Origin of the sequence: Epilithonimonas hominis (assembly GCF_003730015.1) — a bacterium.
GTDB lineage: Bacteria > Bacteroidota > Bacteroidia > Flavobacteriales > Weeksellaceae > Epilithonimonas > Epilithonimonas hominis.
Genome location: NZ_RJTU01000061.1, coordinates 57,672 through 173,014 on the forward strand (window position 1 = coordinate 57,672; position 115,343 = coordinate 173,014).

A 115,343-nucleotide genomic window follows, 5' to 3' on the forward strand; every position below is an offset into this window, starting at 1 on the left:
TTAGAATCTATTTCTATGGATGAGATTGCTAGCGAGCTTGAGTCTGAAAAAAAACGTTTTATTTTTGATGGAACTAATTCCAGTAATCTTAATTTTATCGCGCAAAAATTTAATAAAAACCCATCCGATTTAAAATTTTCTATCATCAATGGAAACGAAAATGTTGTAGAACAACTTAAAAATTATCCAGACAAGATAGGTGTGATAAGCTACAATACAATTAGTCGTCCTTATGGAAAAGAAGCTGAAAAACTTCGGAACGAATTGAAAATATTAAAAGTCGTTAAGGGTAATAAAACGTATGATGTTTCCAATGATAGTTTGAAAAATATGTCTTATCCTTTTACAAGAATTTTATATTTCTTAACCAATGAAGGTTATTATGGCCTAGGGAATGGATTTATTAGATTTTCATGCCAACAATTGGGACAGATTGTTGTTGAAAAAGAAGGTCTCCAGCCGTATAATATTTTTAAAAGAGAGGTTCAAATGAGATAATTGAACTTTTAATATTTATTTAACAGAAAGTTTAAACATAAATTTTTATTTTGGTCTAAATATTGCGACTAAAAGAAATTTATAGTTAAGAAAAATGAAAACAGAATATATAATGAATTTATCAAAAAAGATTGCTGTAACAGCAGCAGTAGGGTTTTTTACAAGTTTTAGTTTTGCACAATCTTTACAAGACGGAATTAATTTTGTAGATAGCCAAAAATATGCGAAAGCAAAACAAAATTTTACAGACCTTATTAATCAAAATCCTAAAGACGCCAATAATTATTTCTACTTAGGTAATACATACTTAACTCAATTCGATCCCAATTTTGATTCTGCACAAGAAAACTTCAACAAAGGACTCGCTGCAGATCCTAAAAGTTATTTGAATAAATTAGGCTTAGCTTCTGTTAAATTAGGCAAAGGTGATAAGTCAGCAATTGCAGAGATCCAACAAATTGTAAAAGACTCTAGAGAAAAAGATGCAGAAGTTCTTTTCCGTGCGGGTGAAGCATTGACATTATTTGAAAAAAATAGTTCTCCAGACTTAGCAATTACTTTTTTGAATAAAGCTATTGAGAAGGCAGATAAAAAAGGTGTTCCTGCTAACTATTATTACGCTCTAGGCGATGCTTACAGAATCAAAAAAGATCCAGGAAATGCAATGACAGCTTATGATAAAGCAGAAGCTGTTGCTCAAAATAAAGCCTCTGTGTATACAAGAAAAGGCACGCTTTGGATTGCTGCTCAACAATGGCAACAAGCAAAAACCAATATTGATAAAGCGATTGCAGTAGATCCAACTTATGCTCCAGCTTACAAAGCTTTGGCAGGATTTAATATCAAGTATCAGAAAAATGCAGAAGCAACTCAGAATTTGATTAATTATACAAAGTATGCGGATGAAGATCCATATACACAATTAGAAATTGCTAAGCTTTATTTTACTAATGAAGACTATGCTAATGCAAAGAAGACATTAGATGCAGTTTTCGATAAAGTAGATGATGCAATCAAATATAGATTACGTGCTTACATCCAATATGCAGATGGAGATTATGCAGGAGCTCAGCAAAATATCGAAACTTTTTTATCAAAGGCAGACAAAAACAGAATCCAGCCATCTGATGAAGGTTTGCAAGGTCTAATTGCAGCAGGTATGGCAAAGGGCGAAAAAGATGCTGCTAAAAAAGCACAATTAGATGCAATTGCTCAACAAAAAATTGCTATTGCAAAAGCTGCAAAAGACGAAACACTAAAATGGGATGAAGAACTTGCAAAAGTAAAAGGAGGAATCAATTCTGCATCTGTAGAGCAAGGTCCTACATCTCCAGCAATAGAAGCTCTTAAGAAAAAGATTGTAGAAAATCCTAGTGACACAGATTCTCTTTACAAATTAGCTACAGAGTATCAGAATGTTCAAAACTGGAATGGCGCTATCTTAACTTGGGGGAAAATGATTTCAGCATTGCCAGAGTGGGCGCCAGCATATTACAGCCAAGGCTATGCTTATCAGCAAGCTAAAAATAATGATATGGCTAAAGCTTCGTATGAGAAATTTATTTCTCTTGTAAAACCAGCAGAAATAGAAGCTAATAAACCGAGTTTGGGTTATGCTTATTTCTTTGTAGCATTTATGGAAAAAGATGCTAATCCTGAAAAAGCAAAACAAGATGTTGCAAAATCTCTAGAATATGAACCAACATATCAGGATGCAATTAATCTTCAAAAAGCATTGAATAAATAATCTAAGTTATTAAATTATAAAAACTTCCCAACCTCCAAAGTTGGGAAGTTTTCTTTTTAGTAATTTTGTAAAAATATCTTTAAAATGAAATGTGATTTTTTGGCGATTGGTGCGCATCCAGATGATGTAGAATTGGGTTGTGGAGGAACAATTATAAAATTAATTGCTGAAGGAAAAACAGTCAGCGTTATTGATTTGACGGAAGGGGAATTAGGAACTAGAGGAACGGCTGAAACGCGTGCTGAAGAAGCAGCTAACGCAGCTAAAATATTAGGAATTAGTTCAAGAGAAAATCTTAAGCTAAAAGATGGTTTCCTTAATAATTCAGAAGATTATCAACTTAAAATCGTTGAAAAAATCAGAAAATACAAACCAGAAATTGTTTTGGCTAATGCAATTGATGACAGACATCCTGATCATGCAAAAGCTGCAAAATTAGTTTCTGATGCTTGTTTTCTTTCTGGTTTGAAGAAAATAGAAACTTTTGATAATGATCAACCACAAGAAGTTTGGAGACCAAAACATATCTTCCACTATATCCAATGGAAAAACGTGGTTCCAGAGTTTGTGATTGATATTTCTGGATTTATGGAGCAAAAAATAGAAGCATGTTTAGCATATAAAACACAATTTTATAATCCGGAATCCAAAGAACCAGTTACACCAATTGCAACAAAAGATTTTCTGGAAAGCCTGACTTACAGAGCACAAGACTTGGGAAGGCTTTCTGGAGTGGAATATGCGGAAGGTTTTACAACTGAAAAATTGATTGCTCTGAAAAATTTCGATGGAATTATTTGTGATTAACAAAGAAAATATTATATATTTGCACACGCAAAACGGTGATTGTAGCTCAGTTGGTTAGAGCGTCGGATTGTGGTTCCGAAGGTCGTGGGTTCGAGACCCATCATTCACCCTGATTAAAACGCATTCAATTAGAATGCGTTTTTTTATTTAATATTGTTTTTATACATTTAGGATTTGATGATATATGAAAAACAACAATAATTTTGATTTTTTAAGGTTTTTGTTTTCATTCCTAGTTGTAATAGGACATTCCATACTTTTAAGCGGTAATCCAGAATTTTGGAACGGCTTTTTTGCAGCTATGCCTAATTTTAGTGTATACTCTTTTTTCATTATTAGCGGTTTTCTTATCTATTCAAGTTTTGACAGATCAAAAAATCTAAATATATATTTTAGAAATAGAATAAAGAGAATAGTTCCGGCTTATTTTTTTATCGTAGTTACGTTTGCTTTTTTACTATACTTTTTTTCCAGTACAACACTCCAAAATTACTTTTCATCAGATTGGGTAAAGTATTTAGGTGCTAATTTGGTATTTGCAAATTTTCTGAAACCCTGTATTCAATATGTTTTTGAAAATAATTTACATTGTGCAGTTAATGGATCATTATGGACAATAAAAGTGGAAATAATGTTTTATTTTTTTGTTCCTATATTGTATTATTTCATCCATAAAAAAAGTCGAAAGTCACAAAATATCATTATAATAAGTATCTATTTTTTCTCTTTAATATATAGTTATTATGTCAATAAGTATTTCAATTACGAATTATCAAAACAATTTCCTGGAAGTCTAAAATATTTTGTAGTTGGTATTTTATTGTATATCAATTTTGATTATTTCAATACAAAAAAGAATAAAATATTGATTGTATTTTTATTTCTCGGAATTATGGAATTCTTATATTCTCCAGTGCAAATTATTTTTGCCTTTTCACTAGGCATTTCGATAGTATGGTTAGCATTTTCTAAATTACCAGTTAAGAATTTTGGAAAATATGGTGACTTTTCTTACGGAATGTATCTTATACATTTTCCTGTAATTCAGATTTTTGTACAAGAAAAAATTTATGACAATTATTCCTTTTTCGGATTGTTTCTAAGTTATGTCGTAATTATATTTTTGTCTGTGATGATTTGGAAGTTAATAGAAGAACCTTTTTTACGAAAAAGAATAAAAAAAACGCATCTCTGAAGATGCGTTAAAATATTTTTTTGGTTTTAAACTTCGTCGTCAGACTCTATTGTAAAAGATCTGGACTTATAGTCTTTATCGTGTCTTTCTGAGATTACATCTTCACCCTTTTGCTGGATTATGAAATCCGTAGATTCATTAAATAATTCCTGAAAACTTTTGAAATCTTCTTTGTAAAGATAGATTTTATGTTTTTCAAAAGTTGCTTCGCCATTTTCCCCGAAATTCTTTTTACTTTCTGTAATGGTCAAATAATAATCACCCGCTTTGGTCTCCCGCACATCAAAGAAATAGGTTCTTCTGCCTGCTTTCAACACTTTAGTGAAAATCTCATTCTCATGTCGTTCCTTAAATTCACTCATTGTTAAATATTTTTTTAGAAATCTGTTCTAACAAATATAATAGAATTCTCGGAATTTCAAAATGTTTTGTTAAAAAAAACTCATAAACACAAGTTTTTCTTAAAATTTTAATAATTTCTATTTCAAAATCAAATAACTCTAATTAAGATAAAGAATCTGGTCTGCCCGTTTTGCGCTTGATTCTCTGTGTGTTATGATAATTGAAGTGGTGGTTTTGATATCTTTGTCAATATTCCGAAGAATGTTTTCTTCTGTTTCAGTATCCAATGCAGACAGACAATCATCAAATATCAGAATGTTAGGTTGCTTTATCATTGCCCTTGCAATGCAGATTCTTTGTTTTTGACCGCCGGATAACATCACGCCACGCTCGCCCACCAGAGTGTTATACTGATCTTTGAACTCCTCTATGTTTTTGTGGACATCAGCTTTTTTAGCCATTTCAACCACAAGGTTGTGGCTTGGATTGTCTATTGCGAAACCAATGTTATTCTCAATAGTATCGGAAAAAAGATAACTTTCCTGAGGTGTGTAACCTATCTGTTCACGATAAAGATGTAGATTATGATTCTTCAGATTTTTCCCGTCGATAAGAATTTCTCCTTCATCAGGATCAATCAGTCTACAAAGCAATTGCGCAATTGTAGATTTGCCACTTCCAGTTTTTCCCATTATTGCCAGTGATTTTCCAGCATCAATTACAAAGCTCAAGTTATCAATAGCTTTAATCCCTGTATTCGGATAAGTGTAGCTTACATTCCGGAATTCGATCTCGCCTTTTATTGGATAGATGTCGTGGTTGGTGTTAATAATCTCGGATTTCATATCCAGAAACTCATTCACTCTCTGCATACTGGCTTCGGCTCTTTGATTGACAGACGTGACCCAGCCCAGCATAGAAAAAGGAAAAATTAGAATATTAATATACATAAAAAAGTCCGCAATGGTTCCCACGCTCATTTCGCCGTCAATATATTTTTGACCGCCAATCACTAGTATTGCAACATTCAGAAGACCGATGACGAAGATGATAATCGTAAAAAAATAGGCTTCTGTCCTTGCAAGATCCAATGCTTTGTCCTGATAATCTTTTACTTTGATGCCATAATTTTTCTCAATATATCTTTCCTTACTGAAAAATTTGATAACACGAATCCCAGAAAAACTGTCCTGAACAAAAGTTGATATGGCAGACTGACTTTTCTGCATCACCTTTGACTTTTTATTAATAATATCACTCACCTTATAAATTCCGTAAGAGAGTATAGGCAGAGGAATCAGTGTCCAAAGAGTCATCTGTAAATCCGTCATAAACATATAAATGCTTGTGATAATAAGTAATATAATCAGGTTTACTACATACATTACTCCTGGTCCCAGATACATTCTGATAGCTACAACATCTTCACTTAATCGGTTAAGAAGATCACCAATGGTCGTTTTCTTATAATCGGTAACCGATAATTCCTGATAATGTCTGTAGATTTTGTTTTTCAATTCATATTCAATCCTTCTGGATGCAACAATAATGGTTTGTCTCATCATAAATGTGAAAAAACCAGAGAGCAATGAGCAACCGATTAAAATGCCAGAGTTGATAAAAATTACTCTGAAATAAGTCCAATTGTTTCTTACATTATCTATAAGTCCCGCATCTGCAGAAAGTTTAAGCGTAGAATAATTTTTCTCGATAATATTAATTGTCTGACCGATATACTGAATTTTGTAAATCGTAAAAAAGTTACTTAGTATGATGAATAGGAATCCCCAAAACAGTAACATACGATGTTTCCAGAAATAAGGATTAAGTGTTTTTAAAGCTTTCATTTCTTTTGCTTTGATTTTCCAAAGGCACTGCAAAATTAACGAAATAATTTTACGTTGGCTTTGAAAGCCATTAACAAAGGGGAATAAATTTTTTATTATAAGGCATAGAAATTGACATTAATCTGTAATTTTGTAATCGAAAAATTTAAAAAATGACTCCTAAACCAAAATATGATGTTGCATTAATAGGGGGCGGAATTATGAGCGCTACACTTGCAACAATGCTCCACGAATTTGATAATTCTCTTGAGATCGTTATTTTCGAAAGACTGTCCGAGGTGGCAAAAGAAAGTTCCTCGGCCTGGAATAATGCAGGAACGGGGCATTCCGCATTCTGTGAGCTTAACTACACACCGGAAAAAGATGGTCAAATCGATATCAAAAAGGCAGAATATATTGCCGAGCAATTTGAAGTTTCAAAACAATTCTGGTCTTATCTTATTAACAAGGGTATTATTGACAAACCAAAAGAATTCATAAATTCTTGTCCGCATATGAGCTTTGTCTTTGGTGAAAAAGATGTTGATTACCTCAAAAAAAGACATGAAGCATTATTAAAGTCTCCGCTGTTTCAAGGAATGGAATATTCGGATGATCATAAAAAGCTTGCAGAATGGATTCCATTAGTAATGCAAAAAAGAATGTCTTCAGATAAATTGGCTGCAACCAAAATGGATCAGGGAACGGACGTCGATTTTGGAAAATTGACATCTAAGTTAATCGAACACCTCAGTAAAACCGAATCTGTAGAAGTTTTTACTTACCACGAAGTAAAAGATATAGATTCTGATGGTAAAGGAGGATGGGATCTAAAGGTAAATGACAGAAAAAACCTGCATAAGCAGACAGTGCATGCAGATTTCGTGTTTATTGGTGCAGGCGGTTATGCATTGCCCCTTTTGGAAAGTTCTGGAATTGAGGAAAGTAAAGGTTATGGTGGTTTCCCTGTGAGTGGACAATGGCTAGTGACCACTAATCCGGAATTGGTTGAAAAACATCATGCTAAAGTTTATACGCAAGCAACGGTTGGTGCACCGCCCATGTCGGTTCCACATCTTGATCTCAGAATTATTGACGGTCAGAAAGCATTATTATTTGGTCCATTTGCAGGATTCTCGACCAAATTTTTGAAAGAGGGAAGCTATCTCGATTTGCCAGAAAGTGTTAATTTTAAAAATATACGATCATTATTTGGCGCTTGGTGGCACAATATGCCTCTCACAAGATACCTGATCCAACAGGTGACGATGAGTAAAGAACAAAGAATGTCCCATCTTAGAGATTTTATAAAAGATGCAAAGGAACAAGACTGGGAACTAAAACAAGCAGGGCAGCGTGTTCAGATTATTAAAAGAGACCGTTTTGAAGGCGGTAGATTAGAATTCGGAACAGAAGTTGTTGTGAACAAAGAAAGGAATATAGCCTCTCTGTTAGGTGCTTCACCGGGTGCAAGTACCTCAGCCTTTGCAATGATAATGGTGCTGGAAAAATGTTTTGAAAAAAGGTTGGCAACCGAATGGAAAGATAAACTCATACAGATGATACCAAGCTACGGAAAAAAGTTGGCAGAGCACCCAGAGCTTATACAACAGATCCGCGATTATTCGAAAGATAAACTTGAGCTGGACTATTAATTTTAATACAATTGGAAATGAGTGAAACTAAACTCAAACCATTTATAGCTGACCAATTACTCGCTTCGCTTCAGCCAGAAATTGAGGAAGAAAGCCAGGTAATACTTCATTGCTGTATAAAATCACAGTCGTTCTTGCAGGAAAAAATAAGAATTTGGTCTTCCACATATTTGGTTGATAGAACGTTAGAACATGTTTCCAAACTCATACATTTTGAAAATATAACTCTGTTTCCGGAATGGACAGATATTCCTTATGGAAATGAATACTGGTTTACGCTGGTTTTTTCAGGATTGCCAAAAGATTGTAAAGTTTTCGATTTTTTGGAACTTATACCACAGAACGGAGGTTTTTATTGTGAAGGAATTACCAGAAATTCTTCCGATGTTTATAAAATCATTTTAGATATTTAAATAAAAGGGTTCAGAAATCTCTGAACCCTTTTATTCTAAGCAAGTTTTTGCATTTCTTGTTTTATTTTTTCCTGTAAGCTTTCAGAAGCTGCTACCAACGGAAGTCTGAGGTAGTTTTTTATCAATCCTTTCTCCGCGAGTATTGTTTTTACACCGCACGGATTACCTTCCGCAAAGATCAGTCGTGTTATTTCAACAAGAGAATTATGGATTTTATAGGCTTCATCTACTTCCCTTTTACGAGCCAGTTTTACCATTGTCGAAAACTCTTTTGGATAAGCTTGTCCGATTACAGAAATCACACCGTCTCCTCCGGCCAGTGTAACAGGCAGTGTGTATTCGTCATCACCGGACATCAGTGAAAAATGTTCAGGTTTTTGTCTTAAAATATCAAAATATTGTAGCATATTTGGAGCTGCTTCTTTTATCATAAAAAGATTTGGAAACTCATTCGCAAGACGCAAAGTGGTAGCTGCTTCCACATTTTGCCCCGTCCTGCCCGGGACATTATAAATAATTATTTTTTCTCCCGTTTCTGCTAGTGCTTTATAATGCTGATACAACCCTTCCTGGTTGGGTTTATTATAGTAAGGTGATACTGAAAGTACGGCTTCAAAGTCCGAAAGATCAGTTTCCTTGATCTGGGATACAACTTCTGCAGTATTATTACCTCCAATCCCCAATACCAACGATAGTCTATTATTATTGATCTTGGTAATATGAGCAATAACTTTTTCCTTTTCTTCCTTGGACAATGTGGCAGCTTCCGCAGTAGTTCCCATCACTACTAAAAAATTGGTTCCATTGTCTATGTTATAATCGATAAGTTTCGTTAGAGATTCGAAATCTATTGAAAGATCTTCATGAAAAGGTGTAATCAAAGCTACACCTACGCCTTTTAGCTGACCCATTTTTATATGAAATTAAATTTCTCAAAGTTAATTTTATTTTAATTATCAGCAAAGGTATTCCGAAGAGATCAGTCAAAATCTTTATCTTAATTAGTTTGTAAGGTATAGCTTACGAACATTCTAGTTCTTGAAAAAACAATATATGAACTGGCTATCAAATAAATGATGTTAGTTTTAAAACTCTAAAATCATTAGATTTGTATCCATATTATTTTTAAATGAAAAGTAAAGTTTTAGGTTTTGGGATTCTAGGCATATTACTAATGGGCTGTAAAGCACCTCTAAGTATAGCCCATGTGCATACCGAAAAGAATATTTTTATTACCAATGCGCTTACCAATGATAAAAAAATAGAGGCTATCATCCAGCCCTACAAAAAAGAGCTGGAAGGTGAAATGAATACCAAAATCTCACATACAAATACAGAACTAAATAAAACAGGCGATAACAGCAACCTTGGAAATCTATTGGCAGATTATACTTTTCAGGGCGCAGATGATTGGGCAAAAAAGAATAATATCCCGCCCATTGACGCCGCAGTAATTAATATTGGAGGCATCAGAACCATTATCCCCAAAGGTGATATTTTGACGAAACAAATCTATGAGGTGATGCCTTTTGAAAACGAAATTGTAATCGTTAAAATGACGGGGAAAGATGTCGAAGGATTGTTTGATTACTACATGAAAACTCAGAAAAATAATCCCGTTTCCCACATTTTAATCGAAACTGATGATAATTCCATTTCTAAAAAGCTTATCAACGGCAAATCAGTAGATGAAGGTAAAACATATTATATAGCGACATCAGATTATCTTGCCTTGGGTGGTGACAATATGTTTTTCTTTTCCAAAGGTCAGATGATCCAGACAGGAATAAAAATGCGAGATCTTTTCCTGGATAAGTTCAAACAAAACCCAGAGGTTTCTTCTCCAGACGATGTAAGATTGATTTTCAAAAACAAAAAAGTGCAGGAATAATGAAAAGAAAAGAATTTCTAAAATATATCGGTGGCGGAAGTCTTGCTTTAACGCTTGCACCCAATCTTTTGTTGGCAGAGCAATTTGATATTCTAACAAAAGAATCAGCGCATAAATTGACGATTCTTCACACGAATGATCAGCACAGTAGGATAGAACCATTTGATGCATCTTATACCAAAAATCCAAATCAAGGAGGATTTGCTAGAAGAGCTTCATTAGTCAAGAAAATCAGGAACGAAGAAAAAAATGTTTTGCTTTTGGATTCGGGAGATATTTTCCAAGGAACGCCCTATTTCAATTTTTTTGGTGGCGAACTGGAGTTTAAGCTGATGAGTATGATGAAATATGATGCTTCTACAATGGGAAATCACGATTTTGATAATGGTTTAGATGGTTTTCTAAAAGTTCTCCCGAATGCAAAATTCCCCTTCATTTGCTCCAATTACGACTTCAAGAATACCATTCTTGATGGCAAAACAGAACCTTACAAAATGTTCAATAAGGACGGTGTAAGGATTGGGATTTTTGGTGTTGGAATAGAACTAAATGGACTGGTAGGAAAAAAGAATTATGCAGAAACAGTTTACCAAGATCCTGTAGATGTAGCACAGCATTATGCAGATTTTCTTAGAAATGAGAAAAAATGTGATCTGGTGATTTGTCTGTCTCATATAGGTTTCGATTACAAAGATCAGCCGGAGAAAATGTCGGACAAGCATCTTGCAGCCAAAACCTCCGGAATAGATCTCATTTTGGGAGGGCACACGCATACATTTCTGAAAGAACCTCTGGTTTTTCAAAATAAGGTCGGTAAAAATGTTATTGTCAATCAGGTTGGCTGGGCAGGGATTTTATTAGGAAGATTAGATTTTTATTTTGATAAAAATAAGAATGTGAAAAATATTTCGTGGAATAATCAGTTAATAGATGAAAACATAATTGTTTAGAATGAAGAAAATTTTATTAATTATATCACTTTTTACAGCACTGATTTTTCACGCGCAGACCAGCAAATGGAGCGATCTTTTCTCATACAATAATGTCCTGAAAATAAGAGAAGACGGTGACCGATTAATCGCAGCAACAGAAAACGGAATTTTTTATTATTACCCAGGCACAGGAGAAATAAAAAAACTTTCTAAAGCCAATGGACTCCACGAAGTTAAAATATCTGCTTTTGATTATAATGCTACAACTCAAACAGGCATTGTGGGCTACCAGAACGGATCTATGGATGTCATTACACCAAACGGTATTTTTCTGATTATTGATATCCCTCTTGCCAATGGTTATAACGGTAGTAAAAGGATCAATGATATATCCATCAATGGCGATAAAGCAATTATCTCAGCAGGTTATGGGGTGTCTATTTTCAATGTCACAAAAAGGGAGTTTGGGGATACAGCTTTTTTTACTACCGGTGGAGCATATGACGCAGTAAATTCCGCAGTTCTTAAGGATAACATTGTTTATGCAGCGACAAGAAAAGGATTGAAGTATCATGAGCTTAATGCCACATTTCCAGTATATAACAGTTGGGTATCTCCTACTAATTTTCAAGGTGATTATAAAAAGATAGATGCCTCGGGAATTATAGCTTTTGCTTCAAATAACGATTTGAAATTCGGTAACTTTCCCAATTTATCTACCAAATCAGGTTTTTCTAATATTCAAGATGTAAAGGTTGCTGGAAATCAGATTATTGTAACAGATCAAACTCAAGTCTATGTCTACGGACTTAATGGAACTCAGCAAAAGAATTTTAATGCTGAAGAATCAATCAATACGGCCATAGTCTATAATAATCAGCTTTTCACAGGGACTCGTTTTTCCGGAATTTATAATGAACAAAAAAGCAGTTTCAGACCAGATGGACCCTACAATAATTTGTCGTACAAAATATCGTTGCTAAATAATCAAATATGGGTTTCAACTGGAGGAAGAAGTTCTTACAACGAATCATTATCTCCGGATATGGGTTATTACCATTATAATGGTACTAATTGGATATATCCGGAATATTTTAAAACGAATAATCAATTTAATATTTTAGATGTTGTCCCTAATCCATCTAAACCATCTGAAATATTTTTTACTAATTATTTTTTTTCTGGAAATAAAGGTATCTATAAAATGGATAATAATGAGTTTGTAAAATCTTATAGTTTAAATCCTGCGAACATTTATGGTGATCAGCCAGTAGGCTGCGTGTTCGATAGTAACAATGAGTTATTTTGCTCGGCCTCGGGAATAGATGGGACTTTAGGTGCGGGGTTTTATTATTATGATAAATCCAATGATAAATTTATCAGTAAGAACTTAAATGTGTCTAACAACGCTCAAAAACCTCTTATAAAAGATAAAATCCTCTATATTCCGGTTCCTAGAGTTGGAGGTCTTATTATGTATGATTACAATAATACACCATCTTCATTTTCTGATGATAAATTTAAACTCATTACCAAAGATAATAATCTACCAGTAAGTCAGGTGTACTCTGTTAATGTAGATAATAATGATGATGTTTGGATTGGGACAAAGGAAGGATTGCGTATTCTATCTAATCCAAAAGCCGCAATTCTTGAAAGTAATCCGCAAACCGATCCAATTATTATAGAACAAAACGGAATTGGAGAAGAACTCTTCAAGGATGCTGAAATCTTACAAATTGCAGTAGACTCAGGAAACCAAAAATGGATATCTATTGGCGGTGGAGGCGTGTTTTACATAAGCTCATCCGGAGATAAAACAATTTATCATTTCACAAAGTCTAATTCTCCATTGCCGAACGATATTGTAACAGATGTAAAAATTGATGAAAAAACCGGTAAGGTTTATTTTGTAACAACAGATGGGATCGTAGTTTACCAGGGTGATGTAACAGAGGTAACATCCAATTTCGGTAATGTTCTGGTATATCCCAATCCGGTGGTCTATGCGCAATATAAAGGCAATGTAAGAATGCGTGGTCTAGCACAGAAAACCAATATCAGAATTACGGATGCCGCAGGTAATTTGGTGCATTCTGCTGTCGCAAATGGAGGCTATTTTGAATGGAATCTTAACAACCAAAGAGGAGTGAGGGTAGCTTCAGGAATCTATTATGTTTTGATGACCAACGAGGATGGAACTGATAGTGCTACAGCCAAAATTGCTGTCGTAAATTAAGAAATGACCCAAGAAGTTTTTTTATTGTCTTATACAAAATATGGAGATCACGATGCTGTTCTCCATTGTTTTTGCAGAGAAAATGGATTCGAAAGTTTTTTTGCCAAAGGTATCTATGCTCCAAAAAATAAAAAAAAGGCATTTCTTTTTCCTCTAAATGAACTATTGGTTTATACGTCTGACAAAAAAAAAAATATCCAGAATGTTATCAAATTGGAACAGAAAAATTCTGAACTTTTCACGTCTGATATTAGAAAGAATGCGATTTTATTTTTTATCTCTGATTTGTTGAATCAAGTTCTTAGGAATGAAAATCAGAATCAGAATATTTATTCTGAAATTTCTCTTTTTTTGAGTCAATTGCAGATGGATAATTTCCAATCTCATTTGATATTTATTTTTAGATTGCTGAAACAGCAAGGTTTACAGCCTTTATTTTCGGATAAAATTTATTTGAATCCAGAATCTGGAAACTTCGAAGACATCGAGTCTCATCATTTTTTTAATCAAGATATTTCAGCAATTTGGAAGGAGCTGATTGTCTCGCAAAATCCGTATGACATTAAATTAAGCAGATTAGGGAAACAGAATTTTCTGGATTCGGTTTTAGTCTATTTTCATTATCATTTTACAGATTTCCGAGAACCAAGATCCTTGGAAATCATCAAAGAAATTTTTTAAATTATGATTATTAAAGCCGAACAAAAAGACATCTCTGTTATTCAAGATTTAGCAAAAAGATCTTGGAGTTTTGCTTATGCGGACATATTGGAACAGGATCAGATAGATTATATGTTGGATTTGATGTATTCTGAAGAAGTATTGAAAAAACATTTTGAAAATCCAAATTATCATTATTATTTGATACAGGAAGACAATCAATTCTTAGGCTTCGTTGGGTTTGAATTTCATTTAGAACCGGAAACCACAAAACTTCATAGGATTTATTTTTTAAAAGAAGCACAAGGAAAAGGTCTGGGTAAAAAAGCTCTGAACTTTATAAAGGAAGAAGTAAAAAAGATTGGTGATAAAAGAATCACTTTAGCTGTTAACAAAAATAATCAAGCAAAAAGTTTTTACGAATCTCAAGGTTTCAATGTCTATGATGAAGGCATTTTTGATATCGGAAATGGATACGTAATGGATGATTATTTGATGGAATTTGTCCTTTAGTAATAACTCCAAAAATATATTGAAAAAGCATTTGTTCATTAGCAAGTGCTTTTTTTGTGATTTTATTTTTGATGAATATTATTAGTTCTTTTGAATAAATTATTAATATTCAAAATAATGATAAAAACTTAAAAACTCTTTTTGGGTTTTGTTTAGCTTGGAATTAATTTCTATTTATTTGAATATTAAATGAATAATTATTTTGTGAAATTCTATTAATTCTGTTTTTAAGTTTGTGATGAATACAATATTAATTTTTTAGGGCAAATTATCTTAATTAATTCTTACCATTCTTTAATAAACGATTAATGATTCTTTAAAGTTCAATATCGGAGATAATTTTAGATTTGTCGCAGAACGAAATCAAGCTGATGCCTGATAGTAATTTTTCTTCATATACTATTTTTTAAATTTAGAAAGCCAGCTATTTATAGTTGGCTTTTTTATTATTCCCAAGGAAATTTCTGTATTAACCTCAGTTGTGGTGCACCGCCACCGTGATATTCGGAATTAGGATATTCTAAAATCCATTTTTCTGAATTTTCATCAATATAATATATACACCAACCATCTTCGCTCGCACCAACCTTACTTAGCTGTTTTTGTTTTTCAACTAATTCATTTCCAATTAAAATAATATTCATAGTGTTTATTTTTAACTCGAACTCTCTAACTAATCTGCGCCCACTTATTCTTCCCTTTATACTGCCGGATGTAATATTGTTTCATCACTTGATTATCGGGATGATTGAGAAGAGAATCTTTCTCCAGAATTCTTTCCACAGTTAGTTTTGAAGCTTTGATAATGGCAGAATCTTCTATCAGACTTAGTTTTTTGAAATCCACAATACCACTTTGCTGAGTTCCCAGAATGTCGCCCGGACCGCGCAATTCCATATCAACTTCCGATATTTTGAAACCATCGTTCGTCTGAACCATTGTTTTGATTCTGGTTCTGCTTTCTTTGCTCAGTTTATCATCTGTCATCAGGATACAATAACTTTGCTCTGCTCCTCTTCCAACACGTCCTCGCAACTGATGAAGCTGTGATAATCCAAATCTCTCGGCGCTTTCAATAACCATTACAGAAGCATTCGGAACGTTCACACCAACTTCTATCACTGTTGTTGCCACCATAATTTGGGCATTTCCGGAAGCAAAGAATTGCATATTAATATCTTTTTCTGCAGGTTTCATTCGTCCGTGAACCATTGTTACATCATAGCTTTTGAAAAAATTCATAACCTGATCCATACCTTCCATTAGATTTTTGTAATCCAAGGTTTCAGATTCTTCAATCAAGGGATAAACGAAATAAATTTGACGTCCTTTCTCTATTTCTTCTCTGCAAAATTGATAAACAGAAAGCCGGTCTTTTTCTCTTCGGTGGGCGGTTATAATCGGTTTTCTATTAGCCGGTAATTCATCAATCACAGATACGTCTAAATCGGAATAAAAACTCATCGCTAATGTTCTCGGAATTGGGGTTGCAGTCATCACCAAAATATGTGGCGGAATATTATTTTTTGCCCAAAGTTTCGCACGCTGAGCTACTCCAAATCTATGCTGCTCATCAATAATTGCTAAACCGAGGTTTTGAAATTTGACTTTATCTTCTAGAATAGCGTGTGTTCCAATCAAAATGGAAAGTTGTCCATTTTCCAATTCCTCGTGGATGATTCTTCGCTCTTTTGTTTTGGATGAACCAGTCAAAAGTTTGACGTTGATATCTGTATTTTGTAATAATTCCTGAATTGAATTAAAATGTTGTTGCGCCAAAATTTCCGTTGGCGCCATCAGACAAGATTGAAAACCGTTGTCCATCGCAATCAACATTGTTAATAATGCGACCATTGTTTTTCCAGAACCAACATCACCTTGCAACAAACGATTCATTTGGGTCGAACGTTTCATATCGGTTCGGATTTCTTTCAGAACTCGTTTTTGAGCGTTAGTTAATTCGAAAGGAAGATTGTTATTATAGAAATTTGTGAAATGATCGCCGACAATCGGAAACGGATTTCCGAACGATTTCGTTTTCTGATGCAGTTTTTTCAGTCCATAACCTAATTGGAAGAAAAACGCTTCTTCGAATTTCAATCGTCGGTCAGCCGCTTCAAAATGTTTAAAATCTTTTGGGAAGTGTATGTTGTAATAAGAATTTAATCTTCCCATCAACTTCATCGATTCCAAAATATAATCTGGCAAATTTTCCGAAATCAGTTGAGGTAAAGCTTTTAAAATGTTGAAAATAACATTCTGAAAAAACTTATTATTAATGCCTCGCTTACTCAGCTTTTCACTTCCAGGATAAACGGGCAAAAGTGTTCCTGATATTGCTTTCTTTTCATCCGCTTCAATCTCAGGATGTGGCATAGAAAAATTACCGTTGAAAAAGTTGACTTTTCCAAAAATAAAAATTTCTTTGTTTAATGGAATCGAGTCTTTCATCCAATTGGTGTATCGGAACCAAACCAAATCCATCGTCCCAGTTTCATCCCGAAATTTCGCCGACAAACGTTTCCCTTTTTCGTAAACAACTTCTTGGATATCCGTGATTTTCCCTTTCAACTGGATATCAGCATCTGGTTCTTTTGTTAAATCACCGATTTTGTAAATCTTACTTTTATCGATGTAGCGAATCGGGTAGAAGGTCAGCAAATCTTCCACAGTCGAGATTCCCAACACGTTTTTGATGATTTTTGCGCGTTCGGTTCCGATGTTTTTGAGAAATTCTATAGAAGTTTCTAAAATCAAGAAAGAAAAATTTGTTCCGACGAATTTCGGGAAATTTTATTGTAAAATAAAATAGGGGATATAATAAAAAAACATCCGAATTCTGATGTTTCTATAATTAATCTTTAATCTTCGACTTGAACTTCTTCTGATAACCTTCCCATTCATTTCTGCTTTTGATCGTTTTGTACTCATCAGAAGCAATCATAGAAAAATAGGGTTCTACTTCTTTCGCATTCAGAAATCCAGAAAGACTAGTGATCGGATCTGTCTTTTCATCCAAGAAAACCATTGTTGGAATCATATTGATGTTCATGTATTTTGAAAATTGATGAAGTCCGTTTTTGGATTTTTTGTCTTTATAATCAGAGTTAGTGAATGTGTGTCCAGCAAAACTAAGCGTTTCGTTCCCATCACTTTCGAACTTAACAGCATAAAATTTTTCATTGATAATTTTAGCAATTTCCGGATGATTGAACGTGAATTTGTCCATCTCTTTACAAGGTGCACACCAATCTGCATAGAAATCGATAATGATTTTCTTTGGTTCTTTTTTCTGTGCTGCGAGCGCCTGAGTCATCGTCATCCAGCGGACTTGAGCAAACCCAGAAACTTGAATCAGAAATAAGGTTAAAAATAATATTTTTTTCATCTGCGTGTTTTGTTTTCGGTTAACTTCTCATAGGCATAGACGTTTGAACGATTTAAATTACTTTACACCTTGCATTAGTTTTTTTACAAAAGGTGAAATCAAAATTAATATTACTCCGGCAATCAAGGCATATAATCCCAATTGTTTATATCCATCGGTGTAAGTGATAAGAGCGTCATAATTAGTGGCGCCAGATTTTACTTTTGCTAATCCTGCTCCAATTTGTCCCGCAACGTATTGCCCGTAAGCAGATGCGAGAAACCACATTCCCATCATCATTCCTTGTAACTTTTCTGTGGATAATTTTGTCATAATAGACAATCCAATTGGAGACAAGCATAGTTCCCCGAAGGTTATCACAAGTAGCGCAATCGTAAAGATATTAAGAGACGTTATTCCTTGAAGATTCGCGAAAAACTTAGTTCCAAAAAGAACATAATAGCCTAATCCTAAGAATATAAAACCTAATCCGAATTTGATGATTGTATTGGGTTCCAGTTTATTTTTGCTTAACCAAATCCAAAGTAATCCAACCAAAGGCGCTAAGAAAATAATAAAGAATGCACCTCCAGAGTTATTTACACCATTAGGATCCAATCCGAAAAGGTCTTTGTTTAGGTTATTGGCAGCGAAAATACTCAATGAACCACCACTTTGTTCGTAGATTCCCCAGAACAGGATTGAGAAAATAATGAATATCAGGGCAGCCCAAAGTTTTTACGTTCCGACGAATTCACTTTTGTCATCTCGTAAAAAAGATACAATAATGTCAGTGGTCCGACTGTCCACATAAAATAATCCGTGTATTGCGGAACAGAAACCATTATCATAATTAACGGAATGAAGACTAATGATAAAATGTAAACACCATATTCTTTCCATTTTTCAAGTGGAGAAAAAGTGCCATCGGAATTCAGTTTTTGAGGTTGAAGCCCAATGGGGCCTAATTGTCTTTGTGTAAAAATGAAATTGATCAAACTAATAACCATTACAATTGCAGCCAAACCAAAAGCGACGTTCCATCTTTTATGTTCTGGAATTAAATCAGAGAACATTTCACCTTTACCTATAGCAATACAAAGATATCCGCCTAGAAGTGCACCAAGATTGATTCCGGCATAAAACAAAGAGAATCCTGCATCTGTTCTGGAGTCGTTTGCTTTGTATAATTTTCCAACCATTGTGGAAATATTCGGTTTAAAAAATCCTGTTCCTACAACGGTGAAAGAAATACCTAAAAAGAAATAATCGTGCGGATTGGTAGCTAGAATTAGGCTACCGATAATCATCAGAATTCCGCCCCAAAAAAGAGATTTTCTGAATCCTAAAATTTTATCAGCAAACAGACCACCGACAAAAGTAAAGGCATAAACAAAAGCCTGTGTTGCGCCGTATTGAAGGTTGGCTTGTTCATCACCAAATTTCAATTGAGAAATCATAAAGAAAACGAGCATCCCTCGCATCCCGTAGAAACAGAAGCGTTCCCACATTTCTGAGAAAAATAAAGACCAAATTTGTTTCGGATATTTTCCTTTGAAACTCTGAATTTCTTCAAGTGTAAGATTCATCGAATATAATTTTGTTTTATGTTAAAAATACAAACAAATTTAAATAAAAAAACCACCTAAGCGGTGGTTTGAATTTATAAATAAATGTGAAAGTTTTTTAGTTCACACCGTGCATCATTTTCTTTAATCTTGGGGATAAAATTGCTAAAATCACAGAAGCTATTCCGCACAGAACTACGAAAACCATAAAGAACTCGAACAAGTTGTGGATTTCTATCCCTGCAAAAGATGTGTTTGCTACTGGAATTTGTTCTTTTTCAAACAATGCTACTTGCTCGGCGCTCAACGTTACTTTTTTGTCCAAAACATCTTGAAGGTTTATTCCTAGTTTTTCAGCTTTTGCAAATTTGTCACCTGTTGCCGGGATGATGGCTCCTAAAGAACCTGCCAGCGCGTAACCTGCCGCATTGGAAATGAAGAAAACACCATATAATAAAGATGCAAATCTCTTTGGGGCTAATTTTCCTACAAGTGATAATCCTATCGGAGACAAGCAAAGTTCTCCCATTGTTTGGATTAAATATAGTAGAATTAACCATTTTATTGCCAATAAACCAGAGTTTCCTAAATCTTTAACGTTATAAGCGATAATCAAATAAGATAAAGCAATCAATGCTAAACCAATGGCTTGTTTCAAAGGAGAAACGGGTTCTTTGCCCTGAGCTCTTAATTTGTCCCAAAGCAAACTGAATGGTAGTGCCAATAAGACCACGAACAACCCATTGAAAATCTGCACCATTGATGGTGGCATATCCCACCCAAAAATACTTCTGTCGGTTTGATTATCCGCAATGAAAGTCAAAGATGAACCAGCTTGTTCAAATGCTGCCCAGAAGAAAATGATAAAGAATGAAACGATATAAATCACCCAGATTCTTTGTCTTTCAACCTTATTTTCAGCAGAACTCATAATCAAAAATGCCAATGAAATCCCCGCTGCATAGATGAATGGGTAAATCAAACCTTTAATCAATTGTCCCATCCCCACAGAGCTGAATCCAATCTCGTTAACCAAAATATATCTGAAAACAAAGAAAAGAGCGACAAATAACAAGCCTGCTATTCCCATATTTTGGCCTGAAAATTTAGCAGTTTGACTTTCCCCTTCTTCAAAATCGTCTTTTGTGTTATTTTTTGGTAATCCACCAATTGGCCTGCCTTCCGGTGTTACAACATATTTGTTTTTAAAGAAAAAGAAAGTAACCGTTCCAATCATCATTGCGATAGAAGCTGCTAAGAATCCCCATTTGAAAGCGAAAATATCTCGCACGCCATCCGCATCTTTCACATCTCCAACGTATGGACAAATGAACTGACCTAAGAATGCTCCTATATTAATTCCCATATAGAAAATAGTAAAAGCAGAGTCCAATTTAGATTTTTCTTGCTTTGGATAAAGGCTTCCCACCATCGAAGAAATATTAGGTTTGAAGAAACCATTACCAAAAATAATGATGAAAAGTGCCAGCCACATCAAACCTTTCGCACTTGCTAAATCTGAAGAAAAGGTAGAAGCACTGAAAAATAAAAGCAATTGTCCAAGTGCCATCAACGAACCTCCTGCCAAGATTGCATTTCTGTTTCCAATATATTTATCAGCAATAAAACCTCCTAAAAGTGGTGTCAAATAACACAATGCCAAAAAGCCACCATATATAATCGCTGCATCTGCTTCTTTAATTAAGAGAGAATTTACCATAAAGAGCGTCAACAATGCTCTCATTCCATAAAAATTGAAACGCTCCCACATTTCTGTCCCGAAAAGGACCCACAAACCTTTAGGATGTTTTGAATTAGTCGTAACTGTATCCATATAAAATAATTGTTAAATTTTCTTAAAGGTAACAAATATAGTTTTTTTTCATAAACGTAGGCGATTCCCGATGCTGTTTATGCAAGATTTAATAAATCCTATTTTATCAATTTGCATTAACTTTGTCTTTTATGGAAATGTATTTAGAATTTAGAAAAGCAATTTCAGACGATTCTTCAGAGATTTGGGATATATTGCAAGACGCTATCATAAGAAGAAAAAATGATGGTAGCAGGCAATGGCAGGATGGCTACCCGAATCTTGAAACTGTGAAATCCGATATAGAAAAGGGATGTGGTTATGTTTTATTGGTTGACGGAATTATTGCAGGTTACAGCGCATTAATCTTAAATGATGAACCTGCTTATAATGATATTGAAGGAGAGTGGCTGACCAATGGTAATTTTTTGGTAGTTCACAGAGTGGCTATTTCGGATAAGTTTGCTGGGAAAGGATTGTCCAAAAATATTTTCACCTTTATAGAAGATGTTGCCAAGGAGAATAATACTTTTAGTATTAAAGTTGATACCAACTTTGATAATCTTGCAATGTTAGCAATTCTAGAGAAATTTGGATATCAATATTGTGGAGAAGTCCATTTTAGAGGAAGTGCTAGAAAAGCGTTCGAAAAAGTCCTTTAATACTAATTTATAACTCAAAAAAAGCGAAATTAAATCAGATTAATTTCGCTTTTTTAATTTAGAAGAGGAACTTTAAATTATAATTAATGTCCGCTTTCTCTCATAATTTTGTTTAATCTCTTCAACATCATCAACCCCAGCAAGGTTGCGAAAATCAACAGTCCAAAATTGACCAAGAAGTAATTGGCCTTGTTTTCATAATTGTACCAAGTGCTGGCAAGGATTCCGGATAATTTATTCCCAACCGAGTTCGCTAAGAAAAATCCACCCATCATCAAGGCTGTCAATCTCGCTGGAGATAATTTGGAAACGAATGATAATCCCATCGGCGAGAGACAAAGTTCTCCGATTGTTACGACTCCATATCCAGCAATCAACCAAAGTGCAGAAACTTTTTCAGCACCATTGTTTCCTGCATAAACAGCGCCAACCATTACCAAACAAGATAAACTGGTGATGAATAATCCCAATACAATTTTACTCGGTGTCAAAGGTTCTTTTCCTCGTTTTCTGAGCATCGCCCAAACACCAACAATGACTGGCGTTAAAGCAATTACCCAAAATGGATTTATCGATTGGAATAATTCTGTGTTATAAAGGAAAACCGGCTTGTCAGTTTTAGTTTCCAGTTCAGCCCTTTTTTCTACCGAAATATTTCTGAAATAAATATCTTTCCCGGTTTCTTTCAAAGTCTTCCCATCATCACCTTTCTGAGAACGATATTGATCATCATAAATCGGGGTTTCTTTATCAGCATAGCTTTTTTCTTCGACCAAATAAAGTGAAGCCAAAGGTTTTTCAACAGATTCGGAAACGCTTCGGTCGGTGTAATAATTGGCCCAACGTGTCAGCGCAGTTCCATTTTGTTTGAAAACCGCCCAGAAAAACATGCTGATAAGAAATATCGAAAGCAAAGCACCAATCGCGGGTTTCTCCAATGGATTAGATTTAAAATAAAGCGAAACATAGAAGTAAATCACAGGAATACAAGCGAAAATAAATGCATCCGTATTTGTGCTACCAAAAATATTAGTTCCTAAAATCATCGTTGGAACAAACCAACCGATAACGCCTGCTATAATCGCGGGAACAAAAACTTTCATCATGATTTCAGACAGTTTGGTGTCGCCTTCTTGGCTCGGTTTCATAACTGCAGCATGTCTGTAATGTTTCATTCCGATTGAGAAAATTACCAATCCAAGCAACATCCCAACGCCCGCAGTTATAAACGCTTCGCCCCAACCGAACTTGTTACGCATAAATGCTGCAATAATGTTACAGATAAATGCCCCAATATTGATTCCCATATAGAAAATATTGTAACCGGAATCTTTATTAGCTTTATAAGGTTCTTCGGAATAGAGATTTCCCAAAAGTGTAGAAATAGTTGGTTTGAAGAAGCCATTTCCAATGATAATTAAAGCCAATGAACCATAAAACAACGGCAAATCCTTGAAAACACCTACACCAATATAACCTGCAGCCATCAAAATGCCACCCAGGTAAATGGATTTGATATAACCTAATACGCGGTCAGCTAAAAATCCGCCAAGAAAAGGCGTTAGATAAGTCAGCGCTATGAAGGTTCCGAAGATATCATCGGCATCTTTATCAGGGATTCCCAATCCTCCGGCAACGCCTTGTGGTTCTATTAAATAGAGAACAAAAATTCCGAGAATCAAATAATAACCGAAACGTTCCCACATCTCGGTAAAAAACAAAAAGGGTAAACCTTTTGGGTGTTTAGTCTTCATAATTTAATTTTTCACAACTTTCCCAAAAATAGGATTTTAAAATGGATTAGAAAATTTTTATAACTTTGATATGCTTAAATATTCAGAAAATGGAAATCACAATAAAAGATTTGGAAAACGATTTGAAGTCTTTGCCAAAAGAACTTCTTCAACAGGTGAGTGATTATGTTGCTTTTTTGAAACAAAAGTATAACGGACAAGTCAATGAGGATTGGGCAACTTATTTATCCACAAGCCAAAAAGAATCTATTGAAAAAGGAGCTTCTGATATTGAAGAGGGAAGAATTATTTCCCATGATGAAGCGAAACAAAAGATAAAGGAATACCTTAATTCAAAAACTGTCTAAGTGGAAATTGTTTGGTCAGATGAGTCTCTCCAAAAGTATTTCGGAGTTTTAGACTATTTGTTAGAAAATTGGACAATTAAACAAGTTGAAAAGTTCGAAAATAGTTTTGATGCTCTTATAGAACGATTGAAATCTAATAAAGAAATTTGCCCAAAATCTAAGTTCCTAAATTATAGAAAATGTCTTATCGACGAACATAATTCTTTAATTTACCAAGAAGTGAATCACACTATTTTTCTAATTACAATTATTGACAATAGAAGCTTAAATAATTATTAAAAAACCGCAAAAGAAAACATCTTCTGCGGTTTTTTAACTTCCGTCCTCGGACTTCCATCTTCCATCTTTTTACAAATTCTCCAAAATAAAATTCGTCATTTTCTCATAAAGCTGAGGTCTGGTTTGTCCACCATAGATGCCGTGGTTTTTGTCCGGATAAGCCATAAAATCAAACTGTTTTTTATTTTGAATTAAGGCTTCAGAGAACTCCATAGAATTTTGGAAATGAACATTGTCATCTGCCGTTCCGTGGATCAAAAGAAATTTTCCTTTCAATAAATTAGCAAAAGTTGTCGGTGAGTTTTGGTCATAACCTTCCGGATTTTCTTGAGGTGTTTGTAGGAATCTTTCGGTATAGATGCTGTCATAATATCTCCAGTTGGTAACCGGTGCAACAGCAATTCCCATTTTAAAAACATCAGCACCTTTTGTCATGGCTAAAGAAGTCATATAGCCACCAAAACTCCAACCGAAAATCCCGATTCTAGATTTGTCAATATAAGATTGGTTTCCAAACCATTTGGCAGCAGTAATTTGATCTTCTATTTCATATTTGCCTAATTGTTTGTAAGTTACTTTTTTGAATTTTGCACCTTTATAGCCTGTTCCGCGTCCATCTACACAGGCTACAACGTAACCTTTCTGAGCTAGCATTTCGAACCAAATTCCGTTGCCGCCATCCCAAGAATTGGAAACCTGCTGAGAACCAGGACCAGAATATTGGAACATAAATAATGGGTATTTTTTATTAGGGTCAAAGTTTTTAGGTTTAATAATCCAAGCGTTCAATTGGTCGCCAACAGAATTCGGAATGGTGATGAATTCCTTTGTTACAAAGTTATCTTTCTGCAGTTTAGAAAGCATCTCATTATTATTCTGAAGTTCTTTTATTTCCTTGCCAGAAGCATCTTTCAAAACATATTTGTAGGGTATTCCAGCTGTAGAATTGGTATTGATGAAATAGTTAAAAGACTTGCTAAAACTTGCCGAGTTATTTCCTTCTGGATAAGAAATCAAAGTTGTTTTTCCGGAATTGATATTCAGTTTTGAAACGACTTTGTTCAAACTTCCTTTTTCAGTGGTTTGGATATAAGCTTCCTTAGTTTTTGGGTTGTAACCGTAATAATCTGTGATTTCCCAGTTACCTTTCGCAACTTGCTTTTTCAATTTCCCAGCTTTGTCATACCAGTACAATTGTCTGTATCCATCACGTTCCGAAGCCCAAAGGAAAGAGTTGTCATCCAAAAACTCCAACGTCAGATTGTCGGTTTCTATCCAAGCGTTGTCGGTTTCTGAAAATAATTTGGTTAAGTTCCCGGATTTTGTATCCACTTTTATCAAATCTACTTTACTGTGATGTCTGTTGCTGGTTGCGATGACAATTTCATTCGCATCATTCGTTTGCCAAAGTTGCGGAATGTAATGATTTTCAAAACTTCCAAGATTCAGAGCTGTTGTTTTTGCTGAATTTAATTGATAAAGATTAGCAGTAACTGTTGAATTAGTTTCTCCAGCTTTTGGATATTTGTAGCGCATCTCCGTTGGATAAAGCGATTTCCCGTAGATTGGAATATAAATTTCCGGAACTTTTGACTCATCGAATCTTACAAAAACAATTGCATCGCCCGCTTTGTTCCATTGGTAATAATCTGCGTGAGAAAATTCTTCTTCATAAACCCAGTCTCCCAATCCATTAATTATAGAATTTTTCTTTCCGTCAGTTGTAATCTGCGTGATTTTTCCGGAGGTCAAATCTTGATAAAACAAGTTGTTGTCAACGATAAAAGCCACTTTGCTTCCGTCCGGAGAAAACTTCGGTTCCTGAATCCAGTTTCCATTATTAAGTGGCATTACTGTATTTGATTTCAAATCCTTAACATCAAATTTTCCCAAGAATGAATGTCTGTAAATCGGTTCACTTTCTTTCTGAAGAAGAATTTTGGATTCGTCTGCAGAGAAAATATAAGATTCGAAACTTCCATCTACAATATTTCCAACTTTCTGGAATGTTTTATAGCTATATTTTGCGATTCCGTCTTTTTCTATAGTGGCGTAATTTTCACCATCGTTAAGGGAAGCAATTCCTGCAATTCCTTTTCCACGATAGTATCCGGAGTAGATTTTGTCTAACGTAATTTCTTGAGCATTAATGTTTTGTGATAAAACTGCTGTCATCAAAACAACAGAAACAAGGATTTTTTTGTTCATTATCTTTTTATTTTTATTTAAGGAATTCACGAACCTTGCGGTTTTATTTTTCAAATTTTAGAGTTGTAAATATATTTATTTTTTGTCTAATATGTTGAGTTGTAGCCTAACCCTTTCAGAGTTTCAAATTGACTATCGTCTAATCTTTGATTTCTGAAAGGGTTTTTTAACATCGAGTTGTAAATGCGTGAGGGATAGTAGTGGAAACCCTTTTTTGTCGGCCTTAGGAGGACAGAAAAGATTGTAACGGATAGCCCGACCCAAGCTTTGAACTTAGCCTTGGAAAGGCACACGCCCAAAAACTGACAACCATCAACTGGAAACTATCAACTAATATTTGTATCTTTGCACCATTATTTTTCTCACTTAAAACGTTTATAGCATGCAACTGTATAACACATTAAGCGCAGAAGAAAGAGCTCGACTTATCGATGAGGCCGGACAAGAGCGCCTTACATTGTCTTTCTATGCGTACGCCAAAATTGAAAATCCTAAGAAATTTCGCGACGACTTATTTATTGCTTGGAACGCTCTTGATGCACTAGGTCGTATCTATGTTGCTCACGAAGGAATTAATGCTCAGATGAGCGTTCCTGCGGAGAATTTCGAAGCTTTTCGTGATACGCTGGAGGTTTACGACTTTATGAAGGGCATCCGCCTGAATGTCGCTGTTGAGCAGGATAATTACTCTTTTTTGAAGTTAACGATTAAAGTTAGAAACAAAATTGTTGCGGATGGTTTGAATGACGAAACTTTTGATGTCACCAATAAAGGAATTCACTTGAAAGCTCAGGAATTCAATAATATGTTGGCGGATCCAAATACAATTGTAGTAGATTTCAGAAATCATTACGAAAGTGAAGTGGGGCATTTTGAAGGCGCAATTACACCAGATGTTGAGAATTTTCGAGAAAGTTTACCTATTATTAATGAACAATTACAGGATTTCAAAGAAGATAAAAATTTGTTGATGTATTGTACTGGCGGAATCCGTTGTGAAAAAGCGAGTGCTTATTTCAAACATCAAGGTTTTAAAAACGTTTATCAATTAGAAGGCGGAATTATCGAATATACACGCCAAATTAAAGAAAAAAATATTAAAAGTAAATTCATCGGGAAGAATTTTGTGTTTGACCATCGATTAGGCGAAAGAATTACGGACGATATTATTGCGCAATGTCATCAATGTGGAAAACCTTGTGATAATCATACAAACTGTGCAAATGATGCTTGTCATTTGTTATTCATCCAATGTGACGAATGTAAAGCTGTAATGGAAAATACTTGCTCAACCGAATGTCACGAAATAATCCATTTGCCACAAGAAGAGCAAGTTGCGAGAAGAAAAGGCTTGCAAGTGGGGAATAAAGTGTTCCGAAAAGGTAAATCCGAAGCTTTGAAATTTAAAAATTCAGGAGATTTATCAACGCAAACTTTGGCAAAAGCAAAACCTGAAACTACAGATATCCGTCAGAAAATTAAAGTTAAAAAAGTATTGATTGGTAAAGGAGAACATTATTATTCTAAATCTAAAATAGGACAGTTTTTAATTGAAAACAAAGAACTTTCTGTAGGTGATAAAGTTTTAATTTCCGGTCCTACAACTGGAGAACAAGAGTTTACCATTAAAGAAATTTTCGCTAATGGCGCTTCAACTGAAATAGCTAAAGTGGGTGATCAAGTTACTTTTGAGCTTCCATTTAGAGTTCGTTTGTCCGATAAGTTGTATAAAATCTTATAAGATTTAAGATGACAAACAGTGGTAGAATAGAGTTGATGGCGCCAGCTGGCGATTTTACATCAATGCAAGCGGCTTTGGATAATGGTGCAGATTCCATTTATTTTGGTGTAGAACAGCTGAATATGCGGGCCAGAGCATCAATGAATTTCATAATTGATGATTTACCAGAAATAAATAAACGTTGCTCAGAAAAAGGAGTGAGAACTTATCTTACACTCAATACAATTATATACGATCACGATTTATCTATTATAAAAACACTTCTTGATAAAGCAAAAGAGGCTAATATTACAGCAGTCATTGCGATGGATCAAGCGGTAATTTCTTACGCGAGACAAATTGGGATGGAGGTTCATATTTCTACACAAATCAATATCACAAATATTGAAACGGTAAAATTCTATGCGCTTTTCGCTGACACAATGGTTATGAGTCGTGAATTGAGTATTAACCAAATCAAAAAAATATGTGACCAGATTATAAAAGATGATGTAAGAGGGCCGTCTGGGAATTTGGTTGAGATTGAGATTTTCGGTCACGGAGCTCTTTGTATGGCCGTTTCTGGCAAGTGTTATTTGAGCTTGCATTCAGCTAATTCTTCTGCAAATAGGGGAGCTTGCAAGCAAAATTGCAGAAAAAAATATACGGTTATCGATCAGGAAACAGGTTTTGAAATAGAACTTGATAATGAATATATGATGTCACCAAAAGATCTTTGTACGATCAGTTTTCTTGATCAGATCATAGATTCGGGAGTGAAAGTTCTAAAAATCGAAGGACGCGGACGTGCTCCTGAATACGTTGCTACAGTTGTAAAAGCTTATAGAGAAGCAATTGATGCTATTGCAGAAAAGACTTTTTCTCAGGAAAAAGTTACAGAATGTATGTCTAGGCTGGAAACAGTTTATAATAGAGGTTTTTGGAGCGGATATTATCTTGGTCAGGAATTAGGTGAATGGTCTGATAATTCTGGTTCTAGTGCTATTCAAAAGAAAGTTTACGTTGGGAAAGGTCGTCATTTTTATCCAAAATCTAATATTGCAGAATTTCTTATAGAAGCTTATGATTTGACTGTGGGAGATAAAGTTTTGATTCAAGGTCCTACAACAGGTTCTCAAGAAATGATAGTGGAAACAATGCAGGTTGATGAAAAGCCAGAAGCAAACAAAGCATCCAAATCAGATTTAATCACATTCAAGACAGATTTCCGGGTTCGTCCTTCTGATAGGTTATATAAAATAATTCAAGCTTAATAATAAGGAATATTTGCATTGTTGTTTCTCTCTTATTTTTAATTAAGATGGTAATTGTAACACTTCAGCGAGACAAATGTATCGGTTGCAACTATTGTGAAGAGTTCGCGCCAGAGTTTTTTAGGATGTCTAAAAAAGATGGTAAATCAGTATTGTTGAGATCGATTGATAAAAAAGGCTTTTACACGATTAAAACGCCACAACATGAGTCTTTTGAACCATGCGATAGAGCATCTAAAGCTTGTCCTGTGAATATCATTTCAGTTAAAGAAATTTAGGATGAATCTTAGTCTTACCAAAAAAGAACTTAGAACGATTTATAAAGAAAAAAGAATGGCCTTATCGCAAGATGAGGTCAATTTTTTGTCTCAAAAAATCCTTGATCAGTTTATTTTACAATTTAATATAATTGGAAATCAAAAAGTTAATATTTTTTTACCTATTGAAAAATTTAATGAGATAAACACTCAGATTTTTATAGATTATTTTTTTAATAAAAATGTTCGTGTTTTTGTGCCGAAAATTCAAGGTGAAAATATGATTTCGGTGGAGATTTTTCCTAATTCAGAATTTGAAATTAACAATTGGGGAATCAAAGAGCCTATTTCTAATATTGATGCTAATGTAGAATTAGACTATGTTTTAACGCCATTATTGTATTGTGACCAATTTGGAAATAGAGTAGGCTATGGAAAAGGTTTCTATGACTCTTTCTTTTATGGTAATTCAAAAATTCATAACAAAATTGGTTTAAACTTCTTTTCTCCGAATGAAGGCATCGCAGATGTTTTTCAGAAAGATGTAGCTTTAGATGGTTTGATTACACCTTCAGAATATATAGATTTTACTGTTAAATAATTGGTATTCAGGTATATTTATTTGTAAATCACTTTACAATGATATTACAAGTTATTTAGTATTGATTTTTGCCAGACCGTTCTACCTTTGTCTTGTAATTATGAAAAGATAATTAACGAATAACAATATATAATAATTAATTTAAATTTTTAGAAAATGAAAAAGTCATTATTTGTAGCTGCTATTGCTGCTATCGCTCTTGTAGCTTGTAAAAAAACTGATAAAGTAGAAGCTAACGCAGTTGATTCTGTAGACGCAGTTGCTGATTCTACTGTTGCAGTAATCGATTCTACTGCAACTGCAACTGTTGATTCAGTAAAAGCTACTGCTGACTCTGCTAAAGCTGAAGTAAAAGCTGACGAGAAAGCTGCTAAAGAAGAAATCAAAAAATAATTAGATTCCAAATCTAATTTTAAAACAAAACCCGCTAATTAGCGGGTTTTGTTGTTTTTATAGTGTCATAATCCTTTTTGTAGAAATTGGTAAAGTAAAACTTAAACTCTTTCTGGAATTTGACTGGCGATGCTTTTAGTGTAAACTGCGCTTTTCTGTTAACTGTTGTGAGATAAGTTCTTTTGTTGTCATAGTATTCTACATCAAAGTTTGCCAAATCCAACGTATCTTTTTCTTTTACAGTTTTGGAAGTTGTTAGTTTGCTCACTTTAGCGAATTTCACTTTCAGACTATCCATTTCTTTTAACAAAGGTGTCAAGTTACTGGAATCTTTTGATAAAAAATGAGCCTGCATTTGTGTGTAAATCACAGAATCTATTTCTGTGTCCTTATTTCCAGAAGTGTAAAGCGCAGACAAGTCTAATAAATCCTGTACTTTTTGAGTTGTAATCAAATTAATTGCCTGCAAACTATCCAATTTTATCTTAGAATAAGTCCCATTATTATTGGCATTTCTGATCACTTCTATGGAGTTTTCGTCACCTTCATATTTTTTATTACAGGATATTATTGTTGCGGTTATTATAGTTATGCTTAATATCCAATAAGATAGTTTATTTCGTTTTTTCATCGTCTGTAATTTTGAATTTAATCATCACAATTTTTCCGTTTTTCATTTGAGAATCAATTACTTCCAGATTTTCCAAACTCGTAGTTGGAAGCGTCACCAGCGATATATATTTCTGCTTATCCAAAGTTTCTATCCCATATATATCACTATCAACTACCTGATAAATCAATGCGTTATCACTAATTAGTCTATTCAGCTGCTGTGTTTTTTTCTTAAAATCTTTTATTGATTTTGAGTAGTAATACAACTGAACAGCATATTCGTTAGGTTTTAGCTCGATATTCTCTGTGTCAGGTGCGTTGGTCAAGTCTCTAGTTATTTCTTCAGCTTTATAGAAAGGAGAAGAAATAATCATTTTCAAGCTTTTGCTTTTCGTTTCATATACAAATTTTGAATTAGGTTTCACCTTAAAAAGTATAGGCGATTCGTTTTCTCTAATGATTTTTACGTCGAGTTCACCTTTTATTGAGGAGTTTCGGTCTGCATCTATAAAAGCGTAAGTGTACTTTTTATAAAACAAATTATCATAAAATACTAATATCAAAACAATTGCGAACAAGAAAACCGAGATTCCCAACCACAGATATCTTTTTAAGAAATTTTGTTCGTGACTTTTGAAATTGATATTCTTATTAATCTCATCAAAAGCCTGATTGTCAATAGAAACTGGAGGGTTTTCCGTAATTGGATTTTGAATTTGTTCTACTGAAACTTTTTCGCTTGGTTCTTCTATTGCAGGTTCGGAAACTTCGACTGCGGTTGGTTCTTCCCCAGTTGCTGCGATCGGATTTTTCTTTTTAAACTCAGACCAAGAATTGAATCCAGAATAAACGGACAAGATATTCAGCGTATCAATTCTAGGGATTTTTTCCTGAGAATTATTCTTGAAGTATGTATAAAAAGTTTTTTCGCTGATATTCCCCTTAGCCTTTTGTCTCAGATCTTCTTGGAAGTAAATAATATCTATTCCTTTCCATTTGGAAATATCATCATATGCTGGGGAATGCGTTTCAAGATATTTGTCCTGAACAGCCTTTTTTAAGGATTGAAAATGTAAAAATTCGGTATCGCTCAAAATTCTATTTTATGCTTAATTCGTTGATTTACAGTATTTTTTATTTGTAAATCGTGTTTTACAAATATATTACAATTAATTTTCAAAACAAAAATATTTTACCGATATAATTTTGCGCTGTTCAAATAATGGACAGTCTATTAACTAACAATTTAAATTTAATTATTATGAAAAAGTCATTATTCGTAGCTGCTATCGCTGCTGTAGCTCTTGTAGCTTGTAAAAAAACTGAAACTGTTGATACTGCTGCTGCTGATTCTGCTGTAGTTGATTCTTCTGCTTCAGCTCTTGATTCTGCTGCTGCTCACGTTGATTCTGCTGCTGTAAAAGTTGATTCTGCTGCTGCTAAAGTAGAAGGAGCTGCTGCAAAAGTTGATTCTGCTGCTGCTAAAAAATAATCTTAACCCAGTTAAGAATTTGGAACCGTTTCTTTAGAGAAGCGGTTTTTTTATTTCTCCAATTTCTGTCTCAATATTTCGTAGCAAGTAATTGCCGCAGCATTACTCAAATTAAGAGAATCGATGGTTCCGGACATAGGAATTAAAACATTTTCTCCCTTATCTTTCCAGAAGTCACTTAATCCAGAATGTTCTGTTCCAAATAAAACAGCAGATTTGTTTTTCAAATTCTTCTCCTGAATGTTTTTTGCATCATCACTCATAAAAGTAGTGAAGATATTATAGTCTTTGATTTTAAGGAATTCTAAAGTTTCCTCGTTGGACGCTTGAAAGATATTCATTCCGAAAAGACAACCTACGCTGGAGCGAATAACATTTGGATTATAGAAATCTGTTCTTGGGTCTGTCACAATCAAAGCGTTGATTCCAAATGCTTCGCAACTTCTTAGAATAGCACCAAGATTTCCCGGCTTCTCTACACTTTCCAAAATAATGACAGCAGAATCCTGTTTCGGTTTAAACTCGTCCAGATTTCTTTGTTCCAGTTTATAAATTCCGATAATTCCCTCTGTAGTGCCACGATAGGCTATTTTCTCGTATAATTTCTCAGTTATAAAGTGGATTTTCGAGTCTGGTAATGAGCCTTTGAAAATAGTTTCGCAGATAAAAAATTCTTCTGGCTGATTGCCAAAATGAAGTGCACGTTCGTTTTCCTGCTGCCCTTCTACTAAGAAAACTCCGGCTTTTTTCCTATCTTGATTTTTAGACAGAAGTCTTGTTAGTCTTTTGATTTTTTCGTTTTGAAGGCTTTCTATGAGCATTTTAAGATTTTTGCAAAGATAATAAATTGTAAAAGTTTAACTTCCATCTTCTGACATCTGTCTTCCAACAAAAAAATATATATCTTTGTTTTATGATTTTACGAGGAGAAAATTTAATCAAGGAATACGGACCGAAAAAAGTGGTGAAAGGCGTATCACTGGAGGTTCAGCAGGGCGAGATCGTCGGGCTTTTGGGACCAAACGGCGCCGGAAAAACGACTTCTTTTTATATGATAGTAGGATTAGTGAAACCAACTTTGGGGAATGTTTTCCTAGATCAGCAAAATATTACACAGGATGCAATGTACAAACGGGCGCAGAAAGGAATTGGTTATCTTGCGCAGGAGGCATCAGTTTTCAGAAAGTTGTCTGTTGAAGATAATATCCTGGGTGTTTTGCAATTGACGAACCTTTCCAAAAAAGAACAACAGAAAAAATGTGATGAGTTGATTGAAGAATTCCATTTGGAACACGTTCGTAAAAACAGAGGTGATTTGCTTTCCGGAGGTGAAAGACGTAGAACCGAAATCGCACGTTGTCTCGCGACGAGTCCGAATTTTATCCTTTTGGATGAGCCTTTTGCCGGAGTTGACCCGATTGCGGTGGAAGATATTCAGAAAATTGTAAGGTCTTTGGTTGAGAAGAATATTGGAATTCTGATCACTGACCACAACGTACAACAAACCTTGGCAATAACCAACAAAACTTATATTATGTTCGAAGGAAAAATCCTGAAAGAAGGTCTTCCTGAAGATTTGGCAAACGACCCAGATGTAAGGAAAGCTTATCTTGGAGAGAATTTTCGGTTTGAGAAGATTTAGATTTTATCGCAAAGTTGCAAGTTTTTTAATATTGAAATATAAAAGTCGCAAAGGAAAAATTTGCGACTTTTTTATGAATTTAATTTTTTTTAATTCTGTTCAGAAGAATTATTCATCTTTATAAGTTTTCACGAGTCGGTCAAGATTCAAACTTCTTGCAGAAGCATCGAAGATTTCTCGGTAAGTTCCGTCTTTTTCATAAAGTTCTTCGTGCGTTCCGTTTTCTACGACTTCGCCTTTTTTCATCACATAAATCATATCAGAATCCAAAATCTGCGACAACGAATGCGAAATAATAATCACGGTTCTGTCTTTTTTAATCGCATCCAGAGAGTTTTTGATTTGTTCTGTGGCAATCGCATCCAGACTTGCAGTTGGTTCATCAAGAAAAATAATTGGAGGATTTTTTAAGAATAATCTTGCAATCGCAATTCTCTGTTGCTGACCTCCGGAAAGCTGCGTTGCATCGTGATTGTAACCATCTGGCAAATCCAAAATCTGCTCGTGAAGATAAGCTTTTGTCGCTGCTTCTTTAATTTGGTCAAGAGTGGCTTCCAGATTCCCGTATCGGATATTATCTTCAATACTTCCCTTGAAAATGTGATTTTTCTGAAGAACCAAACCAAGGTCGTCACGCAGATAATCATTATCAAAATCATTCAGATTGTTGCCATCCAAAAGAATTTCTCCGGAATCTGGTTCATAAAATTTACAAAGCAGATTAATCACGGTCGATTTTCCAGCGCCGCTTAATCCAACCAAAGCTGTCGTTTTCCCATTTTCTATTTTGAGAGAAACGTTTTTCAAAGCTTTCATTCCGTTTGGATAAGTGAAATCTACATTTTTTATTTCAAAACTGCCTTTGATTGGGATATTATTGATGGTTCCATTCGGTTCGGTTTCGTCGTCGTCATTTAGGATTTCAAAATAACCTTCAGCGTAAATGAATGCATCATTCATATCATCATAAATCCTGTGAAGCTGACGAATCGGTGCAGAGACGTTGTTGAACAACATAATATGAAGCATAATTGCACCAATCGTCATTTGCTGGTCAAGCACAAGATAAACCGTCAAAAGGATAATCAAAACGACACCAAATTGCTCGATAAAAGTTTTCAATCCATCGAAAATAAAACTGGTTCGTCTTGTGTACAACTGGCTTTCCATCAATTACATCTGGAGATTGTACTGTTTTTTGCCTTCAAATTTTTCCCGCACAAAACTTTTGATAACCATTATAGAATTGATAAGATTCAGAAGTCCGGATGTTTTCTGTTCCCGTTGATTTCGCAGGGTTCGTCTAACATTTCCTAGCTTTTTAGCTTGTCGAGAAGTTATATAGAAGTAAATAGGAACCACAAATGTCGAAACTAATCCAACATACAGATTCTGCATATACATTACAATCAAAGCAATAATTGCAGTTGAAAATAATGGTAGAATATCAATGAAAAAGTTTTGGACAAGCTTGGTTAAGCTTTCAATTCCTCTGTCGATGCGGATTTGAAGTTTTCCGGATTCGTGTCGGTCGTCGTTATAATAAGCAATTCTGTAAGTCAGGATTTTATCAATCGCTGCTTGTGCGAGTTCTGAACTGACATTAATTCTAATTTTTTCTCCATAAAATTTCTGTCCAAACTGAATAAAAATATTCGCTAATTCTTTTCCCAAGAGTATAATCGAAATCAGAATCAAAACGTGTATTCCTTCGGACATTGGATGAGGAAGCTGTGTCAATTTTGTGACTTCATCAACTGTATATTTTAAAACAATCGGATTGACCTGCGCAAACAAAGCACCAATAAAAGTCAATGCCAAAGTTCCGAAAACCATCCATTTGTAAGGTTTTATGAAACTTTTCAATTGATTGAAAATATGGATGAGATTGGTTGTTTTCTGAAAAGGTTTTTTCATAACAGCAAGTTAAGAATTAATTTAAAAACACGTAGACACATAGGAAATGCTTAACAGAATTAAGTTTAAATAGCTATTTGAAGTTTTAGAAATAATTCATTTTAAATTCTATTGTGCCTATGTGGTTCAAAAATAAAAAGGTTAATTTTATCCAATAATATTTCAGAATGAAAATATATACAAAAACCGGAGACAAAGGCGAAACCGGACTTTATGGTGGAAGCAGAATTTCTAAAGCGAGCGCAAGAGTAGAATCTTACGGAAACATAGATGAACTGAACGCTTGTATTGGTGTTGCAAAATCTCATATCGAGGATGAAAATGTCATTAATCAACTCAAAAAAATTCAGTTTGATTTATTTACAGTTGGTTCAGAAGCTTCGACGCCAATTGATAAACTATTTTTGGCTAATGGAAAAGCTAGATTGCCATTGGTAATTTCGGACAAAGAAGTCGACGAGTTGGAAAATTGGATGGACGAAATGGAAGAGAAAGTGGAACCTTTGCAATATTTCATTCTACCAGGAGGTGGAAAAGCTGCGACTTTTCTTCACGTAGCGAGAACGGTTTGCAGACGTGCAGAAAGAAGTTTGGTTTTCCTCAATCAATCTGAAGAAGTGAGAGCGGAATTAATCAAGTATCTGAACCGTTTGTCTGATTATCTTTTTGTTTTGGCAAGATATATTTCGAAACTTCATAATGAGCCAGAAGAATATTGGAATCCTAATTATAGAAGTTAGAATTAAATTTTTTAAATGAAAAAAGCACTTCTTTTCATCAACGGAGATTCTCCAAAAGCGATTCCTAATTTGTCAGGTTATGATTTGATTGCTTGTACAGACGGCGCTTTTCATTATTTGAAACAATTGAAATTTCCTTTGGATAAGCTGGATTTTATCTCGGGAGATTTCGATTCACATAAAATTGAAGAAGAAATTATTCAGCAAGGTCAGAATCACCAATTTGAAATCATAGAAACTCCTGACCAAAATAAAACCGATTTTCATAAAGCTTTAGAAATCATTATCGAAAAAGGATTTGATAACATCGATGTTTTTGGTGGAAGTGGAGGAGAGCAGGACCATTTTCTCGGGAATCTGAGTGTTGCTTTTGCATTTAAAGATAAAGTGAATCTTCATTTTTTTGATGAATATTCATCATATTACTTTATTCCGAAAAAATTCACAATTTCTGATGTCAAAGGGAAAATGATTTCCCTGATGCCTTTTCCAATTGCCAAAAATATCGAAACAAAAGGATTGAAATGGCCTTTGTATAAGGAAGATTTGATTCTCGGAGAAAGACTCGGAACTCGGAATATTGCTGAAAATAAAGATGTTACAATTAAGTATAAAAAAGGTGATTTGCTGATTTTTGTCGGAAATTAATTCATTAATTTTTATAGAATTATTAACGTGAATATTCAGTTTATTTCATCATTTTTGCATCGTAAAACCAATTAACTTTTTTTAGCCAGAAATGAAAATAAAATATTCTGAACTAATTGACCAAACGCTTTATTTTCCGACTGAAGAATTCAGTGTAGAAGAAAATAATCTGAAATTCCACGACATCAATCTGATGGAGGTTGTGGAAAAATTCGGAACTCCTTTGAAGTTCAATTATTTACCAAAAATATCTCAGAATATAGAAAGGGCAAAATTCTGGTTCAAAGAAGCTTTTGAAAAGAACGATTATCAGAAAAATTACAGATATTGCTATTGCACAAAGTCCAGCCATTTTGCATTTGTTGTAGAAGAAGCGTTGAAAAATGACATTAGCCTGGAAACATCTTCGGCTTATGATATGGATATTGTGAAGTCACTTTATGACAAAGGTAAAGTTGATAAAAGTATCGAAGTAATTTGTAATGGTTTCAAAACTGACGATTATTTGGCAAAGATTTCTGAGCTGATTAATAAAGGTTTCGAAAATATTACGCCGATTCTTGATAACTATAGAGAGTTGGACAAGCTAACGGAAAGTATCGACAGAACTTTTGACATCGGAATCAGAATTGCTTCTGAGGAAGAACCAAAATTCGAATTTTATACATCGAGATTAGGAATTGGATACAAGGATATTATTCCTTATTACAGCCAGAAAATTGCTGAACATCCGAATGCAAGGCTGAAAATGCTTCACTTTTTCATCAATACGGGAATCAAAGACACGGCTTATTATTGGAACGAATTGTACAAATGTCTTCGCGTATATGCAAGATTAAAAAAAATTGCTCCGGAAGTTGATTCGTTGAATATTGGTGGTGGTTTTCCAATCAAAACATCATTGAATTTTGATTACGATTACGCCTATATGGTGAACGAAATTGTATCCCAAATCAAGAAATTCTGTGAAGAAGAGGGGGTCGAAGAACCAAATATTTATACAGAATTTGGGAGTTTTACCGTTGGAGAAAGTGGAGGACATCTGTATAAAATTATTTCTCAGAAACGTCAGAACGACAGAGAAAAATGGAATATGATTGATTCGTCTTTTATGACAACTTTGCCTGATACGTGGGCAATTTCCCGTCACTTTATTATGCTGCCGCTTAATCGTTGGGAAGATTCTTACGAAAGGGTTTTTCTTGGCGGACTAACCTGTGATTCAGATGATTATTACAACTCTGAACAGCATACGAATGCGATCTATCTTCCTGTTTTCAACGAAACAAAACCGCTGTATATCGGATTTTTCCATACGGGAGCTTACCAGGAAACGATTGGTGGGTACGGCGGTGTTCATCATTGCCTGATGCCTCAGCCAAAACATATCCTGATCGATAAGGACGAAGACGGAAACTTCACTTATGAATTATTCCGTGAAGAGCAAAGACCGGAAGATGTCCTGAAATTGTTGGGATATTAAAAAATGAAAAAGGGATAGTCTTTTGAACTACCCCTTTTTTTGTTTAAGTTATTTTTATTTTACAATCAGCTTTTGGGTTCCTTCAGTTGTTTTGATAATATAAACACCCTTAGTTAATCCAGAAGTTGAGAAAGAAGCCGCACTTTTCCCTGTTTTTGCGACTTGCCCGCTTATAGAGATGACTTCATAATCCGTAGCCTTTCCGAAGAATACGGTTTCGCCAATATTTACCGGATTAGGATAAAGTTGATTTTTATCCTTGTTTTTGATATCGTTAACGGCTAATGTAGGATCATATGTTCCTTTGAAAGTTACCATATCATATCTCACGGTTCCTGATTCTTTATAATTGCTGCTGCTTGTGGCAGCCGTATAAACCCCGCCAGCAAGTGCGCTTACAACTCTTATGCCCACATTGGCGTTGTTGTTAAGCGCAGTAATGGATGATAAATCCACTGTGTTATTGTTATACCATTCATCTCCGCCGTTACCTGCCGTAAAAGTATAAAAATCTGTCCAAACCGGTGTGGATGCGGAGGTGTCTGTGGAATACTGAACGACATAAGTTTTGTTAGCAGTATTACTTAATCTTACGTCATAAGAAAAGATAATGTCTCTGTGTAGAACAGTACTAACATTGAACTGAACGCCTCTGGTTTTGTCTCCCGTTGACTGAGCTGCATATGTTGTGGTATTGTATGCCTGATTGGTAGAACCGGAAGTTGTATCTGAAGAACCGCTTCCGCTGGCAAAAGTCTGAGTAGTGCCACCTACCAAAGCCACAGTTCCTGAACCTGTGCTTGGTGTTGCTGTGCCGCCACTGGCGTTAAATGTCCACTGCACAAAAGTAGTTTGCGCAAATGTCCCTATGGATAATAATATCCCGATAATTGCTCCTAAAAATTTAAAATGTTTCATAATAATATTTTTCTAATAAATTATTTAACGATGAGTTTCTGAGTACCCTCATTGGTTTTAATAATATAAACCCCTTTACTAAGATTGGAAGTTGAGAAAGATTTTGTATTTTTTCCGGATTTCAAAAGTTGTCCGTTTACAGAAAACACTTCATAATCAGTAGCTTTCCCAAAAGTTACATTTTCATTCGCATTTACCGGATTAGGATAAAGCTGAGATTTTCCTTTTTGGGTTTCATTAACAGCCAGAAGAGAAGTTCCTGCAAAAGTTACCATGTCATATCTTACAGTTCCTGTTGTTGCATAATTACTGCCACTTGTAGCAGCCGTATAAACTCCGCCAGTAAGTGCGCTTACAACTCTTATCCCTACACTTGCATTATCGTTAAGTGCAGTTACAGACGATAAATCTACTATTGGCTGATACCATTTATCTCCGCCATCATTTGCCGTAAAGGTGTAAAAATCTGTCCAGGCAGTATTGTCCGTGGAATACTGAACAACATAAGTTTTGTTTGCTGTATTGCTCAATCTTTGATCATAAGATAAAATAATGTCTTTGTAACCAACAGTGCTAATGTTGAACTGAACACCTCTAGTTTTGTCTCCTGTTGACTGAGCTGCATATGTTGTGGTATTGTATGCCTGATTAGCAGAACCGGTAATTGGATCCGTAGGGCTTCCGGCGGCATAAGTCTGAGTTGTGCCACCCACAAGAGCTACAGTCCCTGAACCTACGTTTGGAGTAGTATTCTGGCTGTTAAAATTCCATTGCACAAAAGTAGTTTGTGCAAATGCGCTTATGGACAATAATGTTCCGATAGTTACATTTAAAAAATTGATTTTTTTCATAGAATGAATATTTAAAGATTAAACTGTTTTTATTTGAAACCTAATTGAAATCCTATTCTGAATTGCTCTTTCCATTTCAGCGGATCTATGCTTTCTTCCTGTAATATATTGAAATATTGTGCTTTTATCATTGCATTATAACCGTTTATTTTGTAGGCAACAGCACCGGAAAATCTTTTGGCTTTTCCTGGAACCAAATCATTCAGATCCAATTCTTCATAACGTACAGAAAAAATGGTGTTGATTTTTTTAAAATTGTAATTTAGTTGTGTCAGGAATCCTCCTGCCTGCACGTAACCTCCGGTTTGCTCCAATGTATAACCTTTATATAGCGGATCCGAAGCATTTTGTGGTTCGGCTTTTATTTTGTGAATTTCAAATTCTGCAGATACGCCCTTATACATAGCAAAAAAATCCAGACCATACCCGTATCTCTTGCCGTTAATCATTTTCCAGTCATAATCACCTGCTGCTCCTGGTGGGAACGTTTTGCCACTTGGTAATGCCTTGTCGGCATATCTTGCGTTGAGGCCAAGTTGAAACATCGGGATTGGAGATATATCATCATCAATATCTCTGTATCTTACTCTGGAAGGATAAGAAACATCAACACGGCCAACATACTCAAATTTTCCGCTGGCATCATTATCACCGTTTTTTACGGACATTTCTCCTAATCCAGTATAAATACCGGCGTATGCATTGACTTTTTGGTTCCAGAAATCTTTTTTCAGAGTAATTCCCAGATCCCTTGCGCTTTGCAGATCACCTTTTGCAATGATAGCTCTCTGCCAAAATGGAGAATATTGGAAAGGTACGATAGAACTTCTTCCATAATATAGCTTTCCGTAACCACCCTGAATATCAACGAATTTTAAGCCTTTATAAGTAACACTGGCTTCCATAAGCCCGGGATTCTCGGCGTCGAAATCTTCTCCATTATAAGATGCATCTGCAAAATCATATTTTAGTTCGTATTCCCATATTTTTCCAATCCTTCCTTCGATTTGTAACTGGGCATCCCGAAGTTCGAAACGGTTATTTTTTTTATTTTCAAAGCCTTCTTTCAGAGGGCGGTAATTATAGTAAGAGGATATAAGTCCCGAAATTTCAACGACATGATTCCCGTTGGAAATGGTTACTTGCGAAAAAACGATTTGGCTTATAAATAGCATTCCCAGAATATATATTTTTCTCATAATTATTTTTCAGGGTTATCAAAAGTGTAAAGTCTCTGAAGATTATCAGACAGTATATATAATGTTCCGTCTTTGCCGAATGTGATGCCTTCGGGATTATAAACCGGAACTTCAAATTTTGCCATCACATTATAGGTTTTTGGGTCGAGCTTAAACACCATTCTGTCTTCATCGCTTAACAGCCATATATTACCATTGTAATAAGTTGCAGCAGAGATGTCTCCGGCCATTTTGCTGATATTATACTCGTTGATCTTATTAAAATTTTTGTCAAGCTCAAAAATATAAATCGGATCCTTCTCAGTAATCAATAGGAAAACTTCTTTGTCAGGATTGTAAACAAAAGCTTCGTATGCCTTGTTTCTCCCACCGTTATATGGGATGTGGGCTGTTCTTGTCAGTTCTCCGGAATTTTTGTCAAATATTCTTATTTTCCTGGTGAACTCTTCTACGGCATATACATAATTGTTATCTGCATAGACTGCTTCTATATCGATACCTTCAAATGGGAAAGTTTTTGTTATTTTTCCTTGCAAATCAGTTTCGTGAACAAAACCGTTATCGGAAACCATAAAAAAATGTTCAGGATTATCCGGGTTTAAAACGATATCAGAGGGCTCGGTCACTTCTACTTTTACCCATTTCACCGGCGTTATTTTTTTTGATTTTTGCCCATAAACATTTATGCTTACAAGTAGTATCAAAAGTATTATGTTGATTTTTTTCATTACGGTTTAATAATTAGTTGATATTTCCTTCGATCGTGAAATTGTCAAAACGGTTGTTCCCGGAGGTTCCGGTTGTCCCTGTTCCTGTAAAGTTGATTTTAAACTTAAAATTCGGATTGTTATTCACTTCGGAAATGGATGACAAATCTATTGTTACTAAATTATAAACAGGGTCTGAATCAGGATTATAAGAAGTGATTGGCAACCCTGTGGTAATATAATTGGTTCCGTCTGCAGTATAAGAAAAAGACTGAGTCCCGGCTCCGCTAGCAGAGGATTTTTCAGTAGCATATTTGATAACTATATTTTTGTATCCGGCTGTAGAAGCAGCAACTATCATTGCTCTTGTATCAGACGGATTCCTTAATCTCAAGCCATCTCCGGCAACATCTCCGTTTCTTGTATTGATGTCGGATCCCGGATTGACCTTATCAACATATCCGGCTCCTGTTCCTTCGTAAGTGATTCCGTTGGCAAGAACAGAATTTATAGTATAATCTGCAGGAACCGAAGAAGAAATTGTTCCGCTTGGTAAACTGTTGAAATTCCAGTAATGGAGTAGATAAAGCGAGTTGTCAGTTGGCGGAGGCACATCCAGAGGAATTCCTTCCAGACTAATGTTGTCAAATCTTGAGTTGCCGGAAGTTCCGTCACTGTTTATACTGAATGCAAATTTGATTTTGAATTTTGCATTATCATCAGCAGCTGAGATCTTGGAAAAATCAAGCTGATATACTTTAAAACTCTCAGCAACTGAAACTTCTGTAACGTTCAGTCCTGCTGTTGTATAATTAGACCCGTCTGTACTATAGCTTATATTCTGAACCTGAGGGCCATTATTTGTCCGCATTGTTACGTATGTGAAAACGACTTTGCTAAAACCTGAAGTAGGTAAGCTAAGGACAAAATCTCCGGATGGGTTTCTCAACCTCAACGCGCTTCCGGGAGTACTCGTTAGTTTTAGATTGATATCCGAGCCTTCATTAACATCATCAAAATATGCCCCGGCATAAGTAAAACTTGCATTTCCCTTGGTATATGTAGGTTTTGCTAATGCCGCTGTAGAAGAAACATCATTAAAATCCCAATAATGGATTAATTGATACTCGGCGGGTAACTCCGTACTGAATTCTGTAAGATCCCGATCTGATATACAACCCTGAAACAGAAAACCGAATATGCATAAAAAAATATAAAACTTCTTCATATCTGACATTTGTGGCGAAGCTACTTTTGTCAGATTAATTATGTGCTAAGGAATTATTGCATTTGAGTTAAATTAAGTTAAAAATTAAATTAAAAATCCCGCTATATATTAACGGAATTTTGATTTTTTGTTAATTGTGACGACTTGTTTACTGTGATTTATATCGTAGTGCCGATTGCTATTGAGTTATATCAATTCTTTACAATTTTTCGCAGAGAATTAATCTTTTGATCAATCGATTTCTGTAATGAACTCTTCTTTTGGAGTTCTGTATTTTTTTAGATTTACCAGCCAGTCTCCGCTTGTATCTCTATAACCTAGAGGTAAAATCACAATACTTTTCAATCCTTTTTCAGCGAATCCCAATAACTCGTCAAGAGCAGCACTGTTAAAGCCTTCCATCGGAGTTGCATCTACTTTTTGCTCAGCAGCCGCAGCAATTGCCAATCCGAAAGATATGTAAGCTTGTTTTGCTGCGTGAGTTGCGTGCCATTCGTTTCCAAGAGGTTCGTACATTCCCCAGAGTCTGGTTTTATAATCATCCATTGTTTCTTTAGGAATTCCCCTTTCAGAAGTCGTTTTTTCAAAAACTTCAGAGATGCTGTTATGAGAGTAACCATCCCAAGCTGCCCAAACCAAAAGATGCGAACCATCTGTAATCTGAGCTTGGTCAAAAGCAATCGGTTGGATTTTTTCTAATAACTCTTTATTCGTGATAACGAATAATCTGTAAGGTTGTAAACCAGAGGAAGAAGGTGCTAATCTTGCAGCTTCTACAATGTAATCTACTTTATCTTGAGGAACGGTTTCTCCGTTCATTTTTTTTGTTGCGTAACGCCAATTTAAGTCTTCTAATAAACTCATTTTTAGATGATTTTTTGATTTGAAGTGTCAAATTTAAATAAGAAAAGTTTATTTTTGTAATCTAGTTACAAAAAGTTACCGTTACTACAAAGTAACTTATTTGATAATTAGCTAGTTATAAAATAATATTAATAAAAATTTAATATTATGAATCTGAAAATAAAAGTCTAATATGAAAATTAAATGTTGTAAAACCAATCTTCTAGCAGTTCAGGATACGATGGATATTTTGAAAGGCAGATGGAAAGTCCAAATCATTGCGGCGCTTTGTTATGATAAAATGCGTTTTTCGGATTTACAGAAAGAAATTGAAGGTATTTCTGCAAAAATGTTGAGCAGCGAATTGAAAGATTTAGAAATCAATCAATTGGTGACAAGAACAGTTCTTAGCACGCAACCAATTACTGTCGAATACGAATTGACAGACTATGGACAAACTTTGAAAAAAATTATTGAACATCTAGTAGAATGGGGTGTTGAACATAGAAAAAAGATTATAGGAAAAGTATTAGAGAATTAATCCGATTTCTATCTTATTTTAAATGGAAATAATAGTAAAAAAAAATCTTCGTATCTCTTAACTAATTTAAACACAGCTATTCCAAAACGCAATAATTCTTTTCATCATATTTTTCAAGCGGATTGTATATAGTTTTTCCAGATCAAAGTTATTCTTTTACAGTGATGTTTGGATTGATTCTTAGCAGTTCATTTTTTAATTTGTCAAAATCTTTGGGCGAAATCACGATACTGTCATTTTTATAATAGATTTCTACTCTTCCAATGATGCTTGGTGCTGGAGCAGAAAGTAGATTCCACGTTTTTTCTATTTTATGAATTTCTTTAATTTCAATCTTCGTTGTTCCAAAAATTGAATTTTTGATGTACAGAAATTCTTTATCAATTGTGTATTTTATTGAGAAGCAAAGACCCAAAATCAGCGCAAAAATAATGGCTGAAAAAATTAACGCTTTCCATTCCAATGTGATGATTTGCTGATAATTGGAAAAAGTGAGTACTATCAAAATAAATAGTAACAATTCCCATCCGATTCTTACATTAATAGTTTTCATTGCTATTGTCGTTATTAGTTTTGAAGTTTTTTTACTTTCTCAATAAGGTCATCCATTTTGTTTCTCATTGAAAAAAAAACTTCCAGAGTGGGAAGTTTTTATAAAACAATTTAACATTAAACCTGAATAACTCCAAGATTAAATTTTTCTGTAATTGGAGAATGGTTAGCTGCTTCTATTCCCATACTAATCCATTTTCTGGTGTCAAGAGGGTTGATAATAGCATCTGTCCAAAGTCTTGCTGCTGCATAAGTTGGCTGGATTTGTTTGTTGTAATCTTTCAGGATTTTGTCAAGAATTTCTTTTCTTTCTTCTTCCGAGATTTCCTTTCCTTGTTTTTTAAGCGAAGATTCTTGGATTTGCAATAATACGTTTCCTGCTTGTGAACCACCCATAACTGCTAGTTCTGCCCACGGCCAAGCAACAATTAATCTTGGATCATAGGCTTTACCGCACATTGCATAATTTCCTGCGCCATAAGAGTTTCCTGTAATCACGGTGAATTTTGGAACCACAGAATTAGAAACTGCGTTTACCATTTTTGCTCCATCTTTTATGATTCCGCCTTGTTCAGATTTGGAACCAACCATAAAGCCTGTTACGTCTTGAAGGAAAACCAAAGGGATTTTTCTCTGATTACAGTTAGCAATAAAACGTGTTGCTTTATCAGCAGAATCAGAGTAGATAACGCCACCGAACTGCATTTCGCCTTTGCCGCTTTTTACTAGTTTTCTTTGGTTGGCAACAATTCCCACACTCCAACCATCGATTCTGGCAGTTGCACAAATGATGCTTTTCCCATAATCGGGTTTATATTCTTCGTATTCAGAATTATCTACAAGACATTTGATGATTTCGAAAGTGTCATATTGCTCAGATCTCACAGCTGGCATTATTCCGAAAATATTGTCTGGATTTTCTTTAGGAGGAAAACTTTCGGTTCTGTCAAATCCCGCTTTTGTAAAGTCTCCAATTGACTTCATTATATTTTTGATACGATCCAAAGCGTCTTTGTCATCTTTGGCTTTATAATCTACAACACCAGAAATGGAACTGTGCATTGTAGCTCCACCTAGACCTTCATTGTCAATAGATTCACCAATTGCTGCTTTCACAAGGTAACTTCCGGCCAAGAAAATACTTCCTGTCTTGTCAACAATCATCGCTTCATCACTCATAATCGGGAGATAAGCACCACCAGCAACACAACTTCCCATAATTGCAGAAATCTGAATAATCCCTGCAGAACTCATTTTTGCATTATTTCTAAAAATTCTGCCAAACATCTCTTTGTCTGGGAAAATTTCATCCTGCATCGGCAAATAAACACCAGCAGAATCTACCAAATAAATAATTGGTAAACGGTTTTCCATCGCGATTTCCTGAGCTCGCAGATTTTTCTTTCCTGTAATTGGAAACCAAGCTCCAGCTTTTACAGTTGCATCATTGGCAACAACAATACACTGTTTACCGGCAATGTATCCAATTTTTACAACCACGCCGCCTGCAGGACATCCGCCTTCTTTCTCATACATCTCGTAACCTGCAAATGCGCCGATTTCTATGGTGTCAGAATTTTTATCAAAAAGATATTCTAAACGTTCCCTTACCGTCATTTTTCCTTGGTCGCGTTGTTTTTGAAGTGCTTTCTCGCCACCTCCCAATTTGATTTTCGATAAAATTTTCTTGGTGTGAGAAAGTTTCAGTTTGTTGATATCTTCTCTTTTATTGAATTCTAAATCCATAGGGTTTTCTTTGGGTCTAAAGATAAAATTTTTTGATTGATGGCAAAACGAAAGAATTTATTAATTGCATAAGCGAATTGTATTGCATTTAAAAATTAATATTAGTTTCTGTAATATATCTCTGGATTTTTCGTTTGATTGATAAATGAAATAAATTTTTAGTTAGTTTATGTTTATTTTAATAAGTTTTCTTATTAGAGATCCGTATAAATTTTTGTACGGATTTTTCGTTGAGTCAATCCAGATTATTAGCTTCAAAACAAGAAATTTATACTAATTTTGCAAATTGAAAATCAATAATTCTATGAAGAATTCTTATCTGCTGAGGTTGCATTTTATCGTGTTTTTATGGGGCTTCACAGCTATTTTAGGAAAGTTGATTTCTACGGATGCGCCACTTTTGGTTTTTTATAGAATGTCATTCGCTGCGGTTTTTCTTTACTTGTATCTCAGGATTGTAAAAAAAGAAAGCATTAAAGTTACAAAAGGTTTATTACTAAAATTGGTAGGAATAGGAAGTGTAACGGCTTTTCACTGGTTGTTCTTTTTTCAGTCCATTAAGGTTTCCAATGTATCAATTGCGCTTTCCTGTCTCTCATTATCCACATTATTTGCCTCTTTAATAGAACCAATAGTTTTTAAAAGAAAACCAGATTGGGTCGAGGTTATTATCGGAATCATTATCGTGATTTGCATTTCTTTGATTTTCAATGCGGAACTGAAATACAAAGAAGGCATATTCTACGGCATCTTATGTGCGCTTTTTGGAACTATTTTTTCTGTTTTTAATGGTAAAATTTTTGGAAAAACCAGCTCTGGAAATATTATTTTCTACGAGATTGCTGGTGGATGGTTGGTCATTAGTCTGTTTTTTATCGTCACCGGACAAATTTCTTCTTTCAGCGAAATAAGTTACACCGATATTGCGTTAATAGTATTGTTGGCTTCTGTTTTTACGGCTTATCCTATGTTTGAAAGTGTAAAGCTAATGAAATTCATTTCGCCTTTTACATTGATATTGACTGTAAATCTTGAACCTGTTTATGGGATTATTTTGGCTTTTTTTATCTTCGGAGCGTCTGAGCATATGAGTCCAGTTTTTTACATTGCATCATTCATAATGATTATTGCGATAGTAGCTAATGGTATTATAAAATCCAGACGAAAAAAAGATGAATTACCTTCCGAAATAACTCCTCAGTAAAACCTTTTTGATGAAAAGAATTTTATTTTTTTTACTGATTATTTTTTCGCAAATTATTTATGCTCAAATCATTAGAAAATATTCTAATGAATTTTTGAATATTGGAGCTGGTGCAAGAGGTCTTGCGATGGGTGGCGCTGTTGTTTCTAATCAGGATGATGTTTATTCTCCTATGTGGAATCCCGCTGGTCTCATAAAAATCGACCGCGATTGGCAAATGGCAGCTATGCACGCCGAATATTTTGAATCCATTGCTAAATATGATTACATCGCTTACGCCAAACCTTTGGATTATGGAAACGGTGTTTTCGCCATTTCACTAGTCAGATTAGGAGTTGATAATATTCTTAATACAACTCAATTGATTGATCCAGAAGGGAATATTGATTATGATAAGATCAGTTCTTTTTCTACTTCAGATTATGCTGCACTATTTTCTTATGCTTTTCATCCTAATGGAAATCAGAAGTTAGATGTTGGTGCAACTGCAAAAGTAGTTTATAGAAACGTTGGGAAATTTGCAAGTGGTTATGGTTTTGGATTTGATATTGGAGCAGTTTATCACACAGATACTGATTGGAATTACGGTTTTATGCTGAGAGATGCGACGACGACTGTCAATTTCTGGACAATCAATCAAAAAGAATTATCTGCAGTTGTGAATGGGGAAGAATTCAATCCAGCGCCAACAGATAAAATGGAAATCACAATGCCAAAATTGAATCTTGGAGTCAGCAAAACGTTTGAGTTCAATAGAGATCTGAAGTTGTTACCAGAAGCTGGCGTTAATATCGACTTTGCGAAAACAGCAGCTTTAGTTTCTACAGATTTTGCAAGTATCACACCTTATGTTGGCGGAGAATTGATTTTCCAGGATATGATTTTTGTAAGATTAGGATTAAATCGATTCCAATCTCTTACCGATATAGAAGACTTAAAAAGAAAAGTCTCTTTCCAGCCAAGCGCAGGTATTGGAATCAAATACAAAGGTTTGACATTGGATTATGCCATTACCAACTCGGGAATTGGTGGCTCTAATTTTTATTCTAATTTCTTCTCTCTGAAGTTGGATATGCAAGGTTTCAGAAATTAATTATACAATTCATTATGAAAAATATTACCATCTTTTTATTTGTTTTCTTGATTGCAGTAGTCAAGGCTCAAACTGTTTCAGACTATAAATACATTGTAATTCCTGCAGAATTTAATGATTTCAAAGACAACAAAGCTTATGGTTTAAGCAATCTTTTAGAAAAATCCTTGAAGGCAAAAAAATATACAGTTTTGTCATCTACTAAGAATGATTGGCCCTCTGATGCGTTGATGAATCCCTGCAGTATTCTGAATACAGATCTTCTGAACGACAAAAGTATGTTCAGAAATAAACTGATTCTACAGTTCAAAGATTGCAACAATAAAGTTGTTTTCAATGAAAAAGGAAGTAGTATGATAAAAGAGTTTGAGCCAGGTTTTCAAGATGCGTTGAAGCAAACATTGGTAAAAATTCCTGTGTCTAATCCAACTACAACTGTGAATAAAATTGCTGAAACAACATACACAGAGCCTATTAAAAAAGAATTGCAGGACTCAAAAGAAGCCATTTTACAAACTTCGAATGTTATGAGATATAGCAACGGAACAAGATCTGTACAAAAAATACAGATTGATAATAGTCAGTTCATTTTAGTTGATGGCAACAGTTCTGTACCTTTTGCAACACTAAAATCCACAACTAAAGAAGGCGTGTTTCGAGTAAAATTAGGTTCTGGAGAATCCACAATTGGTTACTATGAAAATGCCAATATTGTGATTGAAATGCCCAAAGCTAATGGCGATTATATTAAAGAAGTTTTTGCTGCTAAATAATAATTATAATCCATAATATAAATAATAAAGCTCAGATCAATCCGAGCTTTTTCTATGAAAACCTGAATTTATTTATTCGGTTGTGGTGTGTATCGCAAGTATGGTTTTACAACTTTTACCCCTTTAGTAAATTTTTTCTCTGCGTCTTCTTGTGAAACAGCCGGCGGAATAATTACATCTTCTCCATCTTTCCAATCTACTGGTGTTGCGATTCCATAATTATCAACCAATTGTAAAGAATCCAATACTCTCAAGATTTCTGTGAAGTTTCTTCCTGTAGAAGCGGGATAAGTGATGATGAGTCTTACTTTTTTATTAGGGTCGATAATTAACAAAGATCTAACTGTAAGAGTCGCGCTTGCATTGGGATGAATAAAATCATACAGCTCAGACACTTTTTTGTCCTGATCCGCAATTATTGGAAATTCTACTTCTGTATTTTGAGTTTCATTAATATCGGAGATCCAACCTTTATGATTCTCAATTCCGTCAACGCTTAAGGCTATAACCTTTGTATTTCTTTTATCGAATTCAGGTTTCAGTTGTGATGTTTTTCCCAATTCAGTTGTGCAAACGGGTGTATAATCTGCTGGATGTGAAAATAAAATTCCCCAGGAATCTCCGAGAAATTCGTAAAAATTAAGTTTTCCTAAACTGCTTTCTGCATCAAAATCCGGAGCGATATCGCCAAGTTTTATAGACATATATTTATTATTTTATGATTAAGTGATAACAAATTTAATAATAAAAATTTCAATTCATACTAATTTAGTATTAATTATTTTTGATCATAAAAAAAACACAGATTCTGTGGTTTTAAATTTATTTGTAAAAGTTATGATTACAATGTTCCAACTTTGCTGTCATCGATATTGTATTTAGCAATAATCTCTTCATAAGACATTTTGGATAAATCTCCAGAGTTTGCATTCTTTCCATAAACTGCAGGAACCAAAACTACTCTGAAAGTTTGATTGTTCAAGTACTGAGGTGTGGTACTGATATCATAAGTTCCACCAGCATAAATCATAAAATCATTCTTAGAGAAATCAAAATCATAATCCAATTCTCCTTGATTTAGATAAAGTGTTCTTGGGATTTGTTGCCAAACTGGAGCATTTCCAGATGTTCCTGTTTGTCTGAATATTACAACATAATCTTGATCCAACATTGGATTTTTGAAACTTTGTCCATATTTCCATCCATCTGTAGCATTATATGAAAAATTAACATTTCTAAGGTCATATACTGCAGGATAATTTACATCTACGATTGTATCATCATCTTTACAACTGAAGATAAATATACTGGAAATCAGTAATAATACGAGTGGAATAAATTTTTTCATAGGTTTAAATATTAATAGGTTAAATTTTACTTGCAATTTACAGACCATAAAAATAGCATTTCTCCTTGGAATTAATATCTTTATGGAAACTTTCTGAATTTTAGATTTTCAAAATATGAAAAGGTTAAGTCTTCTTATAATAACTTTTATTTCGCCATTTTATTTCACTCAATATCAGCCTAAAAATATTTCCAATTCGGATATCAAAAAAGCGAATGACTGGGTTGATAAAACTTATAGCTCACTTTCGCAAGATGAGAAGCTGGGACAATTATTTATTGTTGCACTTTATACCAACAAAGATGAAGCCCATATCAGTCAAATCAGAAATATTGTTAACCAAGACAAAATTGGTGGATTGATTCTAATGCAGGACGATGCAGAAAGAGAAATTAATTTGGTTAATGAATTTCAAGCTAAGTCAAAAGTTCCATTAATGATTGGAATGGATGCGGAATGGGGATTATTCCAAAGAATAGCAAAAGCACACAAATATCCTTGGGCAATTGCTTTGGGAGCGATTCAAGATAAAAATCTGATTTATGAGATGTCTGCTAAGATTGCCGAGGATTGTAAAAGAATGGGAATCAATTGGGATTTTGCGCCAGTTGTGGATGTGAACACCAATCCTGATAATCCGATTATTGGAAACCGTAGTTTTGGTTCTGATGTCAATAATGTTGTGAATTCTGCTTTGGCTTATTCTAATGGTTTGCAGGACAACAGAATTTTGGCCGCGATTAAACATTTTCCGGGTCACGGTGATACAGACAAAGATTCCCATCTGGATTTGCCGGTTGTTTCTCATAATTTGGAAAGATTGGAAAAAATCGAAATCGCGCCTTTCAAAGCGTTGATGAATAAAGGAATTGGTGGTGTTATGGTTGCGCATCTTTACGTTCCAAGTCTCGAAAATGAAAAAGGAATTCCAGCCTCGGTTTCTAAAAAAATTGTGACCGGACTTCTTAAGGAAAAATTAGGTTACAAAGGTTTGATTATCACCGATGCGCTTAATATGGGTGCAGTTGCCAACAAATTCAAAGCGGGAGAATTGGATGCAATGGCTTTCAAAGCAGGAAATGATATTATGTTATTTTCACAGGATGTTGCAACTGGAAAAAAATTAATCCAAAAAGCGATTGATAACGGCGAAATCCAACAAAGTAGAGTAGAAGAGAGCGTTAAAAAAATTCTTTTAACTAAGTATTATTTAGGTCTTAATCAATACAACAATATCAATCCTGTAAATGTGAATGAGGATTTGAATAATGCATCACATTCGGCTTTAGTTCAAAAAATGTATGCGAATGCTTTGACATTGATTAAAGACGACAAAAAGCTATTACCATTGGATTGTAAAGAAACTTACTATTATATTCCATTGGAAGAAGCACCTTATGAAACTTTCCTTAATCAAATCAATACAGGAACAACTGTAATTGTTAAAAAAGCTAATGAAATCAATACCATTCCAGCCAATTCGAAAGTGATTGTTGGCTTTCATAAAGATAATTCTACAGCTTACAAACCATACAAAATTTCTGATGCAAGCAAGAAAATTTTATCAGAATTAAGCAAAGATCAAAATGTAATGCTGGATGTATTTGGAAGTCCTTATGCGTTGAAAGATATTGATATTTCTAAGGTTTCTACAGTTTTGGTTTCTTACGAAAATAATGACGACGCAATGAAAGCCACAGCCAACGGAATTCTTGGTCATACAAAAATCTGGGGAAGATTGCCTGTTTTAGTCAATGACCAATTGAAATTCGGAATAGGAATGGATGTCGAGGCTAAAAATCCAAGCAATCAAACTGATAGAAAAATTAGCTTAGAAACCAAAAATTCGAAGACTGTAATTGAGTAAATTTGAAACAACAAAAGTCACAAAAGCTTTTTTTATTTTTAAGTTCAAAAAAGAAAGCCAAACATAAATAATGATAACACAATCTTATTTGACAGATTTAACTTATAAAATAAACGAAGCTTGTATTGAAGTTCACAAACATTTAGGTTCTGGCTTATTAGAAAGTGTTTATTGTGAAGCTTTGAAAGAAGAATTTGCTTTAAGAAATATTAATTTTAAATCTGAATTTAGAATTAATGTTATTTATAAAGAAAAGACTCTAAATTGTGATTTCAGATGTGATTTTTTGATTGAAGATATAATTGTTTTGGAAATTAAGTCAGTCAAAAAGTTTGATGAAATGCATAAAGCTCAACTCTTAAATTATATGGGATTATTAAAAGTTCCGAAAGGAATTCTTATTAATTTCAATGTAAAAAATATTTTTCACGAAGGGCAAGAAACATTTGTTAATAAGTATTATGAACAATTAATGTGATTTTTTATAAACCACAAAAGTCACAAAAGAAGAGTGAAAGTTTTCTTTTTAAAGAAGAAATGAGAAAACAAGTCCTTATTTTTCTTTAAAGACCGAATTAATTTCTCTTCAAATAAAACTTTTGTGACTTTTGTGGTTCAAAAATAAAACAATAAAAAAGTAAAATGAAAATAGGAATACTTTGCTATCCAACTTACGGCGGAAGCGGAATTGTAGCAACAGAATTAGGAATGAGTTTAGCCGATAAAGGCTTTGAAGTTCATTTCATCAGTTCAGCTTTGCCAGCACGTTTGGACGTTACCAATCCGAATATTTTTTTCCATAAAGTCAACGTTCAGACTTATCCGCTGTTCCAATATCAGCCTTACGATATTGCCTTATCATCCATGATATATCGGGTAGTCAATCTTTACAAATTGGATATTCTTCACGCTCATTATGCGATTCCTTATGCTTATGCGGCGTTTACAGCGAAGCAAATGTTGAAAGCGGACAACAAAGATGTTCCTTTGGTAACAACACTTCACGGGACAGACATTACTTTGGTGGGACAACATCCGAGTTATAAACACGCTGTTGAGTTTTCGATTAATCAAAGTGATGCGATAACATCAGTTTCTGAGAGTTTGAAAAAAGATACACTTCAGTTTTTTAATATTCAGAAAGACATTCAGGTGATTACCAATTTTATTGATAATTCTGAATTCGAAGAATGTACGACTTGTCAAAGAGAACAATTTGCGAGTGATGATGAAAAAATCTTGATTCACGTTTCCAATCTTCGACCGGTAAAGAGAATTCAGGATGTTTTGGAGATTTTCAAAAATGTCAACAAGAAAGTAAAATCAAAACTGATTATCATTGGAGAAGGCCCGGAAATGGAAAAAATCTCCGAGTTTATGGAACATAATCCAGATTTGATAGGCAAAATCAAATTACTTGGAAAAGTGAATAATTTATATCATATTTTACAGCTTTCCGATGTGTTTCTTCTACCTTCGGAACAGGAAAGTTTTGGTTTGGCGGCGTTGGAGGCAATGGCGGCGAGAACACCGGTTATTAGTAGCAATGCAGGCGGAATTCCGGAAGTTAATATCCAAGGAGAAACCGGATTTTTGGCAGAAACCGGAAACGTTGAAGCGATGTCCAATTATTGCATCAAACTGTTGAGTGATGAAACTCTGCTTTCCGAAATGAAGAAAAACGCAAAAGCACAAGCCATCCATTTTGATTTGAAGAATATTCTTCCGATTTATATTGAGATGTATCAGAATACGATTGCCAAATTTGAAGAAGCTAAGTATAAAGAAGTGTAAAATCTTAAATATAAATCATAAGTCTTCGACTCCGATCAGACTGACATTATTGAACGTTTAGAATTCGAGATGTCACACTGAGCGGAGTCGAAGTGTTTTAGATTATTAATTAGCATTTTCAAATCTATATTTAAAATATTTCTGTAACTTAACCTTCCGGAGTTTTTCTTCGGAAGGTTTTTGTTTAACGGAAATCAACACACAAATGAATGAAGAAATATTACAATACCTTTGGAATTTTAAGAAATTTCGGAACTTTGATTTTATCTCCACAGACGGAAGAAAAATTGAAATTTTAGAATTTGGAGAATGGAATAAGAATTCTGGACCAGATTTTCTCTTTGCAAAAATCAAGATTGATGATATTATTTTTGCCGGCAATATTGAGATACATACCAAAGCTTCGGATTGGTTTTTTCATAATCATTCTGGCAATCCTGAGTTTGGAAATCTAATTCTGCACGCTGTTTATATCAATGATTGTAATATTCCCGAGTTGGAACAACATAACATTCCGACTTTGGAACTCAAAAGTTATATTGATGAAGAACTGATTCAAAAACATCAAAATCTGAAAGCCGAACATTCTTTTATAGCTTGTGAAGAGTTATTTGATAAGAATAAAATTCCTTTACTTTTTGAAGAAACTGTTTTGCTCAAAAAGTTAGAAGCCAAGTCACAAATCTTCCAAGAATCGCTAAGCAACAATCAAAATAATTATGAAGCAGTTTTGTTTCAAAATCTGGTTTATACTTTCGGATTAAAAGTGAATGCAGAAATTTTTCTTCAGATGGCAGAAAGTCTGGATTTCTCTATAGTGCAGAAAATCAAACAAAATCCAACTCAATTAGAAGCTTTATTTTTCGGAATCTGTTGCTTTTTGGATGAGCCAAAAGATGAAAGAATGCAAATTTGGAAACGTGAATTTGATTTCTTAAAAGTGAAATTTAACTTATCTGATTTTAGAATTCATCCCAAATTTTCAAAGCTTCGTCCACCGAATTTTCCCACCATCCGATTGTCGCAATTAGCCAATCTTTACCATTCTCAGCCTAATCTTTTCTCAAAACTGATTGAAGCCAAAACGATTGAAGATTTATACAAGATTTTCAAAAATGTCAAAGCTTGCGAATATTGGGATAATCGGTTTAATTTTGGAAAGATTTCAACAGTCGAAAGTAAGAAATATCTTAGTCAGGATTTTATTGATTTGATTATCATTAATACGATTTTGCCGATGAAGTATTTCTATCATAAAAATCATAATCCGGAAATAGTTGATGTTATTTTTGATTTCTACAAACAGATGAAACCAGAGAAAAATTCAGTTTTGGATGAATGGAAACAGTTAGGAATGAAATTCGAAAATGCGTTGGAAACACAGGCTTTCCTCTATCAATACAAACTATTTTGCAATCATAAAAAATGCTTAAATTGCAGTGTTGGTTTTCAGCTGCTGAAAACAGAAGATTAATCAGACTAAAGAAATGAAAGAGCCTAAAATTATCAATGGTTTGCGCCATAAAATGGAAAGAGAATGGTTTGGCGTTTTGACCAGATACGGAACCAAACTCGGAATACCAGTTTCCAAACTTCGCGTTTTCTTTATCTATTCTACGTTTGCAACTGCTGGGATTTTCTTTTTGTTCTATCTTGCTCTTGCATTTATGCTTTGGATAAAAGACTGCATCGTTACGAAGAGACCAAGTGTTTTTGATTTGTAAACCTATAAATATGTCGGTGCTTCGCATCTGTTTTTGAGACTCTTTATTCCACAAATTTTTTGCAACTTCGTTGCTCCATAAAATAAAAAAAAATCCGATTGAGCTTTCAATCGGATTTGTATTTTAAAAGAAGTCTAGTCTAGCTTCTAAATTTAATTTTTATTATTAAGAGCCTGTTTAAAAATAATTAAAACCACATAGTCACATAGAAAAACTCAAGATTAATTGCAAAAAAGAAAAAATAGAAGTACAATATTTACTATTTTTTCTCTTATTTTTCCAAAAACTATGTGTCTATGTGGTAATAAAATTATTTCTGATACAAATTTAAACAGGCTCTAAGAATTAGCTGTAGAAAGGTTAGCCACTGCAAATTCGCGGTTCATTCTTGCGATGTTTTCCAAAGAGATTCCTTTTGGACATTCTACCTCACAAGCTCCGGTGTTGGAACAATTTCCGAATCCTTCTTCGTCCATTGCTTTTACCATATTCAGAACTCTTCTTTTTGCTTCTACACGACCTTGTGGTAATAATGCGAACTGAGAAACTTTTGCTCCAACGAACAACATTGCAGAACCGTTTTTACAAGTTGCTACACAAGCTCCACAACCAATACAAGCAGCAGCATCCATCGCTTTGTCTGCATCTTCCTTAGGAACCAGAATTGCGTTGGCATCCAAAGTGTTTCCTGAAGTGTTTACAGAAACAAATCCACCTGCAGCCATCACTCTGTCGAATGCGCTTCTATCAACCACCAAATCCTTGATTACAGGAAAAGCAGCACTTCTCCAAGGTTCTATATGGATTGTTTCGCCATCTTTGAAATGACGCATATGCAGCTGGCAAGTGGTGATTCCTGTATCTGGACCGTGCGCTCTACCGTTGATGTAAAGTGAACACATTCCGCAGATTCCTTCACGGCAATCGTGGTCAAAAGCAACTGGGTCTTTTTCCTCGTTGATTAATTGCTCGTTTAGGATATCCAACATTTCTAAGAATGAAGAATCTGTAGAAACATCAGAAATTTTATAGGTATCGAATTGTCCCTTCGATTTATTATTTTTTTGTCTCCAAATTTTCAGCGTAAGATTTAAGCCTTTTTTTGCACTCATTTTTATATATTTTTGAATGGAGATTATTTGTAACTTCTTGCTTTAACTTCAATGTTCTCGTACACCAAGTCTTCTTTATGTAGCAGAGACTGGTTGATATCCATACCTTTATATTCCCAAGCGGCAACATATTTGTAATTAACATCATCACGTTCTGCCTCTCCATCCGGAGTAGAGTGGTCTTCACGGAAGTGTCCTCCACAAGATTCGTTTCTGTTAAGCGCATCGATTGCCATTAATTGTCCTAGTTCCAAGAAATCTGCAACTCTGAACGCTTTTTCCAATTCCGGATTCAAATTATCAGCATCACCAGGAACTTTTACATTTTTCCAGAAATCATTTCTAACTTCTTCGATTTCTTTGATAGCTTCTTTCAAACCTTCAGGCGTTCTTCCCATTCCAACTTTGTTCCACATAATGTGTCCCAATTTTTTGTGGAAATGGTCAACAGAATGTGTTCCTTTATTATTTAAGAAGAAATCGATTTTATCTTTAATTTCTTTTTCAGCATTGTTGAATTCTGGAGTGTCTGTAGAGATTTTTCCAGTTCTAATATCTGCAGAAAGATAATCTGCAATGGTGTAAGGTAAAACGAAATATCCATCTGCCAGACCCTGCATCAGCGCAGATGCTCCCAATCTGTTCGCCCCGTGGTCTGAGAAATTAGCCTCACCAATCACAAAACATCCAGGGATTGTAGATTGTAAATTATAATCAACCCAAACACCACCCATTGTATAATGAACCGCTGGATAGATTTTCATCGGCGTTTTATAAGGATCGTCTGCTGTGATTTTCTCATACATCTGGAAAAGGTTTCCATATTTTTCCTCCACCCATTTTTTACCAAGGTCATAAATCTGCTGATCTGTAGGGTTGTGGATGTGTTTTTCAATAGCTGCTTCTTTTCCCTTTTTCATGATTTCTGTAGAGAAATCCAGAAAAACGCCTTCCTTGGTATCGTTATTTTCTATACCGAAACCGGCATCACATCTTTCTTTTCCAGCTCTGGAAGCCACGTCTCTTGGAACTAAATTTCCAAAAGCAGGATATCTTCTTTCCAGATAGTAATCTCTGTCCTCTTCTTTGATGTTCTCGGCTCTCAATTTGCCTTCACGAATAGCGACAGCATCTTCAATCTTTTTAGGAACCCAGATTCTTCCTGAATTTCTAAGAGATTCTGACATTAGTGTCAATTTTGATTGTTGTGTTCCGTGAACCGGAATACAAGTCGGGTGAATCTGTACGAAACAAGGATTTGCGAAATATGCTCCTTTTTTGTGGATTTTCCACGCGGCAGAAACGTTGGAACCCATTGCATTGGTAGAAAGGAAATATACGTTTCCGTAACCTCCAGAAGCAATGACTACAGCGTGTGCAGAATGTCTTTCGATTTCACCCGTTACAAGATTTCTTGCGATGATTCCTCTTGCTTTTCCATCAACGATTACTAAGTCTAGCATCTCGTGACGGTTATACATTTTGATTCTGCCTTTACCGATTTGTCGGCTCATTGCAGAATATGCTCCTAATAATAACTGCTGTCCAGTCTGTCCTTTGGCGTAGAAAGTTCTTTTTACCTGAACTCCACCAAATGAACGGTTATCCAATTGTCCGCCGTATTCTCTACCAAAAGGAACACCTTGCGCAACACATTGGTCAATAATATTAGCTGAAACTTCAGCTAATCTATATACGTTAGCTTCTCTCGCACGATAATCTCCACCCTTGATGGTGTCGTAGAACAATCTGTAAGTTGAATCTCCGTCTCCTTGATAATTTTTTGCTGCATTAATACCTCCTTGAGCTGCAATAGAGTGTGCTCTTCTCGGAGAATCTTGGTAGCAGAACGCTTTTACGTTGTAACCTTGTTCAGCAAGAGTCGCAGCAGCAGAGCCACCAGCTAATCCTGTCCCAACAATGATAATGTCTATTTTGTCTCGGTTGTTTGGAGCAACCAAGTTCATATGGTCTTTATGATTTTTCCATTTGTCCTTAAGTGGACCGTGAGGAATTTTTGAATCTAAACTCATAATTTACTTTTTATTATTGAGTAACGAAGTGATAAATAGCGATGATGATGAATCCTAAAGGAATGATAACAGAATACCAGTTTCCAAACGCCTTGATAAAAGGTGTATATTTCGGATGTCTTGCTCCGATAGATTGAAAAGATGACTGAAACCCGTGTGCCAAGTGAAGACCCAAAAGCACGAATGCTATCACATACAGTACAACTCTCCAAATATCATGGAACTTGTGGTGTAACTCCTCCCAATATCTCAGCTCATCAGGGTTATTTGCCTGGATGTATTTGTAGCTGATCTCAGGATACCAGAAATCATAGAAATGAAGCGCTAAAAATGCTAATACCACAGCTCCGGAAATCAACATGTTCCTTGACATCCAAGTGGAATTTGCAGAACCTTGGTTCATCGCATATTTCACTGGTCTTGCATTGTTATTTCTGATTTCCAGAACGAATCCCATCACGAAGTGGAAAACAACTGCAAAAATCAAGATGGGCTGCATCAGAAACTGAACCGCAGGATTGTATCCCATAAAATGAGAAGCAGCGTTGAAACTGTCTTCGCTAAAGATGGAAATCATATTGGTGGATAAGTGCATCACCAAAAAAATCAGCAAGAACATTGCTGAAAGTGCCATAGCATATTTTCTGCCTATAGAAGACGTAATCCCTGCCATAATTCTATTGTTATTTTGAATTTCCACAAATTTAGAAAATAGTTGAATCATATCACATTGAGAAATGTCAGAAAAATATAGTTTGTAATGTTTCTAAATAACGTTAAGGATTTGTTAATAAAAACACAGTTTGTATAAAATAAAAATCCCGAAAGGTTCGGGATTGTTTTATAGTTCTTTTCTGAGTCTTGCTACCGGGATATTGAGTTGTTCGCGGTATTTTGCAATTGTTCTTCGGGCTATATTATAACCTTTTTCTTTAAGAATTCCTACTAGCGCGTCATCTGTGTAAGGTTTTCTTTTATTCTCCTTTTCGATGGCTTCCTGCAGATGTTGTTTGATTTCCTTAGTAGAAACTTCCTCACCATCATCATTGGTCAATGAGTCGGAAAACAGATTTTTAAGATAAACAATACCATTCGGAGTATCTGCATATTTGCTTTTTACTACTCGGGAAATTGTTGAAATGTCAAATCCAGTGATATCGGCCACATCTTTCAGAATCATTGGCTTGATGTTTTTCTCATCACCAGTCAGGAAATAATCTTTCTGCAGTTTCACAATTGCAGTAATGGTTTGCAGTAAAGTATTTTGTCTTTGATTGATGGCATCAATGTACCATTTGGCTGCATCTAGTTTTTGTTTAATAAAAAGCGCAGCTTGTTTATGCTCTGCCGATTTTTTATCGTGAGAGTAAGTGGTCAATATCTCTTTATATTCCTCGGATACTCGAAGCGTTGGTGCGTTTTTATTATTAAGTGAAGGAATAACTTGGTTGTCCTTGATTTGAATAACAAAGTCTGGAATGATTTCCTGATTGATTGTGATGGTTTGGGTGTCAAAGTTTCCGCCGACTTTAGGTGAAAGTCTTGAGATTTCATCCAAGGCATCCTTCAGATCTTCTTCTTCAATATCATATTTCTGAAGAATTTTATTGTAATGTTTATTCGCTAAAGCATCAAACTGGTTTCTCAGAATATTTCCTGCAAGTATAATAGATGGGTTAGAACTTACTTTTTTTTCAATCTGTAAAAGCAAACATTCTCTCAGGTCTCTTGCGCCTACACCTGGTGGATCGAGTTTCTGAACATAATTTTCAAGGATATCGGTTACTTTTTCAACTGTAGTGTAAACACCTTGGGAAAAAGCCAAATCGTCTACAATAGATTTAATTTCTCTTCTTAGATATCCATCTGTGTCCAGATTTCCAATAATATATTCTGCTATTTTTAAATCTTCATCATCAATATTGGAAAGACGGATTTGTTCTAGCAGATAATCATAAAGTGTCTGTCCTTCAGTAAGAAGGGATTGGTTGTCGAACTCTTCATCGTCGGCAGAGTAGTTGCTGCTGGCAGTTTTGTAGCTTGGTTCGTCATCATAAAGATACTGATCTACATCGAAATCTGTTTCGATGCTTTCATTCCCTTCGTTTTCGTATTCTTCATCTGCTTTGGAATAATCTTCTTCCGCATTTTCATCTGCTACTTTTTCTAAAGCGGGATTTTCTTCCAATTCTCTTTCTAGTTCTTCTTCAAATTCCAAAGTATGAAGCTGAATCAACTTCATCAACTGAATCTGTTGAGGCGCTAATTTTTGTCCGAGTTTAAGTTGTAGATTTTGCTTTAGCATAGTTTAGTTAATTAATAATTGAATTAATTTTTACGAAGTTAAAAATATTTTTTATAAAAACAACAAGTTTAGCACGGTTTTTGTTATAGTATAATTAAGTTAAATAGTTAGTTAAATAAAAACCCTTCAGATGGTGGTCTGAAGGGTTTTTAAATTACCAGATTTTGATTCTGTTTTCCGGAGCAACATATAACTTGTCTCCAGGTTTTATGTCAAATGCTTTCTGGAAAGCTTCCATATTTACCAAAGGCCCAAAACTTCTGTAATAACCAGGCGAATGTGGGTCCGTTTTCACTTGATTTGTCATGTACTTATCTGTAGATTTGGTTCTCCAGACGGTTGCCCAGCTCATAAAGAACCTTTGGTCTTGTGTCAGTCCACTTATTTCTCCAGGATTTCCGTGGTCCTTCAAGTACATCTGTAACGCTGTGTATGCAACATTGATCCCGCCCAAGTCTCCAATATTCTCTCCACTGGTGAATTTTCCATTGACAAAACTACCTTTCACAGGTTCGTATTTGTCATATTGCGCAGCCAGTTGACCAACTTTTTCATCAAAGTTTTTTCTGTCGCTGTCCGTCCACCAATTGTTCAGATTTCCATCTCCATCAAACCTTGAGCCGCTGTCATCGAATCCGTGGGAAATTTCGTGGCCTATTACACCACCAATTCCGCCAAAGTTAACCGCTGGGTCTGCTTTGAAATTGAAAAACGGAGGCTGAAGGATTGCCGCTGGGAAAACAATCTCATTATTGGAAGAACTGTAGTAAGCATTCACAGTCTGCGGTGACATTCCCCATTCGGTTTTATCAACTGGTTTTCCAATTTTCTCCAGATTTTTTGCGTAGTTCCACGCCGTGATTTTCTCCAGATTATTATAGTAGGTTCCGCCTTTGGAATCAAGGGTCAGATTGAGTTTGGAATAGTCTTTCCATTGGTCTGGATAAGCAATCTTTACTTTGAATTTGGCCAACTTTTCCAAAGCTTTTTCTTTGGTCACAGGCGACATCCAATCCAGGTTTTCTATATGTAGTTTGAAAGATTTTTTGATGTAATCTACATAGGTTTCCATCTTCTGTTTCGCTTCTGCCGGGAAATATTTCTCAACGTACAGTTTCCCGAAAGCTTCTCCCAAAACACCATTAACGACACCAAGACCACGCTTTTCCATAGAGCGCTGTTCCTGCTGACCTTGCAGATATTTGGAATAGAAATCAAATCGGATATTATCAAGATTCTGGTCAAGATTTCCGGCGTTGCTATTCAAAAGGTCATATTTCATATAGTCTTTGATGAGTCCGATGTTTTTATCCGTCATCCAGGAATCCATATTTTGATAATATTTCAATTCCCCAATAATCACTTTGTCTGTGTTAACACCAACTGTTTTTAGATAATCAGGAAGGTTAACATTTTTCACTAATGGTTTTAATTCCTCAACAGTTTTGGGATTATAACGCAAATTCGCATCACGACCTTGCTCCAAAGTCAAAAGGTCTTGAGCTAACTTCTTTTCAAAATCTACAATTTTTTGAGCAGTTGCATCAGGCGTTTTATTTCCAAGAACAGTTTCCATTTTAGCAACGTAGCCTTTGTATTCTTCTAAAGTTTTTGTGTTGGCTTCATTTACTTTTTGATAGTAATCTTTCCCCAAACCAAGGCTTGGTCCGCCAAGATAAACCGCGTTCATATTAGAGTTTTTCATATCTGCGCCCACTCGCCAGCTATAAAAAGGATTATCACCTGAAGGAGTCGCTTCGATAAGATATTTTTGTAAATCTTTTACATTTTTAATAGCATCGATTTTAGCTAATTGAGATTTGATAGGTTTGATGCCTTCTGCATTTCTCTTATTCCAATCGATGAAAGTTCCGTAAAGTGCCTGAATTTTTTCGCCTTCGGAATTAGGACTGAATTTTTCTGAAAGAATTTTGTTCAAAATATCCAATGACGCCACATCGACATCTTCTCTCAATGCGTTGAACGAACCCCAGCTTGGTTTATCAGAAGGAATAACCGCTGTTTTCATCCAACCACCATTAACATAATTATAGAAGTCATCTTGAGGTCTTACAGATTTGTCCATATAAGAAATATTAAGTCCTTCTTCTTTGATTTCCTTTGGCGCTTCTACTTCTTTTTTAGGTTCTTCTACTTGGGTTTTCTGTGATGTAGAGCAAGATTCCAAATAAAATGTTGCTGCCACAGTCAAGATGTAAACACTGATTTTTTTCATTGAGATTTATTTTAATACTTTCAAATTTAAGGAAATTAATTTTTCCTGAGCTTTTATCAATAAAAAATCCCACTCGATAAGAATGGGATTTGAGTATTTTTGAATTTATAATTCTAAATTTTCTGGATTTCTTCTGTTGTCCCAGAAAGCTATTATTTCTATTGTTTGTTCGGATAGTCTATAGTAGAGAGAAAAATATTTTAAAATAGGAACTTTATAAGTATTGTGAAAATTTGTTGCAATTCCTGAATTTGGATTTTGTATCAGATAATTTATTTTTCTTTCCACATTTGCAATCAATTTTTTCGAATATGAATTTGATTTATTGTGTTTTGTCCAAAAAACAAGTGTGTTATAATAATCTGATTCTGCGTCATCTGACCAAATTACTTTATACATTCTCTTGCTTTTTGACTCACGTCATCATTAGAAGAAAATTTTCCTTCTTTAATATCTTTAATTCCCTTTAATATTTTTTCTTTTTGCCAATCCTGAAGCTCTTCAACTTGTTCCTCACTTTTAAATTTAATTTTCATTTCTTCTAAAAGAGATTTCAGAATCTGAAGTTGTTTTTGGTTTTCAGGATAAATGATTAGATTTTCCATCAGTTCAATTTTTATCAAAGTTAATAAAAAATTCCTTCAGTTTTAATTGAAGGAATTTGTGTTTTATGTTTAAGTTAATGCTTAAAATTCTGCATTTTTAGGCGTTCTTGGGAAAGGAATCACATCTCGGATGTTGGTCATTCCTGTTACGAAAAGAACTAATCTTTCCAATCCTAAACCAAATCCGGCGTGTGGAACAGAACCGAATTTTCTCGTATCCATATACCACCAAAGTTCTTCTTCGTCCACATGCATTTCTGCCATTTTTGTTTTCAGAACATCCAGTCTCGCTTCTCTTTCAGAACCACCAATGATTTCTCCGATTCCAGGAAAAAGAACGTCCATTGCCGCAACAGTTTTATTATCATCGTTCAGTTTCATATAGAATGCTTTGATTTCTTTCGGGTAATCAAACAAAACAACTGGGCTTTCGAAATGTTTCTCTACCAAGAATCTTTCGTGCTCAGACTGTAAATCTGTTCCCCATTTCTCAACAGGATATTGGAATTTTCCTTTTTTGTTTTCTTTAGAATTCAATAAAATCTCAATTGCTTCTGTATAAGAAACTCTCTTGAATCTTTTTGCAATCACATTTTCCAGCTTTTCGATAAGACCTTCTTTCGCTCTTTCTTTTTCGGGTTTCTGTTTTTGCTCTTCTTCAAAACGCTTGTCTAAGAATTCCAAATCATCTTTGCAATTGTCCAAAACATATTTAATCACATATTTCAAGAAATCCTCCGCCAAATCGATGTTGTCTTCCAAATTATTGAAAGCCACTTCCGGCTCAATCATCCAGAATTCGGCTAAGTGACGCGTTGTATTGGAGTTCTCTGCACGGAAAGTTGGTCCGAAAGTATAAATCCTTCCCAATCCCATTGCCGCAGTTTCGCCTTCCAATTGTCCGGAAACCGTCAGGTTGGTTTTCTTTCCAAAGAAATCCTGAGTAAAATCGATTTCTCCGTCTTCTGTTTTTGGAATATTATCAAGGTCAAAATTCGTAACACCGAACATTTCGCCAGCACCTTCTGCATCAGCTCCCGTAATTACAGGCGTGTTGATGTAGAAAAACTGATTTTGATTGAAGAAAGAGTGGATTGCAAAACTCACAGCGTGACGCACTCTGAAAACTGCGCCAAACAAATTGGTTCTGAATCTCAAATGGGCCTGCTCACGCAATTTCTCCAAACTGTGTTTCTTAGGTTGAAGAATAGTTGCCTGCAATTCGTCAAAGAAATTATCTCCAAGAACAGTGATTTTCTTAGCGATGATTTCTACAGTTTGACCTGCACCTTGGCTTTCTACCACCTCACCTACAACTTTCAAAGACGAAGCAGTATTGATTTTCTTGATAGTTTCCTCATCAAAATTTTCAAAATCTACTACAACTTGCAAATTATTAATCGTAGAACCGTCATTCAGTGCGATAAAGCGATTAGAACGAAACGCACGAACCCACCCCTGAACGGTGATGTCGTGATGTAATACTTTTTTGTAATCTGCCAAAAGGTCTTTAATTGTCTGTCTTTTCATCTTTAGATAAAATATATTTTCAAATCGAAGTGCACCATTTAAACAATGCTGTTTGATGGTTTAAAATTAGTGATTGCAAATGTAGTAAAAATTGCAGATAAAGCTGCGTTGCAATAGTTTTCGTGTTAGTGTTCTTTACTCATCCTTTTTCGAAGGAATCAAGAAAACATCCATCAAACCTTCCGGTAAGAACATTTTAATAAATTTCTCTTCACGATTCACTTCCAGAATCCAGTCTTTGATAATAGGAATAATGATTTCTTTGCCGGCAAGGTCTAGAATGAAATAGTTTTGAGCGGTTTGGTCATTAATGGATACAATATTGCCACAGGTTTTTCCGTCAGCTTCACGGATTTCGAAACCTATCACTTCGTGGTAATAGAATTTTTTTCCTGTTAGCGGAGGTAGGGTAGAGAGCGGCAGATAAACACCTTTCCCAAGTGATTGATTCACCAAGGCTTCGGAAGAATTTTTGAAAGAAATAATTTTGGTGTCCGCTTTGGACCAAGATTGTTTTTCTACAAAAAAAGGAACCAGTAAACCATTGACTTCCACAAAAATCGATTCCAATTTGTTGTACATCTCAGGTTGGTCCGTGTCCAGTTTCAGGATAACATTCCCTTGTAATCCGTGTGTTCTGGTAATAGTTCCCAAAAAATAGCAATCTTCTTTTTTCATTATTAAAAAAAATTATTTTTCTTCTTTTTCCCAACCCTAAAGGGAGGAAAGAAACCTAGCGAAGTGGTGACGAAGTCAAAATCAATTTTTTCCCCGCTAAGGTTGGGGAAAGCAATTGATTTTTTATTTAAACAACAAAGACACGAAATCATATCGTGTCTTTGTTTTGTATCTTTTTGTAAAGAATTAAGCTTGAGCTTCTTCAGTTCCTTCTGCTTCAGCAGTTGGCTCTTCAGTAGCAACTTCTTCAGCAGGAGCGTTAGCAGCTTCTTCAGCAGCCTTTGCATCAGCTTCAGCTTTCGCAGCAGCATCAATTCTTGCTTGGTTTACTTTAGCTTCAGCTTCTAGAGCTGCTTTTTTAGCATCAGCTTTAGCAGTTGATAAACCTTCAACTTTACCTTGAACTTTAGCATCTTTAGCCTCAACCCAAGCAGCGAATCTCTTCTCAGCTTCAGCTTCGTCAAAAGCACCTTTAGCAACACCACCTTGAAGGTGTTTTTTGTACAAAGCACCTTTGTAAGAAAGGATAGCTCTTGCAGTATCAGTTGGCTGAGCACCATTGTTTAACCACTTTACAGCAGAATCAACGTTCAAGTCAATCGTTGCAGGGTTAGTAATTGGGTTGTAAGTTCCTAGTTTTTCGATGAATCTACCATCTCTTCTAGCTCTAGAATCTGCAACCACGATGTGGAAAAAAGGTTTCCCTTTTGATCCGTGTCTTTGTAATCTGATTTTTACTGACATAAATTTTAAATTTGTGGGAACACGTCCCGATTAAATATTAAGTGTGCAAAGATAAGAAAATATTTTAATGTAACAATTTGAAAATCTAATAATTTACCAATCCAAAAAAGAAAAATTCTCCGACTCTCAAACACGCAAACTCTCAGACCAAATTTTAGGAGCCGGGAGCCTGCTTGAAGTTTATGCTGAGCGGAGTCGAAGTGTTGCAATCTTTTTTGCCACACTTTTTGTCAGGCTGAGTTCTCGAAGCCCAAGCAAAAAAAGATTTCCACTGCAAAACAAAGTTTAGATGAATCAAATAAAAAAATAAAAATATTGAGTCAATCAGAGCTAAGGATTTAGTCTGTGATAGAAAATTTTGTCTTTTAAATCCAGCAATTACTCAACGAATATCATCACAAATAAAAAAGTTACTATTAGAAAAGTCACACTGAGCGGAGTCGAAGTGTCTTTTATTACTTTTTTCAATATCTCTTTTGTGACTTTTGTGGTTTGAAAAAAGATTTCAGTTCAAACCTTTCTTGTAAGTTTCCAAAGCTCTTTCCCTCGCAAATTTGTGTTCCACAATTCTGTTTTCAAGAATATCCTTTTCAAAATCAGGATTCCATTTTCGGATATATTTCAAATCTTTATCAAATTTTTTCGTTTGTTCATCCGGATTGAAAACTCTGAAATAGGGCGCAGCATCGCAACCGCAACCTGCTGCCCATTGCCAGTTTCCATTGTTGGCAGAAAGGTCATAATCCAACAATTTCTTAGCAAAATAAGCTTCGCCCCATCGCCAGTCAATCAGTAGATGCTTGGTTAGAAAACTTGCGACTACCATTCTGATTCTGTTGTGCATTTGTCCGGTTTGGTTTAGTTGACGCATTCCTGCATCAACGATAGCATAACCAGTCTCGCCGTTGCACCATTTTTTAAATTCGGCTTCGTTATTGCGCCATTGTATGTTTTCATATTTTTCTTTGAAACAATAATTGACGATCTTCGGGAAATGAAATAAGATTTGCATAAAAAATTCCCTCCAAATCAACTCATTGAGCCAAGTTTCGTTATGACTTATTGCAAATCTGACACACTTTCTGATAGAAATAGTTCCAAATCTCAGAGCAATTCCAAGATGTGTGGTGGCATCCAGAGCTGGAAAATCTCGCTTTTCATCATAAACATCAATAATTTTTGATTCCAGTTTTGGTTCATCAAATTCCAAATCCGTTTGCTCAAATCCGATTTCTTTTAGACTTAGGATTTTGTTAGAAGGTAATTTCTGAAATTGGTCTTTGTTAATTTTAACGGAATTGTAGTCTTCCTCTGTTAGAAGTTTTTTCCATTTTTTGGAATAAGGTGTGTAAACTGTGTAAGGTTCTCCGTTATCTTTTGCAACTTCATGTTTCTCAAAAATCACTTGGTCTTTGAAATCAAAAAATTCAATATTTTCTAAGTTTAGGAAATCCTTAATCTCAACATCTCTTTTGATGGCAGCAGGTTCATAATCACGATTGCAAAAGACAGATTTAATCTCAAAATCTTTTTCCAGTTGTTTGAAAACATCTAAAGGTTTACCGTGAAAAGTCAAAAGTGAACTTCCAAATTCTTTCAGTTCCTGATTGATTTTTTCCAATGCCTGATGAATGTAATCAACACGTCGGTCACTTTTATCCTCAAGATGATTCAGGATATTTTTATCAAAAATAAAAATCGGAATAATTTTTTCGCCGTATTTCAGAGCTTCTGACAAACCTTTGTTATCTTCCAATCGCAAATCACGACGAAACCAGAATATTGATATTTTTTGCATTAGTGAAGTTTAAAATGAATTTTAGGACTTAGTTGTCGTGAACAGTTATCGATGATTGGGCAGATATTGCAGATAATATCGATTTTCCAGATTTGCTACATCCGCGATAGTAAAAAATTATCAAATAAAAATTATTCCAAACTTCCCAGGTAAAACAAGCCCAAACATTGTTGGTTGTCTTCGATTTTCAAAGAGTTTTTCAAATTATTTACGATTTTCGGAGAACTCCAATAACAGCCGATTCTGTTGGCAGTGCAAGTGAGATACATATTTTGAACCGCCATAGATGTTGCAGCGATTTCTTCCCAATCCGGAACTAGTCCGCTGAATTCTACCACGATTGAAATCACAGCATTTGCCTTAGAAATTTTGAAGCCAATATCGTCATATTTCTTTTGCAGAAACTGAAATTCCGGTGTGATTTCCTTATAAATATTCTGAAGTTCCTGACCAAGATTTTGTTTTTCCTCACCTTTGAAAACTTTGAAACGCCAAGGTTTTGTACGTTTGTGATTAGGAGCGAGAACAGCATTACTGAGGATTTCGTCAATGATGTGTTGTGGAATTTCTTTATCTGTGTAATCTTTTGGGAAGATACTTCTGCGTTCTTCTATAATATGTTTGAGAATTGTTGCGTTTTCCATAGTTCAAAGATACAAGAAAGATGTCAGATGTCGGAAGTCAGATGTTAAAGTTGGAATTTTACATCAAATAATAAGATTTTTCTCTTATCACTTCCGACCTAAATAATTTCCACGATTTCCTGGTGGATGTTATTAAGTGTAAAATCATCCCCGACTTTTTTTCCGGTCATAATCTGAGCCATTGGACTTTCGGGAGAAATGGCGTAGAAACGGTCACCTTGAAAGAAAAATTCTCCCAAAGAAACAGAAATGTAAAAACGAGCTTTGTTTGTGATGACAAGCGAGCCGAGTTTTATAGTTTCGCAAACAGAATTCAGAACTTTGCGCATTTGCGTCTGCATACTTTTGAGCGAAGCCATTTGTCTATCCAAATGATAAATCTCCTCCTGAATTTCCTCTCTTATCGAATCGTATTTTGAGGTTTTTTTGATTTCTCGGCTGGCTTCCAGAGAAAAGTTGAGGTAAAATTCCAAATTTTTTACCTTTCCCCGAAATACTGTCGTTCACAAATTCTCGTAATTCACTTTTATTATAAATCGTCTTCTGCATAAATCCAATTTTAAATAAAGATAAAGAATTATTTTTTGGTGAAATAATTCCAAGTCGCCTTTGCGATGTCTGCAATTATTTTCTCAGTATCTTCTCTCGATTCGGTTATGTTTTTCAAATAAACGGAAAGGATAACATATTTTCCATTAGGTAATTTTATGATCCCAATATCATTCATTGCAACTCTCAGATTATTTTCGTTGGTTCCTGAGATTCCTGTTCTGTGCGCCAACTCGGTTCCTGCAGGAAGTCCTGCTTTCATCCAAGTTGTTCCTCTTGAACATTCCACCATTATTTGGTAAAGATATTTCGTTGTGGATTTTTTCAGAACTTTTCCTTTATAGAATTTTTCTAATAATTCTGTTGTCGCAATCGGTGTTGTTGTGTTGATGTAAAGGTTTTCCCAAGTTCGCATTTGGTTTTCATTGACTTTGATTGTAAAATCTTTGATTCCATTTTTATTAATGAATTTCTGAACCGTTTCAGGTCCTCCAATTAATTTCAAAAGAATATCGCAACCATTGTTATCGCTGTGAGAAACCGTGTATCTTAATAATTGGTCTAAAGTCAAATCCATATTTCCATTAGGGAATTCTTCAAGAATCGGACTCCAAGTGTCTTCGTGCAAATCCTCTTTTTTGATTAAGAATTTCTGAGTCAGTAACAATTTACCTTTGTCAACTTCATTCAAAACAGCCAATGCAATATGGAATTTGAAAACGCTCATCATCGGCATATTCATATTTCCGTTGATGCTCAAAGTGTCTTTTTCCTGACTTCCTTTAATGGAAATCCCAACAGTTGCATTTTTGGTAGAAATAATTTGGTTCAATTCTTTTCTAAGTTCCTCCATATTCTGAGCAAACGCCTGAACCGAAAGAAATGAAAGACCGAGGATTAATATTAGTTTTTTCATTAGAATAATATTATTTCAAAAATTGACTTTCCTTAACAATTTTTCTCACTTGTTCTTCGAAATGATAAGCAATATCAAAGTTTTCATTCGCTTGATTTTCCATTACAATCACGCTGGTTTTTGTCTTTGGATAATACAAATTAACTGCTGTAAAACCTTCGCCTGGATGAAAACCCGTGTGTCCAATTTCGGAAATGTCAGCTTTATCATTAATTCTCAAACCATAACCGTAACCAATCGGATTTTTACCAAATATTGGATGTGTCGCAGTTGTTGAATAATTGGTCATTAATTTATACGTTTCAGGTTTTAGCAATTTTCCATTATGCAGACATTCGTTCCATTTGGCTAAATCGGGAGCCGTGACAATCAAATGACTTCCAAAATAATTAGTAGGATTGAATTCTGATTTTTCATTCAATTTAAAAGTTCCGTCTTTTCTGATTGTATGACCTTTTGTCAAAAGCTTACTGCTGATTTCGGTGGGATAATAACTGTCATTCATTTTACATTTTTTGAATAAAGCTGTTACCAACTCCTGATAACTTTTTCCGCTTTGCTTTTCCAAAACCAATCCCGCAACATAATATCCAACATTAGAATAACTGAAATCTTTCCCGGTTTTAAATTTTAAATTTGGTTTCAAATCATCGCTATACAATCCAGAAGTATGATTAAGTAAATTGTGAATAGTCACAGTATCTGCCCAAGAATATTGGAAATCCGGCAGATATTTTCTGATAGGCTGATGCAAATCGATTGTTCTTTTTTCTACTTGTTGCAAAATCAACGTTGCAGTAATCTGCTTTGCAATTGACATTGTCGAAAACTTGTCATTAATTTTAAGAGGAGTTTTCTTATTGAAATCAGAATAACCAAAAGCTTTCGCATATTTTTCCTTCCCATTTTGCTGAATGTAAACTACACCATTGAAACTTCTTGGATTTGTAGTTTTGATTAAACTGTCAATTTTCGCCGAATAATCATCTTTCTGTTGAGCCGATGATTTACAAGAAGTAAATAAGGTAATAATAGCTACCGAAGCTAGTTTGAAAAAGTTTTTCATTGATGTTTTTTTGGTTAATTTAATTTTATGCTTTCGCATTGAGCTTTTGTTATTATAAACTTAAAATTATTTTATTTATTGGATGTCTTTCAAGATTGCTATAATTGAATCTGATATTTCAAAAATTTTTCCACTATAACTATTGCTTAATAATATTATCGTCATCTTTTCATTGATATCCGAAACCAAAAGAGCTTCATAATTTCCGGCTCTTCCGTCGTGAAGATGACGAATTAATTTTTTGTCTTTAAACCTTGCTTGTCCCAAAGCGGATTGAGTTTCTTCCGCATCAAACTGTTGACCTATTTCATAAAGAGATTTTTCACTAATTATTTTTTTTGAATGCAAACATTTTGACCAATTCAATAAGTCGGTTGTTGTTGCGAAAGCTCCGCCAGTAAGAAAATCTGGTTTGTCCTGAATCAATTTGTCATTAAATCCTTTAGCTATGTTTTCATCAGTTTCAACGGGTGTAATCATAGAATAATTCATATTACAAGGTTTGAATATGAATTGCTCAACATAGGATTTATAATTCATTCCGGTCAATTTTTCCACAATGAATTGTCTTAAAAAAATATTGTTATTGTTGTAATCGTACTTCGTTCCAGGTTTGAAATCGAGTGAATCAATTTGTTTTAAATCATTGAATATATCAGTATTGCTTTTGATTTTTTTCCAGTTGACATTGGGTAGCCCGCTAGTGTATTGTAGCAGATTTCTGATTGTAACTTCATTTGACCATTTAGGTAACTCGGGAATGAATTTAGAAACTTTATCATCTAATTTTAACTTACCTTTTTCTGCCAATTGCATCAAAGCTACCGCGCTAAATTCTTTGGTAATTGAACCAATATTAAATCTGTAATCTGATGTTAATTTATCAGTTTTGGTAGCATCTGTAAACCCAAATGAAGCTTTGTAAATGATTTTGTTGTTTTTTGAAACCAAAATATTTCCATTAAAAATACCATTCTGATAGGACGATGTCATCAAGGAATCGATTTGTTTGATTTGTGCAAATAAATTATTGGTCAGGAGTAATAGAACCGTGAAAATTAAAAATGTTGGTCTGGTGTTTTTCATAATTATTTAAAAATATTCTGTTGATACAGATTATTTTAGGTTTTAGATTGAATTATATATTTTACAATATTACTGCTGTCGTAATCAATAAAATTGTAAAAATGTAAAGTCTAAATGTATAACCAGATGTTTTTTTTATCGATGTCGATTTTTTTGAAGAAAGAATGAGGGCTTGCTTTAGTTAATTCTTTAAAATCCTTTACCATATGTGATTGGTCATAAAAAAGATTGTCGTAGGTAAGCTGAGTAAGGTTTTTTGCGCTTTTCTTTTTTTCTATTGCAGACCGAAAACGATTAATTTTTCGATATTCAGAACAAGATTTTCCTACAGTTTTTGTGAATAATGAATTCAGGTGCTGTCTCGAAATTTTATGCTTAGATGCGATATCTGCAATTTTCATATCAGATTCCATATCCAATAAAATAGCTTCTACCAATTCTAAATTTTTTTGTTTAAATTTTGAAAGCCAGTATTCTTCGAGCAACTCTATTTGAAGGTTATGATTTTTCAATTCCAATATTTCTTTCATCGATTCAAAAAAATCTGGGAAAGGATTAAAGTCAATAGAATTTCCCTGTTCGAAAAGTAAATGAGCCTTTTCAATAAAATGATTAATTCCCGAAGGCTTAAAATAAATTGTAATTTCTGGAATTGAATTTTTATAGAGCAATTCAATCGGTTCCGTATAGCGTGACAGATAATCCGCAATTATCTCATTGGTTTCCGATTTAGATATGATGATTTGTCTGTCATCATTCATAATTTGGCTACCAATTGCCACAGAAAGAATGAAAAAATTGTTTGGAAAAGTGAAGTAATGAAAAGGTTGATTCGTATCATCTGGAAGCATAAAATAGTAGCCTTCAATATATCTTTTAAGGATATTGTTTTTGGGCTGGTAAAAAACTATTTTCATTGGCTTCTATTTTTGAATAACTATTTCAACCATTTCTGAATCGATTCAAGAAATATCTGTTGTTGGTCTACAAACAAGTAATGAGAACAATTATCAATGATTTTGAAATTGTTGTTCGTTACAATCCTTTCCATATCATCCAGTTGTTTGGTCGAAAAAATATGGTCTTGTTGTCCGTAGATTGCAAATAGTTTTATCTTCTTTTTTAGTTTTTTCAGAATAGGCTTTGTGTCAATATTATTTCTGCTTTCATTTTGATAGAATAAATTGGGGGCATTATCATTTCGAATATTATTTTTTCCAAATTCGCTGGCTTCATATTCTTTCCGAAATTGGTTGGCTTCTGATGTTGGAAACGGCATTTTGAAATAATTATTTTGGCTTGCAACTTCATAAACTTCTTTTCTATATTCAGCAGAATTTTTTGGAAGTTTTTCTATTTCCGAAATTTTAGAAAGCATCGGATTATCTATAGTTCCTTTATAATTTTTTCTGGTTGAATTTAAAATATGGTCGTAAGTTTCTTGCTGAGAAAATAATGCACCAGCTAAAATTAAGGATGATATTTTTTCAGGATTTTGTTCTGCGAAAAGTGTTGCAACCAAACCTCCGAAACTATGAGCAATGATATTTGCTTTGCTGAGATTATAAGTTTTGTAAAGCTCATTCAAATCATTATTCGCTTCCTGAAAAGTAAAAGTTGCAGTTGAGTCTATAGAACGTCCTTCGCCACGTCTGTCATAAACAATAACATAAAAACCTTTGTCTGCTAATTTTTGAGCAGTTGTTCCTTCAAAAAGCGTCGAGTTTCCTCTAGGTCCGCCGTGAACAAAAATAATCGTTGGATTTTTTCTGTTTCCATAAGCTTTAGAATAAAATTCTATACGATTTTTGGAAATAGATTTTTCAGAAGAATTGTCTTTTTGTTGAGCTTGAAAATTAAAAGTAATCAATAAAAAAGACACAACAAAGAAAGGTAGTTTCAAAAAATGTCTCATTTGTGTTTTTGAATTTGGTTAAGTTTTTAATTTCATCAAAATTATTTCCCCAACCCTAAAGGGCGTAATTTTGATGAAATTTTCAAATGATTTTTTAATGAAAGATTTACTCCAAAAGATCTGGTCGTCTTTCTTTTGTAATTCTCACCGCCTCATCGTGTAACCAATCTTCAATCGCAGCAAAATTACCGCTTAGTAGAATTTCCGGAACGGATAATCCTTTGTATGTCGCAGGTCTTGTATAAATTGGATAAGATAAAAGGTCATCTTGGAAACTGTCTGTCAAGGCACTTTGTTCATCGTTCAAAACGCCGGGTAATAATCTGATAACTGAGTCTGCCAAAACACAAGCCGCCAATTCCCCGCCAGTCAAAACATAATCACCGATTGAGATTTCTTTTGTGATATGCAAATCTCGAACGCGCTGGTCAATACCTTTGTAATGTCCGCAAAGGAAAATCAGATTTTTTTTGATGGATAAAGTGTTGGCAATTCTTTGATTCAGCGTTTCGCCGTCTGGTGTGAGATAGATGATTTCATCGTAATCTCTTTGAGATTTCAATTCAGAAATACATTTGTCCAGAGGTTCTACCATCATTATCATTCCGGCGCCTCCGCCATAGGGTTCGTCATCAATCTGACGATGTTTGCCAATGCTCCAGTCTCTGATATTATGAAAATGAACTTCTGCCAATCCTTTTTCCATTGCTCTTTTCAGAATGGAGGTTTTGAAAGGGCTTTCCATAAGTTCCGGAAGTACGCTGATGATATCGATTCTCATTTATTGTTCGGTAGGATTTTTCTTAGACGGCGCAATAATCAGCCTTAATGAAGAATCTTTATTAATATAACTCCACATCCAGTTAAAGAAAATTGCGATTTTGTTTCTGACACTCAGAATCAGCATCAAATGTAAGAACATCCACAGATACCAAGCAAGAAAACCTTGAAATTTGAATTTCGGAAGGTCAACAACAGCTCTGTATTTCCCGATAGTTGCCATAGAACCGCGGTCGATATATTCGTATTCTGTCCAGTCTTTTTTGGAATCTTTTTTGAAATTTTTAGCCAGATTTTTCCCTTGATTAATGGCGACATTCGCAACCTGAGGATGACCTTGAGGATATTTGGGTGTTTCCATATATGCGATATCGCCGATAGCAAAAATGTTATCAAAACCTTTAACCTGATTGTACCGATTGACGATATATCGATTTCGAACTAGATTTTCTTTGTTGAAATCATCAATGATATTTCCGGTAACTCCAGCCGCCCAAATCACATTGTTTGTTGGGATAGAATTGCCACTTGCCATATTGATGACTTCTCCGTCGTAATCCGTAACGCGTTCATTTTTTAAAAATTTAACACCCAGTTGTTTCAAATAATCTTCTGCTGCGTCCTGCGATTCCTGGCTCATTGCTTCCAATGGTTTATCGCCAGCACTTATCAGAATAATATTAAGATCGGAGAAGTTCATTCTAGGATAATCTCTAGGAAGAATATGGGTTTTCATTTCAGAAAATGCACCTGCTAATTCTACTCCGGTTGGCCCGCTTCCTACAATTACAAGATTCCAGTTTCCATCATCGCTGGATTTTCTTTCGATAATCATCTTTTCGAAAGTCATCAAAATACGATTTCTTATAGTAATGGCTTCTTGTGTATTTTTCATTCCGAGAGCCAATTCTTGCATCTTTTGATTGCCAAAGAAATTGGTTTTACAACCTGTCGCAATCACGAGTTTGTCATAAGTGAAAACCCCAATCTCGCCAATCACTTTATTTTCGGATGGAATAATCTTTATCACTTCAGTCATTCTGAATTGGATATTCTTGGACTTTTGGAAGATTTTTCTGAAAGGGAAAGAGATATTAGAAGGTTCTATTCGTCCTGTTGCCACTTGATAAAATAAGGGCTGGAACATATGATGATTCATCTTATCGATGACCATTACTTTGTATTTTCCTTGATTATTAAGATGTTTTGCAAGTTGTAAGCCAGCAAATCCGCCGCCAATGATGACTATCTTTTCCCTCATTGCAATTTTTTTATAAAATTAAGGTTTTTTTATCTGCATCAGTAATAGCAAAAATTATGCTTGAAATTTTTAAAAACAATTATTTGTATCACTTAAACAAAAAAAGAGCCCTTTCAAAAAACTTGAAAGAGCTCTAAAAACACAAATGATGAAAAATTAATTTTTATAGAAACCGTTTACGCCTATTCCTGCAGAAAGTGTTTTTATCAAATTCCCCTGTAGAGAATAGATCATCACTTTGCTTGGTCCGTTAAAATTGACATCAGAGATATAAACTTTATCATCTATGATGTTAAGACCATATAAATAAAGGCCTGTCGTTTTAGCATATTTGAAAAGTTTAGTAGCTGTTGTATTAGCGGCTGTTCCTTTACTGTAAATATTACCGTCTGAATCTGCAAAAAACAATTTGTTATCTGCGAATCTCAGTTTAGCAGCTTTTATTCCAGCTAATTTAGAACTTGTAAAAGTACCTGTCTTTGTATTAACTTCATAGATATAAGAATCTGTATTTTCCGTAGAAAGGACATAAGCAAAACCATTAGCTGATATCATATCATTGATGATTCCGTTATCCGTAAGTGTAATGGTTTTATCAACTGTATTAGTAGTAGAATTGATTGTGGTAATGGTGTGACCCGTTGGGATTTCGTTATAAGGTGGTGTCATCTCATAAGTAGAACCATCTGTCTGAACAACAATCTGATCTCCAACACTTACAATTTTTTCTGCATATCTGTCAAAGGAAAGTTTTTTAACTGGAGCAAAAGTAGTAGCATTGTAAACATTGACTGCATAAGTGCTGAAAAAATCATTGCTGGTTACATAGACATAATTTCCTGCAAAAGCGATTCCTCTGGCTTGTTCTGCCTGGAATGTTGCTGTTTTCTTAAAAGTATAGCGGTCTACCACTTCTACTTTGTTAGAGTTGTTGACTACAAGATAAGCCTTGTCATCTTTGAAAGCTATAGTTTGTAAAACATCTCCTAAAGGTTGGTTGTCATTATTACTAGCATATATATTTTCTGACAAAGTTGATAAGTCTGAAGATAGATAAGATACTTCTGCCTGGTTTTTGTTAAACCCACCTTCTACACCCAAAAGAATTCCACCTTGATAAGCACCTTTTACAATATCATTTTCAAGTATTTCGTCGTCTTTACACGCCGTGGTTAAAAGTAATGATGCAGCAAAGAAGCCGGCAAGTAATTTTCTGATTTTCATAATATATAGATTAAAAATTTAAATTCAAATTGATGGCAAAATTTCGTTTCGGCATATAATAGCCGTAAACAGTTCTGTAAACTTTGTCCGTGATATTATTGACTTTGAAGCCTATTTTAGTTCCTCTTAAGATTTCTACCGAGATGCCTCCATTAATTATGGCGAATGATTCTAAGGCTAATTTTTCAGATTCTTCCGAATCGCTGAATATTTTTCCATTCCAGATACCCTGAGCAAAAATTTGATACTTTTTATAATGATAAGAAAAATAACCATTTAGGCTGTGAAAGGGAACGTAAGGAAGTTGTTTTTTCAGTTTCTGATCATTAGATTGCGTGTATGAGTAGGATATTTGTGTTTCAATGTGATGGTTATTTTTGAAATAATTATATCCAACTTGTGATTCCAATCCCCAAGACTTTACTCTGTCCGTATTGGTGGCTTTATACATTCCGGTAATATTCGGAAGCCATCGTATCATGTTTTTGATGTCCATAAAATACGATGTGACAGAGAATTTCCAATTTTTTAATTTAATGATTTGAGACAGTTCTGCCTGTTTCGAAGTTTCTGCCTTCAAATTCAAATTCCCTCCTTGCACCCAGTACAAATCATTAAAACTCGGCGCCCTAAAGTTTTTTGAAAGATTAAATTTTATCTGATACCAAGGTTTTGCTTGATAATTTGCTCCCGCAGAAAATAAATAAGGACTGCTGAAGTCTTCAACAAAATCTTTCTTGGCTCCCAATTCTAGAAATAGATTTTTCAACTCGTTATTTCGGTACAAAACGGCGATGGAGCCTTGATTTCTGTTAGCAGGCAACCTTTGGGTTTTGAAGCTTTCAGAAGTGAGATAGTTGTATTCTAAAATGGTGTTGAAAGAAGATTTAGGAGTCAGTTGATAATTAAAATCTGATTTTAAAATAAACTGTTCAGAAGCGCCACCGCTTTGAGAATCGTTTTTTGCTGAGTTTGAAAAGTATTGATAATCGTCAGTCAAATAAGCCAGTTTGAACTCGTTGCTGATTTTTCTATTTTTTAATTTCCATCCCAATAAGCTTCGGAAACTTTGAGTTTCATATTTTGTAGGTGTAGAAAATTCAGACAAAAGCGCATAGTTTTGAACGCCGTCATACAGCTGAGTCTGCCAGTAGAGTTCATTATTTGCTGATAATTTGTAGGCTATTCCCAGATTGAAAGCCGAGTTTTGATAAGCTCCATTTCTGTTTTTGTAATATTTTTCTTCCACTTCATACTCATTTTCGCTTTGCGAGTGGTTGAAATTAAAATTAAAACTAAAATTCTCATCGCTATATTTAGCAGATGCCAACGAGTTAATTGTTGCAAAGGAACTATATTCCGAAAACAGATTTACACTAAAACCTTTGTTATAATCAAGAATGTTGTTGAGGTGAATAGAGCCTCCAATTGCTCCGCTGCCATAAACCACACTTCCGCCGCCATATTTAACTCCGACATTTTCATAACTCAGCGGACTCAAAGTATTAATGTCGCCCTGACCAAGGAAAACAGAATTGATATTAATTCCGTTCCAGACAAAAGCGGTTTGTTGTGCGGTTGTTCCACGAAAAGAGGGAGATGAAGTTGCGCCACGACCATTTTCCTTGATGTAAATGTTAGATTGAAAACGTAGTAAATCTGATAGCGATGTGGAGTTTTGTAAAATCTTATCAGAATTAATGTTCTCAATTTTCGCAGTTTTAGATACTTTTCTGTACTGATTATCAATTAATACAGTATCTATCAATGTTTCCTGAGCGGAAAATTGATTCAGCAATAAAAGGGAAAAGAGCGCAAAAAAAAGTTTTTTCATAATCTGCCTTTCCTCCGAAAGCATCTTTATTTAAAATTTATCTCTGGCAGGTCTCCTGACTTTCGCTGATTTTGCGCCTTCTCATCCGTCTATGACGGACAATGGCATTTGATGAATAAAGAATAATCAGAAAAGGAATTATTCTTAGCAAAAACATTTAATTTAATTATTAATTTTTCATTATTAATTAAATCTGTCGCGATTTACAGTTGCGGGGACAGTTGAAGATTTGCGCTTCATTCCCTTTTAATCCCGAAACATTCGGGAACCAAATTCTCGGCAAATATAAACAAGTTTATTTGATAATTTAAAAATACTTAGAATGCAAGCTTTCCTGTTTCTGAGATGTTTCTTTTTTTGTAAAAGTTTTCCAACGGTTTTGGGAAGGATTTTTCTTCCGCCTGACTGTCATCAGCAATTATATAATCATTTTTTAAAGCAAATGTTTCAAATTCGCTTTTCGATTCCACTTCGACAGTATTGATTTCAATTGTCATGTTCTTATGCGTTAGTTTGTGGCTGATTATTTTTGAATTGACAATATAATTAGTCCAATTTTCAGGAATCGAAATAGGGAATTCATAAAGTTTTTTCCAGATAAAATCATTGCCTCTTTGTTTGATAAGGAAGTGATCTTTATGCTTCACAAAAAAATATTTCAAACTCAAATCCGAAACTTTAACTTTTTTCGTTTTTACAGGAAACTCCGAAACTCTCCCTGTTTGGAAAGCAGTGCAGTCATCATTCACAGGGCACTCTCCACAAAGAGGGTTTTTGGGTTTACAAATCTCAGAACCAATATCCATTATCGCCTGATTGAATTCGCCAGCTTTATCATCAGGCATAATTAACAAAGCCAAATCGGAAAAATATTCAAAAGCCTTCGAACCTGAAATGTCAAAATCATCAGCAAAAATCCTTGACAAAACTCTATAGAAGTTACCATCTACTGCAGGAACTTTTTCTTCAAAACAAATACTTGCAATGGCAGCAGCCGTATATTTTCCGATACCTTTTAATTTTAAAATGTCATTATAATGGTTAGGAAACTCGCCTCCAAAATTTTCTACAACCTGATGAGCTGCTTTGTGAAGATTAATCGCTCGGGAATAATAACCCAAACCTTTCCAATATAATAATACATCGTCTTCCGAAGCATTGTGAAGCTCTACAACAGTCGGGAATCTTTCTATAAATCTGAGATAATGACCGAGTCCTTGCTTGACTTGTGTTTGCTGCAAAACTATCTCACTTATCCATATATTATAAGGAAGCTGGTTTTCTCTCCAGGGAAGTTGTCTGGCATTGCTATCGTACCACTTTGTGAGCTTTTTTCCAATGTGAAGAAAATCAGCATTTTGTTTGTTTGTTTTCAAAAATATGTTTTATATTTGCACACCAAAAATATAAAGAATTTTAGAAAATGACAAAGGCAGAATTGGTAAATACCATCTCGAATAAGCTGGGAGTAGAAAAGAATGATACACAGAAAGTTATAGAAGCTTTTATGCAGGAAATTAGGACCTCCATGTATAATGGAGATAATGTTTACCTAAGAGGATTTGGTTCTTTTATTATCAAAACAAGAGCGGCAAAGACCGGTAGAAATATCTCAAAGAATACAGCAATAGAAATCCCTGCTCATAACATTCCTGCTTTCAAACCTTCAAAAACATTTGTAGAGAAAGTAAAGACCAAAGTTGCAGTGAAATAATTAGTTCGAATATTAACAGTATAAAAAAAATATAAATTATGCCAAGCGGAAAGAAAAGAAAAAGACACAAGGTAGCAACCCACAAAAGAAAGAAAAGAAGAAGAGCAAACAGACACAAAAAGAAAAAATAATTTAACCTTTTTGAGTCTTAAACATATCAAATATAGTTGGCATCTCGCCAGCTATATTTTTGTTTTATATTTACAACCTTATTTTAATAAAACCTTTTTATGAAGTTATGAAGAAAGAACTGATTATTTCCAATGATGGAGATGCTTCAAAAATTGCTTTATTGGAAGATGGCCGTCTTTTCGAGCTACACGAGCAGGAAACCAAATCCGACTTTGTGGTGGGTGATCTGTTCCTCGGAAAAATCAAAAAACTGGCGCCCAATTTGAATGCCGCTTTTGTCAATATTGGTACAGATAAGGATGCCTTTCTGCATTATCAGGATCTTGGTCCGCAATTTCTCTCTTATCAGAAATTCCTGAAAAACACAATTTCCAAAAAACAGCAGTCACCAAGCCTCAAGAATTTTGAGAAAGTGAGTGACATCAATAAGATGGGAACGGTTGATAAAGTGCTTACGGCAGGAGATCTTGTTCTACTTCAGATTACAAAAGAACCTATTTCTACAAAGGGGCCGAGAATATCAACTCAGATTTCACTCACAGGACGTTTTCTCGTTTTGATTCCATTTGATAACAAAATATCAGTTTCCAAAAAAGTTGCCAATCCTGAAGAGAAAACTAGACTGAAAACATTGATAGAAAGTATCCGTCCGGAAGGATTTGGGGTGATTATTAGAACTGTTGCAGAAGGGAAAAAAGTCGCTGAGCTTCATAATGATATGAATCAGCTCATAAAAAAGTGGGAAACTACGTTCAAGAATATTCAGAAGAATAAAGTTCCTAGCAAAATCCTTAGCGAAGAAGACAAAGCATCTTCGATTCTAAGAGACAACTTCAACCAGGATTTCGTAAGCATCATTTGTGACGATGAAAAAATGGTGGATGATATGAAGGCTTACATCGAAGTTATTGCACCGGAGCGCAAGAATATCGTCCAGTTTTATGATTCTCATATCCCACTTCTGGAATATTATAATGTAGAAAAACAGCTGAAACAGAGTTTTGGAAAACATGTTAATATCCCGAGTTCTAAAGGTGCTTATCTCGTTATCGAACATACAGAAGCGCTGCATGTAGTAGATGTTAATTCAGGAAACAACATCTCATCTGCCAATACGAATAAAACCCACGCTCTCAACGTCAATAAAATGGCGGCGACTGAAATAGCAAGACAACTTCGTCTGCGAGATATGGGTGGCATTATCGTGGTAGATTTTATCGATATGACAGATCCGGAACACAGGAAAGAACTCTATGAACATTTCCGTGAAGAGATGAAGCGCGACAAGGCAAGACATAAGATTCTTCCGCCTTCCAAATTTGGTCTTATCCAAATGACCAGACAGCGTGTACGCCCGGAAAAGCATATCGAGACTTCTGAGGAAAATCCAAATAAAGACGGCGAAATTATTGCCCCTATCGTGATTGTTGAAAGAATGGAGGAGTCCATCAGAACAATTATTCAAAAGGAAAGAGGAAAACTTTTCCTGCACGTGCATCCTTTTTTGGAAGCATACTTAACAAAAGGGCTGGCAAGCATCCAAAACAAGTGGTTTTTAAAATATAAAAAATGGGTGACCATCATCCCAAGAGATTCCTTTAAAATGCTGGAATTTCATTTATATAACTCCAGCAAAAAAGAGCTGATGAGTTATTCTAATTAAAAAATTTCAAACTTTGCTAAGATTTTAGCAAAGTTTTTTATTTACATTAACTAATATTTAACTTCCGGAATGATTTAATTAATTATTATTATGATATTTTGGTCATAATTTTGATGAGTAAATAACTAATTATATAAGTATATGTCAGGAAAAATTTTATGGATAGATGATGAAGTGGACTTGCTCAGACCTCATATTGTCTTTTTGGAGAATAAGGGTTATATAGTGACCCCGGTAAACAATGTTAATGAGGCACTTGAAATCATTGAAAAAGAAAAATTTGAGCTTACACTTCTAGATGAAAATATGCCTGGTATATCCGGATTGGAAGCCATTCCCATGATAAAGGAAAAGGATAATGCATTGAAAATTGTAATGGTTACCAAAAGCGAAGAGGAGCATATAATGGAGCAAGCGATTGGCTCTCAGATTGCCGATTATATATTGAAGCCGGTGAATCCAAATCAGGTTCTACTTTCTTTGAAAAAAAATCTGCATAGCGAATCGTTGGTGGAGCAGAAAACAATCGTAGATTATCAGCAAGAGTTCAGAAATCTTAGTATGGAACTATCTTATCTTAGGACTTATCAAGACTGGGCAGAATATTATAAAAAGATTCTTAACTGGGAAATCAAGTTTGACAAAGTATTTGACAGTGAATTTGCAGATTTACTTCAGAACCAGAAAGAAGAGGCAAACATCCAGTTTTCGAAATTCATCGAGAATAATTATGAAGACTGGCTGCATAGCAATGACAAGCCGATGATGAGCCACACCCTGTTTAAGGATAAGGTGAAACCAGAATTGGAGAAAGAAAAAGTTCTTCTTCTAATGATTGATAACCTGAGATATGACCAGTGGAAGGTTATAGAACCATTATTTACTAAATTCTATAATAAAACTTCGGAGGACTATTATTTCAGCATCTTGCCAACGGCTACTCAGTATGCAAGAAACTCCTTTTTTGCAGGATTGATGCCTTCAGAAATTGAGAAAAGATTTCCTCAGTATTGGTTCAATGACAATGAGGAAGGAAATAAAAACGAGCACGAGCGCGATTTCCTAGAAGACCAAATGAAAAGAATCGGATTGTCAGGAAAATCGATGAAATATCTGAAAATCTTGAACGCGGATTTTGAACGGAAAATTCTGGATGATTTCAATAAGCATAAAAATAATGATTTGCTGGTGATTGTCTATAACTTTATTGATATCTTATCTCACGCAAAAACTGATAATAATATTGTAAATCAATTAATTAGAGATGATAAAACCTTTAGGTCGCTCACATATAACTGGTTCGAAAACTCTTCGCTCATAAAAATCATAAAAACAGCGGCAGAAAATGGCTTCAAATTGGTCATCACCACAGACCACGGCACAGTTTATGTTAAAAAACCTAGTAAGGTGGTAGGTGATCGGGAAACCTCTACCAACATCAGGTACAAGACAGGAAGAAGTCTAACTTATGATGACAAGGATGTCTGGGCTATCAGTAATCCGGATAAGCTTTTCCTGCCAAAAGGAAACCTGAGTTCAAAATATATTTTTGCGAAGAATAACACCTTCCTCGCATACCCGAAAAATTACAATCACTTTGTGAATTACTACAAAGACACGTATCAGCACGGGGGAATCTCTCTGGAAGAGGTCATCATCCCGATAAGCATATTAGAGCCCAAATAGTTTTTTTCATAGTTTATTTGATTTGGGTTTATTGGGCGGAAAAGATTGATTACCTTTTCCGCCTTTTTATTTATTTTTAGGAGCAACACCTTTTGGTTACTCAATATCATTATAACCCGCTGTCCGCTGTATCTTTTTATCGCTCTGGCGGCTCCGCTGCGCTCCGCCGCCTCGCTCAAAAAAGGATGCCGCTACCATCGGGGCTATACACAGGTTTTGTATTTCTTTTGACCATTCCATTCAAAATCCCGAACTTTGGAAAATTAAACATTTATCAATCCTTAAAACTCCATTATTATAACAGATGCGTATCATTTCCTATAACGTCAATGGCATCCGTGCCGCCTTCACCAAAGATTTTATCGGCTGGCTGAATGTTGCTAATCCTGATGTAATCTGTATCCAGGAAAGCAAAGCGGGAAATGATCAAATCGATATTGAAAGTTTCGAGAAGATTGGATATCACAGTTACTGGCATTCAGCAGTAAAAAAAGGTTACAGTGGCGTAGGAATCGCTTCCAAAATCAAACCAAATCACGTAGAATTTGGCTGTGGGATAGAGAATTATGATAGCGAAGGCAGAATAATCCGCGCAGATTTCGATGACTTTTCGGTCATTTCAGTTTACGTACCTTCTGCTTCAAATATTGACAGACTTGATTTCAAAATGCAGTTCTGCTATGATTTTCTGGCATACATCAGAGAACTCAGAAAAACCATCCCGAATCTGATTATCAGCGGCGATTTTAATATTTGTCATCAAGCGATTGACATTCATAATCCGATTGGTTTGGCCAATACTTCAGGTTTTCTGCCGATGGAACGCAAGTGGATGACCAACTTTATGAATGAAAATCAACTTACAGACAGTTTCAGGTATTTCAACGATCAGCCGGATCAATATTCCTGGTGGAGTTACAGAGCCGGTTCCAGAGCAAGGAACAAAGGCTGGCGTTTGGATTATAATTTTGTTTCAGAACCATTGAGAGAGAAAATGACCAGAGCAGTTATCCTACCTGAAGTAAAACATTCTGACCATTGTCCCGTTTTAGTAGAACTGAATCTATAGATTATCACCACTTAGCCTATATTGTTTATCAATTCATTAACCATCAACCGACGTGCATCAGCAGCTTAACCTTATTATAGAAATTCTTGGAACCATTTCCTTTGCAATGTCAGGCAGTTTTGAGGCAATGCAGAAACGGCTTGATCCTTTTGGTGTTCTCATTATCGCATTCGTTACCTCGGTTGGTGGCGGAACTGTGAGAGATTTGCTATTAGATGTTCCTGTCTTCTGGATGACAGATATGCTGACTTGCTCCCTGATATTCTTTACTTGTGTATTTTCAATGGTTTTTAAATCTATTGAGAAGAACTTCAAAGTGACCTTATTTATTTTTGATAGTTTCGGGCTGGGGCTGTTTACCATAATCGGTATTCAGAAAGGAATCAACTCAGACCTACATCCGTTGATATGTCTCACGCTGGGAACTATAACCGGTTGTTTTGGAGGGATTATCCGAGATATTTTACTGAACAGAATTCCTTTGATTTTTAGAAAAGAAATCTACGCAACAGCATGCATCGTAGGCGGCGGAATTTTTCTGCTGATGTCGAGATATACAGGTTGGCCTTATACATTTGTTCAGATTTCTACAATAATCTTGATTGTAGCTATCAGAACATTAGCCGTAAAATACCATTGGAGAATTCCTAAGTTCTACGGTTATGAAAATAATGAAGAAATGTAAATAAAAAGAGCGAAATCAACTTTCGCTCTTTTGTTTATCTTAATTAGAAAAATTTTCCTCGGTTTCTCATATGCGGATTGTGCATATGTTTTTGCATTGTCGGCATTTTCATCTGCTCTTTCATCATCTTGATTTGATCTGTCATCATTCCTGCGGAATCCAGTTGTTTTGCTTCGTCTAGTAATTTCTGAGCTTCAGCTTTTCTTCCTTTGGATAATGCAGATGCTGCAAGATTCAGTTTTGCCATTGCACGGTCATGTTTCATATTTAAACCGTAATCCAAGGCTTTTTTCATCAATCCTTCTGTTTTTGCTGGATTATCCTGAGCAGTCGTCAGGGCTTGGAGATAGTGGAAATAGCCATATTGACTCTTATGAAGTTGGGATTTATAATCTGTAATATTGGCTAAAAACTTGGCAGCTTTATCCATATTTTGTTTTCTCAGTTGCCAGAATGCTAAAAGAATATTTTCATTTTTAAAAAATAAAGCAATAGGAATTCCAGAAAGCACGACTAAAACGATGCCCCAGCCAATGTTACGGTTGAACATCAGGTAAATGCCTAATGCGATAATGATTGCAGCTGCTACAAATTTTAGGTATTTGTTCATTGTAAAATATTAGGTTGCAAAGATAAGAATTAGGCATAAGATTTCCGAAAAACATTCAACATTGATTGACGAAAAATTTTTATTTTGATTCAAAAAAAAACACTAAAGTTATTTTTTGTAACTATTTAGTATACAAATTAATATGTCAAATATTTATATTTTTTACGATGGAAAATGTAAAAAATTTTCTACTTACCGCTTTTCTTTTTATGAGTACAGTCTGTTTTTCACAGCAATCTGCCAATCCGCTTGCTAATACAGAGTGGAACGGAATAGCCAATATTCCATCGCCTGAGGAAATTATATTTAAATTCTCTAATGATACAATTGATCTTGTTTTTTCAGGAAACGTTGCGGAAAAAATGAAATACTCTCTTACGGATAAGGAAACAATTAAGTTATTTAAAATAGAGGGAAATTCGCCTTGCGATTCTGCTGACAAAGGATCCTATAAATTTGTGATAAAAAATGATACACTAACTTTTACAAATGTTGAGGACCCTTGTATGGCGAGACAAATGGCTTTTTATGGAAATGTTTATAAAAAAGCTGCAACTAAAACTACATCTAAGTAGATTTTTAGGGATTAAAAAACGCCCACACAATTTTAGCTTTTGCTTTTCCCAGGATTTCTTCCAAAGTCGCCAGGTCGGATTCTTTGACTCTTTTTACCGATTTTAATTTAGATAAAAGTAGTTCAATTGTTTTTTCTCCAATCCCAGGAATTTCCTCTAACTCTGATTTTATCGTGGAGTTCTTTCGTCTGGTTCTATGATGTTTCACACCAAAACGGTGCGCCTCATCTCTCACCCTTTGAAGGATTTTAAGCGTTTCCGCTTTTTTATCAATATATAACGGAATAGAATCTTCCGGAAAATATATTTCTTCCAATCTTTTGGCAATACCTATAATTGTAATTTTCCCATACAAGCCAAGTAGTTTCAGACTTTTGACAGCTGATGACAATTGGCCTTTTCCACCATCAATCAGAATCAGTTGTGGCAAAGTTTCTCCCTCATCTAACAATCTTCTGTAACGCCTGTATATAACTTCTTCCATTGTGGCAAAATCATTCGGACCTTCCACAGTTTTAGGATGAAAAATACGATAGTCGGCTTTGCTCGGTTTTCCGTCTTTGAAAACTACACAGGCCGAAACAGGATTGGTTCCCTGGATATTTGAGTTATCAAAACCTTCAATGTGTCTTGGCTCCACAGGCATCCTCAGGATACGTTGCATTTCCGACATTATTCGGTTCGTATGTCTTTCCGGATCTATGATTTGGACTTGCTTTAATTTTTCAAGACGGTATTCTTTCGCATTTTTCTCAGAAAGTTCTACGATTCTTTTCTTGTCACCTACTTTTGGAACAATCAGTTTAACATTGGGAATTTCAATGCCCAGATGAAAAGGAATCAAAATTTCCTTTGATGTGGAATCGAATTTTTGCCGTATTTCTACCAGCGCCTCTTCCAAAATATCTTCGTCCGTTTCTTCCAGTACTTTTTTGATTTCTGTGGTAAAACTCTGAACAATAGAGCCATTCCTTATTTTAAAATAATTGACATAAGCTGCCGTTTCATCACTTGTCATCCCGAAAACATCCACATCATCAATGGTTGGATTTACAACAGTATGCTTGGCTTGATAATCGTCAAGAGACTCAATGTTTTGTTTGATCATCTGCGCTTTTTCGAACTCCAGATTCGAGGCAAAGCGGTACATTCTTTCTTCCAGATATTTTTTTGCAAAACGGAAATCACCTTTTATGATGCCACGTATCGCTTCCACTTTTTCATCATAATCTTCTTTGGATTCGAGTGCTTCACACGGCCCGTTGCAGTTTTTGATGTGATACTCCAGGCAGACACGGTATTTGCCTTCCGCAATTTTTTCTGGAGCAAGATTCAGGTTGCAGGTTCTGATTTTGTAAAGACTTTTGATTGTATCCAGAAGGATTCTTGCAGGGCGAACTTTAGCATAAGGTCCATAATATTCTGATCCGTCTTTGATCTTGGTTCTCGTTAGGAAAATTCGTGGGAAATCTTCATTCTTGATGCAAATCCACGGATAGGATTTGTCATCCTTCAGCATCACGTTATAAAACGGCTGGTGCGCTTTTATCAGATTGTTCTCGAGCAAAAGTGCATCATACTCACTGTTCACGACTGTAGTTTCCAGCCTGTGGATCTTGGAAACCATAATCCTTGTCCGGTAACCATTCTGATTTTTATTGAAATAGGACAGCACTCTTTTTTTGAGATGCTTGGCTTTTCCTACGTATAAAAGCTGATCGTTCTTATCATAATAACGATAGACACCGGGTTCCGAAGGAAGTGTTTTGAGCTGAAGTTCAAGATTGGGATTCACAATACAAATTTAGTGAATGTTTCTCTGAAATTAAATTTTGGTAAAATCAATTATATGTCTGAAAGCCAGCATATCTTTGCGTCAAAAGATGCTAAATGATTGGTTTACTCATTATATAGGAGTTTGCCCGTACTTGAAATTATTCCTCAATCAGATTATTTTCCGAATTATCCACCAAGCTCTGCGGGATTTCTTTTTTATTTTTGATGCCCAGCTTTTTCAGCTTTTCGGTTTGCCTTACGAGGTTATCATTTCCTGTGTAGAGCTGTTTGTACGCATCAGTAAAAGAGGTCTTTGCCTGATCTATGTTTCTTCCAACTTTATCTAGGTTTTCCACAAAACCAACAAATTTATCGTACAATTTTGCACCTTGAGTAGCAATTTCCATAGAATTTCTGTTCTGATACTCGCGTTTCCACAGATCTGCAATTAATTTTAGTGACGTGATGAGGTTGCTTGGGTTTAGTAATAGGATTCGTCTTTCATAGGCAAAATTCCAAAGATTCTGGTCGATTTGCATGGCAGCGATATAAGCTGGTTCGCTAGGAATAAACATCATCACAAAATCAAGAGATTTTCCATAATCATCATAAGCCTTTTGAGATAATTGCTGGATGTGATTTTTTATTGAATTAAGATGTTGTGTTTGCTTGATTTTGATGATTTCTGCATCGGTCTCATCCACTAGCTCTGTAAAAGCAGATAAAGAAACTTTGGAATCGATGATGACATTTCTTTCATCAGGATATTTTACAACGGCATCGGGACGCATTTTCTTACCAGAAAACTCAGAAAACAAAGCTTTATTATCCTCATCCCGAAGTTCGTGCTCCAGGAAATATTCTCTGCCTTTTACCAATCCAGATTTTTCCAGGATGCTTTCCAAGATCATTTCTCCCCAGTTTCCTTGTGTTTTAGATTCGCCTTTCAACGCTCGGGTTAATTTTTTAGCATCTTCAGAAATCTGCTGATTGAGTTCTGCCAATTCCTTCACTTTTTCAGCGAGTGAGAATCTTTCTTTATTTTCCTTTTCGTATGCCTCATTCACGCGATTTTTAAGCTCAGTAATTCTTTCCTGAAATGGTTCAAGAATAGTTTTCAGATTGTTCTGGTTGAGCGTTGTAAACTTTTCCGTTTTTTCTTCCAGTATTTTATTGGCTAGATTTTCAAATTGTTCTTTCGCCTGTTCCTGTATTTTCGTGATTTCTTCTTTCTGAGAATCCAGAAGTTTCTGCAAGGTTTCGTTTTGGGCGGATAACTGAGACTTTATGGCAATCAGGTTTTGCTTTTCGTCCATCAGCTTCCTGATTTCAGCATTTTGAGTGTTATGAACTTCCTGCTGCTCTGTAATTTTTTGACTGTACGAATTATTTTCGGCAGAGATTGTCGCGATACTGTTTTTAAGTTCGTTTATGTTCTCAGACTGCTGGAAATTTAATTGCTTTTCATTTTGCAAGAAAAGGTTTAGTTCATCAATTTTTAAATGAGAATTCTGAAGATCGGAATTGATTTTTATAAATTGATTATTAAGCTCATCATAAAGATTTCTTGAGACTGAAGAAGATTTCAGGACAAAATAAAGAATGACGGCGCCTAAAATACCGCCTACAAAAAAACCGATGATTAGATAAGAGATTTCCATTCTTCAAAAATACAATTTTGTAAGAATAAAAAGTAATGGAATACGTAAGATTAGTTAAAAAAGTCTGTTATATCTTTCTGTTTTTCGCCAGCATAGGAATAGAGATCAGACCCATAACGAGCATAATAATGATCTGCAAAGGTAGTGTGATGAAAGAGTAGGCGAGGCCCAATTCTCCGCCTTCTATAGCGTCTTTTCCCATCGAGATAAATAACGCAGTAAATCCGAATTTCATAGCCAAGTTAAAAGCGCCGATTCCGCCACTTGCAGGAATAATCATTCCCAAAGTTCCAACTACAAGTATAAAACAGCCATCCGCCAAAGTGAAGTCCGAAGTCTCTGGTAATGAAAAACAAACGAGATACGATGCGAAAAAGTAGCAAATCCAGATGCCGGCTGTCAACACGATGAATTTTACTTTTTGACGGAGTTTGAATACCGAAGTCAGCCCCGCAATTATTCCGTCTATAAAGTCAATGATTTTTGAGAGTAAAGCAAACTTTCTGAAACGTTCCTTGAATTTAATAAAAACAACGAATGAGGATATAATTCCAACAATAATTCCAATGATAAAAAATGGATTAAACTTAACACCGGATTTTTCATAAAAACTATATATGGCTTCGAATTTAAAAATGAGGGTGAGTCCTAGAAATATAAGCATACAAACCAAGTCAATCACTCTTTCCAAAATAATGGTTCCGAATGATTTGTCAACAGGAACTTTCTCTACACCATATAGAGCTGTGGAGCGCGCCAGTTCTCCGCTTCTTGGGATGGTGAGGTTCATCAGATATCCGAATGAGATTGACCAAAGTGAGTTACTGGTGCTGATTGTATGCCCCATTGGTTCTAACAAGAGATTCCAACGGACTGCCCGGAAAATATAAGCCGATATTCCGAAAACAGCAGCAAACCCAACCCAGATATAGTTGGCTTTTTTAAGAGATTGTTCTATCTTATCTAGGTCTAATCCTCTAAGTGCTAGCCAAAGAAAAATGCCTGCGATGGCTATAGAAACTAAAATGGTAATCGCATTTTTCAATGCGGAGGTTTTTCTCTTTTCCAAGATAACAACTGATTAAGTTAAAAGGTTGGTGTTCTCATCCGGAAAAACGATTTTTGGCTGAAAGGTTTTTGCTTCCTCGGGCGTCATCTGTGCGTACGCAATAATAATAATGACGTCACCTTTGTGAACTTTTCTTGCAGCAGGACCATTTAGACAAATATCACCGGATTTTCTTTTTCCTTTAATGATGTACGTGTCAAAACGTTCACCATTATTGACATTCACGATGTAAACCCGTTCTCCCACGATAAGACCAGCCGCATCTATCAAATCTTCATCAATAGTAATACTGCCGATATAATTAAGATCTGATTCCGTAACACGAACCCTGTGGATTTTTGATTTAAAAACTTCAATTAACATAGCCGCAAATTTACAGCAAAAATATGGAGGTGTAAAGAATTTGTGTAAAAGAAAAATATTATGAAGTGCATTAAAATATTAGTTCGTAATTATGAATTTATGAATATTGATTTTTTTTTAACCTAATATTATCCAAATGTTGATTAATAGTGATAAATCTTTAAAAATCAAGTGCAATAAATCCACTATTTTCGTTAATACTTGTTTTGCAAAATATTCATCATATTAAATTGATTCGTATATTCTCTAGTGTTTTTATCAAAAATATTTGCACGATATTAAAATTGTCTTATATTTGCTATAACAACATAACTTTAATCAATAAATATTATGAACAAGTCTGAATTAATCGACGCTATTGCTAAGGATGCAGAAATCACAAAAGCTGCTGCAAAAAAAGCTTTGGAATCATTCGTTTCTAACGTAACGGAAACTCTAAAGAAAAAAGATGGTAAAATTTCCCTAGTAGGATTTGGTACTTTTTCGGTATCTGAAAGAGCTGCAAGACAAGGTATCAACCCTGCTACTAAAAAGCCAATTAAAATTGCTGCGAAGAAAGTTGCAAAATTTAAAGCTGGTGCTGATCTTGCTACAGCGGTTGCTGGTGATAAGAAGAAATAATATTTATAATATTATCAATAAAAAATCCGTCTTTTAAAGGCGGATTTTTTATTTATGATTGATTTTCGTCATCTAAAAGATGGCCAAAGTAATCCTTTTTTGTTTTGAGATAAGAAGCACTGGCGTCATTAGATTTTATCTGTAAAGGAATTCTGGAATTATACGCGATGTTACTATTTTTTATGAACCTGATTTTTTCCGGATTATTGGTCATCAGATTCACAGATTTTACGCCAATTTGTTCCAACATATCAATGGCTACAGAAAAATCACGGTCGTCTGCAGGTAAACCTAACTGTAGATTGGCCTGCACAGTGTCCAATCCTTTTTCCTGTAATGCATATGCCTTTAATTTATTGATAATACCAATATTTCTGCCTTCCTGACGGAGATAGAGTATTATCCCTCCGTTTTCCTGCATAAATTTCATGGCAGCGTCCAACTGCTCACCACATTCGCATTTTTTTGAATGGAAAACTTCTCCTGTGATACACTCTGAGTGGATTCTTACATTGGTAGGTTTTTCCAGATCTGTATCTTTTGCAATCAGTGCCATATGCGGCATCCAATTTTTATCGTCTTCGGAGAAAGCCATCATTTTGAATTCCCCAAACTGAGTTGGTACATTCGATTCTGCCTGTAGTTTTAACATTGCATTCTAAAAAGATTAATTTGAAGACATGGAGTTGCTTTCTATGTTTTTATTCATCGAAGACTCTAAAAAGCTAACATTGGTTTTGATTTTCACCATATATCTGTTGAGAACTTCATTATCATCCTTTGTGATAAACTTTCTTAATTTTTGAATATTTTTATAATACTTTTCGAATGATTGTAAAGATTTAGTTTTTTCAGACTGATGCAAGTTTCTAACTGCAAGAAGGTAATTTGTTAGTGATTTTTTTAATCCAGCAACTTCTCTGTTTACAGCATCATTTCGAAATTTTGGGAAAGTTGAAACTAGGTTAGAAATTGTTGAAGCATACACTACAGATTCTGGAGAGAGATAGACATAAACGTCAGAATGGAGCTCGTCTGATGCAGATGAACTCGTGGAACACGATTGAGAAATATTAATAATAATTAGTATTGATAAAAGTTTATAAAAACTTTTCATTTTTTCTGTCGTTTTTGATACAGGATTGGGTTTAGTGCCTCATCATTATACATCTTCATCTGCTTATAAAGTTTCATTTTAACCTTACCGTTTTCGATGTCCGAAAGAAGTTGATCTATTGCTGTAGAGAGATCTTTTTTTTGCTCTTGTAATACCATAAGTTTGTCCGTGCATTTTATCTTATGCTCTTCGGAAGCGTCCTTTCTAGCGGCTTCTATTGCCATATGATAGATTTTCAATGATAATATCGAAAACCTGTCTATAGACCACGCTGGCGTTTCTGAGTTAATTCTTGCGTCGGAATTGGGAGTAATATCCCTGTATTTCTCATAAAACCAGAAATCGATCTGTTCTACCAGATCTGTTCTTTTTTGATTTAGAGCATCAATTCTACGTTTGATTTTCAAAGCTTCTGTCGGATCAATATCTTCCTCGCGGATTATATCTTCCAAGTGCCACTGAACTGTGTCAATCCAGTTTTTTGAATACAAAATCCATTCCAAACTACCTGTCTGAAATGGATTGTTTTCGTGCGAATTAACATCATCTTTAATATGGTAATCTTCAACCGAGAGATTGAAGATTTTCCATGCATTTTCGGTAAAACTCATTTAAGATCTGTTTTCTAAGACGGATTGTTCGGTGTAGTGTTAGAAGAATCATTGTTCTTTTTATCATCCTCCTTCACGGCATCTTTAAATTCTTTGATACCAGATCCTAATCCTTTCATTAATTCAGGAATTTTCTTTCCTCCAAATAATAAAAGTAATATCAAAGCAACGATTAGAATGTGTTGCCAAGATAAGCTAAGTATAATTGCAGATATTATCATCTTGATTTTTTTACAAAGTTAAATTATTTTTTAATACGAAACCCAGCCTAATGGATCAACTGGAGTTTGTCCATTCCAAATTTGGAAGTCTAATGTTATTGAGCCATCAAAATCACTGCCAATTTCTCCAATAAGCGTTCCGGCAGATACCTGCTGATTTGCTTTTACATAAGTGCTGCTAAGATTGGAATAAATAGTAAAATAATTTCCGTGCTTAACAAAAACAGTTCTACTTCCATTGATTACTTGTATTGTAGAAACAATTCCTGGGAAAATACATCTTGCTTTTGTGCCCTCAGCTACGGAAATTTTAATTCCTGTATTTTCTTCAACAATATTTTTAAATACTGGGTGTGGCTGTCTTCCAAATCTGTGTGTTACGGTTCCCTTGTCTACCGGGAAACTCATATGACCTCTGTTATCCGCAAAATTACTACCAACAGTAGAACCTACACCATAGCTTTTCATCACTTTCTTTTCCGCTTCATCTTTTGCATCCTCATTCTTCTTGTTTACTGCAGCTTCATTAGCTTTAGCTGCTGCAAGCTTATCATTGGCAGCTTTTGCTCTATCTGCAGCTTCCTTAGTCGCTCTTTCTGCTGCAGCTTTTCTTTCTTCTGCTTTATTAGATTCAGCCAGTTTTCTTTCTTCTTCTATTCTTTTTGCAGCTAGATCTGCGGCTTTTTTAGCTTCGGCTTCGGCTTTTTTTCTTTCCGCTTCTGCAGCGGCCAGTCTGGCTCTGTTTTCGGCTTCGATTCTTTCCTTTTCTTTTTTAGCTGCAATCTCTGCTAGACGTTTTCTTTCAGCTTCGGCTTTCTTCTCAGCTTCTTCCTTTGCTTTTGCGATTCTTATCTCGTCAGCAATAATGTTGGCAATCTGTCTCTGTAGATCTTTCTGCTGCGCTTGTTTTACCCTTAGTTCTGCCGTGAGCTTCGCTTCATTCTTTTTAAATTCGTTCAGTAGATCTTGCTTTTGCTTTCTTTCTATTTCAATTGTTGCTAACTCCTTTTTCTGTGAAAGTAGAAGGTTGTCCTTTTCTGTTACAGACTTCTTTTTAAGAGCGATATTTTTCTTTATCTCATTGGCTTTATTGGATATCTCAGCTGCTTTTTTATCTTGGTATTCCGAATATCGTTTGAGGTATTCTATTCTTTTAAGCGCTTCTCCCAGATTTCTGGAAGAAAGAATAAAGGTTACTTTGTTCTGTACACCTTTGGTTTTATAGGCTTTGACAAGTATTTCTGCGTAATTTTTTCTTAATACACTTAACTCTCTATTGTTTTTATTGATCTCCAGCTGTCTTTTATAGATATCATCTTCAATATATCTTTTTTCCTTTTGGGTGTTGTTGTAAACTTTCTCACGAAGCGTCAGCTTTTGATTGACAGTGTTGAGATAAGCTACAGAAAGTTTAGACTCTTGTTTTGTTTGGTTTAATGTGTTATTTAGAGAAGAAATCTGCTTCTTTAGATCAGCATTCTGTTTTTGGAGTTGTTCTTTATCTTTCTGAGCAAAAGCGGTAGTGAAAACTAAAATACCTATGAAAAAACTTAACTTCTTAATCATTTAATTTCTGTCTTTTTGTAATTGGCAGGAACGGAATAAGGAGTTTCCATTCGGGAGAAGTCAAATTTCGTATTTTCTATTAATATTTCGTCCGTTTTCTTTCCTTTTATAATTATTTTAACATTTTTAGGAAAACTCTCATTATTAAGGATTTCTCTGTTGGAATAAGTGAGTTCCAGCTGGTCATTATTCTGAGGATTTAAAAGTAAAACATGACTGAGATTTAGATCATTGTCATAATCCAGAGAGATATTGTATGCTGTAGTTTTGCCATTCTCTGTGATTTTTTGAGTTTCTTTTGAGGAAAGATTAAAACCCTGCGAATTCTTTGTAAGTTTATAACTATTTTCCGATATAGGAAGGAATGTTTTGCCTAAAAGCAAATTTTGTAATGCGCTGTAATCTATAAAATTGACATTCAACAGTTTATTTAGGTAGCTAAAGTCAGAATCGATGTAAGTTTTATCTAGTTTATAATATCCCTTCACGCCGTCTGGTGTAGCAATTCCTCTTGCAGCCTGCAAGATTACCGCAGTAAGATTCATCCAAACTTTTTGCCCGTTTTCAATATAAATCACCGCATCAAGCGTTGGAATAAATGAGCCTGTTTTAGCATCGATTTTACTGCTAATTTTCACGGCGTCAAAATTAGATTTTTTGACTACTGCGGAAAAGAACTGAGCATTGTTCTCAATAGGTTTGGTGGTGCTTACAGGTTGCTGTTCGGTTGTTTTTTTCTGAACACTGCAAGATGTTATCAATAATGATGATAGTAATATTATAGCAAATGATTTCATGAAACTTTTTTGGATTGCCTAACAATATTAACGCCAAAATCAGACTTATATTTTTAGGAGTAATTATCTAATAAAAAAACTTTGTCATAGCCTAAGCTTTGACAAAGTTAATTATATAAACTTATTGTTAATCCTTTGAGAGAAAATCCAAAACGGAATAATCTCCTAAAGAAATTTCTCTTGACACGCCAAAATATTGGGCAGAGTTTCCAATCATAGAATTACTCAGATTTCCGTGGTCTATTATAGTACTTCCTTGGATCAAAGAGTGTTCTATGTTAGAATTATGAATTTTAGTATTGTTTCCTAGAGATACATAAGGGCCGATTTTAGAATTCGTAATTTTCACATTTTCCCCAATGTAGCAAGGTGGGATGATAAGGCTATTTTCAATGACTGCAGATTCCGGATAATTGGACATCAATTCTTTTTCATATTCCAGAATTTTGCTGTTCGTTTCAATGGTCACATTTTTGTTGCCACAGTCCATCCAGTCATCCACTTTTCCGAGAGAGAATTTAGCGCCTTTTGCTCTAAGATTTTCCAAAGCTGTGGTCAATTGATATTCTCCACCTTGCATTATGTCGTTATCCATAATGTAGTCAATTTCTTTCATCAATTTTTCAGCAGAGTTGAAATAATAAATTCCAATAATCGCCAAATCAGAAACGTATTCTTTTGGTTTTTCTACAAAATCTGTGATGAAACCATAATCATCAAGTTTTACAACGCCAAAAGCCGAAGGATCTTCCACTTTTTTAACCCAAATTACACCATCAGCATTGGTATCCAAATGGAAATCTGCACGGAACAAAGTATCTGCAAATGCGATGATTACAGGTCCCGTCATACTTGCTCTAGCACAATTGATAGCGTGAGCCGTTCCTAGTGGTTCATTTTGGTTGTAAATACTTCCTTTTGCTCCAAGATTTTCGGCTACTTTTATGAGCGATGCTTCTACTTCCGGTCCAAAATCTCCAATGATAAAGGCAATCTCCTCTATAGGTTGATTGGCAACTTTTGCAATATCTTCTACCAATCTTTGTACGATTGGTTTTCCCGCAATTGGGATTAGTGGTTTTGGAACTGTTAAAGTATGTGGTCTGAGCCTGGATCCGCGTCCAGCCATTGGAACAATTATTTTCATAATTTTATTTTTAATTATATGGCTTTTAGTTAGTTAACTGTTTAAGGCGTTTTGTTATTTTATTCCAATTCTATTAAGTAATTTCTGAGGAATTATTTTTTCCGTCTTTAATAAAATGGCTGCCAAAAGTATAAATATAACATTACCAATCCAAATGTTTTCTTTTAAATATTGATAACATAGTAATGACACTAGCATTGTTATTAATATTACAATAATGTTTTTATAAATATTATACGGAACGGGATATTTTGCTTGTCCCCAAATGTATGATATGACCATCATTGCAAAATAACTCGCAATGGTTGCCCAAGTTGACGCCCAATAACCATATTTGGGAATAAAAAAGAAATTAATAAAGATAGTTATTAAAACACCAATTCCGGATATATAAGCACCAATTATGGTTTTGTCTGTCAGTTTATACCAGATGGAAAGATTAAGATAAATTCCTAAAAACAAGCTGGCAAAAAATAAAATCGGAAGAATTCCTATTCCTTCATAATATTCAGGATTGTTGATGTATCCTTTCGCGATCCAATCTAGATTTACAGATAAAAATAAAACGATGATACAATTGATAGCAATGAAAATATCCATTAATTTAACATACATTTCTTTAGCATTGTCTTTTTTAGAATTACTGAAGAAAAATGGTTCTATTCCTAAAGAATAAGCTTGTCTGAAAAGAATTACAAAAGTAACGACTTTGGCAACACCACCATAAATTCCCAATTGATGTCTTGCAATTTCTTCCGGTAAAAAGAATTTTAAAAACTGTCTGTCAAAGGTTTCATTAATAATTCCTGCCAAACCAGCAATGGTAATCGGCCAGGAATATTTTATCATTTTTTTCCAAAGTTCCCAAGAGAAATATTTAATTCTTGCTATGAAAAGCTCTTTTGATAACATCAAAAATGTAATGGAACTTGCAACAAGATTCGCTACAAAAACATAACCTATCCCAAATTCTGAGCTGTATTTTAAACCAAAAATGCCATGTGGATATTTTGGTAGAATAATGATGAAAAATACTACTAATAGGAAATTTATAATTCCATTTGTGATTCTAATTCCTGCATATTTCAACGGTCGTTCATTCTTTCTTAGCATCACGAAAGGCATTGCGCAAAAAGCATCCAGAGCCAACGTCACTGTTAAAATTGCCAATAAGTCAACTTGGTCCGGCGTTTTGAAAGCTTCCGCCAATGATTGTCTGTAAAACAAGGTGAAAGCCAAATAAACCAAAGTCACAGCCAAAACACTAAAAAATGAAGTCGAAATCAGTTTTCTGTCATCTTTCTCGTCCAAAGCAAAACGGAAAAAAGTCGTTTCCATTCCGTGGGTTAGAAGCACAGCAATAACGCCTGCTACAGAATAAAAATCTGCAAAAGGAGAGTACGCTGTTGGTCCAAAAGTTCTCGTAATAATTGGATTGATAACGAATGGGAAAAGTCTGATAATCACAGTCGTTAGTCCATAAAGAGCGGTTTGTCCGAGAAGTTTCTTCATTTTTATTTCAGTTCGAAAATTTTTGCAAAATTAACGGATTCTGTCAAAATTCAATTTTATTTCTTTTGTTTCTTAGTCATATAGAAAGTCATTTTTCCCCCTTCATAATATCCTGATGTTTGATTGTGAAATCTTTTACAGCTTTTCCACTCAGAGCTATTTCAAAGTAAACATTTTTATCAGACTGATTTTTAGCTTTAATTTCAACAGTTTTTCCGTTTTCAAGATGTAAAGTTGCATTCTTCACGCTTGGACGTCGGATTTGATATTTATCAGAACCAGGCGAAATATGATATCAGTTGCAGGACTAGATGGAACGGCTCCAAAAGGGACAGTTGCGCCAGGAAAAGTATTTCCCGTTTTCTCGGTTCCGTTGGTTGGATTGACATATTTCGCTAAGTTGTCTAATATATGAAAACTTAATAATGATGCGAAACAGGTAGAATTAAAATTAATTTTCTCGGAGACATTATTTTGAATTTTGAAGCAATCTAATCTAATAAAATTTCAAACACTTGAGTCACTTAAGAATAAGAAAATTATAATTAAAAATAAAGTTCACGTAACCTGAAATCTCTAATCTTTGAAACTAAATTGTTCTAAATAAAACTTTTTTTGAATTTTTCATTAAACTTAACTGTAAAAGAGAATCTTATTAATTCAAAATTTGAGTAATCGTTTTCAAAAACTTAATTTTGTTTCAATCTAAAAAAATAAAATGAAAATCCTAATAAAAAACTCACAAATCGTCAACGAAGGAAAGATTATCCAAAGCGATATTCTGATCGAAAACGATTTAATTTCTAAAATAGAACCCCATATTTCTGAAAAAGCAGACCAAATTATTGATGCATCTGGAAAATATCTTTTGCCTGGAGTGATTGATGACCAAGTTCATTTCCGTGAACCGGGTTTGACTCATAAAGGCGACATCGAATCTGAATCCCGTTCTGCAATCGCAGGTGGAACAACAAGCTTCATCGAGCAGCCAAACACGGTTCCAAATGCTGTAACACAGGAATTATTAGCAGATAAATATGAAATCGCTTCTCAGAAATCTTTCGCCAATTACGGTTTTATGATGGGCGGCACCAATGATAATCTCGAAGAAGTTTTAAAAACAAATCCAAGAAATGTTCCAGGAATCAAATTGTTTTTAGGTTCATCAACCGGAAATATGCTTGTTGACAATCCTGAAACTTTGGAAAACATTTTCAATAATACCAAAATGCTGATTGCTGTTCATTGTGAAGACGAAGCAACAATCAGAGCCAATACTCAAAAATATTTGGATGAATATGGAGAAGATATTCCTGTGAAATTCCACCATTTGATTAGAAGTGAAGAAGCTTGTTATAAATCTTCCTCAAAAGCGATTGAATTGGCAAAGAAAACCGGCGCAAGACTTCACGTTTTCCATTTGTCAACGGCAATTGAAACTGGACTGTTCAGAAATGATATTCCTTTAAAAGACAAAAAAATTACCGCAGAAGTTTGTGTTCATCATTTGACTTTTACCAATCAAGATTACGACACAAAAGGAGGATTAATCAAATGGAATCCTGCAGTAAAAACGCAAAAAGACAAAGACGGCCTTTGGGAAGCATTGTTGGATGACAGAATTGATGTGATTGCAACCGACCACGCACCACACGCTTGGGAGGAAAAACAGAATGTTTATACGAAATGTCCTTCCGGAGCGCCTTTGGTTCAGCATTCTTTGGTAGTGATGTTGGAGAACTTTAAAAACGGGAAAATTTCATTGGAAAGAATCGTTGAAAAAATGGCTCACAATCCTGCGATTTTGTTCAGAATTGAAAAGAGAGGTTTCATCAGAGAAGGTTACAAAGCGGATTTGGTTTTGGTTGATTTGAATCAAAATTGGACGGTTAAAAAAGAAAATATTCTTTACAAATGCGGTTGGAGTCCGTTGGAAGGAACTGAATTTCATTCTAAAGTCACGCACACTTTCGTCAACGGAAATCTGGTTTACGAAAACGGAAAAATCAAGGAAGAAAAATTCGGAGAGCGTTTGCTTTTTGAAGTGGAAGGATAAGGTATTAAGAAAGCGAACCTAAGTATGCTTTTTTGTTTTAAATCGTGTCTTCGTATTTTAAGCATATCTTTTGTTAATTCCCATTTCAAAATAAAAATCTAAATTTACCACAGACACAAATTAATCGTTTATTAATATCAAAAATCATTTACTAAATGAATCTATACACACAACCAATGTTGCGCGAAGACGCACTGAAAGATAAAGTAGCCATCGTAACCGGTGGCGGAAGTGGTCTTGGGAAAGCAATGACCAAATATTTTCTTCAGCTTGGAGCAAAAGTCGTAATCACTTCAAGAAATCTTGAAAAACTTCAGGGAACTGCGAAAGAACTGGAGGAAGAAACCGGTGGTAAAGTGCTTTGTGTGGCTTGCGATGTCAGAAATTGGGATGAGGTAGAAGCAATGAAGGAAGCTGCAATAAAAGAATTCGGAAGGATAGATATTCTTTTGAATAATGCCGCAGGAAATTTCATTTCACCAACCGAAAGATTAACACATTCTGCATTTGACTCCATTTTAGATATTGTTTTGAAAGGAACTAAAAATTGTACTTTGTCTATTGGTAAATATTGGATCGAGAATAAAATTCCGGGAACGGTTCTCAATATTGTTACAACTTATGCTTGGACAGGTTCAGCTTATGTTGTTCCTTCGGCTTGTGCAAAAGCAGGGGTTCTGGCAATGACAAGAAGTTTAGCGGTTGAATGGGCAAAATATGGCATCCGCTTCAACGCCATTGCGCCAGGACCATTTCCTACTAAAGGTGCTTGGGACAGATTGTTACCTGGAGATTTGCAGGAAAAATTTGATATGCGCAAAAAAGTGCCTTTGAGAAGAGTAGGAGAGCATCAGGAGCTGGCAAATCTTGCCGCTTACTTGGTTTCCGATTATTCAGCTTATATGAATGGTGAAGTGGTAACTATAGATGGTGGGGAATGGCTGCAAGGTGCTGGCGAATTCAATATGTTGGAAGATATTCCGCAGGAGATGTGGGATGCTTTGGAAGCAATGATAAAAGCTAAAAAATCAAATTAATAAAGATTTTTCACCGTTTAGATGTCACACAATTTTTTGTGTGACATTTTTTATATCAGCCATCGCTTTTTCAATTGAAAAAAAAACAGGAAATTTGTCCCAGATATGAGATATTTTATAGAGTTTTCTTACAACGGTTCGGCTTACTTTGGTTATCAGATCCAGCCAAATCAGATTTCTGTTCAGGAAGAGTTGGAGAAAGCATTATCCACTATTCTTCGCAAGCCTATCAAAACAACGGGAGCCGGAAGAACGGATACAGGTGTCCACGCAAAAAAGATGTTTGCCCATTTTGAAATCGATGAAAATGTGGATGATAACTTAGTTCATAAACTCAATTCATTTTTGTCAGAAAATATTGCGATTAAAAGAATTTTTGAAGTTGCTGATGATATGCACGCGAGATTCAGTGCGACTTACAGAACCTATGAATATTATATTTCGCTAGAAAAAAATCCGTTTTCCAAAGATTCTTCTTGGCAATATTGGCGTCAAAAACCGTTGGATATTAACCTGATGAACGAAGCCTGTAAAATCCTTTTCGAATATGATGATTTTACAAGTTTTGCCAAACTCCACACCGATAACAAAACCAATATCTGCAAAATCTACAAAGCAGAATGGGAACAACTTGGACATCAATTAAAATTCACAATTTCTGCAGATCGATTCCTGAGAAATATGGTGAGAGCAATTGTAGGAACAATGGTAGAAGTTGGTAGCGGAAAAATAAAACCAAACGATTTGCGAAAAATCATTGAAGACCAATTCCGAAATTCTGCTGGTGTTTCTGCGCCAGCGCATGGTCTTTTTTTGGTAGATGTTGGCTATGATTTTTAATTTATATTTAAATCATTAAGCTGAGATTTCAATTTTTAAAGTCTTATTTTTGCAAAGATTTTTTTCGATTCTGAAAAAATTTCTGGAATTCTAAAACAGATGAAACAACAAAATACTTGGGACATTGTCAAGCGATTATTTTTAATCGGAATGAAATTTAGATCGTGGTTTATTTTCACGCTGATTATTTCGATTTTTCTGGCCATCGTTTCTACTTACAGACCGATTCTTACTAAAAATGTTGTCGATATAGACATTGTTCAGCTGAAAGATAAAGCACAGCTGATGAAGCACATCTATCTGCTGATTGGATTGGTAATTGCTGAAACGGTTCTTAACTTTTTCCTGGTTTATTTCTCGAATTTCATTTCTCAGAATGTCATCCGTGATATCAGGGAAAGATTGTATCACAAACTGATTTATTTCAAGACTGCTTTTTTTGACAAAACTGCAATCGGGAATCTTGTAACAAGAGCTGTCGGCGATGTTGAAACCATTGCAACGGTTTATACAGACGGGTTTTTAATGGTTTTCGGAGATATCTTGAGAATTGTAATGGTTCTTTTTGCGATGTTTCAGGTTGACACGCATCTCAGTTTGATTTCTCTGGCAATTCTTCCGATAATGGTTGTGATTACGAGAGTTTTCCAAAAGAAATTGAAGGTTGCATTTGGTTCTGAAAGAAGTTGGACTGCTACACAAAACAGTTTTGTTCAGGAACGTTTGGCTGGAATGTCATTAATCCAAGTTTTTAATAGAGAAGAAGCTGAGTTTAAGAAATTTGATACGATTAATATTGAACTGAAAAAAGCTTTACTAAAAACAGTTTTTATCTTTTCATTATTCTTTCCTGTCGTTGAATTGATTTCGTCACTTTTCATTGGATTTATTCTATTTTATGGCGGATTTATCAAATCTACGCCGGGAGTTATCATTGCGTTTATTCAGTTTATCAATATGTTGATTCGTCCGTTGAGACAGATTGCGGATAGATTTAATAATATCCAGAGAGGAATTGTAGGTGCAGAAAGAGTTCTTGGCGTAATGGACGAAGACCAAGCGATGCCCAATAACGGAACAATTGCCAAAGACCATTTTGATGGAAAAATCGAGTTTGAGAAAGTTCATTTTGCTTACGATGAAAAACAGGAAGTTTTGAAAGGCATTGATTTCAAAGTAAATCCAGGTGAAACTGTCGCCATTGTAGGAGCAACCGGAGCCGGAAAATCCACGATTATTAGTCTAATTACCAGATTATACGACATTAATTCCGGAAAAATAATGCTGGATGATGTGGACATCAGAGATTATGAATTATATAACCTGAGAAGCCATATTGGTGTTGTGCTTCAGGATGTTTTCCTTTTCCACGGCAGTATTTTTGAAAACCTGACTTTGGGCGATGAAGATATTACACTCGAAAATATCAAAAAAGCGGCGCGCGAAATTGAAGTGGATGAGTTTATTGAAAAATTGCCCAACGGTTATGATTACGTGGTAAGTGAAAGAGGTTCATCAATCTCCCTTGGACAAAGACAATTACTTTCATTCTTAAGAGCATATCTTTCTGACCCGAAAATTCTGATTCTTGACGAAGCCACTTCATCTATAGACCAAGAAAGTGAAAAATTAATCCAACGAGCGACTGAAAAAATCACGAAAAACAGAACTTCAATTATTATTGCTCACCGACTTTCTACAATAGAAAAAGCAGATAAAATCATCGTAATGGACCACGGACTGATTGTGGAAGAAGGAACGCATCAGGAACTTCTGGCTAAAAATGGTTATTATTCTGTTCTTTATAAGGCTCAGGTTGTGAGTGAAATTGATACTCAATAGATTTTCGATTTTCATTAAGAATAAATTTGTAAATTTGATTAAAACCTATTGAAAATGAATATCGAATCGAGAAAAATAGAATTTGTTCAGGCTTTTCTGAATCTTCAAAGTGAGGAGTTGATTTCTCAATTCGAAAAACTCTTGAAAAAAGCTAAGCAATCTGAAAAAGAATTGGAACCATTTTCCATTGAAGAATTGAACTCTCGTATAGATTCGTCATTAGAAGATTCTACAAATGATGAAATAACAGAATCAAATGAACTACTTTCTGAAATCAGACAATGGCAATGAAAATATTCTGGACAGCTTTTGCTAAAAGAGAATTAAGGAATATTTTCGATTATTATAAAATAAAAGCAAGTCCGAAAATTGCCCAAAATCTAATCATTGAAATTGTGGAGAAAACTAATGCTTTAGATTTTCAATCTAAAATAGGACAAAAGGAAGAGCTACTTTCTGACAGGAAAGAAAATTTCAGATATTTAGTTTCCAAAAATTACAAAATAATTTATTGGATTAATGAAGAAAAGAACAGGATTGAAATCGTTGACGTTTTCGACACTCGCCAAAATCCTTTAAAAATAGAACGAGAGAAATAATTTTTAATCAATTCTCAAAATTTCCCAAGCTTCCTCAATTTCATTGTTTTTTAAAAAACTTTGTGCTAATAAATGTACATCTTTTTCGGAAGAAAAATTCCCAATCGGTAAAATTTCTACATTCGCTAACATTCCCAAATCGTTGCCTGTAAAAACATTGCTTTGTTTGATTTCGTTGGGAAGCTGGTCGTAACCAATTCCTTTTGTAACCAAAGGTTTAGGAACTTCAAAAAGGTTATTTTCATTGTTTCTGGAATAATAATTACTTCCTAGTCGTGCTACCAAATCCAGTTGTTTCTGGTCAAGATTTCCAGCTTCATCTAGATATTTTTCGTTGATATGAATTTTAACAATTTCCGCAATCACAAGATTTCCTGAACCTCCAAGATTTCCAAGCGATTTAATTTCTAAAACTTTACATTCGAAATTAACGGGAGATTCTGCAATTAAAGGTGGTTTTACGATGTCAGCAGGTTTCATTGTCAATCCGGATTTGATAAATTCATTCACACCATCTTCATATTCTGTACTCGCTAAAGAAACCTGCTGAACCATCTCGAAATTAACATTACCGATGACCAGTTCCGGGACTTCTTCCAAGTTTTCAAGAGTATGTTTCGTCGTATTATCTCGGACTCTTCTGGAAGGCGAAATAATCACAACCGGCGGAACTGTGCTGAACATATTGAAAAAACTGAAAGGCGAAAGATTGATTTCTCCTTTGCTGTTAATCGTACTTGCCAAAGCAATTGGACGTGGCGCAATTGCAGTTTGCATAACTTGTTGCAATTGCATCGCAGGAATATCGGAAGGGATGATTGTTTTCATTATTTTTAACACTTAAGTTACTTTTGAGTTTTAAAATTAATTTTGATTAAGTACAATTAAGTTTTGAAAATCAAAGATTTTTGTATTATTCTTTCGGGAGGTATTGAAATGATTTTGCGGCAAAAGTTTCGTAGCCTTCGTGATAAATATTGTTGACATTAAAATTAATCAAAATGGAACGATGAGCTTTCAACAGATTCATATAATTCATTGTTTGAGCTTTATGAATATTATGTAAATCAGTCACAGATTTTAATTCTAATACAATCAAATCTTCGATAAAAAAATCACATTTTAATTTGCAATTAATGTTTTCACCTTTATACAAAAACGGAATTTGAAGTTCACCTTTAAAATTTAATCCTAATATTTTAAATTCCTTTTCCAAACATTGATGATAAACTTCCTCATACAAACCGGGACCTGCTAACTTATGAACCTCAATGCAAGCGCCAACAATTTTGTAAGCTAAATCGTTTAGTTTCTTTTGTGTAATCATTTGTGTTATTTCTATTTATTAAGACTTAAGTTTATATCAAAATACTATAAAATAGTTCACATAAGAACACATAAGTTTTTGAAAATCTTTGATTTTCGACTAAAGTGAACTTTTTTAACAGAATTAATTTACTTTAAAGTAACTTAAGTGTTGAAATTCCAAGTGTCTTTTATTGTAAAATTGCTGGTAAAATCTTTCCAGAAACTTCGCCAAAACCAACTCGGATTCCGTCTTTTTCTGACCAAGCTTTCATTGTAATTGTATCGCCGTCTTCTATGAATTTTCTTTCGATTCCGTTTTTGAGTTGCAAAGGTTTTGTTCCTCTCCAAGTCAATTCCAACATAGAACCGTAAGATTTTTCACTTTCTCCGGAAATAGTTCCACTGGCATAAACATCGCCAACTTCCACATTACAGCCATTCACGGTGTGATGAGCCAATTGTTGACACATATTCCAATACATAAATTTATAATTGCTCTCAGAAATTAGATTTTCTTCAGAATTTTCCGGTTTTAAATAAACCTGAAGATTGATGTCATAATTTTTATCGCCTTCGAATTTCAAATAATCTAAAACTTCTGGTTCCTGCTTTGGAGATTCAGTTTTGAATGGTTGTAAAGCTTCTAAAGTCACAATCCAAGGAGAAATAGACGAACCGAAGTTTTTCCCTAAAAATGGACCCAAAGGAACATATTCCCAACTTTGAATATCTCTTGCAGACCAATCGTTGAAAATCATCATCCCAAAAATTGCATCTTCTGCTTCCGCAATAGAAATCCTTTCTCCTAAATCTGTATTCTTATTCACAACAAAAGCCATTTCTAATTCGAAATCGAGTTGTTTCGATGCGCTGAAAATCGGTTTGTCAGAATCAGCAGGTTTGATTTGTCCGCAAGGCCTTGTAATATCGATCCCTGATAAAACAATCGAAGAAGCGCGACCGTGATAACCAACCGGCAGATGTTTCCAGTTTGGTAATAACGCATTCGCAGGATCGCGAAACATCATTCCAACATTGGTGGCGTGCTGAATGCTACTATAAAAATCAGTATAATTTGGAATATGCAAAGGCATCATCATTTGAATCTCATCCAGATTATAGAAACATTCTTCCAATGCTCTTTCGTCTTTCGAAAGCAAAGAATCTTCTAAAAGCAATTGCTGAATCCTTTCACGAACTTTATTCGTAATTGGTTTTCCCAATTCTATGAATTCGTTAATCGTGTAACCTTCAAAAACATTTTCTTCGAAACCTTTGATATCTTCAAAATAACCAAGGTCAAATAATGTTGCCAAATCGATGATAATATCGCCAATTCTTGTAGCACAAGCAATAAATTCTTTATTGAAAACACAAACTCCAAACGGAATATTATGAATTGAAAAATCGGAATCTGAAGGATAATTGATGAAGGATTTCATTTTTTGAATTTAGAATTAGATTAAAAAATTAAAGCATTAAAAATAATGCTTTAATTGTAAAAATATAAGAAAATAATTTGGGTTTAAAGATTTCCGCGTCTCTCCTGCTCTCTTTCCAAAGCTTCGAAAAGCGCTTTGAAATTTCCAGCTCCGAAACTTTGTGCACCATGTCTTTCGATGATTTCGTAGAACAAAGTCGGTCTGTCTTCCACTGGTTTTGTGAAAATCTGAAGCAAATAGCCTTCCTCGTCACAATCTACAAGAATTCCAAGATTCTGAAGTTTTTTGATATCTTCATCAATATTTCCTACACGCTCGGGAATCATCTCGTAATAGGCTTCTGGTGGCGGAGAAAGAAATTCTACGCCTCTATTTTTAAGTTCTGTAACAGTTTTCACAATGTCTTTTGTTGCCACTGCGATATGCTGAACGCCTTCTCCTTCGTAGAAATCTAGATATTCTTCTACCTGAGATTTTTTCTGGCCTTCTGCTGGTTCGTTGATTGGGAATTTAGCAAAACCATTTCCGTTGGACATAACCTTTGACATCAATGCAGAATATTCGGTATTGATTTGTTTATCGTCAAAGGAAAGGATATTCACGAATCCCATTACTTTCTCGTACCATTCCACCGTTGGAATCATTCTGTCCCAGCCGACATTTCCTACACAATGGTCAACGTATAACAACCCAACATCAGAAGGATTATAATCACTTTCCCACTTTTCGTAGCCTGGCATAAAAGCACCATTGTAATTTTTGCGCTCTATGAACATATGAACCGTTTCTCCGTAGGTATAAACGCCAGACATTTTTAATTCTCCAAATTCGTCTGTCAAAGTTTGAGGTTCTAAGTAAGATTTTCCTCCACGTTTTGTTGTTTCTTCAAAAGCTTTGTAAGCATCATCTACCCAAAGTGCCAGAATCTTAACCCCATCGCCGTGTTTTTTATGATGTTCACAAATTGGAGAGTCTGACCTAAGACCAGAAGTTAAAACCAATCTGATTTTTCCTTGTTGCAAAACATAAGATGCTCTATCTCTGACACCGGTTTCTGGACCAGCATAAGCAACGGATTGAAATCCAAACGCCGTTTTGTAAAAATGGGCGGCTTGCTTGGCATTTCCTACATAAAACTCAATAAAATCGGTTCCGTTGATCGGGAGAAAATGCTCGGCTTGTGCGATTTTCTCGGCAAAAGTGAGTGTTGACATTTTACTTTTTTACTTGATTATCTGTTTTGCCAAGATAATAATTTTCTCTAATGTAGACTAACATTTGTTAGTTTACTTAGAAGAAACGATTTCAATGAAATTATTAATTAACAAATTACCGAATTCTCTAGTGTAATCAATTTGCTAAAATTATTATTTTAATAGAAGTAAGTGATTTATTTTCAATGAAGTAATAAGTTTTTTTAAGTTTTTTTAAGTTTACAAATATTAATGCCTGTGTTATAACTTTGCTGCCAACAAATTAGTATTCTAAAAATAGTGATGAAAAGACCGATGAGAAGCCGTATTACGGCTTTTGTTGGATTAAAATATTAAGTACTCCAGAATTTGGAATATAACTATCCCATAACTTCCAAACATTATCAATCCTTTTAATGAAATAGATGTGCGTATCCAATTCATTGATGATATATTCTTTCTCAGTATTTTCAATTTTAAAAACAAGATTCCAAAATTCCTGAGCTTTCACCACAATCATTTCACTTTCTTCAGAGACCACTACAATATCAAAAATTTCGAAATTTGACCGGTTTTTATTCGTAAATAAGATTAATTTACTGTCTTCCAGCTGATAGCTGAAACTTTTTATTCTTTCAATAAATGGAGAATTCCTAAAAATCAAATCGTCGAAGAGGTCAAACCTTAAGTCCGGAAAAAATTTAAAAAACTCGAAGTTTTTCTGACAAAACTTATAAACGATATCGGTAGCAAACTCTTTTCCTAATTTGGACTCATCATAACTGTTTTTTCCTCTAACGCTTTTGACAAAGGAATTAAGATTTTTGAAACCTAAAAAAATACAGATTTTATCCAGCGTTTTAATAAAGCGCAAATCATTGTGCGTTTTATAATCATAATCACTCTCAAAAAAGCGCTGCAATGTGATATGAGAAATACTCGTTCCTAGTTCGAATCTTTTCTCATTCCGAAATTCTTCTTTTTCAGACAGTTCTTCAGAAATCAATTCAGCTAAAATTATATAATGACTTCTTTTCCAGTTAATTGAAGTGGCTAAAATAGAATTTTTTATGATAGGATGCCTTCGTACTTCTTCTTTTATTAAATTATAAATAGATTTCAATCGGTTATTGTTTTATATCAAATTTAATAAAAAAAAGCATTTAGACAGGCTTTTTCAGTAAGAATTTAACATTTTATTTGAATCTTTCATAAGCTGCTTTATCCAGCAATTCCCTATCATCTGGATGAGAAATTTCTATTAAAGCTTTTGCGCGCTGTCTGAGATTTTTCCCGTAAAGATAGGCAATTCCAAACTCCGTTACAACGTAATGAATATGACCTCTGGTGGTTACAACGCCGGCACCTTGTTTCAGAAAAGGGACAATTCTAGGAACGCCTTTTTTAGTTCTGGATGATATTGCCATGATTGGTTTTCCACCTTCACTCAACGCCGCGCCGCGCATAAAGTCCATTTGCCCGCCAATCCCGCTGAACTGATATGTTCCTATGGAATCTGCACAAACTTGCCCTGTCAAATCAATTTCTATTGCCGAATTGATGGCGTGCATTTTCTTATTTTTCATAATGTTAATCGGGAAATTAACGTGCTGAACGTCCATAAATGCAATCGACGGATTATCATCTACAAAATCATACAATTTCCTTGTTCCAAAACAAAAACTGGTAATCGTCCTATTGGTGTGTGTTCCTTTATACTTATTGTTAATAATATCATTTTTAATCAAATCGACAACGCCATCGCTCAGCATTTCTGTATGAACGCCTAAGTCTTTATGATTATTAAGACACTTCAGAACAGCATCTGGGATAGTTCCAATTCCCATTTGAAGCGTTGCTTTATCATCAATTAATTCTGCAACGTGTTTACCAATCAGCATTTCCTCTGCTCCTACTTTTGCCCCGTAATCGATGGTTAGCAATTCTTCCTCACTCCAGACTGCTTTTGAGATTCGGCTAATGTGAATCATTCCGTCGCCGTGTGTTCTTGGCATTTTCGGATTCACAATAGCAATAATAGTTTTAGCTGTATCAATCGCACTTCGCGCAACATCTACAGAAGTTCCCAAAGTACAATACCCATGATTATCTGGTGGAGAAACTGTTATCAAAGCCACATCAATTGGTAGAATCTCGTTTTTGAAAAGAATGGGAATTTCGCTAAGAAAAATTGGGACAAAATCACCATTTTCCGAGTTTACTGCATCGCGT

General features: G+C 34.8%; 112 protein-coding genes, 1 tRNA gene, 2 pseudogenes and 1 riboswitch (2 of these 116 cut by a window edge). Of the genes and pseudogenes, 47 read left to right on the plus strand and 68 right to left on the minus strand.

What is annotated here, in order from left to right:
• The 5 genes from EGH73_RS08910 to EGH73_RS08930 all read left to right on the plus strand — a co-directional run.
• Nucleotides 1-498, plus strand: partial view of a PstS family phosphate ABC transporter substrate-binding protein gene (locus tag EGH73_RS08910; protein WP_245985486.1) — the 3' portion only. The gene continues 369 nt to the left of window position 1, outside the view; the window shows 498 of its 867 coding nt (coding positions 370-867); the start codon falls outside the window, past its left edge; the stop codon is at nucleotides 496-498.
• Between the two features lie 94 nt (nucleotides 499-592).
• Nucleotides 593-2,245, plus strand: a complete 1,653-nt coding sequence (locus EGH73_RS08915) for a tetratricopeptide repeat protein (RefSeq protein WP_123281532.1) — start codon at nucleotides 593-595, stop codon at nucleotides 2,243-2,245.
• Between the two features lie 84 nt (nucleotides 2,246-2,329).
• A complete protein-coding gene (gene bshB1, locus EGH73_RS08920) occupies nucleotides 2,330-3,052 on the plus strand; it encodes a bacillithiol biosynthesis deacetylase BshB1 (protein ID WP_123281533.1) in 723 nt (240 codons plus the stop codon).
• Between the two features lie 34 nt (nucleotides 3,053-3,086).
• A tRNA-His gene (locus tag EGH73_RS08925) sits at nucleotides 3,087-3,162 on the plus strand.
• Nucleotides 3,163-3,236: 74 nt separating this feature from the next.
• Nucleotides 3,237-4,247: an acyltransferase family protein gene (locus EGH73_RS08930; RefSeq protein WP_123281534.1), complete on the plus strand. Its 1,011-nt coding sequence runs from the start codon at nucleotides 3,237-3,239 to the stop codon at nucleotides 4,245-4,247.
• Between the two features lie 26 nt (nucleotides 4,248-4,273).
• Here the strand turns inward: EGH73_RS08930 and EGH73_RS08935 are convergent, their stop codons facing one another.
• Both EGH73_RS08935 and EGH73_RS08940 read right to left on the minus strand, forming a co-directional pair.
• Nucleotides 4,274-4,609 (minus strand): DUF3276 family protein, encoded by a 336-nt coding sequence (locus EGH73_RS08935; protein WP_089768829.1) that lies wholly within the window; start codon nucleotides 4,607-4,609, stop codon nucleotides 4,274-4,276.
• A 138-nt stretch (nucleotides 4,610-4,747) separates the two neighbouring features.
• Nucleotides 4,748-6,436 carry an ABC transporter ATP-binding protein gene (locus tag EGH73_RS08940; protein ID WP_089768827.1) on the minus strand — a complete coding sequence of 563 codons (1,689 nt, stop codon included), beginning with the start codon at nucleotides 6,434-6,436 and terminating at the stop codon, nucleotides 4,748-4,750.
• A 152-nt stretch (nucleotides 6,437-6,588) separates the two neighbouring features.
• Between EGH73_RS08940 and mqo the strand changes: the two genes are divergently transcribed.
• Both mqo and EGH73_RS08950 read left to right on the plus strand, forming a co-directional pair.
• On the plus strand, nucleotides 6,589-8,070 hold the full coding sequence (mqo, locus tag EGH73_RS08945; RefSeq protein WP_123281535.1) for a malate dehydrogenase (quinone): 1,482 nt from the start codon (nucleotides 6,589-6,591) through the stop codon (nucleotides 8,068-8,070).
• 17 nt (nucleotides 8,071-8,087) lie between these two features.
• Nucleotides 8,088-8,483, plus strand: a complete 396-nt coding sequence (locus tag EGH73_RS08950) for a hypothetical protein (RefSeq protein WP_123281536.1) — start codon at nucleotides 8,088-8,090, stop codon at nucleotides 8,481-8,483.
• 35 nt (nucleotides 8,484-8,518) lie between these two features.
• Here the strand turns inward: EGH73_RS08950 and dapA are convergent, their stop codons facing one another.
• Nucleotides 8,519-9,394: a 4-hydroxy-tetrahydrodipicolinate synthase gene (dapA, locus tag EGH73_RS08955; protein WP_123281537.1), complete on the minus strand. Its 876-nt coding sequence runs from the start codon at nucleotides 9,392-9,394 to the stop codon at nucleotides 8,519-8,521.
• Nucleotides 9,395-9,612: 218 nt separating this feature from the next.
• Between dapA and EGH73_RS08960 the strand changes: the two genes are divergently transcribed.
• The 5 genes from EGH73_RS08960 to EGH73_RS08980 are packed head-to-tail and all read left to right on the plus strand — an operon-like array spanning nucleotide 9,613 to nucleotide 14,718.
• Nucleotides 9,613-10,374, plus strand: coding sequence for a 5'-nucleotidase C-terminal domain-containing protein (locus EGH73_RS08960; protein WP_123281538.1), 762 nt, complete (start codon nucleotides 9,613-9,615; stop codon nucleotides 10,372-10,374).
• Nucleotides 10,374-11,324 (plus strand): bifunctional metallophosphatase/5'-nucleotidase, encoded by a 951-nt coding sequence (locus EGH73_RS08965; RefSeq protein WP_123281539.1) that lies wholly within the window; start codon nucleotides 10,374-10,376, stop codon nucleotides 11,322-11,324. The genes EGH73_RS08960 and EGH73_RS08965 overlap by 1 nt, the downstream gene beginning before the upstream one ends.
• 1 nt (nucleotide 11,325) lies before the next feature.
• Nucleotides 11,326-13,545 (plus strand): type IX secretion system anionic LPS delivery protein PorZ, encoded by a 2,220-nt coding sequence (gene porZ, locus EGH73_RS08970; protein ID WP_123281540.1) that lies wholly within the window; start codon nucleotides 11,326-11,328, stop codon nucleotides 13,543-13,545.
• Nucleotides 13,546-13,548: 3 nt separating this feature from the next.
• Complete coding sequence (gene recO / locus EGH73_RS08975; protein ID WP_123281541.1) at nucleotides 13,549-14,226, plus strand: DNA repair protein RecO; 678 nt, start codon at nucleotides 13,549-13,551, stop codon at nucleotides 14,224-14,226.
• Nucleotides 14,227-14,229: 3 nt separating this feature from the next.
• Nucleotides 14,230-14,718 (plus strand): GNAT family N-acetyltransferase, encoded by a 489-nt coding sequence (locus EGH73_RS08980; RefSeq protein ID WP_184808090.1) that lies wholly within the window; start codon nucleotides 14,230-14,232, stop codon nucleotides 14,716-14,718.
• Between the two features lie 446 nt (nucleotides 14,719-15,164).
• Here EGH73_RS08980 and EGH73_RS08985 read toward each other — a convergent pair whose 3' ends face one another.
• The 5 genes and pseudogenes from EGH73_RS08985 to EGH73_RS09005 all read right to left on the minus strand — a co-directional run bounded on the left by EGH73_RS08985 (nucleotide 15,165) and on the right by EGH73_RS09005 (nucleotide 21,487).
• Nucleotides 15,165-15,362: an Imm27 family immunity protein gene (locus tag EGH73_RS08985; RefSeq protein WP_123281543.1), complete on the minus strand. Its 198-nt coding sequence runs from the start codon at nucleotides 15,360-15,362 to the stop codon at nucleotides 15,165-15,167.
• A 25-nt stretch (nucleotides 15,363-15,387) separates the two neighbouring features.
• Nucleotides 15,388-17,475: an ATP-dependent DNA helicase RecG gene (gene recG / locus EGH73_RS08990; protein WP_123281544.1), complete on the minus strand. Its 2,088-nt coding sequence runs from the start codon at nucleotides 17,473-17,475 to the stop codon at nucleotides 15,388-15,390.
• Between the two features lie 97 nt (nucleotides 17,476-17,572).
• Nucleotides 17,573-18,106 carry a thioredoxin family protein gene (locus EGH73_RS08995; protein WP_123281545.1) on the minus strand — a complete coding sequence of 178 codons (534 nt, stop codon included), beginning with the start codon at nucleotides 18,104-18,106 and terminating at the stop codon, nucleotides 17,573-17,575.
• Between the two features lie 57 nt (nucleotides 18,107-18,163).
• Nucleotides 18,164-19,674, minus strand: a pseudogene (locus tag EGH73_RS09000) (peptide MFS transporter).
• 97 nt (nucleotides 19,675-19,771) lie between these two features.
• Nucleotides 19,772-21,487, minus strand: coding sequence for a peptide MFS transporter (locus EGH73_RS09005; RefSeq protein WP_089768806.1), 1,716 nt, complete (start codon nucleotides 21,485-21,487; stop codon nucleotides 19,772-19,774).
• 131 nt (nucleotides 21,488-21,618) lie between these two features.
• On the opposite strand from EGH73_RS09005, the gene EGH73_RS09010 reads away from it, so the two are divergent.
• Entirely contained in the window at nucleotides 21,619-22,128 is a 510-nt protein-coding gene (locus tag EGH73_RS09010) for a GNAT family N-acetyltransferase (RefSeq protein ID WP_123281546.1), read from the plus strand.
• A gap of 83 nt (nucleotides 22,129-22,211) precedes the next feature.
• Here EGH73_RS09010 and EGH73_RS09015 read toward each other — a convergent pair whose 3' ends face one another.
• Complete coding sequence (locus EGH73_RS09015) at nucleotides 22,212-23,882, minus strand: peptide MFS transporter (protein WP_123281547.1); 1,671 nt, start codon at nucleotides 23,880-23,882, stop codon at nucleotides 22,212-22,214.
• Nucleotides 23,883-23,971: 89 nt separating this feature from the next.
• Between EGH73_RS09015 and EGH73_RS09020 the strand changes: the two genes are divergently transcribed.
• Entirely contained in the window at nucleotides 23,972-24,229 is a 258-nt protein-coding gene (locus EGH73_RS09020) for a hypothetical protein (protein WP_089768801.1), read from the plus strand.
• Nucleotides 24,230-24,577: 348 nt separating this feature from the next.
• Here the strand turns inward: EGH73_RS09020 and EGH73_RS09030 are convergent, their stop codons facing one another.
• Nucleotides 24,578-26,716 carry a S9 family peptidase gene (locus tag EGH73_RS09030; protein WP_123281549.1) on the minus strand — a complete coding sequence of 713 codons (2,139 nt, stop codon included), beginning with the start codon at nucleotides 26,714-26,716 and terminating at the stop codon, nucleotides 24,578-24,580.
• 382 nt (nucleotides 26,717-27,098) lie between these two features.
• Between EGH73_RS09030 and trhO the strand changes: the two genes are divergently transcribed.
• The 5 genes from trhO (at nucleotide 27,099) to EGH73_RS09055 (ending at nucleotide 30,961) form a co-directional block, all read left to right on the plus strand.
• Nucleotides 27,099-28,457, plus strand: coding sequence for an oxygen-dependent tRNA uridine(34) hydroxylase TrhO (gene trhO, locus EGH73_RS09035; protein ID WP_123281550.1), 1,359 nt, complete (start codon nucleotides 27,099-27,101; stop codon nucleotides 28,455-28,457).
• 8 nt (nucleotides 28,458-28,465) lie between these two features.
• Nucleotides 28,466-29,710, plus strand: a complete 1,245-nt coding sequence (locus tag EGH73_RS09040) for a peptidase U32 family protein (RefSeq protein WP_123281551.1) — start codon at nucleotides 28,466-28,468, stop codon at nucleotides 29,708-29,710.
• A gap of 47 nt (nucleotides 29,711-29,757) precedes the next feature.
• On the plus strand, nucleotides 29,758-29,988 hold the full coding sequence (locus EGH73_RS09045; RefSeq protein WP_116033121.1) for a ferredoxin: 231 nt from the start codon (nucleotides 29,758-29,760) through the stop codon (nucleotides 29,986-29,988).
• A 1-nt stretch (nucleotide 29,989) separates the two neighbouring features.
• Complete coding sequence (locus tag EGH73_RS09050; protein WP_123281552.1) at nucleotides 29,990-30,568, plus strand: 5-formyltetrahydrofolate cyclo-ligase; 579 nt, start codon at nucleotides 29,990-29,992, stop codon at nucleotides 30,566-30,568.
• Between the two features lie 156 nt (nucleotides 30,569-30,724).
• Nucleotides 30,725-30,961, plus strand: coding sequence for a hypothetical protein (locus EGH73_RS09055; RefSeq protein ID WP_123281553.1), 237 nt, complete (start codon nucleotides 30,725-30,727; stop codon nucleotides 30,959-30,961).
• Between the two features lie 34 nt (nucleotides 30,962-30,995).
• On the opposite strand, the gene EGH73_RS09060 is transcribed toward EGH73_RS09055, so the two are convergent.
• Nucleotides 30,996-31,592, minus strand: a complete 597-nt coding sequence (locus EGH73_RS09060) for a hypothetical protein (RefSeq protein ID WP_123281554.1) — start codon at nucleotides 31,590-31,592, stop codon at nucleotides 30,996-30,998.
• Entirely contained in the window at nucleotides 31,576-32,667 is a 1,092-nt protein-coding gene (locus EGH73_RS09065; protein WP_123281555.1) for a hypothetical protein, read from the minus strand. The genes EGH73_RS09060 and EGH73_RS09065 overlap by 17 nt, the downstream gene beginning before the upstream one ends.
• Nucleotides 32,668-32,834: 167 nt before the next feature.
• Between EGH73_RS09065 and EGH73_RS09070 the strand changes: the two genes are divergently transcribed.
• Nucleotides 32,835-33,065: a hypothetical protein gene (locus EGH73_RS09070; RefSeq protein WP_123281668.1), complete on the plus strand. Its 231-nt coding sequence runs from the start codon at nucleotides 32,835-32,837 to the stop codon at nucleotides 33,063-33,065.
• Between the two features lie 50 nt (nucleotides 33,066-33,115).
• Here EGH73_RS09070 and EGH73_RS09075 read toward each other — a convergent pair whose 3' ends face one another.
• Nucleotides 33,116-33,886 (minus strand): TrmH family RNA methyltransferase, encoded by a 771-nt coding sequence (locus EGH73_RS09075; RefSeq protein ID WP_123281556.1) that lies wholly within the window; start codon nucleotides 33,884-33,886, stop codon nucleotides 33,116-33,118.
• Nucleotides 33,887-33,978: 92 nt separating this feature from the next.
• On the opposite strand from EGH73_RS09075, the gene lptB reads away from it, so the two are divergent.
• A complete protein-coding gene (gene lptB, locus EGH73_RS09080; protein WP_123281557.1) occupies nucleotides 33,979-34,707 on the plus strand; it encodes an LPS export ABC transporter ATP-binding protein in 729 nt (242 codons plus the stop codon).
• A 108-nt stretch (nucleotides 34,708-34,815) separates the two neighbouring features.
• Here lptB and EGH73_RS09085 read toward each other — a convergent pair.
• A pseudogene (locus EGH73_RS09085) lies at nucleotides 34,816-36,543 on the minus strand (ABC transporter ATP-binding protein).
• A 248-nt stretch (nucleotides 36,544-36,791) separates the two neighbouring features.
• Between EGH73_RS09085 and EGH73_RS09090 the strand changes: the two are divergent.
• From EGH73_RS09090 to EGH73_RS09100, 3 genes are all read left to right on the plus strand, one after another.
• A complete protein-coding gene (locus tag EGH73_RS09090) occupies nucleotides 36,792-37,364 on the plus strand; it encodes a cob(I)yrinic acid a,c-diamide adenosyltransferase (RefSeq protein ID WP_123281558.1) in 573 nt (190 codons plus the stop codon).
• Nucleotides 37,365-37,379: 15 nt separating this feature from the next.
• Nucleotides 37,380-38,012: a thiamine diphosphokinase gene (locus EGH73_RS09095; RefSeq protein ID WP_123281559.1), complete on the plus strand. Its 633-nt coding sequence runs from the start codon at nucleotides 37,380-37,382 to the stop codon at nucleotides 38,010-38,012.
• A gap of 91 nt (nucleotides 38,013-38,103) precedes the next feature.
• Nucleotides 38,104-39,495, plus strand: a complete 1,392-nt coding sequence (locus EGH73_RS09100; RefSeq protein ID WP_123281560.1) for a type III PLP-dependent enzyme domain-containing protein — start codon at nucleotides 38,104-38,106, stop codon at nucleotides 39,493-39,495.
• A gap of 54 nt (nucleotides 39,496-39,549) precedes the next feature.
• Here the strand turns inward: EGH73_RS09100 and EGH73_RS09105 are convergent, their stop codons facing one another.
• The 6 genes from EGH73_RS09105 to EGH73_RS09130 all read right to left on the minus strand — a co-directional run bounded on the left by EGH73_RS09105 (nucleotide 39,550) and on the right by EGH73_RS09130 (nucleotide 45,262).
• On the minus strand, nucleotides 39,550-40,413 hold the full coding sequence (locus tag EGH73_RS09105) for a T9SS type A sorting domain-containing protein (RefSeq protein WP_123281561.1): 864 nt from the start codon (nucleotides 40,411-40,413) through the stop codon (nucleotides 39,550-39,552).
• 20 nt (nucleotides 40,414-40,433) lie between these two features.
• Nucleotides 40,434-41,264: a T9SS type A sorting domain-containing protein gene (locus EGH73_RS09110; RefSeq protein WP_123281562.1), complete on the minus strand. Its 831-nt coding sequence runs from the start codon at nucleotides 41,262-41,264 to the stop codon at nucleotides 40,434-40,436.
• A 29-nt stretch (nucleotides 41,265-41,293) separates the two neighbouring features.
• Nucleotides 41,294-42,463 (minus strand): porin, encoded by a 1,170-nt coding sequence (locus tag EGH73_RS09115; protein ID WP_123281563.1) that lies wholly within the window; start codon nucleotides 42,461-42,463, stop codon nucleotides 41,294-41,296.
• A gap of 2 nt (nucleotides 42,464-42,465) precedes the next feature.
• Nucleotides 42,466-43,110, minus strand: coding sequence for an SdiA-regulated domain-containing protein (locus EGH73_RS09120; protein ID WP_184808091.1), 645 nt, complete (start codon nucleotides 43,108-43,110; stop codon nucleotides 42,466-42,468).
• 94 nt (nucleotides 43,111-43,204) lie between these two features.
• Nucleotides 43,205-44,398, minus strand: coding sequence for a hypothetical protein (locus tag EGH73_RS09125; protein ID WP_148041694.1), 1,194 nt, complete (start codon nucleotides 44,396-44,398; stop codon nucleotides 43,205-43,207).
• A 231-nt stretch (nucleotides 44,399-44,629) separates the two neighbouring features.
• Nucleotides 44,630-45,262: an NAD(P)H-dependent oxidoreductase gene (locus tag EGH73_RS09130; RefSeq protein WP_123281566.1), complete on the minus strand. Its 633-nt coding sequence runs from the start codon at nucleotides 45,260-45,262 to the stop codon at nucleotides 44,630-44,632.
• 172 nt (nucleotides 45,263-45,434) lie between these two features.
• Here EGH73_RS09130 and EGH73_RS09135 point away from each other — a divergent pair, with 172 nt between their 5' ends.
• Nucleotides 45,435-45,782, plus strand: a complete 348-nt coding sequence (locus tag EGH73_RS09135) for a winged helix-turn-helix transcriptional regulator (RefSeq protein WP_123281567.1) — start codon at nucleotides 45,435-45,437, stop codon at nucleotides 45,780-45,782.
• A gap of 148 nt (nucleotides 45,783-45,930) precedes the next feature.
• On the opposite strand, the gene EGH73_RS09140 is transcribed toward EGH73_RS09135, so the two are convergent.
• Together EGH73_RS09140 and EGH73_RS09145 are read right to left on the minus strand one after the other, a co-directional pair.
• Complete coding sequence (locus tag EGH73_RS09140; RefSeq protein WP_123281568.1) at nucleotides 45,931-46,335, minus strand: PH domain-containing protein; 405 nt, start codon at nucleotides 46,333-46,335, stop codon at nucleotides 45,931-45,933.
• A 116-nt stretch (nucleotides 46,336-46,451) separates the two neighbouring features.
• Nucleotides 46,452-48,080: an acyl-CoA carboxylase subunit beta gene (locus EGH73_RS09145; RefSeq protein ID WP_123281569.1), complete on the minus strand. Its 1,629-nt coding sequence runs from the start codon at nucleotides 48,078-48,080 to the stop codon at nucleotides 46,452-46,454.
• Nucleotides 48,081-48,384: 304 nt separating this feature from the next.
• On the opposite strand from EGH73_RS09145, the gene EGH73_RS09150 reads away from it, so the two are divergent.
• From EGH73_RS09150 to EGH73_RS09160, 3 genes are read left to right on the plus strand one after another with little or no spacing between them, the layout of a single operon-like run.
• Nucleotides 48,385-49,284 (plus strand): DMT family transporter, encoded by a 900-nt coding sequence (locus tag EGH73_RS09150; protein ID WP_123281570.1) that lies wholly within the window; start codon nucleotides 48,385-48,387, stop codon nucleotides 49,282-49,284.
• A 10-nt stretch (nucleotides 49,285-49,294) separates the two neighbouring features.
• A complete protein-coding gene (locus EGH73_RS09155) occupies nucleotides 49,295-50,377 on the plus strand; it encodes a putative type IX sorting system protein PorV2 (protein ID WP_184808092.1) in 1,083 nt (360 codons plus the stop codon).
• 14 nt (nucleotides 50,378-50,391) lie between these two features.
• Nucleotides 50,392-51,150: a hypothetical protein gene (locus tag EGH73_RS09160; protein ID WP_123281572.1), complete on the plus strand. Its 759-nt coding sequence runs from the start codon at nucleotides 50,392-50,394 to the stop codon at nucleotides 51,148-51,150.
• Between the two features lie 68 nt (nucleotides 51,151-51,218).
• Here the strand turns inward: EGH73_RS09160 and EGH73_RS09165 are convergent, their stop codons facing one another.
• Both EGH73_RS09165 and EGH73_RS09170 read right to left on the minus strand, forming a co-directional pair.
• On the minus strand, nucleotides 51,219-51,854 hold the full coding sequence (locus EGH73_RS09165; protein ID WP_123281573.1) for a peroxiredoxin: 636 nt from the start codon (nucleotides 51,852-51,854) through the stop codon (nucleotides 51,219-51,221).
• A 137-nt stretch (nucleotides 51,855-51,991) separates the two neighbouring features.
• A complete protein-coding gene (locus EGH73_RS09170; protein ID WP_123281574.1) occupies nucleotides 51,992-52,498 on the minus strand; it encodes a hypothetical protein in 507 nt (168 codons plus the stop codon).
• A 115-nt stretch (nucleotides 52,499-52,613) separates the two neighbouring features.
• Between EGH73_RS09170 and EGH73_RS09175 the strand changes: the two genes are divergently transcribed.
• From EGH73_RS09175 to EGH73_RS09195, 5 genes are all read left to right on the plus strand, one after another.
• The gene (locus EGH73_RS09175) at nucleotides 52,614-54,365 is read left to right on the plus strand and encodes a glycoside hydrolase family 3 protein (protein WP_123281575.1); all 1,752 of its coding nucleotides are present in this window, start codon (nucleotides 52,614-52,616) and stop codon (nucleotides 54,363-54,365) included.
• Between the two features lie 70 nt (nucleotides 54,366-54,435).
• Nucleotides 54,436-54,843: a GxxExxY protein gene (locus tag EGH73_RS09180; protein WP_123281576.1), complete on the plus strand. Its 408-nt coding sequence runs from the start codon at nucleotides 54,436-54,438 to the stop codon at nucleotides 54,841-54,843.
• A gap of 164 nt (nucleotides 54,844-55,007) precedes the next feature.
• A complete protein-coding gene (bshA, locus tag EGH73_RS09185; RefSeq protein WP_123281577.1) occupies nucleotides 55,008-56,159 on the plus strand; it encodes an N-acetyl-alpha-D-glucosaminyl L-malate synthase BshA in 1,152 nt (383 codons plus the stop codon).
• 205 nt (nucleotides 56,160-56,364) lie between these two features.
• Nucleotides 56,365-57,633 carry a DUF2851 family protein gene (locus EGH73_RS09190; protein WP_123281578.1) on the plus strand — a complete coding sequence of 423 codons (1,269 nt, stop codon included), beginning with the start codon at nucleotides 56,365-56,367 and terminating at the stop codon, nucleotides 57,631-57,633.
• A 13-nt stretch (nucleotides 57,634-57,646) separates the two neighbouring features.
• Complete coding sequence (locus tag EGH73_RS09195; protein ID WP_376779277.1) at nucleotides 57,647-57,883, plus strand: PspC family transcriptional regulator; 237 nt, start codon at nucleotides 57,647-57,649, stop codon at nucleotides 57,881-57,883.
• A gap of 338 nt (nucleotides 57,884-58,221) precedes the next feature.
• Here EGH73_RS09195 and EGH73_RS09200 read toward each other — a convergent pair whose 3' ends face one another.
• From EGH73_RS09200 to mutY, 24 genes are all read right to left on the minus strand, one after another.
• A complete protein-coding gene (locus EGH73_RS09200; RefSeq protein ID WP_123281579.1) occupies nucleotides 58,222-58,995 on the minus strand; it encodes a succinate dehydrogenase/fumarate reductase iron-sulfur subunit in 774 nt (257 codons plus the stop codon).
• A 23-nt stretch (nucleotides 58,996-59,018) separates the two neighbouring features.
• Nucleotides 59,019-61,031 carry a fumarate reductase/succinate dehydrogenase flavoprotein subunit gene (locus EGH73_RS09205; protein ID WP_123281580.1) on the minus strand — a complete coding sequence of 671 codons (2,013 nt, stop codon included), beginning with the start codon at nucleotides 61,029-61,031 and terminating at the stop codon, nucleotides 59,019-59,021.
• Nucleotides 61,032-61,041: 10 nt separating this feature from the next.
• Nucleotides 61,042-61,701, minus strand: coding sequence for a succinate dehydrogenase cytochrome b subunit (locus EGH73_RS09210; RefSeq protein WP_123281670.1), 660 nt, complete (start codon nucleotides 61,699-61,701; stop codon nucleotides 61,042-61,044).
• Between the two features lie 168 nt (nucleotides 61,702-61,869).
• Entirely contained in the window at nucleotides 61,870-63,333 is a 1,464-nt protein-coding gene (rpoN, locus tag EGH73_RS09215; RefSeq protein WP_089768938.1) for an RNA polymerase factor sigma-54, read from the minus strand.
• Between the two features lie 154 nt (nucleotides 63,334-63,487).
• Complete coding sequence (locus tag EGH73_RS09220; RefSeq protein WP_123281581.1) at nucleotides 63,488-65,569, minus strand: M13 family metallopeptidase; 2,082 nt, start codon at nucleotides 65,567-65,569, stop codon at nucleotides 63,488-63,490.
• Nucleotides 65,570-65,674: 105 nt separating this feature from the next.
• Complete coding sequence (locus tag EGH73_RS09225; protein ID WP_089768943.1) at nucleotides 65,675-65,968, minus strand: type II toxin-antitoxin system RelE/ParE family toxin; 294 nt, start codon at nucleotides 65,966-65,968, stop codon at nucleotides 65,675-65,677.
• Nucleotides 65,956-66,174 carry a DUF2683 family protein gene (locus EGH73_RS09230; RefSeq protein WP_116035190.1) on the minus strand — a complete coding sequence of 73 codons (219 nt, stop codon included), beginning with the start codon at nucleotides 66,172-66,174 and terminating at the stop codon, nucleotides 65,956-65,958. The genes EGH73_RS09225 and EGH73_RS09230 overlap by 13 nt, the downstream gene beginning before the upstream one ends.
• An 81-nt stretch (nucleotides 66,175-66,255) precedes the next feature.
• Complete coding sequence (asnS, locus tag EGH73_RS09235) at nucleotides 66,256-67,704, minus strand: asparagine--tRNA ligase (RefSeq protein WP_123281582.1); 1,449 nt, start codon at nucleotides 67,702-67,704, stop codon at nucleotides 66,256-66,258.
• Between the two features lie 135 nt (nucleotides 67,705-67,839).
• Nucleotides 67,840-68,382, minus strand: coding sequence for a ribosome maturation factor RimM (gene rimM, locus EGH73_RS09240; RefSeq protein ID WP_123281583.1), 543 nt, complete (start codon nucleotides 68,380-68,382; stop codon nucleotides 67,840-67,842).
• A 186-nt stretch (nucleotides 68,383-68,568) separates the two neighbouring features.
• On the minus strand, nucleotides 68,569-69,126 hold the full coding sequence (locus EGH73_RS09245) for a 30S ribosomal protein S16 (RefSeq protein ID WP_123281584.1): 558 nt from the start codon (nucleotides 69,124-69,126) through the stop codon (nucleotides 68,569-68,571).
• A gap of 505 nt (nucleotides 69,127-69,631) precedes the next feature.
• Complete coding sequence (locus EGH73_RS09250) at nucleotides 69,632-70,924, minus strand: cryptochrome/photolyase family protein (RefSeq protein ID WP_123281585.1); 1,293 nt, start codon at nucleotides 70,922-70,924, stop codon at nucleotides 69,632-69,634.
• Between the two features lie 131 nt (nucleotides 70,925-71,055).
• Nucleotides 71,056-71,568, minus strand: a complete 513-nt coding sequence (locus EGH73_RS09255; RefSeq protein ID WP_089768958.1) for a nitroreductase family protein — start codon at nucleotides 71,566-71,568, stop codon at nucleotides 71,056-71,058.
• A gap of 98 nt (nucleotides 71,569-71,666) precedes the next feature.
• Nucleotides 71,667-71,927: a GreA/GreB family elongation factor gene (locus EGH73_RS14210; RefSeq protein WP_245985489.1), complete on the minus strand. Its 261-nt coding sequence runs from the start codon at nucleotides 71,925-71,927 to the stop codon at nucleotides 71,667-71,669.
• Nucleotides 71,928-71,931: 4 nt separating this feature from the next.
• Entirely contained in the window at nucleotides 71,932-72,117 is a 186-nt protein-coding gene (locus tag EGH73_RS14215) for a hypothetical protein (protein ID WP_245985490.1), read from the minus strand.
• 28 nt (nucleotides 72,118-72,145) lie between these two features.
• Complete coding sequence (bla, locus tag EGH73_RS09265; protein ID WP_123281586.1) at nucleotides 72,146-73,033, minus strand: class A beta-lactamase, subclass A2; 888 nt, start codon at nucleotides 73,031-73,033, stop codon at nucleotides 72,146-72,148.
• A 10-nt stretch (nucleotides 73,034-73,043) separates the two neighbouring features.
• Nucleotides 73,044-74,099 (minus strand): serine hydrolase domain-containing protein, encoded by a 1,056-nt coding sequence (locus EGH73_RS09270; protein WP_184808093.1) that lies wholly within the window; start codon nucleotides 74,097-74,099, stop codon nucleotides 73,044-73,046.
• A gap of 75 nt (nucleotides 74,100-74,174) precedes the next feature.
• Nucleotides 74,175-75,185, minus strand: coding sequence for a serine hydrolase domain-containing protein (locus EGH73_RS09275; protein WP_123281588.1), 1,011 nt, complete (start codon nucleotides 75,183-75,185; stop codon nucleotides 74,175-74,177).
• A gap of 110 nt (nucleotides 75,186-75,295) precedes the next feature.
• Nucleotides 75,296-76,102, minus strand: a complete 807-nt coding sequence (locus EGH73_RS09280; RefSeq protein ID WP_123281589.1) for a helix-turn-helix domain-containing protein — start codon at nucleotides 76,100-76,102, stop codon at nucleotides 75,296-75,298.
• A gap of 20 nt (nucleotides 76,103-76,122) precedes the next feature.
• The gene (locus EGH73_RS09285; protein ID WP_123281590.1) at nucleotides 76,123-77,100 is read right to left on the minus strand and encodes an alpha/beta fold hydrolase; all 978 of its coding nucleotides are present in this window, start codon (nucleotides 77,098-77,100) and stop codon (nucleotides 76,123-76,125) included.
• A gap of 106 nt (nucleotides 77,101-77,206) precedes the next feature.
• Complete coding sequence (gene trmD, locus EGH73_RS09290; RefSeq protein ID WP_123281591.1) at nucleotides 77,207-77,881, minus strand: tRNA (guanosine(37)-N1)-methyltransferase TrmD; 675 nt, start codon at nucleotides 77,879-77,881, stop codon at nucleotides 77,207-77,209.
• Nucleotides 77,882-79,141, minus strand: coding sequence for an NAD(P)/FAD-dependent oxidoreductase (locus EGH73_RS09295; RefSeq protein ID WP_123281592.1), 1,260 nt, complete (start codon nucleotides 79,139-79,141; stop codon nucleotides 77,882-77,884). It abuts the gene before it with no gap.
• 156 nt (nucleotides 79,142-79,297) lie between these two features.
• Complete coding sequence (locus tag EGH73_RS09300) at nucleotides 79,298-80,365, minus strand: YncE family protein (RefSeq protein WP_123281593.1); 1,068 nt, start codon at nucleotides 80,363-80,365, stop codon at nucleotides 79,298-79,300.
• 10 nt (nucleotides 80,366-80,375) lie between these two features.
• Nucleotides 80,376-82,199 (minus strand): TonB-dependent receptor, encoded by a 1,824-nt coding sequence (locus EGH73_RS09305; RefSeq protein WP_123281671.1) that lies wholly within the window; start codon nucleotides 82,197-82,199, stop codon nucleotides 80,376-80,378.
• A gap of 28 nt (nucleotides 82,200-82,227) precedes the next feature.
• A riboswitch (cobalamin riboswitch) is annotated at nucleotides 82,228-82,487 on the minus strand.
• Nucleotides 82,488-82,516: 29 nt separating this feature from the next.
• Entirely contained in the window at nucleotides 82,517-83,575 is a 1,059-nt protein-coding gene (gene mutY / locus EGH73_RS09310; protein WP_123281594.1) for an A/G-specific adenine glycosylase, read from the minus strand.
• Nucleotides 83,576-83,622: 47 nt separating this feature from the next.
• On the opposite strand from mutY, the gene EGH73_RS09315 reads away from it, so the two are divergent.
• The 5 genes from EGH73_RS09315 (at nucleotide 83,623) to EGH73_RS09335 (ending at nucleotide 89,148) form a co-directional block, all read left to right on the plus strand.
• The gene (locus tag EGH73_RS09315; RefSeq protein ID WP_027383593.1) at nucleotides 83,623-83,913 is read left to right on the plus strand and encodes an HU family DNA-binding protein; all 291 of its coding nucleotides are present in this window, start codon (nucleotides 83,623-83,625) and stop codon (nucleotides 83,911-83,913) included.
• A 238-nt stretch (nucleotides 83,914-84,151) separates the two neighbouring features.
• Nucleotides 84,152-85,708 carry an Rne/Rng family ribonuclease gene (locus tag EGH73_RS09320; RefSeq protein ID WP_123281595.1) on the plus strand — a complete coding sequence of 519 codons (1,557 nt, stop codon included), beginning with the start codon at nucleotides 84,152-84,154 and terminating at the stop codon, nucleotides 85,706-85,708.
• A 141-nt stretch (nucleotides 85,709-85,849) separates the two neighbouring features.
• Nucleotides 85,850-87,394: a T9SS response regulator signal transducer PorX gene (gene porX / locus EGH73_RS09325; RefSeq protein WP_123281596.1), complete on the plus strand. Its 1,545-nt coding sequence runs from the start codon at nucleotides 85,850-85,852 to the stop codon at nucleotides 87,392-87,394.
• 304 nt (nucleotides 87,395-87,698) lie between these two features.
• Nucleotides 87,699-88,463 carry an exodeoxyribonuclease III gene (locus tag EGH73_RS09330; protein ID WP_123281597.1) on the plus strand — a complete coding sequence of 255 codons (765 nt, stop codon included), beginning with the start codon at nucleotides 87,699-87,701 and terminating at the stop codon, nucleotides 88,461-88,463.
• A 106-nt stretch (nucleotides 88,464-88,569) separates the two neighbouring features.
• Nucleotides 88,570-89,148 (plus strand): trimeric intracellular cation channel family protein, encoded by a 579-nt coding sequence (locus tag EGH73_RS09335; RefSeq protein ID WP_394338737.1) that lies wholly within the window; start codon nucleotides 88,570-88,572, stop codon nucleotides 89,146-89,148.
• Nucleotides 89,149-89,191: 43 nt separating this feature from the next.
• Here EGH73_RS09335 and EGH73_RS09340 read toward each other — a convergent pair whose 3' ends face one another.
• Nucleotides 89,192-89,758, minus strand: a complete 567-nt coding sequence (locus EGH73_RS09340) for a DUF2892 domain-containing protein (RefSeq protein ID WP_123281599.1) — start codon at nucleotides 89,756-89,758, stop codon at nucleotides 89,192-89,194.
• A 167-nt stretch (nucleotides 89,759-89,925) separates the two neighbouring features.
• Between EGH73_RS09340 and EGH73_RS09345 the strand changes: the two genes are divergently transcribed.
• Complete coding sequence (locus EGH73_RS09345; protein ID WP_123281600.1) at nucleotides 89,926-90,333, plus strand: hypothetical protein; 408 nt, start codon at nucleotides 89,926-89,928, stop codon at nucleotides 90,331-90,333.
• 4 nt (nucleotides 90,334-90,337) lie between these two features.
• Here the strand turns inward: EGH73_RS09345 and uvrC are convergent, their stop codons facing one another.
• The 4 genes from uvrC to panD all read right to left on the minus strand — a co-directional run bounded on the left by uvrC (nucleotide 90,338) and on the right by panD (nucleotide 95,202).
• Nucleotides 90,338-92,128 (minus strand): excinuclease ABC subunit UvrC, encoded by a 1,791-nt coding sequence (gene uvrC, locus EGH73_RS09350; protein WP_123281601.1) that lies wholly within the window; start codon nucleotides 92,126-92,128, stop codon nucleotides 90,338-90,340.
• A gap of 139 nt (nucleotides 92,129-92,267) precedes the next feature.
• Nucleotides 92,268-93,770 (minus strand): DNA recombination protein RmuC, encoded by a 1,503-nt coding sequence (gene rmuC, locus EGH73_RS09355; protein WP_123281602.1) that lies wholly within the window; start codon nucleotides 93,768-93,770, stop codon nucleotides 92,268-92,270.
• Nucleotides 93,771-93,837: 67 nt separating this feature from the next.
• Complete coding sequence (locus EGH73_RS09360) at nucleotides 93,838-94,815, minus strand: lysylphosphatidylglycerol synthase transmembrane domain-containing protein (RefSeq protein WP_245985491.1); 978 nt, start codon at nucleotides 94,813-94,815, stop codon at nucleotides 93,838-93,840.
• A 36-nt stretch (nucleotides 94,816-94,851) separates the two neighbouring features.
• Complete coding sequence (gene panD / locus EGH73_RS09365; protein ID WP_089768992.1) at nucleotides 94,852-95,202, minus strand: aspartate 1-decarboxylase; 351 nt, start codon at nucleotides 95,200-95,202, stop codon at nucleotides 94,852-94,854.
• Between the two features lie 330 nt (nucleotides 95,203-95,532).
• Here panD and EGH73_RS09370 point away from each other — a divergent pair, with 330 nt between their 5' ends.
• On the plus strand, nucleotides 95,533-95,823 hold the full coding sequence (locus EGH73_RS09370; RefSeq protein WP_089768993.1) for an HU family DNA-binding protein: 291 nt from the start codon (nucleotides 95,533-95,535) through the stop codon (nucleotides 95,821-95,823).
• 52 nt (nucleotides 95,824-95,875) lie between these two features.
• Here the strand turns inward: EGH73_RS09370 and ribA are convergent, their stop codons facing one another.
• From ribA to EGH73_RS09415, 9 genes are all read right to left on the minus strand, one after another.
• Nucleotides 95,876-96,475 carry a GTP cyclohydrolase II gene (gene ribA, locus EGH73_RS09375; protein ID WP_123281604.1) on the minus strand — a complete coding sequence of 200 codons (600 nt, stop codon included), beginning with the start codon at nucleotides 96,473-96,475 and terminating at the stop codon, nucleotides 95,876-95,878.
• A 15-nt stretch (nucleotides 96,476-96,490) separates the two neighbouring features.
• On the minus strand, nucleotides 96,491-96,940 hold the full coding sequence (locus EGH73_RS09380) for a hypothetical protein (protein WP_123281605.1): 450 nt from the start codon (nucleotides 96,938-96,940) through the stop codon (nucleotides 96,491-96,493).
• A complete protein-coding gene (locus EGH73_RS09385) occupies nucleotides 96,937-97,551 on the minus strand; it encodes a DUF4254 domain-containing protein (RefSeq protein WP_123281606.1) in 615 nt (204 codons plus the stop codon). Before EGH73_RS09385 ends, EGH73_RS09380 begins: the two co-directional genes overlap by 4 nt.
• A gap of 14 nt (nucleotides 97,552-97,565) precedes the next feature.
• Nucleotides 97,566-97,772 carry a twin-arginine translocase TatA/TatE family subunit gene (locus EGH73_RS09390; protein ID WP_089769001.1) on the minus strand — a complete coding sequence of 69 codons (207 nt, stop codon included), beginning with the start codon at nucleotides 97,770-97,772 and terminating at the stop codon, nucleotides 97,566-97,568.
• Between the two features lie 30 nt (nucleotides 97,773-97,802).
• Nucleotides 97,803-99,338: a murein hydrolase activator EnvC family protein gene (locus EGH73_RS09395; RefSeq protein ID WP_123281607.1), complete on the minus strand. Its 1,536-nt coding sequence runs from the start codon at nucleotides 99,336-99,338 to the stop codon at nucleotides 97,803-97,805.
• Entirely contained in the window at nucleotides 99,335-100,135 is an 801-nt protein-coding gene (locus EGH73_RS09400) for a DUF4292 domain-containing protein (RefSeq protein ID WP_123281608.1), read from the minus strand. The genes EGH73_RS09395 and EGH73_RS09400 overlap by 4 nt, the downstream gene beginning before the upstream one ends.
• Before the next feature lie 127 nt (nucleotides 100,136-100,262).
• Entirely contained in the window at nucleotides 100,263-101,282 is a 1,020-nt protein-coding gene (locus EGH73_RS09405) for a sugar phosphate nucleotidyltransferase (protein WP_123281609.1), read from the minus strand.
• A 54-nt stretch (nucleotides 101,283-101,336) separates the two neighbouring features.
• On the minus strand, nucleotides 101,337-102,794 hold the full coding sequence (locus EGH73_RS09410) for a lipopolysaccharide biosynthesis protein (protein WP_123281610.1): 1,458 nt from the start codon (nucleotides 102,792-102,794) through the stop codon (nucleotides 101,337-101,339).
• Between the two features lie 88 nt (nucleotides 102,795-102,882).
• On the minus strand, nucleotides 102,883-103,041 hold the full coding sequence (locus EGH73_RS09415) for a glycoside hydrolase domain-containing protein (RefSeq protein WP_245985492.1): 159 nt from the start codon (nucleotides 103,039-103,041) through the stop codon (nucleotides 102,883-102,885).
• A 42-nt stretch (nucleotides 103,042-103,083) separates the two neighbouring features.
• Between EGH73_RS09415 and EGH73_RS14300 the strand changes: the two genes are divergently transcribed.
• From EGH73_RS14300 to EGH73_RS09445, 7 genes are all read left to right on the plus strand, one after another.
• Nucleotides 103,084-103,209, plus strand: a complete 126-nt coding sequence (locus tag EGH73_RS14300) for a hypothetical protein (RefSeq protein ID WP_260255178.1) — start codon at nucleotides 103,084-103,086, stop codon at nucleotides 103,207-103,209.
• A gap of 303 nt (nucleotides 103,210-103,512) precedes the next feature.
• On the plus strand, nucleotides 103,513-104,850 hold the full coding sequence (locus tag EGH73_RS09420) for a dihydroorotase (RefSeq protein ID WP_123281611.1): 1,338 nt from the start codon (nucleotides 103,513-103,515) through the stop codon (nucleotides 104,848-104,850).
• Between the two features lie 155 nt (nucleotides 104,851-105,005).
• Entirely contained in the window at nucleotides 105,006-105,887 is an 882-nt protein-coding gene (locus tag EGH73_RS09425; protein WP_123281612.1) for an SDR family oxidoreductase, read from the plus strand.
• Nucleotides 105,888-105,992: 105 nt separating this feature from the next.
• On the plus strand, nucleotides 105,993-106,727 hold the full coding sequence (truA, locus tag EGH73_RS09430) for a tRNA pseudouridine(38-40) synthase TruA (protein ID WP_123281613.1): 735 nt from the start codon (nucleotides 105,993-105,995) through the stop codon (nucleotides 106,725-106,727).
• 99 nt (nucleotides 106,728-106,826) lie between these two features.
• The gene (locus EGH73_RS09435; RefSeq protein WP_123281614.1) at nucleotides 106,827-108,569 is read left to right on the plus strand and encodes an ABC transporter ATP-binding protein; all 1,743 of its coding nucleotides are present in this window, start codon (nucleotides 106,827-106,829) and stop codon (nucleotides 108,567-108,569) included.
• Nucleotides 108,570-108,623: 54 nt separating this feature from the next.
• Nucleotides 108,624-108,860, plus strand: a complete 237-nt coding sequence (locus EGH73_RS09440) for a hypothetical protein (protein ID WP_089769019.1) — start codon at nucleotides 108,624-108,626, stop codon at nucleotides 108,858-108,860.
• Entirely contained in the window at nucleotides 108,857-109,168 is a 312-nt protein-coding gene (locus tag EGH73_RS09445) for a type II toxin-antitoxin system RelE/ParE family toxin (protein WP_245985493.1), read from the plus strand. Before EGH73_RS09440 ends, EGH73_RS09445 begins: the two co-directional genes overlap by 4 nt.
• A 3-nt stretch (nucleotides 109,169-109,171) precedes the next feature.
• Here EGH73_RS09445 and EGH73_RS09450 read toward each other — a convergent pair whose 3' ends face one another.
• The 6 genes from EGH73_RS09450 to EGH73_RS09475 form a co-directional block, all read right to left on the minus strand.
• On the minus strand, nucleotides 109,172-109,996 hold the full coding sequence (locus EGH73_RS09450; protein ID WP_123281616.1) for a flavin reductase family protein: 825 nt from the start codon (nucleotides 109,994-109,996) through the stop codon (nucleotides 109,172-109,174).
• Between the two features lie 85 nt (nucleotides 109,997-110,081).
• Entirely contained in the window at nucleotides 110,082-110,495 is a 414-nt protein-coding gene (locus EGH73_RS09455; RefSeq protein ID WP_123281617.1) for a GxxExxY protein, read from the minus strand.
• A gap of 169 nt (nucleotides 110,496-110,664) precedes the next feature.
• Nucleotides 110,665-111,918 carry a fumarylacetoacetase gene (gene fahA / locus EGH73_RS09460; protein ID WP_123281618.1) on the minus strand — a complete coding sequence of 418 codons (1,254 nt, stop codon included), beginning with the start codon at nucleotides 111,916-111,918 and terminating at the stop codon, nucleotides 110,665-110,667.
• An 83-nt stretch (nucleotides 111,919-112,001) separates the two neighbouring features.
• Nucleotides 112,002-113,132, minus strand: coding sequence for a 4-hydroxyphenylpyruvate dioxygenase (gene hppD, locus EGH73_RS09465; protein ID WP_123281619.1), 1,131 nt, complete (start codon nucleotides 113,130-113,132; stop codon nucleotides 112,002-112,004).
• Nucleotides 113,133-113,439: 307 nt separating this feature from the next.
• A complete protein-coding gene (locus tag EGH73_RS09470) occupies nucleotides 113,440-114,234 on the minus strand; it encodes a hypothetical protein (protein WP_123281620.1) in 795 nt (264 codons plus the stop codon).
• 73 nt (nucleotides 114,235-114,307) lie between these two features.
• A protein-coding gene (locus EGH73_RS09475; RefSeq protein ID WP_123281621.1) for an acetyl-CoA hydrolase/transferase family protein crosses the window boundary here: on the minus strand, nucleotides 114,308-115,343 show its 3' portion. The gene runs 236 nt beyond the window's last position; 1,036 of the gene's 1,272 nt are visible here — the last part of the coding sequence; its start codon lies beyond the right edge, outside the window; the stop codon is at nucleotides 114,308-114,310.

Coding starts and splice junctions, on each gene's coding strand:
- bshB1 (WP_123281533.1), top strand. CDS start 2,330: ATGAAATGTGATTTTTTGGCGATTGGTGCGCATCCAGATGATGTAGAA.
- bshA (WP_123281577.1), top strand. CDS start 55,008: ATGAAAATAGGAATACTTTGCTATCCAACTTACGGCGGAAGCGGAATT.
- EGH73_RS09200 (WP_123281579.1), bottom strand. CDS start 58,995: ATGAGTGCAAAAAAAGGCTTAAATCTTACGCTGAAAATTTGGAGACAA.
- EGH73_RS09295 (WP_123281592.1), bottom strand. CDS start 79,141: ATGAGGGAAAAGATAGTCATCATTGGCGGCGGATTTGCTGGCTTACAA.
- EGH73_RS09100 (WP_123281560.1), top strand. CDS start 38,104: ATGAAAATAAAATATTCTGAACTAATTGACCAAACGCTTTATTTTCCG.
- EGH73_RS09330 (WP_123281597.1), top strand. CDS start 87,699: ATGCGTATCATTTCCTATAACGTCAATGGCATCCGTGCCGCCTTCACC.
- EGH73_RS09250 (WP_123281585.1), bottom strand. CDS start 70,924: ATGCAAAAAATATCAATATTCTGGTTTCGTCGTGATTTGCGATTGGAA.
- EGH73_RS09170 (WP_123281574.1), bottom strand. CDS start 52,498: ATGAAAAAATTTATTCCACTCGTATTATTACTGATTTCCAGTATATTT.
- EGH73_RS09175 (WP_123281575.1), top strand. CDS start 52,614: ATGAAAAGGTTAAGTCTTCTTATAATAACTTTTATTTCGCCATTTTAT.
- lptB (WP_123281557.1), top strand. CDS start 33,979: ATGATTTTACGAGGAGAAAATTTAATCAAGGAATACGGACCGAAAAAA.
- bla (WP_123281586.1), bottom strand. CDS start 73,033: ATGAAAAAACTAATATTAATCCTCGGTCTTTCATTTCTTTCGGTTCAG.
- fahA (WP_123281618.1), bottom strand. CDS start 111,918: ATGAAATCCTTCATCAATTATCCTTCAGATTCCGATTTTTCAATTCAT.
- truA (WP_123281613.1), top strand. CDS start 105,993: ATGAGATATTTTATAGAGTTTTCTTACAACGGTTCGGCTTACTTTGGT.
- EGH73_RS09135 (WP_123281567.1), top strand. CDS start 45,435: ATGAAAATTAAATGTTGTAAAACCAATCTTCTAGCAGTTCAGGATACG.
- EGH73_RS09340 (WP_123281599.1), bottom strand. CDS start 89,758: ATGAACAAATACCTAAAATTTGTAGCAGCTGCAATCATTATCGCATTA.
- EGH73_RS08935 (WP_089768829.1), bottom strand. CDS start 4,609: ATGAGTGAATTTAAGGAACGACATGAGAATGAGATTTTCACTAAAGTG.
- EGH73_RS09075 (WP_123281556.1), bottom strand. CDS start 33,886: ATGCTCATAGAAAGCCTTCAAAACGAAAAAATCAAAAGACTAACAAGA.
- EGH73_RS09020 (WP_089768801.1), top strand. CDS start 23,972: ATGGAAATCACAATAAAAGATTTGGAAAACGATTTGAAGTCTTTGCCA.
- EGH73_RS09210 (WP_123281670.1), bottom strand. CDS start 61,701: ATGGCAGGGATTACGTCTTCTATAGGCAGAAAATATGCTATGGCACTT.
- EGH73_RS09195 (WP_376779277.1), top strand. CDS start 57,647: ATGAAAGAGCCTAAAATTATCAATGGTTTGCGCCATAAAATGGAAAGA.
- EGH73_RS09225 (WP_089768943.1), bottom strand. CDS start 65,968: ATGTATAAAGTAATTTGGTCAGATGACGCAGAATCAGATTATTATAAC.
- EGH73_RS09275 (WP_123281588.1), bottom strand. CDS start 75,185: ATGAAAAACACCAGACCAACATTTTTAATTTTCACGGTTCTATTACTC.
- EGH73_RS09435 (WP_123281614.1), top strand. CDS start 106,827: ATGAAACAACAAAATACTTGGGACATTGTCAAGCGATTATTTTTAATC.
- EGH73_RS09335 (WP_394338737.1), top strand. CDS start 88,570: ATGTCAGGCAGTTTTGAGGCAATGCAGAAACGGCTTGATCCTTTTGGT.
- EGH73_RS09405 (WP_123281609.1), bottom strand. CDS start 101,282: ATGAAAATAATTGTTCCAATGGCTGGACGCGGATCCAGGCTCAGACCA.
- EGH73_RS08915 (WP_123281532.1), top strand. CDS start 593: ATGAAAACAGAATATATAATGAATTTATCAAAAAAGATTGCTGTAACA.
- EGH73_RS09055 (WP_123281553.1), top strand. CDS start 30,725: ATGAAAAAGTCATTATTTGTAGCTGCTATTGCTGCTATCGCTCTTGTA.
- porZ (WP_123281540.1), top strand. CDS start 11,326: ATGAAGAAAATTTTATTAATTATATCACTTTTTACAGCACTGATTTTT.
- EGH73_RS08930 (WP_123281534.1), top strand. CDS start 3,237: ATGAAAAACAACAATAATTTTGATTTTTTAAGGTTTTTGTTTTCATTC.
- EGH73_RS09030 (WP_123281549.1), bottom strand. CDS start 26,716: ATGAACAAAAAAATCCTTGTTTCTGTTGTTTTGATGACAGCAGTTTTA.
- EGH73_RS09300 (WP_123281593.1), bottom strand. CDS start 80,365: ATGAAAATCAGAAAATTACTTGCCGGCTTCTTTGCTGCATCATTACTT.
- EGH73_RS09115 (WP_123281563.1), bottom strand. CDS start 42,463: ATGAGAAAAATATATATTCTGGGAATGCTATTTATAAGCCAAATCGTT.
- EGH73_RS09090 (WP_123281558.1), top strand. CDS start 36,792: ATGAAAATATATACAAAAACCGGAGACAAAGGCGAAACCGGACTTTAT.
- EGH73_RS09270 (WP_184808093.1), bottom strand. CDS start 74,099: ATGAAAAACTTTTTCAAACTAGCTTCGGTAGCTATTATTACCTTATTT.
- mqo (WP_123281535.1), top strand. CDS start 6,589: ATGACTCCTAAACCAAAATATGATGTTGCATTAATAGGGGGCGGAATT.
- EGH73_RS08995 (WP_123281545.1), bottom strand. CDS start 18,106: ATGAAAAAAATATTATTTTTAACCTTATTTCTGATTCAAGTTTCTGGG.
- EGH73_RS09110 (WP_123281562.1), bottom strand. CDS start 41,264: ATGAAAAAAATCAATTTTTTAAATGTAACTATCGGAACATTATTGTCC.
- EGH73_RS09015 (WP_123281547.1), bottom strand. CDS start 23,882: ATGAAGACTAAACACCCAAAAGGTTTACCCTTTTTGTTTTTTACCGAG.
- EGH73_RS09010 (WP_123281546.1), top strand. CDS start 21,619: ATGGAAATGTATTTAGAATTTAGAAAAGCAATTTCAGACGATTCTTCA.
- EGH73_RS09410 (WP_123281610.1), bottom strand. CDS start 102,794: ATGAAGAAACTTCTCGGACAAACCGCTCTTTATGGACTAACGACTGTG.
- panD (WP_089768992.1), bottom strand. CDS start 95,202: ATGTTAATTGAAGTTTTTAAATCAAAAATCCACAGGGTTCGTGTTACG.
- EGH73_RS09005 (WP_089768806.1), bottom strand. CDS start 21,487: ATGGATACAGTTACGACTAATTCAAAACATCCTAAAGGTTTGTGGGTC.
- EGH73_RS14300 (WP_260255178.1), top strand. CDS start 103,084: ATGATATCAGTTGCAGGACTAGATGGAACGGCTCCAAAAGGGACAGTT.
- EGH73_RS09245 (WP_123281584.1), bottom strand. CDS start 69,126: ATGTCAGTAAAAATCAGATTACAAAGACACGGATCAAAAGGGAAACCT.
- EGH73_RS09230 (WP_116035190.1), bottom strand. CDS start 66,174: ATGGAAAATCTAATCATTTATCCTGAAAACCAAAAACAACTTCAGATT.
- EGH73_RS09040 (WP_123281551.1), top strand. CDS start 28,466: ATGACAAACAGTGGTAGAATAGAGTTGATGGCGCCAGCTGGCGATTTT.
- EGH73_RS09050 (WP_123281552.1), top strand. CDS start 29,990: ATGAATCTTAGTCTTACCAAAAAAGAACTTAGAACGATTTATAAAGAA.
- rimM (WP_123281583.1), bottom strand. CDS start 68,382: ATGAAAAAAGAAGATTGCTATTTTTTGGGAACTATTACCAGAACACAC.
- EGH73_RS09400 (WP_123281608.1), bottom strand. CDS start 100,135: ATGAAATCATTTGCTATAATATTACTATCATCATTATTGATAACATCT.
- EGH73_RS09280 (WP_123281589.1), bottom strand. CDS start 76,102: ATGAAAATAGTTTTTTACCAGCCCAAAAACAATATCCTTAAAAGATAT.
- EGH73_RS09130 (WP_123281566.1), bottom strand. CDS start 45,262: ATGAGTTTATTAGAAGACTTAAATTGGCGTTACGCAACAAAAAAAATG.
- EGH73_RS09315 (WP_027383593.1), top strand. CDS start 83,623: ATGACAAAGGCAGAATTGGTAAATACCATCTCGAATAAGCTGGGAGTA.
- EGH73_RS08980 (WP_184808090.1), top strand. CDS start 14,230: ATGATTATTAAAGCCGAACAAAAAGACATCTCTGTTATTCAAGATTTA.
- EGH73_RS09150 (WP_123281570.1), top strand. CDS start 48,385: ATGAAGAATTCTTATCTGCTGAGGTTGCATTTTATCGTGTTTTTATGG.
- recO (WP_123281541.1), top strand. CDS start 13,549: ATGACCCAAGAAGTTTTTTTATTGTCTTATACAAAATATGGAGATCAC.
- EGH73_RS09380 (WP_123281605.1), bottom strand. CDS start 96,940: ATGAAAAGTTTTTATAAACTTTTATCAATACTAATTATTATTAATATT.
- EGH73_RS09125 (WP_148041694.1), bottom strand. CDS start 44,398: ATGAAGAAGTTTTATATTTTTTTATGCATATTCGGTTTTCTGTTTCAG.
- EGH73_RS09255 (WP_089768958.1), bottom strand. CDS start 71,568: ATGGAAAACGCAACAATTCTCAAACATATTATAGAAGAACGCAGAAGT.
- EGH73_RS08985 (WP_123281543.1), bottom strand. CDS start 15,362: ATGAATATTATTTTAATTGGAAATGAATTAGTTGAAAAACAAAAACAG.
- EGH73_RS09070 (WP_123281668.1), top strand. CDS start 32,835: ATGAAAAAGTCATTATTCGTAGCTGCTATCGCTGCTGTAGCTCTTGTA.
- EGH73_RS09450 (WP_123281616.1), bottom strand. CDS start 109,996: ATGAAAACAATCATCCCTTCCGATATTCCTGCGATGCAATTGCAACAA.
- dapA (WP_123281537.1), bottom strand. CDS start 9,394: ATGGGTCAGCTAAAAGGCGTAGGTGTAGCTTTGATTACACCTTTTCAT.
- porX (WP_123281596.1), top strand. CDS start 85,850: ATGTCAGGAAAAATTTTATGGATAGATGATGAAGTGGACTTGCTCAGA.
- EGH73_RS09395 (WP_123281607.1), bottom strand. CDS start 99,338: ATGATTAAGAAGTTAAGTTTTTTCATAGGTATTTTAGTTTTCACTACC.
- hppD (WP_123281619.1), bottom strand. CDS start 113,132: ATGTCAACACTCACTTTTGCCGAGAAAATCGCACAAGCCGAGCATTTT.
- EGH73_RS09095 (WP_123281559.1), top strand. CDS start 37,380: ATGAAAAAAGCACTTCTTTTCATCAACGGAGATTCTCCAAAAGCGATT.
- EGH73_RS09370 (WP_089768993.1), top strand. CDS start 95,533: ATGAACAAGTCTGAATTAATCGACGCTATTGCTAAGGATGCAGAAATC.
- EGH73_RS14210 (WP_245985489.1), bottom strand. CDS start 71,927: ATGGCTTCGCTCAAAAGTATGCAGACGCAAATGCGCAAAGTTCTGAAT.
- EGH73_RS09160 (WP_123281572.1), top strand. CDS start 50,392: ATGAAAAATATTACCATCTTTTTATTTGTTTTCTTGATTGCAGTAGTC.
- EGH73_RS09345 (WP_123281600.1), top strand. CDS start 89,926: ATGGAAAATGTAAAAAATTTTCTACTTACCGCTTTTCTTTTTATGAGT.
- EGH73_RS09305 (WP_123281671.1), bottom strand. CDS start 82,199: ATGAAAAAACTTTTTTTTGCGCTCTTTTCCCTTTTATTGCTGAATCAA.
- EGH73_RS14215 (WP_245985490.1), bottom strand. CDS start 72,117: ATGCAGAAGACGATTTATAATAAAAGTGAATTACGAGAATTTGTGAAC.
- EGH73_RS09420 (WP_123281611.1), top strand. CDS start 103,513: ATGAAAATCCTAATAAAAAACTCACAAATCGTCAACGAAGGAAAGATT.
- EGH73_RS09385 (WP_123281606.1), bottom strand. CDS start 97,551: ATGAGTTTTACCGAAAATGCATGGAAAATCTTCAATCTCTCGGTTGAA.
- EGH73_RS09425 (WP_123281612.1), top strand. CDS start 105,006: ATGAATCTATACACACAACCAATGTTGCGCGAAGACGCACTGAAAGAT.
- rpoN (WP_089768938.1), bottom strand. CDS start 63,333: ATGCTAAAGCAAAATCTACAACTTAAACTCGGACAAAAATTAGCGCCT.
- EGH73_RS09285 (WP_123281590.1), bottom strand. CDS start 77,100: ATGAGACATTTTTTGAAACTACCTTTCTTTGTTGTGTCTTTTTTATTG.
- rmuC (WP_123281602.1), bottom strand. CDS start 93,770: ATGGAAATCTCTTATCTAATCATCGGTTTTTTTGTAGGCGGTATTTTA.
- EGH73_RS08960 (WP_123281538.1), top strand. CDS start 9,613: ATGAAAAGTAAAGTTTTAGGTTTTGGGATTCTAGGCATATTACTAATG.
- EGH73_RS08950 (WP_123281536.1), top strand. CDS start 8,088: ATGAGTGAAACTAAACTCAAACCATTTATAGCTGACCAATTACTCGCT.
- EGH73_RS09220 (WP_123281581.1), bottom strand. CDS start 65,569: ATGAAAAAAATCAGTGTTTACATCTTGACTGTGGCAGCAACATTTTAT.
- EGH73_RS09105 (WP_123281561.1), bottom strand. CDS start 40,413: ATGAAACATTTTAAATTTTTAGGAGCAATTATCGGGATATTATTATCC.
- EGH73_RS09045 (WP_116033121.1), top strand. CDS start 29,758: ATGGTAATTGTAACACTTCAGCGAGACAAATGTATCGGTTGCAACTAT.
- EGH73_RS09445 (WP_245985493.1), top strand. CDS start 108,857: ATGAAAATATTCTGGACAGCTTTTGCTAAAAGAGAATTAAGGAATATT.
- EGH73_RS09060 (WP_123281554.1), bottom strand. CDS start 31,592: ATGAAAAAACGAAATAAACTATCTTATTGGATATTAAGCATAACTATA.
- EGH73_RS09140 (WP_123281568.1), bottom strand. CDS start 46,335: ATGAAAACTATTAATGTAAGAATCGGATGGGAATTGTTACTATTTATT.
- EGH73_RS09190 (WP_123281578.1), top strand. CDS start 56,365: ATGAATGAAGAAATATTACAATACCTTTGGAATTTTAAGAAATTTCGG.
- trhO (WP_123281550.1), top strand. CDS start 27,099: ATGCAACTGTATAACACATTAAGCGCAGAAGAAAGAGCTCGACTTATC.
- EGH73_RS08965 (WP_123281539.1), top strand. CDS start 10,374: ATGAAAAGAAAAGAATTTCTAAAATATATCGGTGGCGGAAGTCTTGCT.
- ribA (WP_123281604.1), bottom strand. CDS start 96,475: ATGTTAAAACTACAGGCAGAATCGAATGTACCAACTCAGTTTGGGGAA.
- EGH73_RS09155 (WP_184808092.1), top strand. CDS start 49,295: ATGAAAAGAATTTTATTTTTTTTACTGATTATTTTTTCGCAAATTATT.
- EGH73_RS08940 (WP_089768827.1), bottom strand. CDS start 6,436: ATGAAAGCTTTAAAAACACTTAATCCTTATTTCTGGAAACATCGTATG.
- EGH73_RS09145 (WP_123281569.1), bottom strand. CDS start 48,080: ATGGATTTAGAATTCAATAAAAGAGAAGATATCAACAAACTGAAACTT.
- trmD (WP_123281591.1), bottom strand. CDS start 77,881: ATGAGAATCGATATCATCAGCGTACTTCCGGAACTTATGGAAAGCCCT.
- asnS (WP_123281582.1), bottom strand. CDS start 67,704: ATGAAAAGACAGACAATTAAAGACCTTTTGGCAGATTACAAAAAAGTA.
- EGH73_RS09455 (WP_123281617.1), bottom strand. CDS start 110,495: ATGATTACACAAAAGAAACTAAACGATTTAGCTTACAAAATTGTTGGC.
- EGH73_RS09440 (WP_089769019.1), top strand. CDS start 108,624: ATGAATATCGAATCGAGAAAAATAGAATTTGTTCAGGCTTTTCTGAAT.
- EGH73_RS09320 (WP_123281595.1), top strand. CDS start 84,152: ATGAAGAAAGAACTGATTATTTCCAATGATGGAGATGCTTCAAAAATT.
- EGH73_RS09180 (WP_123281576.1), top strand. CDS start 54,436: ATGATAACACAATCTTATTTGACAGATTTAACTTATAAAATAAACGAA.
- EGH73_RS09390 (WP_089769001.1), bottom strand. CDS start 97,772: ATGATAATATCTGCAATTATACTTAGCTTATCTTGGCAACACATTCTA.
- EGH73_RS09165 (WP_123281573.1), bottom strand. CDS start 51,854: ATGTCTATAAAACTTGGCGATATCGCTCCGGATTTTGATGCAGAAAGC.